This window comes from Brevundimonas sp. SS2672, assembly GCF_059579685.1.
The window spans coordinates 1,851,379-1,965,001 of sequence record NZ_CM184201.1 but is presented as its reverse complement, the minus strand read 5'-3'; the positions used below and the strand labels follow the sequence as shown (position 1 = coordinate 1,965,001).

Annotated in this window: 96 protein-coding genes and 3 pseudogenes (2 of these 99 running past the window's edge); 58 read left to right on the top strand and 41 right to left on the bottom strand. The window is 67.8% G+C overall.

Annotation, left to right across the window (positions count from 1 at the left end):
* Window positions 1-342: the 3' portion of a hypothetical protein gene (locus tag AC52GN_RS09940; protein ID WP_496526926.1), read on the top strand. It extends 159 nt beyond the left edge of the window; 342 of the gene's 501 nt are visible here — the last part of the coding sequence; its start codon lies beyond the left edge, outside the window; it ends in the stop codon at window positions 340-342.
* Here the strand turns inward: AC52GN_RS09940 and AC52GN_RS09935 are convergent.
* The 4 genes from AC52GN_RS09935 to AC52GN_RS09920 form a co-directional block, all read right to left on the bottom strand.
* Window positions 339-2,633, bottom strand: coding sequence for a CHASE2 domain-containing protein (locus tag AC52GN_RS09935; RefSeq protein ID WP_496526925.1), 2,295 nt, complete (start codon window positions 2,631-2,633; stop codon window positions 339-341). The genes AC52GN_RS09940 and AC52GN_RS09935 overlap by 4 nt on opposite strands.
* Before the next feature lie 4 nt (window positions 2,634-2,637).
* Window positions 2,638-3,993 carry a FecR domain-containing protein gene (locus AC52GN_RS09930; protein ID WP_496526924.1) on the bottom strand — a complete coding sequence of 452 codons (1,356 nt, stop codon included), beginning with the start codon at window positions 3,991-3,993 and terminating at the stop codon, window positions 2,638-2,640.
* A 20-nt stretch (window positions 3,994-4,013) separates the two neighbouring features.
* Complete coding sequence (locus AC52GN_RS09925) at window positions 4,014-4,724, bottom strand: response regulator transcription factor (RefSeq protein ID WP_338578341.1); 711 nt, start codon at window positions 4,722-4,724, stop codon at window positions 4,014-4,016.
* An 82-nt stretch (window positions 4,725-4,806) separates the two neighbouring features.
* A complete protein-coding gene (locus tag AC52GN_RS09920) occupies window positions 4,807-5,715 on the bottom strand; it encodes a LysR family transcriptional regulator (RefSeq protein ID WP_496526923.1) in 909 nt (302 codons plus the stop codon).
* Between the two features lie 104 nt (window positions 5,716-5,819).
* Here AC52GN_RS09920 and AC52GN_RS09915 point away from each other — a divergent pair, with 104 nt between their 5' ends.
* The gene (locus AC52GN_RS09915) at window positions 5,820-7,322 is read left to right on the top strand and encodes a CoA-acylating methylmalonate-semialdehyde dehydrogenase (RefSeq protein ID WP_496526922.1); all 1,503 of its coding nucleotides are present in this window, start codon (window positions 5,820-5,822) and stop codon (window positions 7,320-7,322) included.
* A gap of 34 nt (window positions 7,323-7,356) precedes the next feature.
* Here the strand turns inward: AC52GN_RS09915 and AC52GN_RS09910 are convergent, their stop codons facing one another.
* Window positions 7,357-8,325, bottom strand: a complete 969-nt coding sequence (locus AC52GN_RS09910) for a helix-turn-helix domain-containing protein (protein ID WP_496526921.1) — start codon at window positions 8,323-8,325, stop codon at window positions 7,357-7,359.
* A gap of 71 nt (window positions 8,326-8,396) precedes the next feature.
* Window positions 8,397-8,768 (bottom strand): helix-turn-helix domain-containing protein, encoded by a 372-nt coding sequence (locus AC52GN_RS09905; protein ID WP_496526920.1) that lies wholly within the window; start codon window positions 8,766-8,768, stop codon window positions 8,397-8,399.
* 154 nt (window positions 8,769-8,922) lie between these two features.
* Between AC52GN_RS09905 and AC52GN_RS09900 the strand changes: the two genes are divergently transcribed.
* From AC52GN_RS09900 to mce, 5 genes are read left to right on the top strand one after another with little or no spacing between them, the layout of a single operon-like run.
* Complete coding sequence (locus AC52GN_RS09900; RefSeq protein ID WP_291776325.1) at window positions 8,923-10,458, top strand: acyl-CoA carboxylase subunit beta; 1,536 nt, start codon at window positions 8,923-8,925, stop codon at window positions 10,456-10,458.
* A 9-nt stretch (window positions 10,459-10,467) separates the two neighbouring features.
* Window positions 10,468-12,444, top strand: a complete 1,977-nt coding sequence (locus AC52GN_RS09895; protein ID WP_496526919.1) for an acetyl-CoA carboxylase biotin carboxylase subunit — start codon at window positions 10,468-10,470, stop codon at window positions 12,442-12,444.
* Complete coding sequence (locus AC52GN_RS09890) at window positions 12,445-13,824, top strand: methylmalonyl-CoA mutase family protein (protein WP_496526918.1); 1,380 nt, start codon at window positions 12,445-12,447, stop codon at window positions 13,822-13,824. It begins immediately after the preceding gene.
* Entirely contained in the window at window positions 13,821-15,980 is a 2,160-nt protein-coding gene (gene scpA, locus AC52GN_RS09885; protein ID WP_496526917.1) for a methylmalonyl-CoA mutase, read from the top strand. The genes AC52GN_RS09890 and scpA overlap by 4 nt, the downstream gene beginning before the upstream one ends.
* Window positions 15,977-16,399, top strand: coding sequence for a methylmalonyl-CoA epimerase (mce, locus tag AC52GN_RS09880; protein WP_496526916.1), 423 nt, complete (start codon window positions 15,977-15,979; stop codon window positions 16,397-16,399). The genes scpA and mce overlap by 4 nt, the downstream gene beginning before the upstream one ends.
* 171 nt (window positions 16,400-16,570) lie before the next feature.
* Here the strand turns inward: mce and AC52GN_RS09875 are convergent, their stop codons facing one another.
* Window positions 16,571-19,282 (bottom strand): TonB-dependent receptor, encoded by a 2,712-nt coding sequence (locus AC52GN_RS09875; RefSeq protein WP_496526915.1) that lies wholly within the window; start codon window positions 19,280-19,282, stop codon window positions 16,571-16,573.
* 233 nt (window positions 19,283-19,515) lie between these two features.
* The gene (locus tag AC52GN_RS09870) at window positions 19,516-21,642 is read right to left on the bottom strand and encodes a TonB-dependent receptor domain-containing protein (protein WP_496526914.1); all 2,127 of its coding nucleotides are present in this window, start codon (window positions 21,640-21,642) and stop codon (window positions 19,516-19,518) included.
* Between the two features lie 143 nt (window positions 21,643-21,785).
* On the opposite strand from AC52GN_RS09870, the gene AC52GN_RS09865 reads away from it, so the two are divergent.
* From AC52GN_RS09865 to tdh, 4 genes are read left to right on the top strand one after another with little or no spacing between them, the layout of a single operon-like run.
* On the top strand, window positions 21,786-22,664 hold the full coding sequence (locus AC52GN_RS09865) for a DUF4232 domain-containing protein (protein ID WP_496526913.1): 879 nt from the start codon (window positions 21,786-21,788) through the stop codon (window positions 22,662-22,664).
* 39 nt (window positions 22,665-22,703) lie between these two features.
* A complete protein-coding gene (locus AC52GN_RS09860; protein WP_496526912.1) occupies window positions 22,704-23,906 on the top strand; it encodes a glycine C-acetyltransferase in 1,203 nt (400 codons plus the stop codon).
* Between the two features lie 11 nt (window positions 23,907-23,917).
* The gene (locus AC52GN_RS09855) at window positions 23,918-24,217 is read left to right on the top strand and encodes a barstar family protein (protein WP_346487837.1); all 300 of its coding nucleotides are present in this window, start codon (window positions 23,918-23,920) and stop codon (window positions 24,215-24,217) included.
* 4 nt (window positions 24,218-24,221) lie between these two features.
* A complete protein-coding gene (tdh, locus tag AC52GN_RS09850; protein ID WP_496526911.1) occupies window positions 24,222-25,268 on the top strand; it encodes an L-threonine 3-dehydrogenase in 1,047 nt (348 codons plus the stop codon).
* A 7-nt stretch (window positions 25,269-25,275) separates the two neighbouring features.
* Here tdh and AC52GN_RS09845 read toward each other — a convergent pair whose 3' ends face one another.
* On the bottom strand, window positions 25,276-25,623 hold the full coding sequence (locus tag AC52GN_RS09845) for a hypothetical protein (protein WP_496526910.1): 348 nt from the start codon (window positions 25,621-25,623) through the stop codon (window positions 25,276-25,278).
* A 75-nt stretch (window positions 25,624-25,698) separates the two neighbouring features.
* Between AC52GN_RS09845 and rlmJ the strand changes: the two genes are divergently transcribed.
* Complete coding sequence (gene rlmJ / locus AC52GN_RS09840; RefSeq protein ID WP_452111449.1) at window positions 25,699-26,520, top strand: 23S rRNA (adenine(2030)-N(6))-methyltransferase RlmJ; 822 nt, start codon at window positions 25,699-25,701, stop codon at window positions 26,518-26,520.
* Here rlmJ and AC52GN_RS09835 read toward each other — a convergent pair.
* Window positions 26,517-26,852: an antibiotic biosynthesis monooxygenase family protein gene (locus AC52GN_RS09835; RefSeq protein WP_346487834.1), complete on the bottom strand. Its 336-nt coding sequence runs from the start codon at window positions 26,850-26,852 to the stop codon at window positions 26,517-26,519. The two genes, rlmJ and AC52GN_RS09835, sit on opposite strands and share 4 nt — an antisense overlap.
* Window positions 26,853-26,939: 87 nt before the next feature.
* Between AC52GN_RS09835 and AC52GN_RS09830 the strand changes: the two genes are divergently transcribed.
* From AC52GN_RS09830 to AC52GN_RS09820, 3 genes are all read left to right on the top strand, one after another.
* Complete coding sequence (locus AC52GN_RS09830; protein WP_496526909.1) at window positions 26,940-27,638, top strand: glutamine amidotransferase-related protein; 699 nt, start codon at window positions 26,940-26,942, stop codon at window positions 27,636-27,638.
* A gap of 115 nt (window positions 27,639-27,753) precedes the next feature.
* Entirely contained in the window at window positions 27,754-28,755 is a 1,002-nt protein-coding gene (locus tag AC52GN_RS09825) for a hypothetical protein (protein WP_496526908.1), read from the top strand.
* Between the two features lie 127 nt (window positions 28,756-28,882).
* On the top strand, window positions 28,883-30,226 hold the full coding sequence (locus AC52GN_RS09820; RefSeq protein WP_496528800.1) for an ATP-binding protein: 1,344 nt from the start codon (window positions 28,883-28,885) through the stop codon (window positions 30,224-30,226).
* Window positions 30,227-30,236: 10 nt separating this feature from the next.
* Here the strand turns inward: AC52GN_RS09820 and hemF are convergent, their stop codons facing one another.
* Complete coding sequence (hemF, locus tag AC52GN_RS09815) at window positions 30,237-31,091, bottom strand: oxygen-dependent coproporphyrinogen oxidase (RefSeq protein ID WP_496528799.1); 855 nt, start codon at window positions 31,089-31,091, stop codon at window positions 30,237-30,239.
* A 265-nt stretch (window positions 31,092-31,356) separates the two neighbouring features.
* Here hemF and AC52GN_RS09810 point away from each other — a divergent pair, with 265 nt between their 5' ends.
* The gene (locus tag AC52GN_RS09810) at window positions 31,357-32,643 is read left to right on the top strand and encodes a dipeptidase (protein WP_346487831.1); all 1,287 of its coding nucleotides are present in this window, start codon (window positions 31,357-31,359) and stop codon (window positions 32,641-32,643) included.
* Window positions 32,644-32,674: 31 nt separating this feature from the next.
* On the opposite strand, the pseudogene AC52GN_RS09805 reads toward AC52GN_RS09810, so the two are convergent.
* Window positions 32,675-33,131, bottom strand: a pseudogene (locus AC52GN_RS09805) (tRNA (cytidine(34)-2'-O)-methyltransferase).
* A 196-nt stretch (window positions 33,132-33,327) separates the two neighbouring features.
* Between AC52GN_RS09805 and petA the strand changes: the two are divergent.
* The 3 genes and pseudogenes from petA (at window position 33,328) to AC52GN_RS09790 (ending at window position 36,080) form a co-directional block, all read left to right on the top strand.
* On the top strand, window positions 33,328-33,882 hold the full coding sequence (petA, locus tag AC52GN_RS09800) for a ubiquinol-cytochrome c reductase iron-sulfur subunit (RefSeq protein ID WP_291776282.1): 555 nt from the start codon (window positions 33,328-33,330) through the stop codon (window positions 33,880-33,882).
* Window positions 33,883-33,899: 17 nt separating this feature from the next.
* A pseudogene (locus AC52GN_RS09795) lies at window positions 33,900-35,199 on the top strand (cytochrome b).
* Window positions 35,200-35,204: 5 nt separating this feature from the next.
* Window positions 35,205-36,080, top strand: coding sequence for a cytochrome c1 (locus AC52GN_RS09790; RefSeq protein WP_496526907.1), 876 nt, complete (start codon window positions 35,205-35,207; stop codon window positions 36,078-36,080).
* Window positions 36,081-36,152: 72 nt separating this feature from the next.
* Here the strand turns inward: AC52GN_RS09790 and AC52GN_RS09785 are convergent, their stop codons facing one another.
* From AC52GN_RS09785 to AC52GN_RS09745, 9 genes are all read right to left on the bottom strand, one after another.
* On the bottom strand, window positions 36,153-36,467 hold the full coding sequence (locus tag AC52GN_RS09785) for a hypothetical protein (protein WP_496526906.1): 315 nt from the start codon (window positions 36,465-36,467) through the stop codon (window positions 36,153-36,155).
* Window positions 36,468-36,636: 169 nt separating this feature from the next.
* Window positions 36,637-38,286: a M28 family peptidase gene (locus AC52GN_RS09780; protein ID WP_496526905.1), complete on the bottom strand. Its 1,650-nt coding sequence runs from the start codon at window positions 38,284-38,286 to the stop codon at window positions 36,637-36,639.
* A gap of 105 nt (window positions 38,287-38,391) precedes the next feature.
* Complete coding sequence (locus AC52GN_RS09775) at window positions 38,392-40,035, bottom strand: M28 family metallopeptidase (protein WP_496526904.1); 1,644 nt, start codon at window positions 40,033-40,035, stop codon at window positions 38,392-38,394.
* A gap of 110 nt (window positions 40,036-40,145) precedes the next feature.
* Window positions 40,146-41,417: an O-acetylhomoserine aminocarboxypropyltransferase/cysteine synthase family protein gene (locus AC52GN_RS09770; RefSeq protein ID WP_496526903.1), complete on the bottom strand. Its 1,272-nt coding sequence runs from the start codon at window positions 41,415-41,417 to the stop codon at window positions 40,146-40,148.
* Between the two features lie 128 nt (window positions 41,418-41,545).
* Complete coding sequence (gene ychF, locus AC52GN_RS09765; protein WP_291776269.1) at window positions 41,546-42,643, bottom strand: redox-regulated ATPase YchF; 1,098 nt, start codon at window positions 42,641-42,643, stop codon at window positions 41,546-41,548.
* A 73-nt stretch (window positions 42,644-42,716) separates the two neighbouring features.
* Window positions 42,717-43,211 (bottom strand): copper chaperone PCu(A)C, encoded by a 495-nt coding sequence (locus tag AC52GN_RS09760; RefSeq protein ID WP_496526902.1) that lies wholly within the window; start codon window positions 43,209-43,211, stop codon window positions 42,717-42,719.
* A 14-nt stretch (window positions 43,212-43,225) separates the two neighbouring features.
* Window positions 43,226-44,614 (bottom strand): PepSY-associated TM helix domain-containing protein, encoded by a 1,389-nt coding sequence (locus AC52GN_RS09755; protein WP_496526901.1) that lies wholly within the window; start codon window positions 44,612-44,614, stop codon window positions 43,226-43,228.
* Entirely contained in the window at window positions 44,614-46,683 is a 2,070-nt protein-coding gene (locus AC52GN_RS09750) for a TonB-dependent receptor family protein (RefSeq protein ID WP_496526900.1), read from the bottom strand. The genes AC52GN_RS09755 and AC52GN_RS09750 overlap by 1 nt, the downstream gene beginning before the upstream one ends.
* A gap of 75 nt (window positions 46,684-46,758) precedes the next feature.
* Window positions 46,759-47,145, bottom strand: a complete 387-nt coding sequence (locus tag AC52GN_RS09745; protein WP_496526899.1) for a DUF2946 family protein — start codon at window positions 47,143-47,145, stop codon at window positions 46,759-46,761.
* Window positions 47,146-47,275: 130 nt separating this feature from the next.
* On the opposite strand from AC52GN_RS09745, the gene AC52GN_RS09740 reads away from it, so the two are divergent.
* Window positions 47,276-48,688, top strand: coding sequence for a DUF4139 domain-containing protein (locus AC52GN_RS09740; protein ID WP_496526898.1), 1,413 nt, complete (start codon window positions 47,276-47,278; stop codon window positions 48,686-48,688).
* A gap of 4 nt (window positions 48,689-48,692) precedes the next feature.
* Window positions 48,693-50,297, top strand: coding sequence for a DUF4139 domain-containing protein (locus AC52GN_RS09735; protein ID WP_496526897.1), 1,605 nt, complete (start codon window positions 48,693-48,695; stop codon window positions 50,295-50,297).
* Window positions 50,298-50,535: 238 nt separating this feature from the next.
* On the opposite strand, the gene pth is transcribed toward AC52GN_RS09735, so the two are convergent.
* The 4 genes and pseudogenes from pth to AC52GN_RS09715 form a co-directional block, all read right to left on the bottom strand.
* The gene (gene pth / locus AC52GN_RS09730) at window positions 50,536-51,141 is read right to left on the bottom strand and encodes an aminoacyl-tRNA hydrolase (protein ID WP_346521236.1); all 606 of its coding nucleotides are present in this window, start codon (window positions 51,139-51,141) and stop codon (window positions 50,536-50,538) included.
* Window positions 51,142-51,268: 127 nt separating this feature from the next.
* Window positions 51,269-51,886: a 50S ribosomal protein L25/general stress protein Ctc gene (locus tag AC52GN_RS09725; RefSeq protein ID WP_312218132.1), complete on the bottom strand. Its 618-nt coding sequence runs from the start codon at window positions 51,884-51,886 to the stop codon at window positions 51,269-51,271.
* Window positions 51,887-52,036: 150 nt separating this feature from the next.
* Window positions 52,037-52,708, bottom strand: coding sequence for a hypothetical protein (locus AC52GN_RS09720; RefSeq protein ID WP_496526896.1), 672 nt, complete (start codon window positions 52,706-52,708; stop codon window positions 52,037-52,039).
* 502 nt (window positions 52,709-53,210) lie between these two features.
* A pseudogene (locus tag AC52GN_RS09715) lies at window positions 53,211-54,147 on the bottom strand (ribose-phosphate pyrophosphokinase).
* Window positions 54,148-54,358: 211 nt separating this feature from the next.
* Between AC52GN_RS09715 and AC52GN_RS09710 the strand changes: the two are divergent.
* Window positions 54,359-55,222, top strand: a complete 864-nt coding sequence (locus tag AC52GN_RS09710; RefSeq protein ID WP_291776244.1) for an outer membrane protein assembly factor BamD — start codon at window positions 54,359-54,361, stop codon at window positions 55,220-55,222.
* 95 nt (window positions 55,223-55,317) lie between these two features.
* Complete coding sequence (gene recN, locus AC52GN_RS09705; RefSeq protein ID WP_496526895.1) at window positions 55,318-57,015, top strand: DNA repair protein RecN; 1,698 nt, start codon at window positions 55,318-55,320, stop codon at window positions 57,013-57,015.
* Here recN and AC52GN_RS09700 read toward each other — a convergent pair.
* The 5 genes from AC52GN_RS09700 to AC52GN_RS09680 form a co-directional block, all read right to left on the bottom strand.
* Entirely contained in the window at window positions 56,972-57,799 is an 828-nt protein-coding gene (locus tag AC52GN_RS09700; RefSeq protein ID WP_496526894.1) for a hypothetical protein, read from the bottom strand. The two genes, recN and AC52GN_RS09700, sit on opposite strands and share 44 nt — an antisense overlap.
* A gap of 48 nt (window positions 57,800-57,847) precedes the next feature.
* Window positions 57,848-58,768, bottom strand: a complete 921-nt coding sequence (locus tag AC52GN_RS09695; RefSeq protein ID WP_496526893.1) for a cobalamin biosynthesis protein CbiG — start codon at window positions 58,766-58,768, stop codon at window positions 57,848-57,850.
* A gap of 74 nt (window positions 58,769-58,842) precedes the next feature.
* Window positions 58,843-59,385, bottom strand: coding sequence for a hypothetical protein (locus tag AC52GN_RS09690; RefSeq protein ID WP_338578376.1), 543 nt, complete (start codon window positions 59,383-59,385; stop codon window positions 58,843-58,845).
* Window positions 59,386-59,388: 3 nt separating this feature from the next.
* The gene (gene xth, locus AC52GN_RS09685) at window positions 59,389-60,174 is read right to left on the bottom strand and encodes an exodeoxyribonuclease III (RefSeq protein ID WP_496526892.1); all 786 of its coding nucleotides are present in this window, start codon (window positions 60,172-60,174) and stop codon (window positions 59,389-59,391) included.
* Between the two features lie 108 nt (window positions 60,175-60,282).
* Window positions 60,283-61,206 carry a hypothetical protein gene (locus AC52GN_RS09680; RefSeq protein ID WP_496526891.1) on the bottom strand — a complete coding sequence of 308 codons (924 nt, stop codon included), beginning with the start codon at window positions 61,204-61,206 and terminating at the stop codon, window positions 60,283-60,285.
* 193 nt (window positions 61,207-61,399) lie between these two features.
* On the opposite strand from AC52GN_RS09680, the gene AC52GN_RS09675 reads away from it, so the two are divergent.
* The 6 genes from AC52GN_RS09675 (at window position 61,400) to AC52GN_RS09650 (ending at window position 66,310) form a co-directional block, all read left to right on the top strand.
* Window positions 61,400-62,473: an MBL fold metallo-hydrolase gene (locus tag AC52GN_RS09675; protein ID WP_496526890.1), complete on the top strand. Its 1,074-nt coding sequence runs from the start codon at window positions 61,400-61,402 to the stop codon at window positions 62,471-62,473.
* Complete coding sequence (locus AC52GN_RS09670; protein ID WP_496526889.1) at window positions 62,470-63,243, top strand: enoyl-CoA hydratase; 774 nt, start codon at window positions 62,470-62,472, stop codon at window positions 63,241-63,243. Before AC52GN_RS09675 ends, AC52GN_RS09670 begins: the two co-directional genes overlap by 4 nt.
* A 63-nt stretch (window positions 63,244-63,306) precedes the next feature.
* Window positions 63,307-63,819, top strand: coding sequence for a GNAT family N-acetyltransferase (locus AC52GN_RS09665; RefSeq protein ID WP_496526888.1), 513 nt, complete (start codon window positions 63,307-63,309; stop codon window positions 63,817-63,819).
* A 48-nt stretch (window positions 63,820-63,867) separates the two neighbouring features.
* The gene (locus AC52GN_RS09660; RefSeq protein WP_496526887.1) at window positions 63,868-64,434 is read left to right on the top strand and encodes a DUF1285 domain-containing protein; all 567 of its coding nucleotides are present in this window, start codon (window positions 63,868-63,870) and stop codon (window positions 64,432-64,434) included.
* Window positions 64,431-65,105, top strand: coding sequence for a CoA pyrophosphatase (locus tag AC52GN_RS09655; protein WP_496526886.1), 675 nt, complete (start codon window positions 64,431-64,433; stop codon window positions 65,103-65,105). The genes AC52GN_RS09660 and AC52GN_RS09655 overlap by 4 nt, the downstream gene beginning before the upstream one ends.
* The gene (locus AC52GN_RS09650) at window positions 65,102-66,310 is read left to right on the top strand and encodes a CCA tRNA nucleotidyltransferase (protein WP_496526885.1); all 1,209 of its coding nucleotides are present in this window, start codon (window positions 65,102-65,104) and stop codon (window positions 66,308-66,310) included. The genes AC52GN_RS09655 and AC52GN_RS09650 overlap by 4 nt, the downstream gene beginning before the upstream one ends.
* Here the strand turns inward: AC52GN_RS09650 and AC52GN_RS09645 are convergent.
* Window positions 66,291-67,238: an endonuclease/exonuclease/phosphatase family protein gene (locus AC52GN_RS09645; protein ID WP_496526884.1), complete on the bottom strand. Its 948-nt coding sequence runs from the start codon at window positions 67,236-67,238 to the stop codon at window positions 66,291-66,293. The genes AC52GN_RS09650 and AC52GN_RS09645 overlap by 20 nt on opposite strands.
* 225 nt (window positions 67,239-67,463) lie before the next feature.
* Here AC52GN_RS09645 and AC52GN_RS09640 point away from each other — a divergent pair, with 225 nt between their 5' ends.
* The 13 genes from AC52GN_RS09640 (at window position 67,464) to ssb (ending at window position 77,481) form a co-directional block, all read left to right on the top strand.
* On the top strand, window positions 67,464-68,951 hold the full coding sequence (locus AC52GN_RS09640) for a DUF2793 domain-containing protein (RefSeq protein ID WP_496526883.1): 1,488 nt from the start codon (window positions 67,464-67,466) through the stop codon (window positions 68,949-68,951).
* A 5-nt stretch (window positions 68,952-68,956) separates the two neighbouring features.
* Window positions 68,957-69,142, top strand: coding sequence for a hypothetical protein (locus AC52GN_RS09635; RefSeq protein ID WP_496526882.1), 186 nt, complete (start codon window positions 68,957-68,959; stop codon window positions 69,140-69,142).
* Window positions 69,139-69,426, top strand: a complete 288-nt coding sequence (locus AC52GN_RS09630) for a hypothetical protein (protein ID WP_496526881.1) — start codon at window positions 69,139-69,141, stop codon at window positions 69,424-69,426. The genes AC52GN_RS09635 and AC52GN_RS09630 overlap by 4 nt, the downstream gene beginning before the upstream one ends.
* Complete coding sequence (locus tag AC52GN_RS09625; protein WP_496526880.1) at window positions 69,423-69,806, top strand: M15 family metallopeptidase; 384 nt, start codon at window positions 69,423-69,425, stop codon at window positions 69,804-69,806. Before AC52GN_RS09630 ends, AC52GN_RS09625 begins: the two co-directional genes overlap by 4 nt.
* Entirely contained in the window at window positions 69,803-70,225 is a 423-nt protein-coding gene (locus tag AC52GN_RS09620; RefSeq protein WP_496526879.1) for a hypothetical protein, read from the top strand. The genes AC52GN_RS09625 and AC52GN_RS09620 overlap by 4 nt, the downstream gene beginning before the upstream one ends.
* A 1-nt stretch (window position 70,226) precedes the next feature.
* Window positions 70,227-70,436 carry a hypothetical protein gene (locus tag AC52GN_RS09615; RefSeq protein ID WP_496526878.1) on the top strand — a complete coding sequence of 70 codons (210 nt, stop codon included), beginning with the start codon at window positions 70,227-70,229 and terminating at the stop codon, window positions 70,434-70,436.
* Window positions 70,437-70,645: 209 nt separating this feature from the next.
* A complete protein-coding gene (locus tag AC52GN_RS09610; RefSeq protein ID WP_496526877.1) occupies window positions 70,646-71,434 on the top strand; it encodes a flagellin in 789 nt (262 codons plus the stop codon).
* A gap of 92 nt (window positions 71,435-71,526) precedes the next feature.
* On the top strand, window positions 71,527-71,808 hold the full coding sequence (locus AC52GN_RS09605) for a flagellar protein FlaG (RefSeq protein ID WP_338578393.1): 282 nt from the start codon (window positions 71,527-71,529) through the stop codon (window positions 71,806-71,808).
* Window positions 71,809-71,943: 135 nt separating this feature from the next.
* Window positions 71,944-72,768 carry a flagellin gene (locus tag AC52GN_RS09600; protein ID WP_496526876.1) on the top strand — a complete coding sequence of 275 codons (825 nt, stop codon included), beginning with the start codon at window positions 71,944-71,946 and terminating at the stop codon, window positions 72,766-72,768.
* A gap of 243 nt (window positions 72,769-73,011) precedes the next feature.
* Window positions 73,012-75,726 carry an NHL repeat-containing protein gene (locus AC52GN_RS09595; protein WP_496526875.1) on the top strand — a complete coding sequence of 905 codons (2,715 nt, stop codon included), beginning with the start codon at window positions 73,012-73,014 and terminating at the stop codon, window positions 75,724-75,726.
* A 79-nt stretch (window positions 75,727-75,805) separates the two neighbouring features.
* Window positions 75,806-76,474: a hypothetical protein gene (locus AC52GN_RS09590; protein ID WP_291776216.1), complete on the top strand. Its 669-nt coding sequence runs from the start codon at window positions 75,806-75,808 to the stop codon at window positions 76,472-76,474.
* A gap of 5 nt (window positions 76,475-76,479) precedes the next feature.
* Window positions 76,480-76,899 (top strand): hypothetical protein, encoded by a 420-nt coding sequence (locus AC52GN_RS09585; RefSeq protein WP_291776214.1) that lies wholly within the window; start codon window positions 76,480-76,482, stop codon window positions 76,897-76,899.
* Window positions 76,900-76,986: 87 nt separating this feature from the next.
* Window positions 76,987-77,481 carry a single-stranded DNA-binding protein gene (gene ssb / locus AC52GN_RS09580; protein WP_291776212.1) on the top strand — a complete coding sequence of 165 codons (495 nt, stop codon included), beginning with the start codon at window positions 76,987-76,989 and terminating at the stop codon, window positions 77,479-77,481.
* Window positions 77,482-77,545: 64 nt separating this feature from the next.
* Here the strand turns inward: ssb and AC52GN_RS09575 are convergent, their stop codons facing one another.
* A complete protein-coding gene (locus tag AC52GN_RS09575; RefSeq protein WP_496526874.1) occupies window positions 77,546-78,124 on the bottom strand; it encodes a nucleoside 2-deoxyribosyltransferase domain-containing protein in 579 nt (192 codons plus the stop codon).
* A 74-nt stretch (window positions 78,125-78,198) separates the two neighbouring features.
* Between AC52GN_RS09575 and AC52GN_RS09570 the strand changes: the two genes are divergently transcribed.
* Window positions 78,199-79,155: a DMT family transporter gene (locus AC52GN_RS09570; protein WP_496528798.1), complete on the top strand. Its 957-nt coding sequence runs from the start codon at window positions 78,199-78,201 to the stop codon at window positions 79,153-79,155.
* 6 nt (window positions 79,156-79,161) lie between these two features.
* Here AC52GN_RS09570 and AC52GN_RS09565 read toward each other — a convergent pair whose 3' ends face one another.
* A complete protein-coding gene (locus AC52GN_RS09565) occupies window positions 79,162-79,728 on the bottom strand; it encodes a superoxide dismutase family protein (RefSeq protein ID WP_409450046.1) in 567 nt (188 codons plus the stop codon).
* A gap of 168 nt (window positions 79,729-79,896) precedes the next feature.
* Between AC52GN_RS09565 and gyrA the strand changes: the two genes are divergently transcribed.
* Genes gyrA through AC52GN_RS09540 form a run of 5 tightly spaced genes read left to right on the top strand, consistent with a single transcriptional unit; the run spans window position 79,897 to window position 85,798 of the window.
* Complete coding sequence (gene gyrA / locus AC52GN_RS09560) at window positions 79,897-82,671, top strand: DNA gyrase subunit A (protein ID WP_496526873.1); 2,775 nt, start codon at window positions 79,897-79,899, stop codon at window positions 82,669-82,671.
* Window positions 82,672-82,677: 6 nt separating this feature from the next.
* Window positions 82,678-83,481 (top strand): aminotransferase class IV, encoded by an 804-nt coding sequence (locus AC52GN_RS09555; protein WP_496526872.1) that lies wholly within the window; start codon window positions 82,678-82,680, stop codon window positions 83,479-83,481.
* A 54-nt stretch (window positions 83,482-83,535) separates the two neighbouring features.
* Window positions 83,536-84,021: a pantetheine-phosphate adenylyltransferase gene (coaD, locus tag AC52GN_RS09550; protein WP_291776195.1), complete on the top strand. Its 486-nt coding sequence runs from the start codon at window positions 83,536-83,538 to the stop codon at window positions 84,019-84,021.
* A 26-nt stretch (window positions 84,022-84,047) separates the two neighbouring features.
* A complete protein-coding gene (locus AC52GN_RS09545) occupies window positions 84,048-84,881 on the top strand; it encodes a peptidylprolyl isomerase (RefSeq protein ID WP_496528797.1) in 834 nt (277 codons plus the stop codon).
* 32 nt (window positions 84,882-84,913) lie between these two features.
* Window positions 84,914-85,798 (top strand): peptidylprolyl isomerase, encoded by an 885-nt coding sequence (locus tag AC52GN_RS09540; protein WP_496526871.1) that lies wholly within the window; start codon window positions 84,914-84,916, stop codon window positions 85,796-85,798.
* Between the two features lie 41 nt (window positions 85,799-85,839).
* Here AC52GN_RS09540 and AC52GN_RS09535 read toward each other — a convergent pair whose 3' ends face one another.
* From AC52GN_RS09535 to AC52GN_RS09525, 3 genes are all read right to left on the bottom strand, one after another.
* Entirely contained in the window at window positions 85,840-86,949 is a 1,110-nt protein-coding gene (locus AC52GN_RS09535; RefSeq protein ID WP_346521287.1) for a Ppx/GppA phosphatase family protein, read from the bottom strand.
* A gap of 109 nt (window positions 86,950-87,058) precedes the next feature.
* Window positions 87,059-89,056, bottom strand: a complete 1,998-nt coding sequence (locus AC52GN_RS09530) for a M61 family metallopeptidase (RefSeq protein ID WP_496526870.1) — start codon at window positions 89,054-89,056, stop codon at window positions 87,059-87,061.
* A gap of 163 nt (window positions 89,057-89,219) precedes the next feature.
* Window positions 89,220-91,169 (bottom strand): M61 family metallopeptidase, encoded by a 1,950-nt coding sequence (locus tag AC52GN_RS09525; protein ID WP_496528796.1) that lies wholly within the window; start codon window positions 91,167-91,169, stop codon window positions 89,220-89,222.
* Window positions 91,170-91,354: 185 nt separating this feature from the next.
* On the opposite strand from AC52GN_RS09525, the gene AC52GN_RS09520 reads away from it, so the two are divergent.
* Complete coding sequence (locus AC52GN_RS09520; protein ID WP_453988411.1) at window positions 91,355-92,293, top strand: DUF2268 domain-containing putative Zn-dependent protease; 939 nt, start codon at window positions 91,355-91,357, stop codon at window positions 92,291-92,293.
* Here the strand turns inward: AC52GN_RS09520 and AC52GN_RS09515 are convergent.
* The gene (locus AC52GN_RS09515) at window positions 92,290-92,817 is read right to left on the bottom strand and encodes an FKBP-type peptidyl-prolyl cis-trans isomerase (protein WP_496526869.1); all 528 of its coding nucleotides are present in this window, start codon (window positions 92,815-92,817) and stop codon (window positions 92,290-92,292) included. The two genes, AC52GN_RS09520 and AC52GN_RS09515, sit on opposite strands and share 4 nt — an antisense overlap.
* 321 nt (window positions 92,818-93,138) lie before the next feature.
* Between AC52GN_RS09515 and rpoB the strand changes: the two genes are divergently transcribed.
* Both rpoB and rpoC read left to right on the top strand, forming a co-directional pair.
* On the top strand, window positions 93,139-97,254 hold the full coding sequence (rpoB, locus tag AC52GN_RS09510; RefSeq protein ID WP_291776178.1) for a DNA-directed RNA polymerase subunit beta: 4,116 nt from the start codon (window positions 93,139-93,141) through the stop codon (window positions 97,252-97,254).
* Window positions 97,255-97,353: 99 nt separating this feature from the next.
* Window positions 97,354-101,547, top strand: coding sequence for a DNA-directed RNA polymerase subunit beta' (rpoC, locus tag AC52GN_RS09505; RefSeq protein WP_291776176.1), 4,194 nt, complete (start codon window positions 97,354-97,356; stop codon window positions 101,545-101,547).
* A 122-nt stretch (window positions 101,548-101,669) separates the two neighbouring features.
* Here the strand turns inward: rpoC and AC52GN_RS09500 are convergent, their stop codons facing one another.
* Window positions 101,670-101,903 carry a hypothetical protein gene (locus AC52GN_RS09500; RefSeq protein WP_496526868.1) on the bottom strand — a complete coding sequence of 78 codons (234 nt, stop codon included), beginning with the start codon at window positions 101,901-101,903 and terminating at the stop codon, window positions 101,670-101,672.
* A gap of 1,206 nt (window positions 101,904-103,109) precedes the next feature.
* On the opposite strand from AC52GN_RS09500, the gene rpsL reads away from it, so the two are divergent.
* The 7 genes from rpsL to AC52GN_RS09465 all read left to right on the top strand — a co-directional run bounded on the left by rpsL (window position 103,110) and on the right by AC52GN_RS09465 (window position 110,999).
* Window positions 103,110-103,484, top strand: a complete 375-nt coding sequence (gene rpsL / locus AC52GN_RS09495; RefSeq protein ID WP_003165508.1) for a 30S ribosomal protein S12 — start codon at window positions 103,110-103,112, stop codon at window positions 103,482-103,484.
* Window positions 103,485-103,523: 39 nt separating this feature from the next.
* Window positions 103,524-103,997, top strand: a complete 474-nt coding sequence (gene rpsG, locus AC52GN_RS09490) for a 30S ribosomal protein S7 (RefSeq protein ID WP_291776167.1) — start codon at window positions 103,524-103,526, stop codon at window positions 103,995-103,997.
* Between the two features lie 151 nt (window positions 103,998-104,148).
* Window positions 104,149-106,227 carry an elongation factor G gene (fusA, locus tag AC52GN_RS09485; RefSeq protein ID WP_496526867.1) on the top strand — a complete coding sequence of 693 codons (2,079 nt, stop codon included), beginning with the start codon at window positions 104,149-104,151 and terminating at the stop codon, window positions 106,225-106,227.
* A gap of 111 nt (window positions 106,228-106,338) precedes the next feature.
* The gene (gene tuf / locus AC52GN_RS09480; protein WP_338576128.1) at window positions 106,339-107,529 is read left to right on the top strand and encodes an elongation factor Tu; all 1,191 of its coding nucleotides are present in this window, start codon (window positions 106,339-106,341) and stop codon (window positions 107,527-107,529) included.
* A gap of 266 nt (window positions 107,530-107,795) precedes the next feature.
* Window positions 107,796-109,379: a PAS domain-containing hybrid sensor histidine kinase/response regulator gene (locus AC52GN_RS09475; protein WP_496526866.1), complete on the top strand. Its 1,584-nt coding sequence runs from the start codon at window positions 107,796-107,798 to the stop codon at window positions 109,377-109,379.
* 62 nt (window positions 109,380-109,441) lie between these two features.
* Window positions 109,442-109,582, top strand: coding sequence for a hypothetical protein (locus AC52GN_RS09470; protein WP_343829474.1), 141 nt, complete (start codon window positions 109,442-109,444; stop codon window positions 109,580-109,582).
* A 103-nt stretch (window positions 109,583-109,685) separates the two neighbouring features.
* Window positions 109,686-110,999 (top strand): hemolysin family protein, encoded by a 1,314-nt coding sequence (locus AC52GN_RS09465; protein WP_346486479.1) that lies wholly within the window; start codon window positions 109,686-109,688, stop codon window positions 110,997-110,999.
* A 23-nt stretch (window positions 111,000-111,022) separates the two neighbouring features.
* Here the strand turns inward: AC52GN_RS09465 and AC52GN_RS09460 are convergent, their stop codons facing one another.
* The 3 genes from AC52GN_RS09460 to AC52GN_RS09450 form a co-directional block, all read right to left on the bottom strand.
* Window positions 111,023-111,394, bottom strand: a complete 372-nt coding sequence (locus AC52GN_RS09460; protein ID WP_291774096.1) for a hypothetical protein — start codon at window positions 111,392-111,394, stop codon at window positions 111,023-111,025.
* A gap of 193 nt (window positions 111,395-111,587) precedes the next feature.
* Entirely contained in the window at window positions 111,588-113,249 is a 1,662-nt protein-coding gene (locus tag AC52GN_RS09455; protein ID WP_496526865.1) for an amino acid ABC transporter ATP-binding/permease protein, read from the bottom strand.
* A protein-coding gene (locus AC52GN_RS09450) for an ABC transporter ATP-binding protein/permease (protein WP_496526864.1) crosses the window boundary here: on the bottom strand, window positions 113,246-113,623 show its 3' portion. It continues 777 nt past the right edge of the window; the window shows 378 of its 1,155 coding nt (coding positions 778-1,155); its start codon lies off the right edge, out of view; the stop codon is at window positions 113,246-113,248. Before AC52GN_RS09450 ends, AC52GN_RS09455 begins: the two co-directional genes overlap by 4 nt.

Here is a 113,623-nt window from a genome sequence, read left to right as displayed (position 1 = left end):
GCGACCGAAGCCGTGCGTCGGGCGCTGGCTGCGCGCGGTTGGCGCGAGGTGGATGACAAGGCCGCCTGGCGGGTCGAGACGGCCTATGCGGTGCGGCCCCAGAAGACCGGCGTCTTCACCGATGACGACGCGCGTCGGGGCGAATGGACCGATGCGCCGCGCCTGCCTCAGTGGTGGAGCCAGAGCCGCCAGATGCACAGTCTGACCGTGATTCTGACCGGACCGGGCGATGAAGCGGGGGTCTATCGCGCCTCGGCGGTCGCGGTCCTGGGGCGGCGTCAGGCCGAAACCGCGCCGGGCCTGCTGGCCGAAGCGGCCGTGGAGACGTTGGGCGCGAACTAGCCCGAGCGGTCTGTGGGTTCAGCGTCCTCGGTGACCCTGGGCAGGGTCAGGATGAAGGTCGCGCCGGGCGATCCGGGCTGGTGGCGGATGGTTCCGCCGTGGCGTTCGGCGACGGTGCGGACGAAGGCGAGGCCCAGACCCGCGCCGCGATGATCGGCGCCGCCGTGGCCGAAGGCCTGGAACAGGCGACGCGCGGCCTCTTCGGACAGGCCCGGCCCCTGATCGCTGACGCTGAGGACGCAGACCGGACGGCCGTTCTCCTGGGCGCCGGTCAGGCTGACCTGGATGACGCCGCCCTCGGGGCCGTATTTCAGGGCGTTGTCCAGCAGGTTGGTCGTCAGGCGGCGAAGCAGGGCGGGGTCGCCCTGAACCAGGAACTCGTCTTCGTCGTCAGGCGTCAGGATGCGGACGCCCTTCTTCGACGCCTGGGGCCACAGGATGTCGGCGGCGTCCATGGCGACCTGGCCTAGGTCCAGCAGTTCCGAGCGATAGGGCTGGCTCTCGGCGCGGGCCAACTGAACATAACCCTCGGCCAGGTCCAGGGTCTGGCGGGCGTAGTCGGCGATGCGGCGCTCGACTGCGGGGTCCAGGCGCGGGGCGGGGCCGTCCAGCAGGGTCAGGATCGACACCTGGGGCGCGCGCATGTCGTGACTGAGCAGTTGCAGGGCCTCGGCGCGCTGGCGCTCGGCGGCGCGGAAGCGGGTCATGTCGGCGAAGCGCACGATGTGGCCGACCGGTTGGCCTTCGGCGTCGGTCAGCAGGGCGGCGGCGGCCTTCAGGATGCGGCCGTCGGGCGTGGTGATGTCGCCGGGATCGCCCTCGGGATCGAGAAAGCGGCGCCAGGCCGGTTCGCCCAGGGACTGGAACAGCAGGGGCAGGTCGGCGTCGTCCTTCAGACGCGCGCCGAACAGGGCTTCGGCCCGGTCGTTGGACAGGATGATGCGGGCGTGAGGGTCGGCGACCACGGTGGCGTCGGGCAGGCTTAGCAGGGTGTCGGAGATGAAGCGCTCCAGATCGCGCACCTGGCGCACGGCGGCGCGCAGGGCGTCCACCTGACGGGCGACGACATCGCCGCCCTGAGCGCGGCCGGTCAGGCGCACGCCGTCGCGTTCGAAGGCTTCGACCTCGCTCTGCATATAGGCCGAGGCTGCGGCCAGGCGGCGCCAGCTCCACAAGGGATAGGCCAGGGCCAGTCCCGCCACGGCGGCCGAAGGCGGGAACCACAGGCCGCCCGCCAGAAAGGCGACGGCGACGGCGATCAGCGTCAGGACGATCAGCCCGGCGCCCAGGGCCATGTTGGCCGCCGGGCGCAGCACCAGGAAGCCGGCGACCAGCAGGCCGAGCGGCAGCAGGGACAGGGTCAGAACCCAGCCGGGCGACAGGCTGCGCGGACCGCCGCCTTCGATCAGGGTCTGGAGCAGCGCGGCCTGCACCTCGACGCCGGGGCGCAGTTCGCCGTGGGGCGTGGCCGGGGTGGCGTAACGGTCGCCGAGGCCCGGCGCCGTCGCCCCGACCAGCACCAGCTTGTCCTTCAGGAAGGCGGCGGGCGTCTCGCCACTTAGCACGTCGGCGAAGGACAGGGTGCGGAAGGCGCCGGGCGGGCCGCGATAGACCAGGGCCTCGGGCGATGCGGCGAACAGGTCGCTGCCATCGTGCGGCGCGGGCGGGGCGGGCGCGGCGCCTCTGGCGGCGGCCAGGGGCAGGATCAGGTGGGGCCAGGTCCGGTCGCCCGCCTGAAGATAGAGGGGCAGGCAACGCACGACGCCGTCGTCGTCGACCGTCAGATTGACGTGACCCAGGCCCGCCGCCGCCTCGGTCAGGATCGGCGCAGGGGCGTCCTCGCGAAAGGCGGCGCCGTTCAGGCCGGGGGCGTCCAGAACTACCGGCAGACGGACCTTGCCGTTGCGCGCCAGGGCGGCGGCCAGGGCGCCGTCCTGCGGGGAAGCTTCGGTGAACAGGACGTCGTAGGCGACAGGCCCGGCTTGCGCCTGGGTCAGACGGTCGATCAGGCGGGCGTGCAGGTCGCGCGGCCAGGGCCACTGGCCCAGCGACTCCAGGCTGCGGTCGTCGATGGCGATGATGACGATGTCTGCGTCCGCTGGCCCGGCCTCGGCGCGCATCAGGGCGTCGTAGACCAGGTTGTCGGCGCCGTCGGCGACGGGCGTCAGCGCCATCCAGCCGACCAGCAGGGCGGACAGAACCGCCACCAGGCCCCATTCGACAAGGGCGCGCCGACCGGTCAGGCGCGCGCCGAGCCAACGCTTCCAACCGCCTTTGGGCCCAGCGGCCACGGCGCTATCGTCCGATACGCAGTTGTTGCGGTTCGGACCAGGCTTCCAGCAGACGGCCGAAGCGATGGCGCGCGCCCTGCACCCGCCAGCTGTAGACGCCCGGCGGCAGGTCGCTGAGGGTGAAGGCCTCGTCGGTCAGGCCGGGCTGGTCGACCAGCAGGGCGCCGTCGCGGGCGCCGTCCTCGGCCTCGCGCCACAGCTGGAAACGGAAGGTCGCCTCGCCGACGCCTTCGGCCTCCCAACGGAAACGGTAGAAGCGGCGACGGTCGCGCTGATCCATGGCCGAGGCCAGACCGCCGACGCCGTTACGGGCGCGAATGAAGCTGTAGGTGGTGGCCTTGCCCTCCAGCCCCTCGGGCGAGAGAGCGGTCAGACGCAGGAAGAAGGCGCCTTCTTCCATCTCGCCGAAGACCAGGGGGCCGCCGGGCGCGCTGTCGACTTCGGCGAAGGCCTCGATCATGCCGGCGTCCTGGGCGACGCGGCCGCGATAGCGTTCGGCGCCGGGCAGGGGCTGAATGTCGAAGGCGACCTGGGCCTGGGTCTGCGGCGCGTCAGGACTGACCAGGGCGGGCGCGGGCAGAAGGGGCAGCAGGCGCACGCTTCCAGCGGCGGCGCTGACGCCCTGATCGACGCCGGCCAGGGCTTCGGCGTCGCCCGATGCGATGGTTACGGCGCCTTCCAGCACCTCGGTGGTCGAGCGGTCGGCGTCGTCGTCGAAGGAGACGCGGAAGTCGGTGCCGCGCACGGCCGAGACCGAAACGGGCGTGCGGATGGCGAAGCCGCCGGGACGACGCCGGGGCGTGACGCGAGACTCGGCGCGGCCCGCCTCTACCGTCAGGGCGTGATCGACGGCGCCGTTGATGGCGTAGCGGCGTAGGCGGCTGACCCGCACGCGGCTGTTGGAGGGCACGACCACATGACTGCCGTCGGACAGGGCCAGGCGGACGAAGGCGTTGGCGCCGGTGCTGAGGACGGCGCCCTCACGCACGGCCTGACCGGCGGCGGGGACGGCGGATCGGCCGTCCTGGTTCAGGGTCGCCGCGCCGCGAAAGCCGGCGATGCGCGCCTCATCCGGATCGGCGCGCAGCAGATCGACGGGCAGGGCCAGGGTGCGGCCGATGGCGAGGCGGCGCGGATTGGCGACCCGGTTCTCGCGCTGAACCCGGCGATAGTCGAGCGGCCGGTGCATGTAGGCGGTCGCCAGGTCGATCAGGGTGTCGCCGCGCTGGACGACATAGTCGAGGGTCTCGACGGAGGCGGCCGTCCGGGCAGCGGGCGGGGCGGCCGAAGTCTGTGCGACGGCGCTTCCTGCGGCCAGCATCGCTGCGATCGCCAGGGCCACCGCCCAATCCGTCTTCATTTCGCCACCTGCGTCTTCATTCAGGCGTCCTGGCCGGGTTCTGCCCCCGTGACGCGCTCAAGGCGGTATCCGTAGCTGTAAATGGGGGTCAGGCGGAAGCCTCGCTCGGGCCGCAGCTCCAGCTTGTTGCGGATGCGCGAGATGTGCATGTCCAGCGAACGGCTGTTCAGGTCCGGCTCATTGCCCCACACCGTCTCCAGAATATAGGTCCGCGACAGCGCCCGGTGCAGGTTGCGGAACAGCAGCAGGGCCAGGGCGTATTCCTTGGCCGTCAGGGCCACCGATTGGCCGTCGCGGGTCACCGCGCCGGCGGACTCGTGGAAGGTGACGCCGTCATAGGTTTCGACGCCCGGCGTCGTCGGCTGGGAATAGGCGCGGCGGATCAGGGCGTTGATGCGCGCCGCCAGAACCGGCTTCGACAGGGGCTTGGGCAGGTAGTCGTCAGCCCCGGCGTCCAGACCGGCGACCACGTCTTCATCCTCGGCGCGGCTGGTGACCAGCAGCATGGGCGGGGCGGGCTTCAGATTGGTCCGCGCCCAGGCCAGCACCTCCAGACCCGAACGGTCCGGCAGGTTCCAGTCGACGATCAGCATGTCGAAGGTGTCCTTGCGCAGGGCGGAGATCAGCGCCTGACCGCGCGAAAACAGAGTGGCGCGATATCCGGCGTCTTGAACCACCTCGGAGACGAACTCCAACTGGACGGGGTCGTCGTCTAATATTGCGATCTTCATACTTTTACGCAGCTCCGGGGAGAACGCTGGAGTCATAGCCCCGGATGCTTGGCTTTAGAGCAATGTAAAATGTAAAATATGGTCACCCCTCGGCGCGTCTCGGCGTGGATGTCGGCAGGGGTGCGAGGCGGCGGGCCTGATCCCGGCACAGGGTCTTGATCCAGCGCCGCACGGTCTTCAGTCGCGCCGTGCCGTGGACCTCGCGGTGGGTGCTGAGCCAGAAGCGCCGCTCGATCAGGACCTGCTCGGGCAGAACTCGCGTCAGCCCTTCAGCCAGGAAGCAGGGCAGGACGCCGATCCCACCGCCCGCCGCCACCATGTCCCGCTGGGCGCGGATCGACGAGGAGGCCAGACGCGGCCGCAGGTTGGGCCGCAGTTCGTCCAGATAGCGCAGCTCGGGCGCATAGATCAGATCGTCGACATAGCCGACCATGTCGAAGCGGCTCAGGTCGTCGATGCTCTGCGGGGCGCTGTGGCGTTCCAGATGTTCGGGCGCGGCGTAGAGCGCCAGCTGATAGGTTGTCAGCGGCTCGACGATCAGGCGCGGGCTGTCGGCGGGGCTGAGGGTGATGGCCATGTCCACCTCGCGGCGGCTGGGCGACAGGAAGCCGGAACTGGCCGCCAGTTCGACGTTCAGCCCCGGATGCGCCGCCAGCAGGCCGGGCAGGGCGGGGGCCAGCACCGCGCCGCCGAAGCCTTCCGAGGCGCTGATCCGCACGGCGCCCGCGATCAGGTCGGGCCGGGTGACGCGTCCGGCGGCCTCCATCGCGCTTTCGGCGTCCAGCGCCCGCTCCAGCAACTGGGCGCCGGTGGCCGTCAGGTGCAGTCCGGCGGCCGAGCGGACCAGCAGGGTCGACTTCAGCGCCGTCTCCAGTCGCGCCACGCGCCGCCCGACCGTGGCTGCGTCCACGCCCAGCCGCTGCGCCGCCGTGGCCAGCGACCCGGCGCGGGCGGCCGCCAGAAACACCCTCAGATCATCCCAGTCGAACATATGCAGATATGCACATCGTCACCTGCAAGATTGCAATGGGCCTGACCGGCCCGCTCTGCTAGGGCAGGCTCACGAAGAACCATAATCATCGGGAGAGACGTTCAATGCGCGATATTCGCCACTTCATCGACGGTGCGGCTTTCGAGGGGGCGTCGGGTCGCTTCGGCGACGTCTTCAACCCCAACACCGGCGAGGTTCAGGCCCGCGTCCAACTGGCGACGCCGTCGGAACTGGATCGCGCGGTCCAGTCGGCGCAGGCCGCCTTCGAAGGCTGGTCCTCGACCAACCCGCAGCGCCGCGCCCGCGTCATGTTCGAGTTCAAGCGCCTGGTCGAGGCGAACATGAACGAACTGGCCGAAATGCTGTCCAGCGAGCACGGCAAGGTCATCGCCGACTCCAAGGGCGACATCCAGCGCGGTCTGGAAGTGATCGAGTTCGCCTGCGGCATCCCGCACGCGCTGAAGGGCGAGTATACGCTCGGCGCCGGCCCCGGCATCGACGTCTATTCCATGCGCCAGGCGCTGGGCGTGGTGGCGGGCATCACCCCGTTCAACTTCCCGGCCATGATCCCGATGTGGATGTTCGGCGTCGCCATCGCGGTCGGCAACACCTTCATCCTGAAGCCGTCCGAGCGCGACCCGTCCGTGCCGGTGCGTCTGGGCGAACTGATGATGGAGGCGGGCGCGCCCAAGGGCGTGCTGAACGTCGTCCACGGCGACAAGACGGCGGTCGACGCCATCCTGACCCACCCCGACATCCACGCCGTCAGCTTTGTCGGCTCGTCGGACATCGCCCACTACGTCTATCAGACGGGCGCCCAGCACGGGAAACGCGTCCAGGCCATGGGCGGCGCCAAGAACCACGGCATCGTCATGCCCGACGCTGACTTGGATCAGGTGATCAAGGACCTGTCGGGCGCGGCCTACGGCTCGGCAGGCGAACGCTGCATGGCCCTGCCGGTCGTCGTTCCGGTCGGCAAGAAGACCGCCGATGAACTGCGTGAGCGTCTGGTCGCTGAAATCCCGACCCTGCGCGTCGGCGTCTCGACCGATGATCAGGCCCACTATGGCCCCGTGGTCTCGGCCCAGCACCGCGACCGCGTCGCCGGCTGGATCAGCAAGGGCGTCGAGGAAGGCGCCGAACTGGTCGTCGACGGGCGCGACTTCAGCCTGCAGGGGCACGAAAAGGGCTACTTCATCGGCCCGTCGCTGTTCGACCATGTGACGACCGACATGTCGTCCTATCAGGAAGAGATCTTCGGTCCGGTGCTGCAGATCGTCCGCGCCGCCAGCTTCGAAGAGGCGCTGAGCCTGCCGAGCAAGCATCAGTACGGCAACGGCGTCGCCATCTTCACCCAGAACGGCCGCGCGGCCCGCGACTTCGCCGCCCGCGTCAACGTCGGCATGGTCGGCATCAACGTGCCGATCCCGGTGCCGGTGGCCTACCACTCCTTCGGCGGCTGGAAGCGCTCGGGCTTCGGCGACACCAACCAGTACGGCATGGAAGGCGTGAAGTTCTGGACCAAGACCAAGACCGTCACCGCCCGCTGGCCCGACAGCGCGCTGGAGCATGAAGACTCCAGCTTCATCATCCCGACGATGAGCTGATGATGCGCCCTCTCCCCGCCGCGCGGGGAGAGGGTCAGCTCAGCGTATAGGGGATCACCCCCCGCTCATTCTCCGGCACGGCCAGCGTCCGGTCGATCGGCGGAAAGGCCCGCTGGGTGCAGTCGGTGCGTTCGCAGATGCGGCAGTTGACGCCCATCCGCGTCGGGGGGCCGTTTAGGTCCAGGCCGTCGGCATAGACCAACTGCCCCGCGTGCTCGATCTCGCATCCCAGACCCAGCGCATAGCGCCGATCCGGCTCCAGGAACGACCCGCCCGGCTTGGATACGCTCTTGGCGAGGCAGACGTAGCGGGCTCCGTCCGGCATTTCCGACAGATTGACCAGAATGCGGTCCGGTGCGCTGAACGCCTCATGCACGTTCCACAGGGGGCAGGCGCCGCCGAAGCGGGCGAACTGGAAGCGCGTCGCGCTATGCCGCTTGGTGATGTTGCCCGCCATGTCCACCCGCGCGAAATAGAAGGGCACGCCGCGCCAGCCCGGCCGTTGCAGCGTCGACAGCCGGTGGCAGGCCTGCTCGAAGCTGACGTGGAAGCGGTTGCGCAGGCGGTCCACGTCGTGCCGCAACTCCCGCGCCGCCTCCAGAAAAGCGCGATAGGGCAGCAGCAGCGCCCCGGCCGCATAGTTGGCCAGACCGACCCGGCACACGTCGCGCGCGGCGGGAATGTCGAAGGCGGCGCGGTCCAGTTCGTGCTCGATCAGATCCTCGAACCGTAGGCCAACCAGTTGGTGCGCCATCTGGAAGGCGCGGGTGGCGCCCGGCAGGCTGGCGTCGACATAGAGGATGCGCGCGCCCGGATCGAAACGCCGCATGGCGCCGCGCCCCTGACCCGTGGCGACGCGCACGCCGCACAGGTCGTTGAGGGCGGCCTCCAGCTCGCGCTCCGGATGGACGCCGTCACCCAGATTCAGCCGCGCGGCCAGATCCTCCGCCGCCCGATCCAGGGCGTCGATGTAGTTGTCGCGATAGTGGAAGAAATCGCGCACCGCCTCATAGGGCAGGGCGGGAGCGGCGTCGGCGGCGTGTTCGTCGCGGCCCAGCGTCTCGTTCAGCGTCTTCAGCCGCTCGTCCAGACGGCGATAGTCCTGGTGCAGGGCCAGGAACTGCCGCGCCAGCCGGGGGCGTTCATGGCCGCCTGTTTGAGTTCGCCCGCCGTCGGCGCCTCGGCGTGGCCCGCGACGTCGGTGGTCGCCTCGCGCAGGTCGGCGATCAGGCGGGCGTCGCCGTCCAGATCGAACAGGCTGGCGTCCACGTCGAAGGCGCGCGTCAGGGCGATCAGCACGCGGGCCGTGGCCGGACGCTGGTTGGTCTCGATCTGCGACAGGTAGGAGGGCGACAGCGCCAGCCGCCCGGCGCACTGCTCCAGCGTCCAGCCGCGCGTCTCGCGCAGCTTGCGGACCTTGGTCCCGAGGTAGAGTTTTTCAGCCATCGCCCTGCATCGGTCATCGGCGTTGCAACTTTGCAAAAACGCCTGTGCGCCTTGGCAGGCTTACGCACTTACGCACCTTTTGCAAAGTTGCGATTGCCTTTTTGCAACGAAGCGGCTTGTTGGGCCTGAACGAAGTCAGGGAGTCGCTCCAATCATGAGCCAGGCCATCCTCGAGGAACTCGAGCGCCGTCGCGCCGCCGCCCGTCTGGGCGGAGGCGAGAAGCGCATCGCCAGCCAGCACGCCAAGGGCAAGCTGACCGCCCGCGAACGCATCGGCGTCCTGCTGGACGAAGGCTCCTTCGAAGAGACCGACATGTTCGTGGAGCACCGCAGCCACGACTTCGGGATGCAGGATCAGCGCATCCCCGGCGATGGCGTCGTCACCGGGCGCGGCACCATCAACGGCCGTCTGGTCTATGTCTTCTCCAAGGATTTCACCGTCTTTGGCGGATCTCTTAGCGGCGCCCATGCGGCCAAGATCGTCAAGATCCAGAAGATGGCCCTGACCGCCGGCGCCCCGATCATCGGCCTGTTCGACGCCGGCGGCGCGCGGATCCAGGAAGGCGTGGAGAGCCTCGCCGGCTACGCCGACATCTTCCTGCAGAACACCCTGGCCTCGGGCGTCATTCCGCAGATCAGCGTCATCATGGGGCCGTGCGCGGGCGGCGACGTCTATTCGCCGGCTATCACCGACTTCATCTTCATGGTGAAGGACACTTCCTACATGTATGTGACCGGCCCCGACGTGGTGAAGACCGTCACCAACGAGGTGGTCAGCCACGAAGACCTGGGCGGCGCCCGCGTCCATGCGGGCAAGTCGGGCGTCGCCGACGGCGCCTTCGAGAACGATCTGGAGGCCCTGTCGGAGGTTCGCCGCCTGATCGGCTTCCTGCCGCTGTCGAACCGCGAGACGCCGCCGGTCCGCGAAACCTATGACGAACCGGATCGCGACGAGGCGTCGCTGGACACCCTGGTCCCGGCCAATCCGAACCAGCCCTATGACATGAAGGAGCTGATCCTGAAGACGGTCGACGAGGCCGACTTCTTCGAGATCGGCGCTGACTTCGCCAAGAACATCATCTGCGGCTTCGGCCGTCTGGACGGCCAGCCGGTCGGCATCGTCGGCAACCAGCCCCAGACCCTCGCGGGGGTGCTGGACATCGACAGCAGCCGCAAGGCCGCGCGCTTCGTGCGCTTCTGCGACGCCTTCCACATCCCGCTCGTCACCTTCGTCGACGTGCCGGGCTTCATGCCGGGCACCAAGCAGGAGTACGGCGCCCTGATCAAGCACGGCGCCAAGCTGCTGTTCGCCTATGCCGAGGCCACCGTGCCCAAGCTGACGGTCATCACGCGCAAGGCCTATGGCGGCGCCTATGACGTCATGAGCTCCAAACACCTGCGCGGCGACGTCAACTACGCCTGGCCCACCGCCGAGATCGCGGTCATGGGCGCCAAGGGCGCGGTCGAGATCATCTTCCGCAAGGAAGCCGGCGACCCCGAGGCGCTGGCCGCGCGCGAGGCTGAATACAAGGAACGCTTCGCCAACCCCTTCGTCGCGGCCGGGCTTGGCTACATCGACGACGTCATCATGCCCCACGGCACCCGCCGTCGCCTGATCAAGGCGCTGAAGACGCTGAAGAACAAGACCCAGGAAAATCCCTGGAAGAAGCACGACAACATCCCGCTGTAAGGCCCAGAAATGTTCGATAAAATTCTGATCGCCAACCGCGGCGAAATTGCTGTTCGCGTCATCAAGACCTGCCGTCGCATGGGCATCAAGACGGTGGTCGTCTATTCCGACGCCGACGCCGGTTCGCTGGCCTGCGAGATGGCGGACGAGACGGTTCACATCGGCCCGTCGCCCGCCGCCCAGTCCTATCTGATCCAGGACAAGATCGTGGACGCCGTGAAGCAGACGGGGGCGCAGGCGGTGCACCCCGGCTTCGGCTTCCTGTCGGAAAACGCCGGGTTTGCGCGGCGGCTGAAGGCTGAGGGCATCGCCTTCATCGGGCCGAACCCCGAGGCGATCGACGCCATGGGCGACAAGATCACGTCCAAGAAGTTCGCGGCTGAAGCGGGCGTCTCGACCGTGCCGGGCCATATGGGCCTGATCGAAACGCCGGACGAGGCGGTGAAGATCGCGCGCGAGATCGGCTATCCGGTCATGATCAAGGCCTCGGCCGGGGGCGGGGGCAAGGGCATCCGCGTCGCCCATTCGGACGACGACATGGCCGAGGGCTTCGCCGCCGTGAAGGCCGAGGCGCTGAACGCCTTCGGCGACGATCGCGTCTTCCTTGAGAAGTTCATCGTCGATCCGCGCCACATCGAAATCCAGGTTCTGGGCGACAAGCACGGCAACGTCATCCACCTGTTCGAGCGCGAATGCTCGATCCAGCGCCGCAACCAGAAGGTCATCGAGGAGGCGCCGTCGCCCCTGCTGGACGAGGCGACCCGCGCCGCCATGGGGGCGCAGGCCGTCGCCCTGGCCAAGGCGGTGAACTATGACTCGGCGGGCACGGTCGAGTTCGTCGCCGGTCAGGACAAGAGCTTCTTCTTCCTGGAGATGAACACCCGTCTTCAGGTCGAGCATCCGGTGACGGAACTGATCACCGGCGTCGATCTGGTCGAGCAGATGATCCGCTCGGCCTGGGGCGAGCAACTGGCGATCAAGCAGGACGACCTGTCGATCAACGGCTGGGCCATCGAAAGCCGCATCTACGCCGAAGACCCCTATCGCGGCTTCCTGCCGTCGATCGGCCGCCTGGTGCGCTATGAGCAGCCGGAAGAAGGCGACCAAGGCGACTATACGGTCCGCAATGACTCGGGTGTCCGCGAGGGCGACGAGATCAGCATGTTCTACGACCCCATGATCGCCAAGCTGTGCGCCTGGGGCGAGACGCGCGACGACGCCGTGCGCGGCATGGCCCGCGCGCTGGAGGACACCCATCTGGCGGGGCTGGGCCACAATGTGCCCTTCCTGGCCGCCGTCATGGATCAGGAACGCTTCCAGTCCGGTCAGCTGTCGACCAGCTACATCAAGGACGAGTTCCCTGACGGCTTCCACGGCCTGGCGCCGACGCCGGAGCAGGTGAAGATTCTGATCGCCTCGGCCGTAGCCATGAACGAGGTCATCGCCGAACAGGACGGCGATCCCAGCGAGCGCACCGACTGGACCGTCCTGGTCGACAAGGCGGCCTATGAGGTCGAGGTCGGCTATGACGAGGCCGAAGACCTGATCGTCGCCATCGACGGCGAGGAAGTCTCCCTGTCCGAGATCGAATGGCGTCCGGGCCTGTCGCTGTTCAAGGCGGTGCTGGACGACGACGCCTTCACTGCCGAGGTGAAGCGCGCCGCCGACGGCTTCGATATCCGCCACCGCGCGGCGCGGGCGCGGGTGCGGGTGCTGCGCCCCGACGTGGCGCACCTCTACGCCCTGCTGCCCGAGAAGCAGGCAGCGGACACCTCCAAGCTGGTGCTGTCGCCGATGCCGGGTCTGGTGGTCGACATCCCCGTGGTCGAGGGGCAGGAGGTCAAGTCCGGCGAGACCGTCGCCATCATCGAAGCCATGAAGATGCAGAACATCCTCAAGGCCGAGCGCGACGGCAAGGTGAAGGCGGTCAAGGCCAAGGCCGGCGACCCGGTCGCCGCCGACGACGTGCTGGTGGAGTTCGAGTAAATGACCGAGTTCGCCGTCCCGACCCCGCTGGAGTGGCGCGACGCCGCCGTGAAGGCGCTGAAGGAGCGTCCGCTGGAGAGCCTCATCCATCTGGATGCGGACCATTTGGCGACCAAGCCCCTGTATGGGACGGCGAACGGGGGCGAGCCGGTGTTCGCGCCCCGGCCCTCGGATTCCGAAGGCCGGGCGTGGGACGTGCGGGCGCTGAACGAGGGCGAGGACGCCGATGTCCTGAACCGCGCCATTCTGACCGATCTGGAAAACGGGGCGGCGTCCGTCCTGATCGCCGGTCCGGTGACGGCGGACGCGGGCCGACTGGCGCGTGCGCTGGACGCGGTGGCGCTGGAGCTGGCCCCGGTGGCGCTGGACGCAGGGTTTGAGGGCGTGAAGGCGGCGGAAGCTCTGTCGGCGACGGCCAAGGGTTCGCCCCGCGCCAAGCTGGCCTTCCACCTCGATCCGATCTCGGCCTATGCCGAGGCGGGCGGGGCGCCGGGCGATTTCGCGGCGATCATGGCCGAGACGGCCAAGGCGGCGGCGACCCACGCCGCGACCTATCCCGAGGCGACGCTGTTCATGGCCTCGGGCCGTGTGGCGCATGAGGCGGGCGGCTCCATCGCGCAGGAGCTGGCCTTCGCCGCGTCGTCGGCTGTGGCCTATGTGAAGGCGGCCGTTGAAGCAGGTCTGTCGGCCGAAGCGGCGCTGAAGGGCGTGGTTCTGGGCGTCGCCGTGGATCAGGCCTATTTCGACTCCCTAGCCAAGATCCGCGCCCTGCGCCTGATCTGGGCCAGCGTTTCCAAAGCGTTCGGCGTCGAGGTTCCGGCGATCATCGAGGCGCGCTCGTCGCGGCGGATGCTGTCGGCGCGCGACCCGTGGCCGAACATGCTGCGCCTGACCGCCGCCGGGTTCGCCGGGGCCGTGGGCGGGGCTGACGCGGTGGTGCTGGACGGCTTCACCCGCGCGGCGGGATTGCCGGACGACTTCGCCAAGCGTCAGGCGCGCAACACCCAGCTGATCCTGATGGAGGAGTCCAATCTGGGCCGTGTCGATGATCCGGCCAGCGGCTCCTGGTATCTGGACGCCCGCACCCGCGAACTGGCCGAGGCCGCCTGGGCCGAGTTTCAGGTCTATGAGGCCGAAGGCGGCGTGATCGCCTGTCTGGAAGGCGGAGTGATCCAGCCTCGTATCGCCCGCGCTCGCGACATGGCCGAGAAGGCGTATCGGGACGGCGCCGCCCAGATCATCGGCGTCACCAAATTCGTCGACCCGGACGTGCGGTCGGCGCCCGTGACGCCCGCGCCCGCCGCGCCCGCCGTCGCCGGGACGTTCGAGGCCCTGACGCCCGTGCGCTTCGCCGCCGCCTTCGAGGAGGCCGCCCAATGAGTTTCCCTGACTTTTCCAAGGTCGCCCTTGATCTGGGCGCGACCGGCACCGGGCCGGACCGCGCGGCATGGACCACGCCAGAGGGGCTGATGGTCGAAACCGCCTATGGGCCGGATGCGCTGGAGGGGCTGGACTTCATCCACGGCCTGCCGGGCTTCGCCCCCTTCGTGCGCGGGCCGTATCCGACCATGTATGCGGGCGCGCCGTGGACGATCCGCCAGTATGCGGGCTTCTCGACCGCCGAGGAGTCCAACGCCTTCTATCGCCGCAACCTGGCCGCCGGTCAGAAGGGCCTGTCGGTCGCCTTCGACCTGGCCACCCACCGGGGCTATGACTCGGACCACCCGCGGGTGAAGGGCGACGTCGGCATGGCGGGCGTGGCCATCGACAGCATTCTGGACATGCGGACCCTGTTCGACGGCATTCCGCTGGACCAGATGTCGGTGTCCATGACCATGAACGGGGCGGTTCTGCCGATCCTTGCCCTCTACGTCGTGGCGGGCGAGGAGCAGGGCGTCGATCACGCCAAGCTGACCGGGACCATTCAGAACGACATTCTGAAGGAGTTCATGGTCCGCAACACCTACATCTATCCGCCCGCGCCTTCGATGCGGATCATCGCCGACATCTTCGAGTGGACGGCGAAGGAAACGCCCAAGTTCAACTCCATCTCCATCTCCGGCTATCACATGCAGGAGGCGGGGGCGTCGGCGGACATCGAGCTGGCCTACACCCTGTCGGACGGGATCGAATACCTGCGCGCGGGCAAGGCGGCGGGCATGGAGATCGACCGGTTCGCGCCGCGCCTCAGCTTCTTCTGGGCCATCGGCATGAACTACTTCATGGAGGTGGCCAAGATGCGCGCCGGCCGCCTGCTGTGGGCCGAGGCGGTCAAGCGGGAAGGCGGCGTCAATCCGAAGTCCCTGTCCCTCCGAACCCACTGCCAGACCTCGGGCTGGTCGCTGGCGGCGCAGGACGTGTTCAACAATGTGCCGCGCACCATGGTCGAGTGCATGGCGGCGGCGGGCGGTCAGACGCAGAGCCTGCACACCAATGCGCTGGATGAGGCGCTGGCCCTGCCGACCGACTTCTCGGCCCGGATCGCGCGCAACACGCAGATTCTGGCGCAGGCCGAGACGGGCCTGACGCGCGTCATCGACCCGTGGGGCGGCAGCTTCTATGTCGAACGCCTGACGCAGGAACTGGCGACCAAGGCCCGCGCCCTGATGGAGGAGGTCGAAGCCTATGGCGGCATGGCCAAGGCCATCGAGGCGGGCATTCCCAAGCTGCGGATCGAGGAGTCCGCCGCCAAGACTCAGGCCCGTATCGACACCGGTCAGCAGACGGTCGTGGGCGTGAACAAATATCTGAACCCCGTCGTCGACGACATTCCGATGTTGAAGGTCGACAACGCCGAGGTCCGCGCCCGCCAGATTGAGAAGCTGCAACGCCTGAAGGCCGAGCGCGACGAGGCTGCGACGCAGGCTGCTCTGGACGCTTTGACCGAGGGCGCGCGCGGCAATGAAAACCTGATGGAGCTGGCGGTGCGGGCCGCCCGCGCCAAGGCCACCGTCGGTGAAATCTCTGATGCGTTGGAGGCCGCCTTCGGCCGCCACATCGCCACGGTCAAGACGGTCTCGGGCGTCTACGCCAAGGAGGCGGGGAACGATCCCAAGGTCGCCCGCGCCCGCTCGATGGTCGCAGCCTTCGTCGAGAACGACGGCGGTCCGCCGCGCATCCTGATCGCCAAGCTGGGCCAGGACGGACATGACCGGGGCCAGAAGGTCGTCGCCACCGGATACGGCGACATCGGCTTCGACGTGACGGCGGGGGCTCTGTTCCAGACGCCTGCCGAGGCCGCGCGCGATGCGGTCGAGAAGAACGTCCACGCGGTCGGCGCCTCGTCGCTGGCGGCGGGGCACCTGACGCTGGTGCCGGAGCTGAAGGCTGAACTGGCCAAGCTGGGGCGCGAGGACATCATGATCGTGGTCGGCGGCGTCATTCCGCCGTCGGACGTGCAGCCCCTGATCGACATGGGGGCGGCCGCCGTCTATCCGCCCGGTTCGGTCATAGCCGAGACGGCCGTAGACCTAATCGAGAAGCTGAACCAGCGCCTGGGCTATGCTCAGCCCGCGCCTGTGGAGACGAAGAAGTGATCGGCAATTTGAACCACGTCGGCGTCGCCACGCCCTCCATCGCCGAGTCGATCAAGCTGTATCGTGACGTGCTGGGCGCGACGAAGATCGGCGAGCCGTTCGACCTGCCCGCGCAGGGGGTGAAGGTCTGCTTCATCGACACGCCGACGGCCCAGATCGAACTGATCGAGCCGTTCGACGAGACCAGCCCGATCACCGGATTTCTGGCCAAGAACCCCAAGGGCGGACAGCACCATATCTGTTTTGAGGTGGCGGATATCCACGCGGCCATCGCTGACGTGCGCGCCAAGGGCGTGACCATCCTGGGCACGGGCGAGCCCCGCATCGGGGCGCACGGCACGCCGGTTGTGTTCCTGCATCCCAAGGAGATGGGCGGGGTGCTGATCGAACTGATGGAGACGCCGAAGGGCGATCACTAAAAGACAAAGGCCCGGTCTCGCGACCGGGCCTTTTTCATGATCATGGCTCTTCGTCATCCTCGGACTTGATCCGAGGATCGGGCCATCCGTCTGCGTGACGGCGGACAGGAAGAGCGCGCCGGTCCCCTCGATCCTCGGATCAAGTCCGAGGATGACGGCGGGGGTGTCGGCTCAGTACAGGATCTTCCGCAGGCTGATCCTGTACGTCCGACCCAACGGATCGAGGTAGTCGGGCTGATACGACAGCGGCGTGTTCCCCAGGCCGTCGCGGACCTCCAGCCGCTGGTCGAAGATGTTCTCGACGCCGACGCTGACGCGGGCCCCCTTCAGCCACGGATAGCGCGACACCCAGTTCTCGCGCGACGACAGGTCGGCGAACAGGTTCAGGTTCACCGTCGTCAGGTCGGAGAAGCTCAGGTCGTCGTCCGGCGAGGTGCCGCCGTTGATGCGGGTGGCTTCCTTCCAGTTGGCGTTCAGGAAGCCGCCCATGCCGCTTTTGAAGGCGCCCATCTGCAGTTGGATCTCGTTGCGGGACTGACCGCCGCGCGCGCCGATGGCGGCGCCGTCCAGCAGGTCCAGCACCGGCAGGCCGTCGCGGATCGTGATCTCATCCTGGATGCGATAGGTGTGGTACAGCGAGACGTTGAACCGCCCCTGGCCCGGCATCATGCCGCCGCCACGGTTGCGCCCGCCGCCGCCCTGCATTCGCATCCCGCCGCCGGGAGGCGGTCCGCCGGCGCCGGGGCCGCCGCCGGGGCCGCCCGGTCCGCGCTGGCCGCCGCCGCTGCGCGCGTTCATGCGCGCCATGGCCGCCGGATCCGGCTTGCCGAAGGCGGTCGAGAAGTTGAGGCCCCAGCGGATTTCCTGTTGCTCGGCCTTCTGGAAGTTCAGCGGCCGGGCGTCGATCGACAGCAGATTGCCGTCCAGGTCGCGCGTGAAGCGCTCGGGCAGGGCGGCTTCCAGTTCCGGCGTGATGGTCGGGAAGGAGGCGATGGAGCCTTCCGTCTCGGTCCGGGTGTAGTTGGCCGTGAAGCGCAGATCCTTGTCCTTCAGCGGGGTCAGGTTGACGCCGAACTTCAGGACGCGCTTGGTCTCCTCGGACAGGTTGGGGTTGCCGCCCTCGATGCGGACGATGTTGACCGACTGGCCGGTGGCGAAGTCATAGACCGGCACGTTCGGGGTCGAGATCGTCGGGTCGTTCAGTTGCGACATCGACGGGGCCTTCTGTTCGTCGGCCCAGCTGGCGGTGAAGTTCACCGGCTCCCACGGCGACCAGTTCAGCCCGACGGTATAGGCCGACAGGCCGCCGAAGTCGGACAGGTCTTCGTAGGCCAGGTTCAGATTGGCCGACAGGTCGCCGAGCGCGCCCAGCACCTCGCGGTCGCGGTTGGCGATGGGCAGGTTGAAGTTGCCCGAGGCGCTGGTGCGGTCGCGCGACAGGGAGCGTTCGGAGAAGACGCTGGCCTGCTCTGCCTCGGAGAAGCGCAGGTTCTCGGAGTCCAGCGACTGGCTGTCGAAGCCGACCTTGAAGGTCGAGGTCAGCGATCCGGCCGGGCCTTCCCAGGCCGTGCCGTTGATGACGCCCTCGATGCTGGACTTGCTGGAGATGGAGCGCGCGGTGTCGAACGGATTGGCCGGCAACTGGCCCAGGTCGCCGAACGGGTCGATGGTCCCGGCCGTCACGCCCGCCTGCAGGGCGTCGTCGTTGAGGCCGCGGCCGGTGCGGGTCTTGGTCTCGGTGCGGTCGTAGCCGCCGTTCACCGTCCAGCGCCAGTCGCCCAGATAGCCGTCGACCAGGAAGCCCAGCTGACCCGACAGGGTGTCGGTCTGCCGTCCAAGCGCGCCGGGCGCGTCGACATAGCGGTGCAGCAGCACGTCGCTGGCGAAGGGCGAATAGGGGCTGGCCGAGGGCAGGGCCAGGCTGAGGCCCGGCAGGCCCAGGTAGGAGAAGCTGGAGGTATCCTCCAACTCGCCGCTGAGCGTCAGCGACATGGTCTGGTTCAGGTCGCGCACCAGGGAGCCGGAGATGGAGCTGTTCTCGCGCTTGGGCGACAAGGTGCGATAGGCGGTCAGGTCGTCGGTGCGGGGTCCGACGCCGAAGTCGGACAGGGCGGTGCCGCCCGCTGCACCCGCGCCGACCGAGGCCGTCGTGACGCTCTGGCCCAGCAGGGCCGACAGGGCGGGGTCGATCTCGCCGCCACCGGGCGACGTGACGTTGCCCATCAGATCATAGGGCGTCCCGTCGCGGACGATGTTGCGCTCGGTCTCGAACAGGGGCGTGTCGCGCTCGTATTCCAGGTCCAGCGTCCAGCGCTGCTTGCCCGAGATGCGCAGGACGTTGCTTTCCAGGTCGGTCATGGTGCGGCCGCCCTGGTCGGGACGGCGGGCGGTGGCCTGCATGGTGACGGAGCGGAAGTCGGCCTTCAGCACGAAGTTCACGACCCGCTGGTCGGCGCTGTAGCCATAGGAGAGGGCGGTTTCCTCGGGCAGGATCTCGGTGCGCTCGATGGCCTCCGGCGGGATGCCGCGAATCTCGCGGAAGCCCGAGATGCGTCGCCCGTTGACCAGGAAGACCGGAGAGCCGCCGCGCGAGCTGCGCGTCACCGGCTCCAGCAGGGTCATCAGCTCTTCGATGCTGCTGGCCCCGTAGGCCTTGATCTGCTCCTCGTCGAGGGTCAGTTCAGGTTCATAATCGCCCAGGGCCGCGCCGCGACGGGCGGTAGTGACGACCTCCAGCGTGCCCAGATCGTAGGCGTCCGCGTCGATCTCTTCCTGCGGCACGGGGGTCGCGGTCTGGGCGGGCGTGGATTGCGGCGGAACGGCCGCCGCCGTGTCGGCAGGGGACAGGGAGGCGAGGGCGAACAGCAAGGCGACTGGCGACATGTCGAGTCCTAAAGACAACCGGGGAGTAGGCACGCTCGCGCTCGACGCCCTGTCTCGTCGATCGCATCGCTTCGAGCAAAGAACGATGTGCGCCGAAAAGGGGCGCTTTCGCTCTGCAGGATTAAACTCCTGTAATAAGGGGCTTAGTCCTGTCCGAACCGACAAGACTCCAACGCACGAAGGGACGGAATCCGTCGGATCCCGTCCCTCGTTTTTTGCAGCGGCGAAGAAACCTAGAAGCGGGCGCGCACGCCCACCGTCAGGTTGCGCCCGCGCAGGGGCGCCGTCTCGGCCAGGAAGGAGGCGTGGTTGAACGCCGTCTCATCCAGCAGATTGGTCCCGCGCAGGAAGATCTGCGAGCGCACCGGCCCCAGATCGACGTCATAGGCCACGGTGGCGTTGACCATGTCGTAGCCCGGCGTCTCCGTTTCGAAGGCGGCGATGTCAGTCTGCTTGAAGGTGCGGCTGTATTCGACGTCGCCCGACCACGGCCCCTGGAAGGCGGCCAGGCGCACGCCCGCCCGCGCCGCAGGGATGCGGGGCAGGTTGCCGCCGTCGCCCTTCAACTCGCCCTGGACGTAGTCGCCGAAGACCGTGCCTGACAGCCACGGGGTGAACTGTTGCGTCAGCTCGCCCTCGATGCCGGTGAAGGTCGCGTCGGCCTGACTGTAGCGGATAAGGCGGAAGTCCTCGTACTGATCCAGCGTCCGGGCGAAGATGTAGTCGTCATAGACGTAGTGGTAGGCGCTGACCGAGCCGGTCAGGGGGCCTTCGGTCTTGCGCAGGGTCAGCTCGATCGAGTTGGCCGTCTCGACGTCCAGCGCAGCGTCGCCGATCTCATAGGTGTTGGTCGCCAGGTGGACGCCGTCGGCGTACAGCTCCTGGGCCGAGGGCGCGCGCTGCGAACGCGACAGCGACACGGCGCCCGACCAGCCGGGGGTGAAGTGCCACACCGCCGAACCGGAGATGGAGAAGGGCTTGTGTTCGACGTCGGGCAGGCCGATGGCTGAGGCCTCCTGCCATTCCTGACGCAGGGCGCCTTCCAGGTGCCACAGGCCGATCTCGTACTCCTCCATCACGAACAGGCCGGTGTTCTTGGTCGTGCTGGGCGCCAGGAAGCTCTCTTCGCCGACGGCGGCGAAGTCGCTCTTGCTCAGTTGCAGGCCGACCACGCCGCGGAAGCCGGCGATCTCGCGGTGCTGGGCCTCGATGCGGCCGTCGTAGCCCTTGTTGGTGAAGGTGGTCGAGACGACGCCTTCCTCGAGCTCGCTGTGCTCATAGTCGGTGTAGCCCGCGCGCAGGCGCACGTTCTCGATGCCCGGCAGCGGGTCGCGCAGTTCGCCGCGCAGGTCGACGCGGCGGCTCTTCAGGCGGACCTCGGGGGCGGCGTGGTCGTGATCGCCTTCATGCTCGTGCCCGTGATCATCGTCGCCGTGGCCATGATCGTCATCGTGGCCGTGATCGTGGCCGCCGCCGCAGTGCAGGTGGTCGCCGTGCGGGTGGCAGCCTTCATATTCATGGCTGTGACCGGCCAGACCATAGCGGCTGGTCTGCTCCGTATAGGCCGCGCCCAGATAGCCGCGCGACCCGATCCAGGAGGCGCCCAGCGTCGCCGTCGAGGTCTCGTTGTAGGAGCCGTCCAGGCGCGGTTCGTCCCAGCCGGGAACCTTGTAGTCGTCCGACTTGCGCGCCGCCGCCTCGACGCGGACGGCGAAGTTGCCGGCGCCCACCGTCATGCCGACCACGCCGGCTTCCTCGTTGTCGACCGAGCCGCGACGGTATTCGGCCACGCCCTCGCCGCCGTTCGCCGGGACGCGGGTCGGGATCTTCTTGTCCAGCAGGTTGACCGCGCCGCCGATGGCCCCGCCGCCGTAGAGCAGGGCCGCCGGGCCGCGCAGGATCTCGACCCCTTCCAGCAGCAGGGGTTCGCCGGACACGGCGTGGTCGGGCGAGACTTCGGAGGCGTCCATCAGGCCCGCGCCCTCGCTCAGCACCTTGACGCGGGGCGAGGTCTGGCCGCGCACCACCGGGCGGCTGGCGCCGCCGCCGAAGGTGTCGGAGTTGACGCCGGGAATGCTGTTCAGGGTGTCGCCCAGGGTCGATTGGCGCCGATGGACCAGATCATCGCCGCTCAGCAGGGCGACGTGCGAACCGACGTCGTCGCCTGCGCGGCCCAGGGGCAGGGCGCGCACCACGACCTCGTCCACCTCATAGGCGCCGGCGTCGCGGGCGGCGTGATCGTGCGGGTCGCCCTGCGACTGACGCTGCACGGCGTCCTCAGCGAAAGCGGGCGCAGCGGCGCCCAGGCTGGTCAGCGCCGCCGCCCCCGCGGCGGTCAGCAGGAAGGTCCGAAATCGCATGTCACGCATCCCCGTTACAATGATGTGAGGCTTGATATGTTATAGTATATCATTACGCAACCGCTCCCTTGACGATTTCGTCCTGGGGGAGCCTTCACAAGCCCGCGACGTTGCAGCAGGGTCGCTGCTTCAAGGGGGCCGCCATGACCAGATCCGCCACGTTCCAAGCCATCGCCGTGACCGCCGGGTTCGGGCTGCTGGCCGCCGGTTGCTCTCAGCAGAAGCCAGCCGAACCGACTTCGCCGATCGAGGCGCCGGTCGCTCAGAGCGCCGCCGCCGTGGGCTACGCCTGTGAGAGCGGCAAGACGATCGCCGTCGCCTATCCCGACGCCCAGACCGCCCGCCTGTCCTACGAAGGCAAGGACTATGTCCTGACCAGCGTGGTTTCCGCGAGCGGCGCCCGTTACGCAGGCCAGGGACTGGAGTGGTGGACGGCCAGCCGGGGCGAGACGGAGAGCGGCACGCTGAGCCGCGCAGGCCAGGGGGACCAGGCGGGCGGCGTCATCGTCGAGCGCTGCAGCCGTCCGGTCGCCGCCGTGGCCCCGCCGCCGTCGGGCGCGCCCTGCGCCGCCGAAAACCTCCGCCTGGCGGTCGAGGGCGGCGACGCCGGCATGGGGCATCGCCTCACCACCCTGGCGCTGCGGAACATCGGCGCCGACGCCTGCACCGTGACCGGCTATCCGTCCGTCAGCCTGCTGGACGACGAGGGCAAGCTGCTGACCAGCGTTCGGGCCGTGCAGGCGCCGGGCAATTATTTCGCCCAGGGCCGCGCCCCGACGCCGGTTGAAATACGACCGCAGCAAGCCGCCTGGTTCGACCTGGCCTGGACCGTCATCCCGCACGAGGACAAGGGCGAGACGACCTGTCCTTCGGCCAAGACCGTGGGCGTGACGGCGCCGGGCGCGACGACGGCGATCGCCCTGCCGCTGGCCTTCACGCCCTGCGGCGGGCAGGTTGAGGTCAGTCCCCTGCGGCCCGTCCTCGATGGTTCGGCGCAGCCTGCCTCGGTCGCCGCAAACTAGGGGTTCAAACCTGCTCGAATTCAGCGTAGCGGAGCAAACATGACCCAAGATACGAACCAGGCCTTCTATGACCGCGTCTCCGCCGAGCTGGCCGATATCGACGCCCAGGGGCTGACCAAGCCCGAGCGCGTCATCGCCTCGCGCCAGGGGCCGGTGATCTCTGTCAACGGCCGCGACGTGCTGAACTTCTGCGCCAACAACTATCTGGGCCTGGCGGGCGACGAGCGTGTTGCCCAGGCCGGGATCAAGGCGCAGCAGAAGTGGGGCGCGGGCACGGCCTCGGTGCGCTTCATCTGCGGCACGCTGGAAATCCACAAGGAGCTGGAGCGGGCGATCGCCGACTACCTCGGCTTTGAAGACGCCATCCTGTTCGCCGCCGCCTTCGACGCCAACGGCGGCATTTTCGAGCCGCTGTTCGGGGCCGAGGACGCCATCGTCTCGGACAGCCTGAACCACGCCTCGATCATCGACGGGGTGCGCCTGTCGAAGGCCCAGCGCTATCGCTTCGCCAATCCGGACATGGCCGATCTGGAAGCCAAGCTGAAGGAAGCGCGCGCCGCCGGCGCCCGCAACATCATCATCGCCACCGACGGCGCCTTCTCGATGGACGGCTACATCGGCAAGATCGACCAGATCCGCGCCCTGGCCGACCAGTATCAGGCCCTGATCATGGTCGACGACTGCCACGCGACCGGCTTCCTGGGCGACAGGGGCAAGGGCTCGTTCGCCCATTGCGGCGTCGAGGTCGACTTCGTCACCGGCACCTTCGGCAAGGCGCTGGGCGGGGCGATGGGCGGCTTCATCTGCGCCCGCAGGAATGTCGTCGAGCTGCTGAAGCAGCGGGCGCGGCCCTATCTGTTCTCGAATGCTCTGGCGCCGTCCGTTTGCGGGTCGTCGCTGGAGGCCATCCGCATCGCTGCGGGGGATGAGGGCGAGAAGCTGCGCGCCCAGCTGTTCGCCAACGCGGCGCGTTTCCGTTCGGCCATGGCGGCGGCGGGCTTCGACCTGCTGCCGGGCGAGCACCCGATCATCCCGGTCATGCTGGGCGACGCCAAGCTGGCCCAGGACATGGCGGCGCGCCTGCTGGAGCTGGGGGTCTATGTCATCGGCTTCTCCTTCCCGGTGGTGCCGCGCGGCCAGGCCCGCATCCGCACTCAGATGTCGGCGGCCCACACCTTCGAGCAGATCGACGCCGCCGTCGCCGCCTTCACCCAGGCGGGCAAGGAGCTGGGTGTTATCTGACGGAGGCGGGCATGGAGGTTGTGCTGGACGGTCGCCGTATCCGCAGCCGTGACGACTTCTATGCGCAGATCGAGCGGATCGAGGGCGTGCCTGACTGGTTCGGGCGCAATCTCGACGCCCTGTTCGATCTGGTGCTGGCGGTTCTGCCGGGACCGCTGACGATCCGCTGGATCCATGCGGAGGCTTCGGCCGAGGCGATGGGGGCGGACTTCGGCATTGTCGTCGGCGTCTTGCGCGATGCCGAGGAAGCGCCGAAATCAGGCTTCAAACTGCGCCTGTGCAAGGGCGCGACAACAGAGTTCAGGGAGTAGGCTGATGGCGGACATGATGAAGGCTCTGGCCAAGACGAAGCCGGCCGAGGGGCTGGAGCTGATCGACGCGCCCATTCCCGTCGCGGGTGATGAGGACGTGCTGATCAAGGTGCATCGCACCGCCATCTGCGGCACAGACATCCACATCTGGAACTGGGACGAGTGGTCCCAGAAGAACGTGCCCGTGCCGATGATCACCGGGCATGAGTTCGCGGGCGAGATCGTCGCCATCGGCAAGGACGTGGATCGCCGCCTGAAGGTCGGCCAGCGCGTCTCGGCCGAGGGCCACGTCATCGACCTGAACTCCGAAGCGGCTCGCGCCGGCCACTTCCATCTGGACCCCGACACGCGCGGCATCGGCGTGAACCGTCAGGGCGCATTCGCCGAATACGTCGTGGCCCCGGCCTTCAACGTCATCGAGCTGCCGGACGAGGTGCCGTATGAGATCGGCTCGATCCTCGATCCGTTCGGCAACGCCGTGCACACGGCGCAGCAGTTCGATCTGTTGGGTGAGGACGTCATCGTCACCGGGGCAGGCCCCATCGGCATGATGGCCGCCGCCGTGGCGCGTCATGCGGGCGCGCGCACTGTGGTTCTCACGGATATCAACGACTTCCGCCTGGAACTTGCGCAGAAGGTTGCGCCCGGCATCCGCGCCGTGAACACCACCAAGGAAGACCTGCGCGACGTCATGCACGAGCTGGGCCTGAAGGTCGGCTTTGACGTGGCGCTGGAGATGTCAGGTTCGCCGATCGCCTTCAAACAGTGCGTCGACACCCTGATCATGGGCGGCGGCATGGCCATGCTGGGCATTCCCTCCAAGCCGATGGAGACGGACTGGGGCGCGATCATCCTGAAGGCCCTGACCATCAAGGGCGTCTATGGGCGCGAGATGTTCACGACCTGGCGCAAGATGCTGGGCCTGCTGAAGGCCGGGTTGGATCTGTCGCCGCTGATCACCCACCAGATGCCGTATCAGGACTTCGAGGCGGGCTTTGAGGCGATGAAGTCGGGCAAGTCGGGCAAGGTCGTCCTGAACTGGGCCGACTGACCGGCTTCTAAATCCCGACTTCGCGAAGGCGGGCGCGCAGGCTGTTGATCCAGTCGCGCGCCTCGTCTCCGCCCCACAGACGCCAGGCGATATAGCCGGCCGACGGCTTGATGGGATCGGCCCAATGGCGGCCGTGCCTGTCCACATCGTGACGGGCGAAATAGCTGTACATCGACTTGATGTCGCGGTCGCTGAGCGGGGCGCGCGCCATCAGCTGTTCGGCGCGGCGCACCCCGACCTCGGTGCCGCCGCGTCCGTGCTGTCCGCGCATGGCCAGACCGTCCTGCGCCGTTTCGGCGATGGCCGGAGAGGGCGTGCGTTCATCGTCGGAGAGAACGGGATGGTCGATCAGCATGGCGTATCCTGAAGCCGGGGCGTCGTCCCCTCTTATACGACTTGACCTGATGACGGGGGCGGGGGACGAGCGGCCATGAATTATCGTCACAGCTTTCACGCCGGAAACTTCGCCGATCTGGTCAAACACGCCCTTGTGCTGTGGCTGTTGAAGGAGCGGCAGGCGCGCGGGCCTGTGAGCGTGCTGGACACTCATGCCGGGGCGGGTCTGTATGACCTGTCGGGCGATGCGGTCCGCTCGCGTGAGGCCGAGGCCGGGGTGGCGCGGTTGATGACCGCCGAGGCGCGGCCGCCGCTGATCGAGGCGCTCGCCGCCGAGGTCGCGGCGCTGAATCCGCAGGGCGGCGCGCGCTTCTATCCCGGCTCGCCGGTGCTGACGGCGCGGGCCTTGAGGGCTGAGGATTCCTATCGCGGCTTCGAGCTGAACCCGCCGATCGAGGCCTTGCTGCAGGAGGCGCTGGCGCCGTGGCCCAATGCGACGGGGCAGGCGGGCGACGGCTATGAGGAGGCGGTGCGCGCGGCGCGGGGGCTCAAGGCGCCGCTGGTGCTGATCGATCCGCCGTTCGAGCGGCCCGACGACTATGTCCGCTCGGCCGAGACGGCGGCGGCCGTTCTGGGCGCCGATCGGACGGCCTGTGTGGCGATCTGGACGCCGTTGAAGGATCTCGAGACCTTCGACGGCTTCATCCGGCGGCTGGAGCAGGCGGGGCTTTCGCGGGTGCTGGTCGCCGAGGCGCGGCTGCGCCCGCTGAACAATCCGATGAAGATGAACGGCTGCGCCATGACGATCGTCAACGCGCCTTCGGGCGCCGATGCGGCGGCGGCTGAAATCTGCGGCTGGACGGTTCAGGCGCTGGGCGATCCCGGCGGCCGGGCCGAGGTCTGGCGCGCGGGCTAGGCCTGGATGACTTCGCCCGGTTCGTAGAGGTGAGGCTCGAAGGTGGCGATGGCCAGGATCGGCCCCATGGCCGCAACGACCTGAGGGTGACGCGTCATAGCCTTCCAGGCGCCGGCGCTGGCCCAGACGGCGTGATTGGCGGCGACCCGCCCGTTCAGTCCGCGATGCAGGGTGGCGGAGACGAAGCCGGGCAGGGCGGTCTGGATGCGCACAAGAGCGGCCAGATGCTCCATCAATTCGTCCAGATGGGGCGCGTTGCACTTAAAGACATTGATCAGGACGATCGGGTCTTCAGGCGGCGCATCGGCCTGGATTTCGGCTGAAGAGGGCATGGGCGGTTCGTCTCATTGCTTTCGCCTTCCTTCTACCGCAATCGAGGGGCTGACGCTTCTTCCTCCCTCGTCGATCAAGTGGATTTCATGACCGCCATCGCCATCCTCGAAACCGGTCGTCCGCCCGCCCCTCTGGCCGAGGCGTTCGGCGACTACACCGCCCAGTTCCGGGCCATGCTGGGCGAGGGCGCAACCACCCATCGATTCGACGTTCAGGCGGGGGAACTGCCGGAAGACCCGTCGGCCTTCGCCGGGACGATCGTCACCGGGTCGGCGGCGGGCGTCTATGAGGATCTGCCGTGGATCGCGCCCCTGTCCGCCTGGCTGCGCGACGCGCGGGGCAAGACGCGGCTGGTGGGCGTCTGCTTCGGCCACCAGATTCTGGCCCACGCCTTCGGCGGCCGGGTCGAGAAGTCCGACAAGGGCTGGGGCGTCGGCCTGCACCGCTATGACGTTCTGAGCGACGAAGCCTGGATGACGCCGGCGGCGTCGACCATCGCCATTCCGGCATCGCACCAGGATCAGGTCGTGGCCGCGCCTGCGGACGCACGCGTGCTGATCGCCAGCGAGTTCACCCCCTATGCGGGCCTGGCCTGGGGGCAGGACGCCATCAGCTTCCAGTGCCATCCCGAGTTCGACCCGGCCTTCGCCGCCCGTCTGACCGAAGGTCGGCGGGGACGCATCGACGACGCCCTGGTCGATCAGGCCCACGCCAGCCTGGCCCAGCCGAACGACAGCGCTGTGCTGGCCGACTGGATTCGGGCCTACCTCGGCGTTTCGGCTTGAACGGGGTCCTGGCGAGGCGCGCTTCATCGAACGGCGCTAAGCCTTAGGCAACTTCCGCAGGTCTAGAGTCGGGGGGATGGCCCCCGTACGTCTCGTGCTCCTTCTCCGTGCGCCCTTGATCGCTGTCGCCGTACTGGCGACGGCCGCGCCCGCCATGGCCGGCGTCGGCCAGGCTGCGGAGCTGGCCCGCGCCGTGGAGCAGAGAGCCGCCCGCACGAATTTCGCGGCGCTGGAGGCCTTTGGCCTGGAGGCCATGAAGCGGCGCGACCGCGAGGGGCTGAACCGGCTCTATCACGTCGCATGGACGGTTCTGAACCAGGGGGACTTCGAAGAGGCGACCCTCTGGAACAATCGCCTGGAGGCCCAGGCGCGGGCCCAGAACGACCAACGATACCTGGCCATTGCGCGGCTGAACGCCCTGACCATCCGCTACGACCAGGGCGATCTGGCGGTCGAGAAGGAGATGGCGCACACGGCGCGGACGAGCCGCGACTGGTTCGTCATGGCTCATGCGGCCCGCTTGAGCGCCCTGGCCCTGATGGATCAGGACCGCATCGGCGAAGGCCTGCGCCTGCTGACCACGGCCGAAAGCGAGATCCCGGTGCATGACCCCTATGCCGCCACCGCGCGCGCGGGGGTCTGGGAAATGACCGGCATGGGCCTGATGAAGCTGAGCGACGTGGCTGGAGCGGCGGCGGCCTTCCGCCGTTTCGAGATCGACGATTCCAATCCCGACTATCCGCGTCCCGACTTCGACAGCCTCTATAATCTGACGCGGATGGCGCTTCAGGTGGGGGACCTGTCGAACGCGGAACTTTACTATGCGGCCCATCATCGGCTCAGCCAGCGCGCGAACCTGGAAAGCCTCAGCGCCTATGACGCCGCCCTGTGCGCCTTCCTCGCCGATGCGCGGCGGGATCTCGCGCGGAGTGCTGGACTGCCTGGCCCCGCACGAAGCGCTGATCGACGGCAAGGCCTTCCTGGCGCTCGACATCCTGCCGGCCAGGGGCGTGGCGCGCGCGCGGCTGGGCGATCTGGCGGGCGCGCGCAGCGACCTGGAGCGTCTGCGAGAGTTGGCTCCGAACGGCGGAGTCGATCCGACCGAACGCCTGCTTGAGGCCGAGCTTCTGTTCGCTTCCGGCCGGGCGGCCGAAGCCTTTGACGTTCTGCGCGAATATCAGCGTCAGCGTGACCTGCACCTGTCTCTGCGATTCAGCGCGGGCATTCATCAGGTGACGGGTGACATGCAGGAGCAGTTGGCCGAGCGGCGACGTCAGTTGGAGACGGCCCGCGCCAACACCCAGCTGCAACACGCGGTGATCCGGGGACAGAACTGGATCCTGGGCATAAGCCTCGCCTTCGCCGTGTCGGTCCTTCTGGTGGTGTTCTGGCAGAGGCGGCAGTCTCGTCGGCTGAAGAAGGCCCAACTCCACGCCGAGGCCGCGAACCGCGCAAAAAGCGAGTTCCTGGCCAATATGAGCCACGAGATCCGGACGCCGCTCAACGGCGTGGTGGCGATGGCCGAAGCCTTGGCCGGTCGCGATCTGCGCGAGCAGGACCGGGAGCTGGTGAACATCATCCGGTCGTCCGGCGTCACCCTGGAGCGATTGCTCTCGGACATTCTGGACGTCGCCCGCATCGAGTCGGGCAAGGTGACGATCGAGCCTGCGCCCTTCGACCTGGAGGAGGCGTCGCGTGACGTCTCCGCACTGTGGGCGCCGCTGGCCATGGGCAAGGGGGTGGAGCTGCGGCTGGAGTATGATCCGGCCTTGCCGCGCCGGGTGCTCGGCGACGCCGTGCGTCTGCGCCAGGTGCTGACCAATCTCGTCAGCAACGCGCTGAAATTCACCCAGGAAGGCAGCGTGACGTTGAAGGTCGCCCGGACAGAGGGGGACCGCGTGCGCTTCACGGTCTTCGACACGGGCATCGGCTTTGACGCCGAGTTCAAGTCGCGCATCTTTCATCGCTTCCAGCAGGAGGACGGCTCCATCACCCGCCGTTTCGGCGGCAGCGGGCTGGGGCTGGCGATTTCAGACGATCTGGTCCGGCTGATGGGCGGGGAGCTCGACTGCGATTCTCCGCCGGGCGAGGGCGCGCGCTTCTGGTTCGACCTGTCCCTGCCGACGGCGACAGACGAGGCGCCGAACGAGGCGGTTCAGGCCGCGCCGCCGCCGTCCATGGAACGTGCAGGCGCGCCGCGCGTGCTTCTGGCCGATGATCATCCGGCCAACCGCAAGGTGGTCGAGGTCATGCTCGAACCGTTGGGAGTCGAGTTGACGACGGTCGAGGATGGGGCCCAGGCCCTGGCCGCCTTCCGCGAGGGGGGCTTCGACCTGGTGCTGATGGATATGCAGATGCCGGTCATGGACGGACTGACCGCCACGACCGAGATGCGCGCCCACGAGCGCCGCATCGGCGCGGAGCCGACGCCGATCCTGATGCTGACCGCCAACGCCATGAGCGAGCATGTCGAGGCCAGCCATCGCGCGGGCGCCGACGGCCATCTGACCAAGCCGCTGAGCGTGGCGGGCCTGACCAGGGCCGTCGCAGAGGCCCTGGACCGGGCGAACGATCAGGTCTCGGCCTGAACCTCGGCGTTTAGGGCCACTTCACCACGGGCGGCATGGAGCTGAGGATCGACTCGACATTGCCGCCGGTCTTCAGCCCGAACATGGTGCCGCGGTCGTAGAGCAGGTTGAACTCCACATAGCGGCCGCGACGGATCAGCTGTTCCTCGCGCTCCGCGTCGGTCCAGGGCTCCTGCATGCGGCGGGCGACGATGTCCGTGTAGACCTTCAGGAAGGCCTCGCCGACGGCCTGGGTGAAGGCGAAGTCCCGCTCCCAGTCGCCGCTGTCGTGGTGGTCGTAGAAGATGCCGCCGGTGCCGCGCGGCTCATTGCGGTGGGGCAGGAAGAAATATTCGTCGCACCACTGTTTGTATTTGGCGTGCCAGGCCGGGTCGAAGGCGTCGCAGGCGCCCTGCATGGCGGCGTGGAAGTCGACGGTGTCGGGGTGGTCGTCGCGGCGGTCCGCATCCAGTACGGGCGTCAGGTCGCCGCCACCGCCGAACCAGGTCTTCGTCGTCGAGATCAGGCGGGTGTTCATGTGCACGGCGGGCACGCGCGGGCTGACCGGATGGCAGATCAGGCTGATGCCGGTGGCGTAGAAGCGCGGGTCTTCCTCGGCGCCGGGCACGTTCTTGGCGTAGTCGGCGGGGAAGGTTCCGTGGACGGTCGAGCAGTGGACGCCGACCTTTTCGAACAGGCGGCCGCTCATCATGCCCATGAGGCCGCCGCCGCCTTCCTTGCGATCCCAGGGCGTGCGGACGAAGCGACCGGGTTCGCCGGCGAACAGTTCGGCGGGGGCGGCGTCTTCCAGCGCCTCGAAACCGGCGTGGATCTTGTCGCGCAGGGTCTCGAACCAGACGCGGGCGCGCTCGCGGCGCTCAATCATCAGGGCGGGGTCAGCTTGGATCATGAGGGCTTCAACCATGACGCGGCCTTTCTGAACAGTCCGGCGGGGTGCGCGGATGCGAGCCTGATGCCGCAGTGCGGGCGAGGGGGCCTTGATCCAGATCACAAGGCGGCCTGCGGAGGGGCGGTCTGCAGGGCGGTATACGGATGGTTCCCTCAGCGCCTTAGCTGTGCCAGCGTACCGCGCCCGTAGGAAGCGGCGCCGTGGGGCGACCGAGCGGGCCGAGTATCCAGGAGGGGAAACCATGATCCGCATCGCCCTGAACGCCAAACTGCGCGCGAGCCTGCTCGCCGCCGCCTCCGTCGCCGTCCTGGCCGGACCGACCGTGGCTCAAACTCAGCCGCAAGAGGCGCGGGTGATGCAGATCCTCAAGCGCACGCCTCTGGTCGATGGCCACAACGACCTGCCGTGGGCGCTGCGTCAGGGCTTTGGGAACGACCCTTACGGCGTTGATCTGAACGCGAATCTATCGACCTCGACGCGCCTGCATACCGATATCCCGCGTCTGCGCGCAGGCGGCGTGGGCGGCCAGTTCTGGTCGGTCTACGTTCCCGCCAGCATGGCGCCGGTCGACGCCGCCAAGGCCACCTTCGAACAGATCGATACGGTCAAGCGCATCGTCGCCGCCCACCCCGAAACCTTCGAACTCGCCACCACCGCCGACGACCTGGTCCGCATCCACCGCGCGGGCAAGATCGCCAGCCTGATCGGCATGGAAGGCGGTTACTCCATCGACGACTCCCTGGGCCTGCTGCGCGAATTCTATGATTCGGGCGCGCGCTACATGACGCTGACCCACTCCAAGAGCACGACCTGGGCCGACAGCGGCACTGACGCGCCGAAATGGAACGGGCTGAACGCCTTCGGCGAGGAGGTGGTCAAGGAGATGAACCGTCTGGGCATGATGGTCGACCTGAGCCACGTGTCCGAGGACACCATGGTCGACGCCATCCGGGTGTCCGAAGCGCCGGTGATCTTCTCCCACTCCTCGGCGCGGGCCGTGACGGCCCATCCGCGCAACGTGCCCGACGCCGTGCTGCGCCAGATGGCGGCCAACGGCGGCATCGTCATGGTGACCTTCGTGCCTGGCTTCATCAGCGAACCGGTGCGCGCCTGGGGCGCCGCCCGTGCGGCCGAAACCACGCGGCTGACGGCGCTGAATCCCGGTGATCCGACGGCGGTCAAGGCCGGCGTGGACGCCTGGGTTGCGGCCAATCCCGCGCCCAAGGCGACGATCGAGGACGTCATCGCCCACATTCAGCACGTCCGCGACGTGGCGGGCATCGACCATGTGGGCCTGGGCGGCGACTATGACGGGGTGGACAGCCTGCCGGTCGGCCTTGAGGGCGTGGATGGCTATCCGCGCCTGTTGGCCGAATTGATGAACCGGGGGTGGAGCGAAGCCGATATCCGCAAGATCTCGGGCGAGAACCTGCTGCGCGTCATGCGCGCCGTCGAGCGTGTCGCCGCCTCGAAGGGGGCCGAACGCCCGAACTTGGCCAAACTGCCGGACGACGGCGCGCCGGAATAGGTCGAATCCTTCTCCCCTTGTGGGAGAAGGACTACCGCGTCGGCAGCGAGTGCAGCTGCCTTAGCGCCTCATGCAGGCCTATCCCGGCGCTGACCGACAGGTTCAGCGACCGGGTTTCCGGCCGTATCGGAATGAAGATCTCGCGCATCCGCCGCCGCGTGGACGTAGTCGGGCGAACCGGCGCTCTCCTTGCCGAACAGCAGGACGTCATCGGGCTGGAAGACGAAATCGGTCAGGGGTTCGGCCGCGCGCGTGGTGAACAGCACCAGCCGTCCCGGCGCCCGCTCGCGCTGGAAGGCGTCCCAGTCGGAATGGCGCGTCATATGGGACAAGGGGCCGTAATCCAGGGCCGCCCGCTTCATCGCGCGGTCGTCGAAATTAAAGCTGGTGGGCTCGATGACGTGCAATTCCACGCCGAAACAGGCGCTCAGACGGATGCAGGCGCCGACATTATGGGGGATGTCAGGTTGAAAAAGGGCGAGACGCATTCTAAGGCCCTCATACGCGCGGGGCGGGGCCTTGTCGCGGCTTTTGTTGCGACCGTTTCGCAAATCGCTTCCGCGACTTGTCTGGGACGGACGAAACCGAGGCCGGACGGGCAGGGATTTGCCGTCGCATGATAGGGTTCCATTCGGTTGACGCTCCATGTCGGGGCGGGCGGCCGGCGATGCAGAGGTGAAACGCGTGGCCGAATCGGTCGTGAATGCTGACGGGCCTGACGGCCAACACGGGGGTGGCGACGCCACTCGCCGCGACTTCATCCACATTGCGGCGGGCGCGGCTGCGGCCGGCGCCGGCGTGATGGTGGCGTGGCCCTTGATCAACCAGATGAACCCGGCGGCCGACACCCTGGCCCTGGCGTCGATCGAATTCGATCTGACCAAGGTTCAGGAAGGTCAGCAGGTCGTCATCAAGTGGCAGGGCAAGCCGGTCTTCGTGCGCTATCGCACCCCGGCCGAGCTGACCAAGGTCATCGACGAGGGCGCCGTAGGCAGCCCGCCGCAGACCGACGCCGAGCGCACCAAGGCCGGCCACGAGAAATATCTCGTCGTCATCGGCTCGTGCACCCACCTGGGCTGCGTGCCGACCTTCAACGCCGGCGACTACGGCGGCTGGTTCTGCCCCTGCCACGGTTCGCACTACGACGCCTCGGGCCGCATCCGTAAGGGTCCGGCGCCGCTGAACCTGATCGTGCCGAACTATGAATACATGTCCGACACCCGCGTGAAGATCGGCTGAGGACGGACAGAGGAACCATGAGCGATCACGAATCCACTTACGTCCCGAAAACCGCTGTCGAGCGGTGGATGGACACCCGCCTGCCGATCATCCGTTTCGGCATGGACTATGCGAACCTGCCGACCCCGAAGAACCTGAACTACTGGTGGACCTTCGGCGGCATCCTGGCGATCTGCCTGATGACGCAGATCATCACCGGCATCGTCCTGGCCATGCACTACACCCCGCACGTCGACATGGCCTTCGCCTCGGTCGAGCGCATCATGCGCGACGTGAACGGCGGCTGGCTGATCCGCTACGTGCACGCCAACGGCGCGTCGATGTTCTTCATCGCCGTCTATCTGCACATGCTGCGGGGCCTCTACTACGGCTCCTACAAGGCGCCGCGCGAGATGATCTGGATCGTCGGCTGCGTCATCTTCTTCCTGATGATCGCCACCGCCTTCCTCGGCTATGTCCTGCCGTGGGGCCAGATGTCCTTCTGGGGCGCTGAGGTGATCACCAACCTGATCGGCGCCATTCCGGTCGTCGGCGAGCCGATCCTGATCTGGCTGCGCGGCGGCCCGGCGATCGACAACGCGACGCTGAACCGCTTCTTCTCGCTGCACTACCTGCTGCCGTTCGTCATCGCCGGCTGCGTGGTGCTGCACCTGTGGGCCCTGCACGCCGCCGGTCAGAACAACCCGGTCGGCATCCTGATTCCTGAAGGACCGCGCCAAGAAGGACATGCTGCCCTTCCACCCGTACTTCACGGTCAAGGACGGCTTCGCGATCATCCTGTTCCTGATCCTGTTCGCAGTCTTCGTCTTCTACAACCCGAACGCCCTGGGCCACGCCGACAACTACATTCCGGCCAACCCGCTGCAGACCCCGGCGCACATCGTGCCTGAGTGGTACATGCTGCCCTTCTACGCGATCCTGCGCGCCATCCCCGACAAGTTCGGCGGCGTGGTGGCCATGTTCGCGGCGATCGGGGTGCTGTTCGTCCTGCCGTGGCTGGACACGTCCAAGGTGCGCTCCATGCGCTACCGCCCGACGATGAAGACCTTCTTCATCATCTTCCTGTTCGTCTGCTTCGGCCTGGGCTGGTGCGGCGCGCAGCTGCCCGACGCTCCGGTGATCGGCAGCTTCAAGACCTTCACCCTGATCGACGGCGACCTGAACTCCTACCTGTGGCTGACGCGTTTCCTGACGGCCTACTACTTCGTCTTCTTCCTGGTGCTGATGCCGGTCATCGGCCTGCGTGAGAAGCCGCTGCCGATCCCGGCGACGATCTCGGAGCCCGTGCTCCCGTCGACCGCAGCCGAGAAGGCGTGAGCGCGATGATGAGCAACGAGAAAAAGACCGTGTCCTTCCGCAAGATCCTCGTCTCCGTGACGGCCGCTGTCGGCCTGGTCGCCATCGCCGCCCCGGCGATGGCCGCCGGGGGCGCCAAGCATCCGCGCGACGGCGGCTTCAGCTTCGCCGGGCCGTTCGGCGCCTTCGATCAGGGCCAGCTGCAACGCGGCTACAAGGTCTATCGCGAGGTCTGCGCCTCCTGCCACGGCATGGACCTGATGCACTTCCGCAACCTGGGCGACAAGGACGGCCCGTTCTGGAATCCGAAGTATCCGAACCCGAACGACAACCCTGTCGTGAAGGCTCTGGCCAAGGAGATCCAGGTCGCCGACATCGACTCGGAGACGGGTGAGGCCCTGATGCGCGACGCCACCACGGCCGACCGCTTCCCCAACCCGTATCCGAACCCGACGGCGGCCGCTGCGGCCAACGGCGGCGCCATGCCGCCGGACCTGTCGGTCATGGCCAAGGCCCGTCACGACGGCGCCAACTACATCTACTCGCTGCTGTCGGGCTATTCGGCCCCGCCGGCGGGCCTGAAGATGACCGAGACCCAGCACTACAACCCCTATATGGCCGGGGACATGACCCCGTTCTGGACGGGTGAGGGCCATGTTCCGCCCGGCGGCTTCATCGCCATGCCGCCGCCGCTGAGCGCGGGCCAGGTCACCTATGACGACGGCACCGAGGCGACGGTGGATCAGATGTCCAAGGACGTCGCGGCCTTCATCGCCTGGACGTCCGAGCCGAAGATGGTCGAGCGCAAGCAGATGGGCTTCGGCGTGCTGATTTTCCTGCTGGCCTTCGCGGGCGTGACCTACGCCAGCTATCGCCGCATCTGGAAGGGCGTCGCCCACTAAGGCGTCCTCTCCTTGCAGACGAAACGACCCGCCGGAGCGATCCGGCGGGTTTTTTTATGAGCGGCGTCCGCGTCAGCGGGCGAGGGCGGTGCAGCGGATCAGGCGCTGGGGCGCTTCGTCGGGCCTGTCGAGGCGGATCAGCCGCAGCGTCTCGTTCGTCGCTTCGAACCGGACTTGCCGGGAGGTGCGCCCGCTTCCCGTCTCGCAGTCGAGAAGGGCGTCGTAGCCCTGGCCGCGTTCGTCGATGGCTTCGATGACGCAGCGCAGTCCTCGTCCATGCAGATCGGTGGTGGTGATCTGAAGCGCGGCCTGATCGCCGGGCTGGGCGCAAGCTTCGGCCGTGGGCGCCCAACGGCCGATGAAGCTGATCGCGCCGGCACCGCGCATAAGCGGCTCCATCCCCGGCGGGCGCTGTGGCGGAGGCGCCGAAGTCCCCGGACCCTGTATGGGCTGGGCCGGCTCCGTGGGCGGGTTGACCTGTCCCGGCGGGTCGCAGGCCGTCAGCAAGGTCGCCAGCACGACAAGAATGGGAGGCGTAGGGCGCTTCATCCCTGCTTCAACGTGCGGACAGGCGAGGGCGTTGCCGCCCTGCCTTCTGATGCGTCAACGCCGGGCCGCCGCGCTGCGGTCGCGGACCTGGCCGAACTCGGAGGTCGGCTTCCAGGTCGGCCATTCGTCGCCGTTGGCGAGGTCCAGGCCCAGGCGATAGAGCAGGGTCAGGTTCTCGACCGCCGAGCGCAGATCCCAGTCGGCCGACCACTCGTCGCTGGGGCGATGATAGTCGGCGCCGAACTTGGCTTTCCAGGCGGCCAGACCCGCCTCGCGGCCGCCCTCGACCCAATCCACCCCGTGCCAGGGCATCAGGGCCGGCACGCCCGCGCGCGAAAGGGAAGTGGTCGGAGCGGTAGTAGAAATTCTGTTCCGGCTGGCCGTCGTCGGAGACGTAGCGGCCTTCCTGTTCAGCCAGGGCCTGCAGGTCGTCCTCGAGGCTGTTCTGGCCCTTGCCGAAGATGGGCACGTCGCGGGTCGGGCCGCTGAGAGGCAGCATGTCGATGTTGATGTCGGCCACCGTCGTCTCCAGCGGATAGACCGGATCGGCGACATAGGCGTAGGCGCCCAGCAGGCCCATCTCCTCGGCCGCCATATGGGCGAAGACGAGTGTGCGCTTCGGCGTCGGAGCGGCCTTCAGCTGGCGGGCCATCTCGACCACGCCGACCGTGCCCGATGCGTTGTCCCAGGCGCCGTTGAACACCTTGTCGTCGCCCGCCGTGTTCTCATTGACGCCGACATGGTCCCAGTGGGCGGAATAGATGACGACCTCGTTCGGGCGCTCGGTCCCGGTGATGCGCGCCAGCAGATTGTGGGTGCGCAGGATTTCGACCGATTCCTGGGCTGAAGCGGTGATCCGCGTCTCCAGCGCGAAGGCGCGGAAGTCGCCGGTCTCGAGGCGGGGCTTCAGCGACGCCAGGTCCACGCCCATTTCGGCGGCGACGTCGCGGTTGACGGCGCCGCTGAGGGTCAGTTCGGCCGAGCCGGGGGTCAGGGTGCGCGTGCGTCCGGCGCCGGCGGTCTCGCGCCGCCAGACGGCCGAACCTGCATCGCCGTCGACGATCGTCAGAACGGCCACAGCGCCGCGCCGCCTGGCCTCGTCGGCCTTATAGGCGGCGGACTGATAGGTGGTGGCGTAGGGGCCGTTGAACAGCTCGCTGTCCGGCTCGCCCGCCACGACCAGGACGACCGCGCCGGTCACGTCCAGATCGCCGTAGTCGTCCCAGCCCCGCTCGGGGGCATGGATGCCGTAGCCTGCGAAAACGACGGGCGCGTCGATCACCCGCCCCATGGCCGCATCGTTCATCGCCCGCAGGGTGAAGTCGGTTCCGGCGGTCAGGGCGCGGCCCGTCGTGGCCGCTCCGGCCCAGGTCAGGGCGGGCTCGCCCTGGGGCGTCAGACGCTTCAGGTCGATGACCTGCAGCCACTGGCCGTTGGGACCGCCGGGCTCCAGCCCCATCGCTTCATACTGGGCCTGCAGCCAGTCCAGCGTCTTCTTCTCACCCTCCGTGCCGGGATAGCGGCCCTGGAAGTCGTCGGCGCTGATGACGCGGATCTCGTCGGACAGGCGCTGGGCCGAGAAGTCCTGGGCCGAGGCGGCGCCCGCGACGAGGATCAGCGCGGCGGCGGCGACGCCGCGAATGAAGCGATGGTGCATGGCGTTTCCTTCGGCCCTCCCCACGAGGCCGTTCCCTATAGTCTTAGGGCGGCCCCTTGCGGGGCCGCCCCTTACATTTTCGTCATGTTCGACCGATGGGCCGGATCAGCGGCGCTGAGCGGCGCTCTTGGCGCGTTCCGGGCCGAACTCCGAGCCGGACTTCCATTCCGGCCAGTCGCGGCTGTTGGCCAGGTCCTGACCGACCTTGAACATGACCTCCAGGTCCTGGAGCATGCCGGAATAGTCCCAGTCGGATTCCCACTCGTCCGCCGCCTGGTGATAGCGGTGGGCTCGATAGTCGGCGGCGCGCGCCAGACGCGGCTCGATCGGGGCGTCGACGAACTCGCCCGTCGAGGACAGATAGGCCATCGGCACGCCCTTCTTGGCGAGCGGGAAGTGGTCGGAGCGGAAGTAGATGCCCGCCGCGGCGCCGGCGTCGCCGACGAAGCCGCGCCCTTGCGCCGCGGCCGCCGCGATCACCGGCTCGTCCAGTTCCGAATGGCCGTAGCCGGTCACGCCCAGCTTGTTCATCCGACCGAAGACGGCGGCCGAGTCGATGTTGAAGCCGCCGACGGTCTTCTCCACCGGATACAGCGGGTTGGCGGCGTAGAACTCCGAACCCAGCAGGCCGCTTTCCTCGCCGGTGAAGCTGATCATGACGATGGTGCGCTCAGGTCGCGGTCCGGCCGACCATTGGCGCGCCATCTCCAGCAGGGCCGCCGTGCCCGAGGCGTTGTCGATGGCGCCGTTGAAGATGCGGTCGCCGTTGGCGTCCGGCTCGCCCATGCCGATGTGGTCCCAGTGGCCGGTGTAGAGGATGGTCTCGTCCGGGTGGGTCGAGCCTTCCAGCTTGGCGACGACGTTGTGGGTGACGATGCGTTCGGACTTCACGTCCATGCGGGCGTCGAGGGTCGCGCCGGTCAGTTCGACGGGCTGGAAGTCGCGGCTGCGCGCCTTGATCTTCTCCTGCTCGAAGTCGAGACCCGCGCGGCGGAACAGGTCGACAGCCAGATCACGCTGGATCCAGCCTTCCATGGCGACGCGCTCGGCCGACGGATCGGCTCGCACGATGTCGAACTGCGGCACGCCCCAGGAGTTGGCGACCGTGGTCCAGCCATAGGAGGCGGGCTTGGTCTCGTGGACGATCAGCACGCCCGCCGCGCCCTGACGGGCGGCTTCCTCGAACTTGTAGGTCCAGCGGCCGTAGTAGGTCATGGCCTCGCCGCCGAAAGTGTTCAGCGACGGGTCTTCAAAGTCGGCGTCGTTGACCAGGACGACGATCACCTTGCCGCGCACGTCGGTCTTGAAGTCGTTCCACTGACGCTCGGGCGCGCTGATGCCGTAGCCGACGAAGACCAGCGGCTTGTCCTTCAGGTCGACGCCGTCGGAAGGCAGGCGGGTCGTCATGGTGACTTCCTGGCCCTGCGTCAGCGGCTGGCTCCAGTCGCCCAGCTTCAGCTGGCCCGAGACGTTGGAGACGGTGAAGCGGTTCAGGCCGACGGCCTGGGTCCAGCCGCCGTTCTCGCCGCCCGGCGCGAAGCCTGCCGCCGCATACTGACGGCTCAGATAGTCGATGACCTTCTGCTCGGCCGGAGTGGCGATGCCGCGCCCCTCGAAGCTGTCGTCCGACAGGACGCGGATGTCCTCGGAAATGCGCGCGGCGTCGAAGGCGGGCGCGGTCTGGGCGACGGCGCCGCCGGCCAGCGAGGCGGCGAACGCCAGAACGGCGATGGACGTTGAAAGACGCATACAGTCTCACCTCTCGGAGAATTCGATGGCGGGACCGTAGTGAGCCGGATCGCGGGAGTCGACAGCCAAGCGCCGCGTCGACGGCGCCTGGCTGGGACAGGGGCGGAGGATCAGACGGCGGCCAGAGCCTGGTCCAGGTCAGCGATCAGGTCGTCGATATGCTCGATGCCGACGGACAGACGCACCGTGTCCTCGGTCACGCCCGCCTTCTTCAGCTCGTCGGGCGACAGCTGGCGGTGGGTGGTCGAGGCCGGGTGGCAGACCAGCGACTTGGCGTCGCCGATGTTGACCAGACGGGTGAAGATCTTCACCGCGTCCTGGAAGCGGGCCCCGGCCTCGCGGCCGCCCTTGACGCCGAAGGTCAGCAGACCGGACGCCTTGCCGCCGAAATACTTCTGGATCAGGGCGTGATCCTTGTGCTCGGGAAGGCCGGCGTAGTTGACCCAGTCGACCTTGGGGTGGGCCTTCAGCCATTGCGCGACGGCGGTGGCGTTCTCGACGTGGCGGTCCATGCGCAGCGCCAGCGTCTCCAGCCCCTGCAGGATCAGGAAGCTGTTGAACGGCGAGATGGCCGCGCCGGTGTTCCGCAGCAGGACCGTCCGCACCCGGCCGATGAAGGCCGCCGGGCCGAAGGCCTCGGTATAGACCACGCCGTGATAGCTGACTTCGGGCGTGTTCAGGCGCGCGAAGCGGTCCTTGTGCTCGGCCCAGGGGAAGGTCCCGCCGTCGACGATTGCGCCGCCGATGCTGGTGCCGTGGCCGCCGATGTATTTGGTCAGGGCGTGGACGACGATGTCGGCGCCATGCTCGATCGGCCGGGTCAGGTAGGGCGTCGGCACCGTGTTGTCGACGATCAGCGGCAGGCCTTGCGCGTGCGCGGCGTCCACCAGCGCGGCGAAGTCCACCACATTGCCGAGCGGATTGCCGATGGATTCGCAGAAGACCGCCTTGGTCCGCTCATCCGTATTGGCCGCCACCGCCGCGATGTCGTCGGCGTCGATGAAGCGCACCTCGATGCCGTACTGAGGCAGGGTGTGGGCGAACAGGTTGTAGGTGCCGCCATAAAGGGCGCCCGTGGCGATGATGTTGTCGCCGGCCTCGGCGATGGTCAGGATCGCATAGGTGATCGCCGCCATGCCCGAGGCCACGGTCAGGGCGGCGACGCCGCCCTCCAGCGCCGCCAGACGCTGCTCCAGCACGTCGGACGTCGGGTTCATGATGCGGGTATAGATGTTGCCCGACACCTTCAGGTCGAACAGATCCGCCCCGTGCTGGGTGTCGTCGAAGGCGTAGCTGGTGGTCTGATAGATGGGCACCGCCACCGATTTGGTGGTCGGATCGGGCGCATAGCCCGCGTGCACGGCGAGGGTGTCGAACTTCATGGCTTCCCCGGGAGCTTTCGACGCAAGGCGCGCCGATTCACACCAGCCTTAGCAAAGCTCGCCGCGAAATGGGATTTCAGTTTTTCTGCGAGAGCGGTCAGATTTTCTGACCGCCCCGCATGATGACGTCAGTTGTTGAAAAGGAAGTGCATGACGTCGCCGTCCTTGACGACGTAGGCCTTGCCTTCGGCGCGCATCTTGCCCGCTTCCTTGGCGCCCGCTTCGCCCTTCAGCGCGACGTAGTCGTCGAAGGCGATGGTTTCGGCGCGGATGAAGCCCTTTTCGAAGTCGGTGTGGATGACGCCCGCCGCCTGCGGCGCCGTGGCGCCGACGGGGATGGTCCAGGCGCGCGCTTCCTTCGGCCCGACGGTGAAATAGGTCTGCAGGCCCAGCAGGTCGTAGGCGCCGCGGATCAGGCGGTTCAGGCCCGGCTCCTCCAGACCCAGGGTTTCGAGGAACTCGGCCTGTTCGGCGTCGTCCAGCACGGCGATCTCGGACTCGATCTGGGCCGAGATGACCACGGTCTGGGCGTTGTCCGCCTTGGCGCGCTCGGCGACCTTGGCCGACAGCTCATTGCCCTCGGCGGCCGAGCCTTCCTCGACGTTGGCGACGTAGAGGGCGGGCAGGGCGGTCAGCAGCTGCAACATGTCCCAGGCCTTGCGGTCTTCCTTGGACACCTCGGCCAGACGCGCGGGCTTGCCGTCGCGCAGCTTTTCGAGCGCGGCGTCGATCAGCTTCAGGTTCAGCTGGGATTCCTTGTCGCCGCCCTTGGCGCGCTTCTCGATCTGGACGCGGCGACGCTCCAGGCTTTCGAGGTCGGCCAGCATCAGCTCGGTCTCGATGATCTCGAGGTCGGAGATGGGATCGATGCGGTTCTCGACGTGGGTGATGTCGTCGTCGATGAAGCAGCGGGCCACGAAGGCGATGGCGTCGCAGTCGCGGATGTTGGCCAGGAACTGGTTGCCCAGACCCTCGCCCTTGGAGGCGCCGCGCACCAGACCGGCCACGTCGACGAAGGTGATGCGAGCGGGGATGATCTCCTTCGACCCGGCGATGGCGGCCAGGGCGTTCAGCCGGGCCTCGGGCACGGCCACGTCGCCGGTGTTCGGCTCGATGGTGCAGAACGGATAGTTGGCCGCCTGGGCCGCCGCCGTCTTGGTCAGGGCGTTGAACAGGGTGGACTTGCCGACGTTGGGCAGGCCGACGATCGCGACTTTAAGAGCCATGGTATTCCTCGTGAGCGCGAGCCTTTAGCCGGTTCGGGCCGGTTTGTCAGGCTCGCGCCGCCAAGAGAGGGTTTTACTCTTCCGAATCCACCACCGGCGGCTGTTTGATCGCCGCGTGGACGCCGATGGGACCGGCCTTCTCGAACGTCAGGGTGAAGGAGGCCACGCTGCCGTCGACCAGCGGATCGCGCAGGCCCATCAGCATGATGTGGTTGCCGCCGGGCTTCAGCTCGACCGGGGTTCCGGCGGGCAGGGGCAGGCCGTCGTGCAGGTGGGCCATGCTCATGACCCCGTTCTCCATCTTCATCTCATGCACCTCGGCCGACTGGGCCAGGGCGGTGGAGACGCTGACCAGACGGTCGTCGGAGCCTGCCGTCAGGGTCAGGTAGCAGCCCCCGGCCTTGGCGCCGTTGGGCGTAGGGCGGCACCAGGCGTCGGCGACCTGGACCGTGCCGGGCGCGACCGTGGCGTCCTTGGCGGCTTCGGTCGATTTTTCAGCGGGCTGGCCGCAGGCGGCGAGGCTGAGGGCGGCGGCCGACAGGGCGGTCAGGGCGAACAGTCGTTTCATGTTGAAGCTCCTTATCAAGAGGCTGCGACGGGCTTGGACCCGGTGAACGCACGCACCGCTCGGTCGAGCAGCAGGGCGGCCACGAGGCTCAGTCCCGTCAAGGGATAGAGGATGGACAGGGGGATGACGATGCACAGCACGGCGATTCTCGCGCGCGGGCCGGGCGGAGCGGGCGGGGCGCCGGTGCGGCGGCGTGACAGGCTGGGCGGGCGGCGCTTCCACCACATGACCAGACCGCTGATCGCCAGCAGCCAGGCAGCGATGCAGCCGATCAGCATGACGATGCGATTGATCCAGCCGTATTGCATCCCCTGATGGACGGCGATGCCCCATTCAAAGCCCTTGGCCATGACGCCGAACTGGCTCCAGCGCAGGTCTGCCTTCACCGACCCGCTGACGCTGTCGACATAGAGGCTGCGGGCGTCTTCGGCCTTGCGGGTCTGGCGCGCGACGGTCCAGGCTAGGTCGGAGGACTGAGGGATGCTGACGGTGAAGGGGCGGGGCAGACCCTGTTCATGCGCCGTCTGAAGCACGCGGTTCAGGCTGGGGGCCGCATGGTCATGCCCGTGGACGTGATCATGGGCGGGAAGGACGGCGTTCTCCAGCGTCCAACCCACGCCTGCCGGGGCGTCGTGAGGCTTGGCGTGGCTCCAGGGGCTGGCGGCGGCGGGCGCGGGCGGGCGGCCCAGCCCGGTGTCGCGCATGACGCCCATGAACTGATCGCCCCAGACGGCCGACCACGGCATTCCTGTGACGGCGAGGAAGATGATCACTCCGCCGACATAGAAGCCGGTCAGGGCGTGAACGTCGCGCCAGAAGGGGCGGCGGCTGGCGTCGGTCTCACGTGGCCGCAGCACGGCGCCGGTGCGGCGGCGCGGCCACCACAGATAGAGGCCGGTGGCGCACAGGATGATGGCCCAGCCCGCAACGATCTCGACCAGAATGTTCAGCGCCGTGCCGATGGGGCCGCCGAACAGGCTGAGGGAGTGCAGCTTCTTGATCGTCTCGGTCACACCGCCATAGTCGGTCACGCCGGTGACCGTGGCTGTGTGCGGATCGACGAAGACGGTGCGCTGGGCGCCGTCGGGCCGGTCGACGCGGACGCGCACGGCCTGATCGGCGCGGTCAGGGACCAGCACGTTCGCCGCCCGGCCTTCGCCTGCGCGGGCGGCGGCGGCCAGCCACTGATCGGGATCGGCCTGCTGGGCGCTGACCGGAACCTCGATCATGGAGCGATAGACGGCGTGGTCGATCTCGTCCTTGAACAGATAGAGGCCGCCCGTCAGCGTCAGCAGCATCAGGAACGGCATGACCAGCACCCCGGCGTAGAAGTGCCAGCGCCAGACGGCCCGATAGGCGCCGGACATCACGTCCGGCGCCTTGGTCTTGAGAGAGACGGTCATCAGTAGGCCAGCCGCAGGCCGACGGAGACCGAACGGCCCTCGCCGGGGAAGAAGACGGCCGTCTGCGCCAGGCTTGCGTCGGTCACGGCCGAAAACTCGCCGACGTAGCGTTTGTCGGTCAGGTTGCGCGCGTCGATGTAGACCGAGGTTCTGGCGTTGATGTTGAAGCCGCCCGTCAGCCCCAGCACGGCGTAGTCCGGCGCCTTCGTGGTGTTGGCGTAGTCGACGTAGGGACTGGACATCCGCCACTCGACCGACGGGGTGACGAAGACGCCCGTCGGGTGGCGCCAGGTCAGTTCGGCCCGGTACTGGTGCTCGGGCACGACCGGCAGGCGGTTGTCGCCCCAGCGCGCGTCGCCGTCGAAGCGGAAGTCGCTCCAGTTATAGACCTGACGCAGCATCAGCGATCCGTCCGCCAGTTCGACCGGCAGGGTCCAGTCCAGCCCGGCCTCGATCCCCTGGTGGATGGTCTTTTTGGCGTTGAAGGTGGCGGCGGGGATGTCGGGGCTGGTGATGAAGTTCAGCATCTCGCCTTCGATCCGGCTGCGATAGGCGACCAGATCCCAGGCCAGAGGGCCATGACGGCCGCGCGTGCCGATCTCGCCGGTCCAGGCGTCCTGAACCTCGACCGGGGTGAAGCCGGTCAGCGGCGCCTGCACCAGGGCGCCATAGGTCGGCGGCTCGACCGAGCGGGTCAGGTTGGCGAAGACCTGGGCGCCGCTTTCCGCTTCCCACAACAGGCCCATGCGCGGCGAGAACCACTCATAGTCTCGGCTGGCGTTATTGGCCGGGGTCATGCGGTCCAGATAGTCGCGCGTGGCGCGCCCCCATGAGCCGCCCGCGACCAGGGCCAGTTGGTCGGTAACGAACAGCCGTCCCTCGGCGAAGACGTCCAGCCCAGAGGCTTCCTGACGCGCATCGGCGGTCTTGGCGCCGCGCTGGCCCGCCAGGTTCACATAGCGCAGGGCCTCGACCTCTCCCTCGCGCCACGAGAAGCCGTAGAAGGCGTCGGCGCGCAAGCCGCCGACATTGCCCGTCCAGTCGATGCGGGCGAAGGCGCCGCGCGTGGCGCTGTCCTGATCCAGCACCTGGAAGATCGGGTGGTACAGCGACTTCTCCCAGCCCCAGACGGCGCCCTCGAACAGGGTGGATTCATTGAAGCGCCAGCGAGTCTGCAGCGTCAGCCGCTTGACCGTCAGATCGCGGGCCTGATCGCCGGACAGGGCGCTGGCGGCGGCCTTGCGCGGCGTGGTCAGCGCTTCTTCCAGCGTCAGGGAGCCGGGCATGTCCTGCTTGATGTCGGCGGCCTGGGCGATCAGGCGCACCTCGCGGTCCTCGCCGAAGGACCGGCCTGCATTGACGGTCAGGCGGCCTTGCGACTGTTTGCTGTGGTCGCGCCAGCCGTCGCCCTGCATGGCCGTGGCGGCGGCATAGACATCCCAGTCGCCATAGGTCTCGGCGACGGCGCCGTGAGCGCGCACGAAGCCGTAACTGCCGCCCTCGATCTGCATCAGGGCGCGCTGGCGGGCCGTGCGGCCGGTCGGGGTGACGAGGTTGATGGCGCCGCCCAGTTGCGCCCCGCCGAAGCGCAGGGTGTTGGCGCCCTTCCACACTTCGACATAGCGGGCGCTGAGGGAATCGACGCTCTGGAAGTCGGAAAAGCCGTCGGCGTCGGCGAAGGGCACGCCGTCCTGGGCGAACAGGACGCCGCGCTGGTGGAAGCCCTGGGCGATGCCCGAGCCGCGGATCGACAGGCGGCTTTCCTCGCCGAACCGTTTCTGCGCCAGTACGCCGGGGACGTTGCGCAGGGTGTCGGAGAAGCCCTGCACGAAGCGGTCGGAATAGCTTTCGGCCGACACCACGGCGACGGCGCCGGGCGTGCGGCTGAGGCGGTCACGGGCCTCGGCTACGACGGTGGGGTCTTCGGCGTTGCGACGGCCGGTGACGATGATGCTGTCGACGACGGTGGGGCTGTCAGCGCCGGGCAGGGCGTCGGCGTGAGCAAGGGCAGGCGCCAGGCAGGCGCCGATCAGCAGGGCGCACGGCGCCGCAGCGGTCTTGAGAGACATGGAACTTGTATCCTGAAAACAGAGGCAAGGCCGCGCAGGCCTTCAGCAGGCGCGCGGCGTCGATGGGTCTGGTTTTCAGGCGTGAGGCGGGGCGCGTGACGGCGGGCGCGGCGGGGCGCGGGCCGGGGGCGGGGGGCTGGCGGTGACGGGGGCGTAGACGACGGCCTGCGTCAGACGCACGACCGGCGCCGGTTCCGGCGCGGCGGGCGCGGGCAGGGCCGCCAGCAGCGGCATGACGCAGGCGGCGCATTTGGCGCCCATGTGCTCCTTGATCGGGCCGTCGACGCCGCCGGACTGGATGGTCTGGGGACCGTCGGCCGAGCAGATGACGATGGGCTGGCCGGGCGTGGAGGCCGCCAGTGCGGCGAACGGCATCAGGCTGCCGATCACGATGGCGAACGTCGCGGCCAGGAAGGCCAGCGAGCGCCAAGTCGACCAGTTTTCTGCCTGAGAGCGGGTCACGATGCCTGGCCCTTAAACCCTCCCACGCGGGGAAGCCAGACCGGCCGGGGCGACGCGGGGTCGCGCGACGCCTCGACAATGCCGCTTTTCCCGTGCCAGCGTAGCGGTCGGACAGTCATCGAGGATACGCATGATCCGCGCCATCGGACCTTTCGCTCTCGCCCTGCTTCTCGCGGCGCCCGCAGTCGCGCAACAGGTGGAGGAGGGGCCGGGCGGTCCCGACCGCGTGTCTCTGACCGTCTATAATCAGAACATCGCCCTGGTGGAGGACGTGCGGAACCTGAACGTGCCCGCCGGACGTTCGCGCCAGGAGTTTCCGGGCGTTTCGGCCAGCATCCGGCCCGAGACGGTGGGGTTGTCGGGGCGCGGTCTGTCGGTGGTCGAGCAGAACTTCGACTATGACCTGCTGACGCCGGGCAAGCTGATGGAAAGCGCTGTCGGCAATGAGATCGGCATTGTCCGCACCAATCCCGGTTCGGGCGCGCAATCGACCGAACGCGCCCGCGTGCTGGCGGCGAATCAGGGCGTGGTGCTGCAGATCGGCGACCGTATCGAGGTGCTGCGCGACGACGGCGTGCCGACGCGCGTCATCTTCGACCGGGTGCCGCAGAACCTGCGCCCGCGTCCGACGCTCAGCGTGACGCTGGACGCCGAGGGGGCTGGTCGCCGCGAGACGACGTTGTCCTATCTGACCAGCGGCCTGACGTGGAAAGCTGACTATGTCGCTCGTTTCGACGAGAAGGCGGGCAAGCTCGACCTGACCGGCTGGGTGACGCTGACCAACAACTCGGGCGCGACCTTCAGCAACGCCCAGACGCGGGTGGTGGCGGGCGACGTCAACCTGATCAATCAGGGCGGCTATAATCCGCGTCCGCCGGTCCGTGTGTCCAATACGCGCGGCAATGGAACCCAGTCGGGCGGGCAGGGCGCGCTGGCCGATGTCTATGTCTATCCTCTGCCCGAGGCCGTCACGGTCGCCAACAACCAGACCAAGCAGGTCGGCCTGATCGACGCGGCGGGCGTGCCTGCGACCAAGCGCTATCTGCGGGTCGTCGACGGTTTCTACAGCGCCGAGGAGCCGATCGCGGCCGAGGTCGGGGTCATCTTCGCCAACGGATCGGGCGACGCGGCGCGCGCCCTGCCGGCCGGCGTGATCCGCGTCTATGTGAAGGATGAGGCGGGCGAGCCGCGCTTTATCGGCGAAAGTCAGGTCGATCACTCGCCTGCCGGGTCCGAGATCGTGGTGACGACGGGCGACGCCTTTGACGTGACGGTGCAGCCGCGTCTGGTCTCGTCCGAGCGGGTGTCGAAACGCCTGGTCGACTATTTCCGCACCCGCTATGCGATGGAATACACCGTCCGCAACGCTCGGCCCGAGCCGGTGACGGTCGAGGTGCGCCAGCGCGGTCTGGGTCGCGACACGGAGCTGACGGACCAGAGCATCGAGGGCGAGATGCGCGACGCCCGCACCGTCGTCTGGCGCGTGCCGGTGCCAGCCAACGGCGAGACCAAGCTGACCGCGACCATCACCACGGGCGGTTGATCTCATGCGCCGCCTTCTGGCGATCACCACAGCGTTGAGCCTTCTGGCGCCCACGGTCTGGGCGCAGACGGAGAGCGTGTCCGCGCATCCTGACGGGGCGACGGTGGTCATCTATCGTGATCAGCCGGTCGATACGGTCGCCCTGATGGAGCAGTCGCGCCAGCCGTGGAGCCGGCTGGACCGGCAAGGGCTGGCCCTGATCGTCGAGACGCGCACGGTCGATCTTCCGGAGGGCGAGGCGATCATCCGTTTTCGCGGCCTGGCCACCGGCATCGTGCCGCAGAGCGCGGTGCTGGAGGGCCTTCCCGCCCATGTGGTCGAGCGCAACGCCGATTTCGACCTGCTGTCCCCCGCCAGCCTGATGGAGAAATCCATCGGCGAGGTGGTGCGCGTCGTCCGCACCAATCCCGCGACCGGCGAACAGGTGGAAAAGGCCGCCGTGATCCGCGCGGGCGCCCAAGGCACGGTGTTGGAGATCGACGGCCGGTTCGAGGCGCTGGACTGCTCTGGCCAGACCGAGCGGGTGGTTTTCGACCGCGTGCCCGAGGGGCTGGGCGACCAGCCGACCCTGTCGGTGCGCACGCGCGCCGAGCGGGCGGGGAGGCACACGGTGACGCTGGCCTATCTGACCACAGGATTGCAGTGGTCGGCCGACTATGTGGCGCGGCTTGACCCGACGGACGGCACGCTGGACCTGACCGGCTGGGTGACGCTGGCCAACTTCGGCGGCACGGGCTTCCCAGACGCGCCGGTGCAGGTGGTGGCTGGCACCCTGAGGAAGGATGCGGGCACCACGCCGGTCGAGCCGCTGGTCCGCTATCAGCAGAACCAGTGCTGGCCGCAGGGGACGACGACGCTTGGGTCCGGCGAACTCGCGAACTATGGCGCGGCGCCTCCGGCGCCCCCTCCGCCGCCTGCGCCTGCTCCGATGATGCGGATGGCGGTTCAGGAAGCGGCAGCCGATATCGTCGTCACCGGCAGCCGTGTGGCGCGTCAGGGCGAACTGGGGGACTACAAGATCTACACTCTGCCTGAGCCGACGACGGTCGCCGCGCGTCAGACCAAGCAGGTGCGCTTTCTGGAACGCGAGGACGTGTCCTATGAGCGGGTCTATCGCGCCGGAGTGCTGAACGCAGACGAGGAGGCGCAGCCTACGGCCATCGTCATGAAGCTGCGCAACGAGGAGGGCGCCGGGCTGGGCGTGGCCCTGCCGGGCGGTTCAGTGGCGGTGATGCAGCCGGATGGGACGGGCGGCGTTCTGCTGGCCGGTCAGGACCGGTTCGAGGACAAGGGCGTGGGGCTGCCGGTGCGGTTGGCCTTCGGCGAATCGCCAGACGTGCGGGTGCAGACGCGGCTGGTGAAGTCGGGCAGGTCGACGCGCGGCGCCGTCACGACCGAACGCACCGAAGTCGAGGCGACTGTCACCAACGCCCGATCCGAGCCGGTGACGGTCGAACTGGTCGCCGACGCCGCCATGCAGCGCGGCTTCCGTATCCGCAGCCAGTCGGTGCGCAGTCGGGTGGACGACACCGGCTATCCGGTGTGGACGCTGAGCGTGCCTGCGAACGGCGCGACGACGCTGAAGGCGGCATGGACGACGACGGATTGAGCCTGCGCATCCCTCTCCCGATGGGAGAGGGCTTGAGCCTCCAAGAGCGTAGCGATTGGAACAGGCGAAAGGGTGAGGGTTCTTGGCTGGGTGTTCGGGGGCGGGGTTTGACTTGGCCGGGTCCGTGTCGCCTCTCATCCAACGGCTGAAGCCGACTGCATCCGTGAACCCTCACCCTTTCGCGCAGCCGTTCGCCTTCGGCTCTCGGGCGCTCAAGCCCTCTCCCATCGGGAGAGGGTTATTCGCCCTTGGCCGCCTGCCTCGGGCTGAACTTCGGCGCGGGGGCCAGGCGCATGACTTCGCCCTGATAGCGTTCGTCGTCGCCGTTCACCGCGAAGGGCAGGGCGTCGGCGCAGGCCTGCAGCAGCGCATCCAGCCACGGCTTCTCCGCCTTATGGAAGTCGCCCAGGACGTGGTGCATGACCAGCTGCGGCTCGCCGGGATGGCCGATGCCCATGCGGGCGCGGCGGAAGTCGGCGCCCAGGTGGCTGATCAGGCTGCGCACGCCGTTCTGGCCCGCTGCGCCGCCGCCCTTCTTCATGCGGAAGCGGCCGGGGGCGAGGTCGATCTCGTCGTGGAAGACGATGACGTGCTCGGGCTTCACCTTGTAGAAGCGCGCCGCCTCGCCGACGGCCCGGCCGCTCTCGTTCATATAGGTCTGGGGCTTCATCAGCAGGACCTTGGTCCCCTCGACCTCGCCGTCGGCGACGATGGACTGGAACTTGGCGCGCGCGGGGCCGAAGCGCCAGCGGCTGGCGATCTCGTCCACGGCCATGAAGCCGATGTTGTGGCGGTTCTTTTCGTATTTGGCGCCGGGGTTGCCCAGGCCTGCGATGATGATCATGCGGTCCTCATGCCCCGTGCTTCAGGCAAAGAAAAGCCCCGCCAGGCGAACCGGGCGGGGCTGTGTCTCGCTGTTCAATCCCCTCAAGCAGCCCTGCGTCGCGCGCAGGGCGATAGGGGAAGAAACGTCAGGCTTCTTCGGCTTCGCCTTCGACGGTCGTGTCGCCGGCGTCCGACTGGCCCGCGGCCGAGTTCTTGATCGCGGCGATCATGAAGTCGCGGTCGGCGATGGTCGGCGCGGCGCCTTCCGGCAGTTGGATGTCCGAGATGCGGATGTTCTCGCCGATCTCGCGGCCCTTCAGGTCGACGACCAATTCCGACGGGATACGGTCGGCGCGGACCAGGATCTCGACCGTGTGGCGCACGACTTCCAGCATGCCGCCCTGACGGGTGTAGGGCGCTTCGTCAGCGTTGATGAAGGCGACCGGGATTTCGATCTTGATCTCTTCCTTGGCGCCGACGCGCATCAGGTCGAAGTGCAGCGGACGGTCGGAAACCGGGTCGAACTGGATGTCCTTGGCGATGACCGGCTGCGATTCCTTGCCGTGCTTCAGGGTCACCAGGTGGCCGATCAGCTTGCCGGTGTACAGCGACTTGCGGAATTCACGCTCGTTCACGGAGATGGCCACCGGGGCCTTGTCGCCGCCGTACAGGACGCCGGGCACAGCGCCTTCGCGACGCGCGGCGCGGGCGCCGCCGGTGCCCACGTTCTCGCGGACATCAACGTTCAGAATGATCTCGGCCATCGGGCTCGCCTTCAATACAAGTAAACGCCTGCGCGGAACCGGGTCCCGCGCGGCGGGGTCATGAACCCTTCGAATTCAAGAGCGCGGGCTATTACACGGAACACGGGGCGGACGCAACCGCCCCGGCCGCGCCCGCGGCGATAATCGACCTCAGCCGTGCGGAGAGGCGGAGGGTGAGGACTCGTTCTGAGCCTGGGCCATCGGCGCAGGCGCGCCGGCAGGCGGTACGGCCACGGTGATGGTCGGCATCGGACCCGTATATTGGGCCGTGCACTGGGCGAGGTCGCGCACCACGTGACGGCCGGCGCAGAAGATGTCCTCATAGTTCGGCCTGGAAGCGGCCAGACACTGGAACAGCATCAGCTTGGACATGCTGAAACAGAACTCATTGTTCGATTCGGTCGTCAGGGCGTCGGTATTGGCCTTGGCGTCCTCGCCCGCCGCGCCCAGGGCCGCCAGGGCGGCGATGGCCAGGGAGTTGACGATGGCGGGGGTAAAGGGGGCTCCGCGCTGAGCGGCGGCCAGGTTCAGCCCCGAGCCGCTGTTGGCGGCGGCGAACAGGCGGGCGCTGTCCTCGGCCGACGGCAGGCGCGGCGTGGCCGACAGGGTCTTGGCGCCTTCCAGGCGGCCGTCGCGGTTTGCGACGGGCTGGGTGGCCCAGCGACGACGCGGATCGGTGCGCTCCTGAATGGTGTAGGCGTCGCCTTCCACCGCCTCGGCGAGGGCGGTCATGGTCGCGGCGTCCTTGCCCATGGTGCTGGCGATCAGACCGGCGGCCGATTCGGCGCCCGGCAGGGTGGCGGCGTAGGCGGGATCGGCCACGATCTCGCGCCACCATCTGCTGGCGCTGGGCCGGGTCGGCGGCGTACTGGCGCACGCCGGCGACGTATTCAGGCGATTGCAGGGCCAGGATGGCGCCATAGGCGATCATGCCGCGCGACAACTGGCCGGCCTCGACGGCGGCGCCCTTGCGGACGGCGGCCTGGATGGATTCGGCGTCGGGGAAGCCCGCCTGGATCGACCCGACTTCACGCACGAAGGCCACATAGACCGAAGCGGCTTCAGCCACGCTCTGATTCAGAGCCAGGGCGGGGGAGGCGGCGGCGGCGGCGGAGGCGGCGGCGCTTCCGGTTCGGGCGTCGAACAGCTGGCCAGGACGGCGGCGGCGGCGACAGCGGCGACGGAGAGGCCGCGGCGCAAGAAGGCCTGGGGCATCGGCGGTCTTCCCTTGTTCTTAAGCGATACGCACTTGGAGGGGCGTCCGAGGCGCTCGGCGCCCCAGACTACAGACCCCTATATCGCGGAGGGAATGGTTAGCCGAACCTTAATCGAACAGCTTTGAGACCGACTCTTCGTTGGCGATCCGCCGAATAGCCTCGCCCATCAGCGGAGCCACGGACACGCGGCGAGATCTTCGAGCACTTCAAAACTTCGTCAGGCTGTTCGATGGAGTCGGTGATCACCAGCTCCTTCAAGGGGCCGTTGGTGACGCGATCCACGGCCGGGCCGGACAGGACGCCGTGGCTGATGTAGGCCGAGACCTCGGTCGCGCCGCGATCGATCAGCGCCTTGGCGGCGTTTACAAGAGTGCCGCCCGAATCGACGATGTCGTCGAACAGGATGCAGCGGCGGCCTTCGACGTCGCCGATGATGTTCATGACCTCGCTCTCGCCCGCCTTGGGGCGGCGCTTGTCGACGATGGCCAGGTCGGCGTCCAGGCGGCTGGCCAGCGAGCGGGCGCGCACCACGCCGCCGACGTCGGGCGAAACGATCATCAGATCATCGCCGCGCGGATAGTTTTCCTTGATGTCCTGGGCCAGCACCGGCGTGGCCACCAGATTGTCGGTCGGGATGTCGAAGAAGCCCTGAATCTGGCCTGCGTGCAGGTCCATGGTCAGGACGCGGTCGGCGCCCGCACGGGTGATCAGATTGGCGACCAGCTTGGCCGAGATCGGCGTGCGGCCGCCCGTCTTGCGGTCCTGACGGGCGTAACCGAAGTAGGGCATGACCGCAGTGATGCGCCGGGCCGAGGCGCGCACCAGCGCATCGGTCATGATCAGCATTTCCATCAGGTTGTCGTTGGCCGGATAGGAGGTCGACTGGATGATGAAGACATCCTCGCCGCGCACGTTCTCCTCGACGACGGCGAACACCTCATTGTCGGCGAAGCGTTTCACCTGGGCCTTGGTCAGCGGCATGTCCAGGTGCGAGGCGATGGCCTGGGCCAAGCTCCGGTTCGAATTGCCTGCAAGCAGCTTCATTGACCGGTCATCCTTTCGCCGTCATCGCCCCGCCAATAGTCGCGGACGCGTTTCTGGACGCGCTCTCTAGGCGGCGAACGGGGCGGCGTCCAGCCGTGTTCCGGTCGTATCTTCGATTTCAGCCGATTGGCTTGGGCGCGGGCGCTGTTATAGAGGACGCATCCTGCTAACGAGGGCGCGTGTCGCGTGTCCGCGTCCCGAAGGCATCTTGATGAGGTCGCCCTTGCTCGCTTCGAAGTCTCGTACCGGCCTGACCCTGTTGACGGTCGCCGTCGCGGCCCTGTCGCTCTCTGCCTGCGCCGGCAACAAGCCGCGCCAGAAGCTGGCCTATGAGGAGCGTCCGGTCGAGGCTCTCTACAACACCGGCTATCAGCGCCTGCAGTCCAAGCGCTGGATGGACGCCGTCGACTATTTCCAGGAAGTCGAACGCCAGCACCCCTATTCGGAGTGGGCGCGTCGGGCGATCCTGATGCAGGTCTACGCCTATTATCAGAACAACAACTATCAGGACGCGATCGCGGCGGCTGACCGCTTCATCGCCCTGTTCCCCGGCAATCCATCGGCCAGCTACGCCTTCTACATGAAGGCCGTCTGCAACTTCGAGCAGATCGTCGACGTGGGCCGGGACCAGGGCTACGCCGAAGCGGCGCTGGCGGGGCTGCGCGACGTGGTGCGTCGTTATCCAGGTTCGACCTACGCCACCGACGCGCGGGTCAAGATCGACATGGTCAACGACCAGCTGGCCGGCAAGGAAATGACCGTCGGCCGCTATTATCAGCGGGCCAACCAGCCTCTGGGCGCCCTGAACCGCTACAAGACGGTCATCAACAACCCCGATTTCCAGCGTACGTCGCACACGCCCGAGGCCCTGTATCGCCTGGTCGAAGTCAATCTGAGCCTGGGCCTGACCGAGGAGGCGACCCGCAACGCCGCCGTCCTGGGCCACAACTTTCCGGGCAGCCCCTGGTACGCGGAGGCCTACGCCCTGCTGAACGAGCGGGGCCAGAGCCTCGACGTCAAGCCCGAGGGCAAGCGCGAATCCTGGCTGCAACGCCTGATCCCCGGCGGCGCCTGATCCGGTCGCAGAAAGGAGCGCGGGGCGTGATTAAGGCGCTGCGTTCCTGTTCTGTTTCCGGCTACGATGCGGCGAAACCTCGAATCAGATCGCCCATGCTGACCACGCTCTCGATCCGCGACATCGTGCTTGTCGACGCCCTGGACCTGGAGGTCGAGGCGGGCCTGACCGTGCTGACCGGCGAGACGGGGGCGGGCAAGTCCATCATTCTGGATGCCCTGGGCCTGGCGCTAGGCGCGCGCTCCGACGCCGGACTGGTGCGCAACGGCGCCAAGCAGGCGTCCGCCACGGCCGTCTTCACCGCGCCTGATGACGAGGCGCTGATCGCCCTGCTGTCCGAGCGGGGCTTCGAGGCGGCGCCGGGCGAGGAACTGATCCTGCGCCGCGTCGTGTCGGCCGACGGCCGCAGCCGGGCCTATGTCAACGATCAGCCCGCCGGGGTGGCGGCCCTGCGCGAAATCGGCGCCCTGCTGGTCGAGGTGCACGGCCAGCATGAGACGGTCGGCCTGCTGGACTGGAAGACGCACCGCACCCTGCTGGACAACTATGGCGGGCTGCAGCCGCAATTGTCGGGCGTGGCCGGGGCGGCTGAGCGTCTGAAAGCGGCGCAGGCCCATCTGGATGAGCTGGAGGCGTCTGCCGCCGAGGCCGCGGCCAAGGCGGAGGAGATCGCGCTGAATCTGGCAGACCTCGACGCCCTGGACCCCAAGCCGGACGAAGAGACGGAACTGGCGGGCGAACGGGCCATCCTCGGTGCGGCGGAGAAGGCGGTGGCTGATCTGGCCGATGCGCGCAACCTGCTGGGCGGGGACAAGTTGAGCCAGCGGCTGGCCTCGGCCCTGCGCGCGGTGGAGCACGCGCGCCAGCGGGCGGTGCAGGCGGGGGCTGAGGGCGACAATCCTATCATCGTCAAACTGGCGCTGGCGGCCGAGGCGGTGGACCGCGCCCTGGTTGAGGCGACGGAAGCGGTGGCCTGCGTCGACGCCGCCGCCGACGCCTTCGACTTTGAGCCGGGCCGTCTGGACAAGGCGGAGGAGCGGCTGTTCGCCTTGCGCGCGGCCGCTCGCAAGTTGAACACCCCGGTTGAGGCTCTGCCGGCGCTCCGGATGCGCCTGCGTGAACAACTGCGTCTGATCGAGGACGGGGAAGAGGCTCTGACCAAGGCCCGACGCGACGTCGCCGCCGCGATAGAGGCCTATGATGTGGCGGCCCTGCTGCTGACTTCGGCGCGCGAGACGGCGGGAGATCGGCTGGTCGCCGCTGTCGTGGACGAACTCGGTCCGCTGAAGCTGGAGCGCGCGCGATTCCGCGTGACGCTGGAGCCGGTCGAGGGGCGTCGCGGCCCGATGGGCGTCGAGACGGTGCGGTTCGAGGTGGCGACCAATGCGGGGACCGCCTTCGGCCCGCTGGATACGGTGGCCTCGGGCGGGGAACTGGCGCGCTTCGCCCTAGCGATGAAGGCGGCTCTGGCCAGCCGCGAGGACCAGCGCCAGCCGGTCATGATCTTCGACGAGGTGGATCAGGGCGTCGGCGGCGCCGTGGCCGAGGCCGTAGGGGGACGCCTGCAACGCCTGTCGCGCGGCGCGCAGGTGCTTGTCGTGACGCACAGCCCCCAGGTCGCGGCGCGCGGCCACGCCCACTGGAAGGTCCGCAAGGCCGACGTGGAGGGCCATACGCGGACCTCCATCGACGTGCTGGAGGAAGGCCCGCGTCAGGAAGAGATCGCGCGGATGCTGTCCGGCGCCGAGATCACCGATGAAGCGCGGGCTGCGGCGCGGGTGCTGATCGGGTAGGGGCGATCACGTCCTCCCAACTCATGCTGTTGCAGACAACATTGGCGGAGCGTGCGACGCCCTGTTGATGCAATCTCTGGGCGCGAGAAGGGTCTAGCGGGCCGCGATCCAAGGCATCCTGGAAAGACAGGACTTCAACGCCGGTCAGACAACTGCGCGCCATCTTTTCCTCCACGACATAAGCGCGAGTCGAGGCGGAGGAACCTTCCCAGACGCCATCCAGCGCGTCGCTCGTGGCGCGACCGGCCAGACGATACAGAAGCCAGCCTGGATGGATTGTATTCCGTCGGGCGAAGTCCAGTTGTAGCTCGACGAGTTGGGACAAAGCCGTCACGACCAATTCGGGTTCGCCTTCGCTACGCATTTTTTCGACCAGCATGGGGTCTGCGCCTCCATGAATCACGATCAGCGCGCCGGGTTCAACGATCAACTGACCGGCAAGGGGCAGGAAGTAGTTCGCACATGAGGAGCTGCATTCTTTACGAACGCGCATGCTGAGACGCTGTCCCTCAAAATGCTGCGCGATTGTGATTGCAGCTTCGACGGAGCCGCCTCTGCTGTCCAAAAGCAGCTCAGTCGTTGTTGGCTGAAAGCGGGCCTTTACGCAGGCGGCCATCGCATCGTCGATCTCGCCCTGGATGAGGAAGACGGTCGACGAATCCTGACGGCAACGCTCGTCGTCAGCTTGAGCGGTTGATGGAAGCGCAGACGTCAACGCCACCGCCAGCAGGAGGCAGGTCCCGTGCATCATGAGGTTGATGATGAAAGGACGGTGTTCATTCATTTCTTGACGTGAACACACAACGCCATCAGCCTCAATCAGTGGTGGAGATCAGACCCCCAGAATCCAGCCTTCTTCGCTTTCGACCTGGGCGATCAGGGCTTCGTCTGCACCGGCGGGCGGTGCAAACGCCTTCTGCAGGTCGCCGGCGTCGTCCATGCGGGCGAAGGCTTCGGCGGCGGCGCGGACCTGGGCCTGGGTCTTGTATTCCTTGACGCCCTCGGCGTTCACGCCGCGCTTGGCTTCATAGAGGGCGGGCCAGACTTCAACGACGACGGCCGACAGAGGCTCGATGTCGGCCTCGGTCAGTTCGCGCCAGCCTGTGCCGAAGGGCCAGACGGCGGCCGAGGCGCCCAGAGTGTCCAGCAGGTGGCGCAGCATGGGAACGCCGACCAGGGTCAGGCCGCCGATCGCGCCGGCGCCGTGCATCTGCCAGACGCTCTTGGGCGGCAGCTTGTCCTTGCGCGCGGCCAGTTCCGTAGCGCGGAACTCGGGGATGTCGGCGCCGGCGCCTTCGGGCGGCTTGGTCGTGGTCAGCCAGCGCTGGGCCTGGCTGGCGGGCGCGCCCCAGAAGGGCCAGGGCTCGTCCGTCATCAGGCGGTTCATCTTGGCCGCGACCTGGTAGCGGTTGTTCGTGTTGTCGGCCTTGTCGACGATGTTGGCGGCCAGGAACCTGCCCATGGCGTCCCACGGGCGGCCGTCCAGTTTCAGCCGCGCAGCCGTTCCGGCCGGGAAGCCGAAGTCGAAGTCGAAGCCCACCAGCACGCGGTCGCCGCGCTTGCGGTGTTCGGCCAGCAGGTCGGTGATCAGCTTCTCGCCCTCGGCGCGCGTGGCGACGTTGTGTGTCTCGGCATAGAGGCGGAAGCGCACGTCGCGCTTGGCGACGCCGATCCACAGGGTCTGTTCGCCCAGCTTCTTGCCCTCGGCGGCGGTCCAGTTGGCGATGATGTAGGCGTCGAAGAGGCGGGCCACGGGGGCTCCTGAAGAAAGAAGCAAAAAGAGGGACGAGGGGTTCTAGCCGCCCGGACTCAAGCCGTGAAGGGCGATCAGCGTTGCATCAGGGCTTCGACGTGCGACAACCAGCGGCGCCCCAGCCGCAGGCCCTCGCCCGGAGAGCGGGCGCCGCTGGTCTTTTCGGCCTCGGAGGCGGGGGCGGTGCGCGATCCGTTCCAAAGGGCCAGTTCGAACTCGGCGTTGTGGGGATCGCTGAAGATCAGCCGCAGCACGACCAGTTCGGCGTCGGGCGCGTCCAGGTCGATCTCCTTGCGCATCTGACCGCGCAGGACGCGGGCGACGACATGGCCGTCGACGATGATCTCGGCGCCCAGCACTTCCTCGAAGGCGTAGACCAGCCCCATGGCGCCCCGGTTCCACAGGACGACCAGTTGCCCGCCGTCGAGGTCCAGTCCGGCGGCGCGGCCTTCGTGGGCTGACAGGGCCACGGTGTCGGCCGGGGCACCCAGCGCCTTCTTCATCGCCCGTCGCAGTCGCCGCTCGGACTCCATCCACCAGGAAAACAGCAGGACGCCGGTGGTCAGGAAGGCGGCGATCAGGGCGATCAGCAGAATGGCCCTGAACGTGTCGCCCATGGATCAGGCCTCCAGATCCAGATCGACCACGACGGGGACGTGATCGCTGGGCTTTTCCATGTCGCGCGCGTCGCGGTGCGTCTCGATGGCGCGGAAGCGGTCGGCGGCCTGGGGCGACAGCATGGCGAAGTCGATGCGGATGCCGTGGTTCCTCTGCCAGGCGCCCGCCTGATAGTCCCAGAAGGTGAAGGTTCCGGCCGGTTCGCGGCCCAGTTCGTGGGAATCGGCCAGGCCCAGCCATTTCAGCGTGCGGAAGGCCTCGCGGCTTTCGGGCTGGAACAGGGCGTCCTCGGCCCAGGCGGCGGGGTTCTTGGCGTCCTCGGCCTCGGGGATGACGTTGTAGTCGCCGCACAGGGCCAGCGGTTCCTCCAGCGCCAACAGTTCGCGCGCGTGGTTCTGAAGGCGTTGGAACCAGGCCAGCTTGTAGGCGAACTTCTCGGTTCCCAGCGGATTGCCGTTGGGCAGGTAGATGGAGGCGACGCGGATCGGGCGGGGTGCCTCGATCAGGGCCTCCAGGTAGCGGGCCTGTTCGTCCGTATCGTCGCCGGGCAGGCCGCGCCGCACGTCCGACAGCGGGTACTTCGAGAGCAGGGCGACGCCGTTGTAGCTCTTCTGGCCGTGCGTCTCGACGTTGTAGCCCAGGTCTTCAAAGGCCTCGCGCGGGAACTTCTCATCTACGCACTTGATCTCCTGGAAGCAGGCGACGTCGGGATTGGCGGCCTGAATCCACTCCAGCACCGTGGGCAGGCGGGCGTTGACCGAGTTCACGTTCCAAGTGGCGATGCGCATGGGACGCAAAGCTAAGGTGAGCCGCTTCATTCGGGAAGAGGGGCGGGCAAAACAAAGACGCCGCCGGATTGCTCCGGCGGCGTCTGAAACTTCAGGCTGAAATCAGAGTCAGCTGTTCGGCGCAGCGGCCGGAGCCGTGGTCGTCAGCTTGCAGCCGCCGCCGACTTGCTGAGCGGTGGCGCAGGGGTAGACCTGCTGCACGGCCTTGGCCGTGTCGAAGCGGACGATGACGCCGTCCGCGCCGTTGCAGGCGGCTTCATAGAAGGAGCCGTTGGCGTTCTTGCCCATGTAGCGGGCCTGGCTGACGTCGCAGGCGGCGGCTTCGGAGCCGGCCAGCCAGCCCTTCAGCGTGGCGACCTGCTCGGCCGGCGTGGTGAAGCGGCACGTGGCGTTGGCCGAGACCAACTCCATGCAGGAGACGACTTCCCAGCCCGAGGCGGCTTTGTTGATCTGGGCGCCTTCGACGCCGGCGCAGCCGACCTCATAGACCACGGCCCCGCCCGGCTTGGCGCCGATGATGGAGCCTTCGTCGACCGTGCAGGCCACGCCGGCTTCCTTGGCGAAGGCGGTGATGACGGCCATGGCGTTATCGTTGGCCGGCATGCTGCATTGCGAGCCCACATCCGCTTCCGGATCACGCGCACGGGCCTGTTCGGCCGAATAGGCCAGCACCATGCAGTCCGTGGCCACCGGCGGGGTCGAAGTCAGCAGCAGATAGCCGGGACCGGCCGCGCAGGCGACCTCATACAGCGACTCCTTGTTGGGCGACTGGCCCAGCAGTTTGGACTCGGTGATCTGGCAGTTGGTGTTGGTCGCGGTCAGCACGCCCTGGGCGGCGGCCTGGACCTCCTCGGCGCTGGGCGGCTGGGGCGCGCGTTGGCGCTGCTGCTGCTGACGGCGGGCCAGACGGCCTGTCGGGGCGCGTTCTCCGGCGCGTTGCTCGTTCAGCGGATCCTGTTCATTGCCGCCAGGGCCGACGGGAGCCGCGCCTGACCGGACCTGGGCGACGCTCAAGGAAGGCGTAAGGGTCATGAGCGCCAGGGCGGCTGCCACAACGACCGTGCGGCTACGGGTAGGGAAGGTCACAAAACTGCTCCGGGCCTCGAAAAGGATAAAGCAGCCTTGGCGGCGTCTTTGGCTGTGGTCAAGCGCAAGTGCGCCTTGATGCTGGACGATCGTCTCATGTTCCGCTTATCTGCACGATAGTTTTGATTGGAGACGGACCTTGGCGGAAGGAGACACCCTGTCTCGCTCGCGGATGGAGCGGGGCCTGAAGTATCCGTTTCCGGAGGTGCCTTCCGCCGGCGAAGCGATAGAGGTCGCGCCCGGCGTGCTGTGGTTGCGCCTGCCGCTGCCCATGGCCCTGAACCACATCAATCTCTACGCTATCGAGGATGGAGACGGCTGGGCCATTGTCGACGCCGGTCTGGCCACGGATGAGGCGCGCGAAGGCTGGAGCAGGACGCTGACCGGCGTCCTGGGCGGCCGCCCGATCACTCGCGTCATCTGCACTCATATGCACCCGGATCATATCGGCCTTGCGGGCTGGCTGTGCGAACAGTTCGATGCGCCGCTGCTGATGTCGCGGACGGAGTATGTGACCGCGCGACTGCTGATCGGCGACGAGGCGTTGGGGCCTCCGGCGAGCGCTGAAGCCTTCTATCGGGCGGCGGGTTGGTCGGACGAACAGGTGGCGCGCTGGCGGGACGGCTATGGCGGGTTCGGCCGCATGGTTCAGGATTTTCCGCGTGATTACCGCCGGGTGCAGGACGGCGAGATCCTGACCATCGGCGGTGATGAATGGCGGGTCGTGATCGGCGAAGGGCACAGTCCGGAGCATGTCTGCCTGTGGCGCGAGACGGACGGCGTCTTCATCGCGGGCGATCAGATTCTGCCGCGCATTTCCTCGAATATCTCGATCTGGCCGACGGAGCCGCAGGCCGACCCGTTGGGCGACTGGCTGCGTTCGTTGGCGGCGCTGAAGGACAGGCTGCCGGGCGATCTGCTGGTGCTGCCTTCGCATGGGGAGCCGTTCTACGGCGTGACCTTGCGGCTGGAGGCGTTGATGCGCGGGCATGAGGTGGCGCTGAAGCGGTTGGAGAAGACGCTGCGGACGCCGTGTCGCGCCGTGGACGTGTTCGGCGCTTTGTTCGCCCGGCCGGTCGGCGACGCCGTATTGGGCATGGCGACCGGGGAGGCGTTGGCGCACCTCAACTATCTCGAACGCCAGGGACGGGTCCGCCGCGTGCGGGACGGGGATGGCGTGGACTGGTGGAGCCTTTTGGAGACAGGCCAATGAGCGAACATATCCGGACCCAGCTGGACGGCGGCGTCCTGACGGTCGTCTTCGACCGTGCGGACAAGAAGAACGCCATCACCCAGGCCATGTATACGGCTCTGGCCGATGCGACGGAGAAGGCGAGGGCCGATGACGCCGTGCGCGTCATCCTGTTCCGCAGCGAGGGCGATTCCTTCTCGGCGGGCAATGACATCGCCGACTTCATCGCCATCGGCCAGACCGAGGGCGATCTGGTCGAGATGGGGGTGTTCCGCTTCCTGAAGGCGTTGGCCGATCTGGACAAGCCCGCCGTGGCGGCGGTGCGCGGCCGGGCGGTGGGCATCGGCCTGACGCTGCTGCTGCATTGCGACATGGTGGTGGTGGCCGAAGACGCCCTGCTGTCCGTGCCTTTCGTCAATCTGGCCCTGGCGCCGGAGGCTGCGTCTTCGCTGTTGCTGGGAGCCAGTATCGGCCACCAGCGCGCCTTTGAACTGTTCGCCCTGGGCGAGGCGATCGATGGCAAGACGGCTCTGGCCTGGGGTCTGGCCAACCGTGCTGTTCCCGCTGATCAGGTCGATGCGACGGCGGCGGAACTGGCGGGCAAGCTGGCGGCGCGCGCGCCCAACTCGATCCGCAAGACCAAGGCCCTGATGCGCGACGCTGAGCTGCTGTGGACGGTGATGCAGCGCGAGGCGCAGGCCTTCGGTTCGCAGATGCGCAGCCCCGAGGCGATGGAGGCCTTCATGGCCTTCAGCCAGAAGCGAGCGCCGGACTTCTCCAGGCTGGGCTGATTTCGCGCCGTTTCGCCGAAGATCGCGATTGATTCGGGGGGCGCGGGGGACTAGGGGCCGCGCATGAACGCCGCGCCCGCCTCCGCCCCGCCTGACGACCCGCAGTTCGCGGGGGCGATCAAGCGTGAGACGACAGCCGATGCGGCCGCCGTCGACGCCCTGGTCATCGCCGCCTTCGGCCCCGGTCGTTTCGCCAAGACGGCCGAGCGGCTGCGCGAGCGCGCGCCGCTGACGACCGGGTTCTGTCTGTATGAAGGCGGCCGCCTGATCGGCTCGGTGCGGCTGTGGTCCATCATGGCGGGCGAGGCGCGTTCGGTCTTTCTGGGCCCCATCGCCGTGGACAAGGCCAGCCGGAGCACCGGACTGGGCGGCGAACTGGTGCGCGCCTGCATCGAAGAGGCGAAGACGCTGGGGCTGGACGGCATCCTGCTGGTCGGCGATCCGCCCTATTTCTCGCGCTTCGGGTTCGTGCCTGCGCCCGACGCCGTGTTGCCGGGGCCGGTGGATCAGCGCCGGGTCATGTGGCTGCCCTTCACCGAGACGGCGTCGGTCGGGACGGTTCGGGCCGATCTCTGAGCCGGGCGCGGCCTTCCTTTGCGGGGCGACGCGTCCCATAGTTCAGACATGACGAACCCACCGACATCGTCCGGCTCCGGTCTGGCCAGCGTGGCCGAGGCCGCGCGTCAGGCGCCGGGACGGGGACTGCCGCCCGTGCATCTGTGGCATCCTGAACATTGCGGCGAGATCGACATCCTTATCCGCGCCGACGGGGTGTGGATGCATGAAGGCTCGCCCATCGGACGGGCTGAGCTTGTGCGGCTGTTCTCGACGGTGCTGAGGAAAGACCCGGACGGCTATCATCTGGTCACGCCGGTCGAGAAGCTGAAGATTGCGGTAGAGGATCTGCCGTTCCGCGCCGTGGCGGTGCGCGAAGACGGTGCGGCGCTGGTCTTCACTACAGATCAGGGCGACGAGGCCGTCGCCGGTCCCGACCACGCCATCATTGTCGAGACGGACGCGACGACGGGCGAGCCGGCGCCGCGCGTTCATGTACGCGGCGATCTGTGGGCGCGGATCGCCCGGCCGGTCTTCTATGAACTGGTCGAGCGGGCTCAGGGGGCGGACGGGCGTCTGGTCGTGCGGTCGGGCGGCGTGGCGTTCCCGCTGGGGCCGGAAGGGGCGGGGCTTTGACCTGTGTCGGGCTGAAGGCCCGGCTGCAACAGCGGCTGGACCCGGTGTCGGCGTGGTCGCCCGAGCGGGCGGCGGTGCGGTCCGACTATGACCTGAATCCTGATTTCAGCCGTCCGAAGGTCAAGCTGAGACCGGCGGCGGTGCTGATCCCCATCATCGCGCGCGAAGACGGCCCCAGCGTGCTGCTGACGCGGCGATCCGACAGTCTGGCCAGCCATACGGGGCAGATCGCCTTTGCGGGCGGACGGCTCGATCCGGGCGAGACGGCGCTGGACGCGGCTTTGCGTGAGGCGTGGGAGGAGATCGCGCTGGACCCCGCCGTGGTCGAACCGCTGGGGCTGGGCGATCCCTATGAGACGGGCACAGGGTTTCTGGTGACGCCGGTGGTGGGCTGGCTGACGACGCCGCCCGAAGTCACCCCGTCGCCCGCCGAGGTGGCCGAAGTGTTCGAGGCGCCGTGGGACTTCCTGATGGACCCGGTGAATCATCGCCGCGACTATTACGATCAGGAGAACGGGCCGCGCCGCTGGTTCTGGGCCATGCCCTATCGCGAGCGCTACATCTGGGGCGTGACGGCGGGCATTCTGAAGGGGCTGTTCAACCGGCTCTATGGCGAGGAGGCCGCGCCGCATCAGGCCGCCGAGGCTGACGCGACCGAGCGTGTGGAATGAGCCGCGTCCTTTCAGGGCAGGACTGGCTGACGGCCAGCGCGACGCAGGCGGTGATGGCGGCGCTGGCGGCGGCGGGCGGGACGGACTGCGCCCGTTTTGTCGGCGGATGCGTGCGCAACGCCGTGCTGGGCGCCCCGATCGACGATGTGGACATCGCCACTGTCCTGACGCCCGAGGCGGTGGTCCGGGCGCTGAAGGCGGCGGGCCTGAAGAGCGTGCCGACCGGCATGGAGCACGGTACGGTGACGGCCATATCGGAGCGCCAGCCGTTCGAGATCACCACCCTGCGCCGGGACGTGTCGACGGACGGGCGCCGCGCCACGGTCGCCTTCACCGACGACTGGGCCGAAGATGCGGCGCGGCGGGATTTCCGACTGAACGCCCTTTATGCCGATGCGGACGGGCTGATCCTCGACCCGACGGGCGCGGGGTATGAGGACGCACTGGCCGGACGGATCGTCTTCGTCGGCGAGCCGGAACAGCGCATCCGCGAGGATTATTTGCGCATCCTGCGCTTCTATCGCTTTTTCGCCTGGTACGGGCGCGGGGCGCCGGATGCGGCGGCGGTCGAAGCCTGTGCCGCTCTGGCCGAAGGGGTCGAACGGCTGTCGGCCGAGCGGGTGTCGAAGGAACTGCTCAAGCTGCTGGCCGCGCCCGATCCGCGCGCGGCGGTGCGGCTGATGGATCAGGCGGGGGTGCTGGGGCGGGTTATGCCGCAGCCGAAAAGCCTGACGCTGTTCGAGGCGATGGTCGGGGTCAGCACGGACCCGGTGCTGCGTTTGTCAGCGCTGTTGCCGGAGGACGCGGAGGCGGTGCGCGCGGCGGCCTTGAGGCTGCGGCTGTCGAACGCCCAGAGGGACCGGCTGGCCGAGGTCGTCGCTGAACAGATTGATCCGGCGATGAGCGAGGCCGATGCGCGCGCCGCCGTCTGGCGCGCTGGGCGTCAGGCGGTCGAGGATCGGCTTTATCGCGTATGGGCGGCGGGCGCGGAGGCCGGGACGGTGCAACGCCTGCTGACGCTGGCGGCGAACTGGTCGCCGCCGAAGTTGCCGGTCGGGGGCAAGGATCTGGCGCGACTGGGTCTTCAACCAGGACCGCAGACGGGGCGGCTGCTCAAGGCCTTTGAAGAGAGCTGGATCGCCGATGACTTCCCCGACAACGGACATGAGGCGCGGCTGAAGGCCCTTATGGCTCGGCCCGGCTGAGGCGCACGATCACCGGGCGGTGGTCCGAACCCGTCTTCTGGCCCAGCCGCCGCTCGACCAGGGCCAGATCAGGCGAGCGCCAGACGTGGTCGATGGTGATGCCGAGGAAGGCGGGCAGGGCTGAGGGCCAGGTGCCGGGCCAGGCGGGGGCGGGGATCAGGCCCGTCTCAGCCTTGATCTGACGACCGATGCGGCCGCTGGAGACGCTGTTGAAGTCGCCCGCCACGACGACCGGCCCCTCCAGCCCAGCGCGCAGTCCGGCGAGGCGCTGCGCCTGACTGATCTGGCCGTAGGGGTGCTGGAAGGGCCAGGGCCGAGTCATGTGGACGGCGATCAGGCTGATCGGCCCCAGCGGCGTCTCGAACTGGGCGACCAGGGCCGCCAGACCCTGACCGTCGGCGTCGCGCACACGGCGCAGCGGTAGACGCGAGGCGATCACCGAGCGCGCGGCGCCGCTGGGCCGATCCTTGCGCGGCGTGCTGATGCGGTGGGGATAGGCGGTCAGGATCGTGTCCAGTTGCGCGGCCGGGGCGTCGCCCAGCTCGATCAGCATGACCACGTCGGCGTCGGCCTGTTCGATGGAGCGGGTGATGGCCGCCACGTCCTCGTTCCGCGCCCACAGGTTGGCGGAGTAGACGGTCAGAGTATCCGGCCCAGCGGGGCGGCCTTTCTCAGGCGTCCATTGCGGCCAGACGGCCAGAAGCAGCAGCCCCGCCAAGCCCGCGCCGAGGGCGGCCATGTCCCACAGTCTGAACAGTAGGAAGATGCCGCACAGCGCCAGCGTCGCAACCAGGGCGGGTGCGGTGAACTGGGTCAGCAGGTCGGGCAGGCGGTGACCGATGCAACTGAGCGCGGAGACGGCGATGAGGCCGGGCGGCGCCAGAAGGGCCAGGGCGGCCAGTCGCATCAGGGCCTGGGTCAGGGTCATGCTGCGACCTTCGGTGAACGCGTGGGGAAGCGTCGGTTAGCGCGTCGGCGCCGGACCTGTCGAGCGCGGCTTCGTGCGTCCAAATGCGCGGGCGCGGCGCAGGGCGATAGCGCGCCTGATGCAGCCAATCCCTGAAAATTCCCGGCTTTGGCGTGAACTCGAGCGGATCGACGCGCCGGGGCTCGTCGCCTGATCAGACTGCGGTCTCAACCTTTGGAGACCGCCATGAGCGATGACGCCAGCGCGCGGCTGGGCCTGCCTTATCTGGCGGCCGGACAGCTGCAGAAACACGTGACCCTGAACGAGGCCCTGACCCGTCTGGACGCCCTGATCCAGACCGCCGTGGCCAGCCGCACGGTCAGCGATCAGCCCGCCGATCCGGCCGATGGGGTGCTCTATATCCTGCCGGACGGGGCGACCGGCGCCGAGTGGGAGGGGCACCCGGCGGACAGTCTGTTGCGGCATGAACGGGGCGGTTGGCTGCCTATCCCCGCGCCGGACGGCCAGCTGGTCGTGGTTCTCGACAGCGAGGAGATTCTGGTCCGGCGCGCAGGGGTCTGGACGCCACTGTCCTTCGATCTGCCCGAAGAGATCCAGCAGATCACCCGTCTCGGCGTGAACACCACGGCGGACGCGACGAACGTCGTCGCCGTGCGGGCCAACAAGGCGCTGTGGACCGCGCTGGAGAGCGAGAGCGGCGGCGACGGCGATCTGCGTTTCACCTTCAACAAGCAGACGGCGGGCGACGTCCTGTCTCTGCTGTTCCAGAGCGGCTGGGGCGGCCGGGCGGAGCTGGGGTTGGTCGGCGACGACGACCTGCGGCTGAAGGTCAGTCCCGACGGCGGCGCCTGGCATGAGGCGCTGCGGATCGACCGCAGCACGGGCCGCGCCTGGTTCGGCCAGGGCGCGACGCGCCGCGAGACGACGGTGCTGATGACCTCTGGAAGCTGGACCCCGCCGAACTGGGCGCGCTGGATCGAGGTCGTCTGCGTGGGCGGAGGCGGCGGAGGCGGGGCCGGTCTGGCCGGAGCGTCCGGCGCCGTCCGGCATGGAGGCGGAGGCGGCGGCGCGGGCGGCGTCATGACCGCCTTGTGGCCGGCTGTGAATCTGTCGGGCGCGCTGACGATCACGGTCGGAGCGGGCGGAGCCGGGGGCGTCGGCTCCGGCGCCGGGGGCGCGGCGGGCGGCGCGAGCCTGGTGAAGACCGGCGCCCAGACTCTGCTGACAGGCGAAGGCGGTCGCGGCGGCGCGGGAGGTTCTGCGGCGTCGGGGACCGGCGGCGCGGGCGGCGGCGGCGCGCCGGCCTCCAACGGGGGCGGAGCCTCTTCCGTCTCGGCGGCCGGCGGGGCCGGGCAGGCGGCGGCGCGTCCGGACGGCGCCGGCGGAGGCGGCGCGGGCGGCGGTCTCAGCGCAGCCAATGCGGCGCAGCCGGGAGGGGCAGGCGGCGCCGGCGCGATGCTGCTGCTGAGAGCGGCGGGCGGCGCAGGCGGCGCGACGGCCGGCGCGGCGGGACAGGCGGCGCCATGGCCGGACCTGCACTGGGCCGGAGGCGGCGGCTCGGGCGGCGGCGCTCAGGCTTCAGGCGCCGGCCATGCGGGAGGAGCCGGCGGCCTTCATGGCGGCGGCGGAGGCGGCGGAGGCGCAGGCGTGACGGCGGCGGGCGCCGGCGGCCAGGGCGCGGCCGGCGTGGTCTGGCTGACGGCGATCGGGTGAGCGCCATGATCCGACATCTGCACCGCATCATCGACGCCGAGGAGCCCATGTCGCTCGGCGAACTGGAGCCGCTTCTGGACGAGGAGGCCTGGGCCGCGCCCGAGCGCCTCTCGGCCGACGACTGTTTCGACCACCTGGGCAGCGACTGGCGAAGCTCGGCCGCGCCTCATGATCCGGAGGATGAACGATGACGCCTGACCACAGGGACGAGCCGGGCGGCGTGCTGGTTGAACCCCCTGCCGTGGAATTGGCCGAGGGCCGCTGGCTGTGGCGACGCCTCTATGTCTATGCCGCCAGTCTGGCGCTGTGGCAGCTGTTGCGGCTGGCGGTGACGCGGGCGACGGCCGCAGATCTGCCGCGCATCGCCGAAGGGCTGATGGGACTGATCGCCCTGATGCTGCTGCTCTATCTGGTGGCGCCCAGCGCACAGCAGATCGTCAATCTGGCGCGGTTGCGTGCGGGGGGCAGGCCATGACCTTCCACCTGTCGCAACGGTCGCGAGAGCGGCTCAGAGGCGTCCATCCCGATCTGGTCGCCGTCGTCGAGGCGGCGATCGGCTGGACGTCGGTGGACTTCATGGTCACGGAGGGGCTGCGGACGTCCGCGCGCCAGGCGGAGCTGGTGCGGGCCGGGGCCAGCCGGACGCTGAACTCGCGTCATCTGACCGGTCATGCGGTGGATGTGGCGGCCTGGGTCGATGGTCAGGTCCGCTGGGACTGGCCGCTGTATCCGCGCATCGCCGAAGCGTTCAAGGCCGCCGCCGCCACCGCCGGCACGCCCCTGATCTGGGGCGGAGACTGGCCGCGGCTGCGCGATGGGCCGCACTTCGAACTGGACCGGAGGGCCTATCCATGAGCGGGCGCGTGTTTCGCGCCCTGACGCCGCTGGGCTGGCTGGCGGCGGCGTTGGCGGTCGCGGCCTTGCTATCGGCTCTGGGCGGAGGTCTCGGCCTTCGCTGGGACCCGCTGCGTCTGCAGGCGCGTCGGCTGGAGGCGACTGAACAGCGCCTGGAGCAAGCCCGATCCCAAGCGGCCGCACGCCGTCTGGAGGCCGCCGCGCGCGGCCGCCAGATCGAGAGCCTCGACGCTTTTCACCGCAACACCCTGGCTGTGACGGAAGCGACCGTCGCGGCTGAAACCAAAGCGAGGATCGCCGATGACGCCGAAACGCCTCTGGACCCTGCTCGCGCTGAGCGGCTGCGCGGGCATGATCGCGAGCTGTGCCGCCTCTCGCCCGCCGTCGCCGGTTGCGCCGCCCCGGTTGATCCTGGCTGAGATGGCGACGCGGCCCTGCGAACTGGCCGTGCTGCCTGAACGACCCACGGCGGCGGACCTAGAGGCGGCCTATGTGCGGCGCGGCGCAGACCTGGTCCGTTGCGACGCCGCCCGGCGTCTCGCTGTCGAGACGCTGGAGGCCGAGCGCGTTCTGATCGACGCCTGGGCCGACGGCCGTGACGCAGCCGGAACGATATTGCCGGGCGACTAGGCAAAAAACGCCGGGTCAGGAGGCGGTCGGCAGATTTTGCCGGGCTGATGAGAGTGTCTGCCAAGAATATATTTCTGAAAAAACAAACAGATAGGTCAATTTCGAGCGTCAACCCGGCTGGCCCGCGCCTTGCGACGGGAATACCCGAGCAGAAAGCTCCCGGCAGCCAAAATGGCGTCGGACATCGTCGAAGACAAAGGACAGCCAAAATGGCTAACAGCATCAACACGAATGCTGGGGCTCTCATCGCCCTGCAAAACCTGAACGCGACCAACCGTGACCTCACCGTCACGCAAAACCGCGTGAACACTGGCTTCAAGATCTCCACCGCCAAGGACAACGGCGCGATCTTCGCCATCGCCACCAACCAACGCGCTGACATCGCCTCGCTGGACGCGGTCAAGAACTCCGTCGCGCGCGGCCAGTCGCTGGTGGATGTCGCCCTGGCGGCCGGCGACACTGTCGTCGAAGCCTTCAAGGAACTGAAGAACATCGCCGTCGCCCTGGAAACCGTCGAGGCCGGCAGCGCCGCCGAGACGGCCTATCAGTCTGACTACGACGCTCTGGTCGGCGAAATCGACTCGGCCATCGCGGGCGCGTCGTTCGACGGCATCAACCTGTTCTCGGCCGGCGCGGTCACGACCGTCCGCACGGGTCTGGAATCGACCTCGACCTATGACGTGGGCTTCGCGGCCGCCGTCACCTCGGGCGTCACGGCCGGCACCTACGCCACCGCCGACGACATCCAGACGGCCATCGAAACCTTCACCGGCAACCTGGCGACCCTGGGCACCCAGTCCAAGTCGCTGGAGCGTCAGAATGTCTTCGTCGGCAAGCTGCAAGACGCCCTGGAAGTCGGCGTGGGCAACCTGGTCGACGCCGACCTGGCCAAGGAAAGCGCCCGCCTGACGGCTCTGCAGACCAAGCAGCAGCTGGGCGTGCAGGCGCTGTCGATCGCGAACCAGTCCAGCTCGATCCTGCTGGGCCTGTTCCGCTAATCCGACGCGGTTAGGGAAGGGGCGGGCCTGTGGCTCGCCCCTTTTCTCGCATCGTTTGAGACGGGAGGCGCGGCAGGTCCGCGCGGAAGGATATGGCTGACAATGTCGCAGGCGTTCCCAGCGTAACCTACCTGGATCGCGAGCCGCAGGGCGCCGTGATCGAGGCGCAGTCCGTCGTTCAGGGGGCGCCGGACGCCACCGAGGAGGCGGGGCGGTACCGGTTGACGATCGAGCGGGAGTCGACCGGCTATGTCTACAAGACGCTGGATCGCGTGACGGGCGAGGTGATCCGCCAGTTCCCACGCGAAGAGGTGCTGAAATTGCGCCAGAGCCCGGCCTATGACGTCGGGAAGATCATCAAGACCGAGGCCTGAGACGCCCGGCGTTCACGGCCCGACGCTCCTCGGCGACGCCGGGCGGCGTTAACAGGCGTTGCGGACGCGTTAACCATACGCTCAGGAATCAGCGTCATTAATACTCGCCAGAATCGGATCTGAGGCGAGAAAGCCATGACCAACAGCGTAATCACCAATGCGTCGGCGCTGATCGCGCTTCAGAACCTGAACAGCACCAATCCCAAGCTCGCCGCCACCCAGAGCCGAGTGAACACGGGCCTGAAGGTGCAGGGCGCCAAGGACAACGCCGCGACCTGGGCCATCGCCCAGAACCAGCGCGCCGACATGAGCGCGCTCGAATCGGTCAAGACCAGCCTCAATCGCGCCACCTCCCTGGCGGATGTCGCCCTGGCGGCCGGGCAGCAGATTTCCGACATCCTGGTGGAACTGCGCCAGAAGGCGACGGCTGCGGCGGACCCGTCGGCCTCCGTCGCGACGCGCAAGGCCTATGACGACGAGTTCCAGGCCCTGCTGACGTCGCTGGGGTCGTTCGCGGCCAACGCCTCGTTCGACGGCGAGAACATCCTCGATGGAAGCTCGACGACGGCGCTGGATTTCCTCGCCAACGCCGACGCCTCCGAAACGATTTCGATGAATCGTCAGGACCTCACCTTGGCCGGACTGTCGTTGACCGGTCTCGATCTGACGGACGAAACCAACGCCACAGCGGCTCTGACGGCTGTCGAGACGGCCCTGACCGACGCCAGCGCCAGGCTGGCTGAACTGGGCGCCCAGTCGAAACAGATCGAGAAGCACACGATCTTCGTCACCAAGCTGATGGACTCGCTGGAGGTCGGCGTCGGCAACCTGGTCGATGCGGACATGGCGCGCGAAAGCGCGCGCCTGCAGGCTCTGCAGGTTCAGCAACAGCTGGGCGCGCAGGCGCTGTCGATCGCCAATCAGGCGCCGCAGATCATCCTGTCGCTGTTCAAGGGCTGATCGCGACCCTAGCCCAGCCTCCGGTGCGCGCCGTGTCCCAGCGACAGGGGCGGCGGCCGACGGCGGGTCGGTCGGGGAATAAGGCCGTAGAGGCTCATCAGCCTCATCAACATCCAGCGCACGCGTGACATGGTTTCACCTCGGCTGTGGCGAGGCGGAGAACGAGGGCGCTGTGCGGCGGTTCCTGGCGACTGTTAAACAGTTTGTTACCGTGGCGGGCGACACTGCCGGGCGGAGGTGCGCGTGGCGGCGATCAACAACAGCTATCTGCTCGGTCTTTTCGGCGTCGGAATCGGTTCCGGCGGCCTGCCGGCGGCTGCGCCCGCGCCCAAGCCCAAAACCCAGCCGACGGCGCCCTGGTCCCTGGGGAGCAAGGAAAAGCCGACCCAGTCGGACCTGCTGCGCTCGGCCCTGAGCGGCCGCAAGCTGGTCAACGAGGACAACGCCGTCCTTGACGTCAAAGGCGCCTCATCGGGCGACTATCGCAAGATCTTCGCCCTTTATCAGGGCCTGACGATGCTGGAGGCGCTGGCGACGCGGGCAGGCGAGCGCGGGGTCGGGCGGCTCGAATCAGAACAGCTGTCGCGCCGTTTCACCTCGGGCATGGCCGAGGTGAAGGATTTCCTGACGTCGGCCCAGTTCGACGGCGTGCGTGTCGTCCAGGGCGTCTCCGCGACCCAGAGCCAGTCCACCGCGGCCGTCGCGCGAGACAATTCCAAGTATCTGACCGGTCCGATCCACGACGGCGCCCTGACCGATGAGGTCGCCGCCTTCCAGGGCGACGTGCGTTTCGGCGTCACGGTGAAGACGATGGCGGGCAGCCAGACGGTCGACATCGACCTGGCCGAGATGGGGACGACCCCGCGGACGATGGACGCCGTGCTTCAGCACATCAACGGCAAGCTTGAGGCGGCGGGCGTGCAGACGCGCATCCATCGCCAGATGATCGAAGCGGAACCGCGCACGGTGAAGGCGGGCGACAAGACCATCACCTTGCCGGCCGGGCCCACGCGCTGGGGCCTGACGGTCAGCGGAACCTCGGTGGAGACGATCAGCTTCGCGCCCGCCGAGGCTCGCGATTCGATTCAGGTGGTTCAGGGCGTCGGCGGCAAGGGCGGGCACGAGGTCCTTAAGTTCGATCCCGACGGCAATCCGGTCGCGGGTTCGGGCGAGAGCTTCTGGGTCGAAGGGCGCAGCGGCGTTTCCAGCCTGCCCGACGGCGTCGAGACGGTGCGGGCCAGCGCGGCCGGGCCAGACGGTTCGATGTGGATCGTGGCCGATGTCAGCGTCGGCTCCTCGACCCAGCCGATCAAGGGACAGGCGGACGTCGTCCTGATGAAGCTGGATTCGGCCGGCAATGTGGTCGTCAGCCGGGCGCTGGGCGCGGCCTCAAAGGCCAGCGGCTACGCCATCGCCGTGGATGCGGACGGGCGGGTGGCCGTGGCCGGATCCGTCGTCGGCGCCCTGGTTCCGGGGGAGGCCGGCGCCTCGGCCACGACGGCGGACAGCTTCGTCACCGTCTTTGATGCTGACGGCCGCGAGCAGTGGACCCAGAGGCGCGGCGCCCGGGCCGAAGACGAGGCGACGGCCGTCTCCTTCGGCGCAGACGGTCGGGTCTATGTGGCGGGTCGGGCCAGGTCGGCCATGCCCGGCGCCCTGGCGGTGGGCGGCTGGGACGGTTACGTCCAGGCCTTCAGCGAAAGCCAGGTTCACAGTCTGGCGCCGATCACGGCGACGGCGACCGGCGCGGCCCAGTTCGGCACGGCGGGCGATGACAACGTCCAGGCCATGACCGTCGACGGCGACAACCTCTATACGGCGGGGATCGAGAACGGCGCCTTCGTGCTGCGTCACTTCCGCATCGGTCCGACCGGCGCACCCGAGCTGCTGGGCGTTCGCGATCTGGGCTCCGCCTCGGGCGGCGAGATCGCCGGACTGGCGGTGGCTGACGGACGGCTGATCGTCTCCGGCGCGACGCGCAACGGCGCCTTGAATGCGGGGCAGATCGCCAATGCTCACGCCGGGGGGCAGGACGCCTTCGTGGCCACGCTGTCCACGGACCTGGCCGCCTCGGGCGCCGATCGCCTGACCTATTACGGCGGCGAGGGGGACGACACGGCCGCCGACGTCAAGGTGCATGAGGGCAAGGTCTGGCTGACCGGGATTTCGGATCGCGCCATCGGCGCCAAGACGGAAGACCCTTCGCGCGGCTATCTGGCGCGGCTGGATGTCGAGACCGGCCAGGTGGAGTGGACCCAGACCTGGACGGCGGCTGAAGGTCAGGCCAGGCCTCTGGCCCTGACGGTGTCGTCAGGCGGCGCCAGCGTGCTGGACCGGCTCGGCCTGCCGCAGGGCGAGATCGATCAGAGTCAGTCCAAGGCCCTGGTCGACGCCACGGCGGTTCGGGCCGGCGACCGTTTCTATGTGCATAATCCCGCGACGGGCCGGCAGACGGCCGTGACCATCGAGGCCAAGGACACGCTTCAGTCCCTGGCGCGCAAGATCGAGATGGCCTCGGGTCGTCACCTCAAGGTCACCATCAAGACGGATCGCGACTATCTGACCGGCATGGACGGCGACACCCGCGTGACCAGCGGCGGCGTTCAGCGTCTGTCGATCACCAGTGCCGACGGACGCGCCGGAGCCGTGCTGACTCCGGGCGAAGCGGGACGCGACGCCCTGGCGGGCCTCGGCCTGACGCCGGGCTTCATCGGCAAGACGGCCGACGACAAGATGAAGACTTTCGGCGTGGATCTGTCGCCCTTGCTCAATCTGTCGGACGCCGATTCCATCGCCAAGGCGAAGGATCAGGTGCAACTGGCGATCAAGGCCATGCGCGACGCCTATCGCGCCCTGTCGCCCGAGGCGTCGAAACCGGCGATCAAGGGCCAGGCGCCCGCCTATCTCCAGGCTCAACTGGCCAACTACCAGGCTGCGCTGGCGCGACTCACAGGCTAAGCCGGGGTGAAGGGCGCTTTCGGTTGACGGCCGTGGGGCGGACGGGGTTAGTGGGGCCTTCGTTAGCGTTGAGAGCTGCATGGCCCTTTCCAAAGACAATCGCACGGTCCTGATCGTCGGCGCCGGCCTGGCCGTGGTCGGCGCGGTGGCGGCCGCCCTGGTCTTCAGCGGCGGGCGTGGCGGACCTGTCGAGGCGCCGCCGGCCTCCAAGGGCGGCCTGACCATCGACGTGGCCGAGGCGCCCACGCTGGAGCCGACGCGCGAACTGCGTTGCTTCGTCGATGGACAGTTCGTCGGCCTGGCCACCCTGGCCGACTGTGCGCGAAAGAACGGCGTGGCCACCAGCGCCCTGGACGTCGGCCTGGATTCGACCGGCTCGCTGGTCGCGGCGCCGACGGCGTCCTTCGCGCCTCCGCCTGAGGTTCCGGCCGTGACCCTGGCGGAAACGCCTTCGGCCGGCCAGGGCGGCGACGCCGGCGCCGCGCGCCCGGCGACCGGCGGCTCGAGCACGGCCTGCCTGCGCCACACCGGCTCCGAATGGCGTCAGGTGTCGGGCGACATGAGCCTGGCCGCCTGCGTCCAGGCTCTCTACTCGGGCACCTGCGTGCGCCCTGGAGAGGCGAACTACGGTCGCTGGGGCGACACCACCCTGCGGCTGGTGCCGCGTCGCGTGGAGCAGTCCACCGACAACAACCGCTTCCGCACCCTGGCCCAGCAGGACCGCAACTGCCAGTTCCCGGAGCTGTGACGAGGATGCGTTTTTCCCTCATCGGACTGGCCGTCGTGCTGGGATCGGCCGCCCTGGCGGCCTGCAGCGCCCCTCAGCTTCAGGCCCCCTCGGACAAGGGCGTCTGCTATCACGTCGGCGAACCGGCCGGCGGCGCGCCTCGCTTCAACGTGGTGGCGCGCGACCAGCCGCAGATCGAGTTCTGCGCCGCGCGGCTGGAAGAGATGCGCCTGAAATTCCTGAGCATGGGCGGCAGCAACAATGAGATGGTCGGCGCCTATCAGGGGCAGTTCATCTTCATCGACCGCACCGGCGTCAAATTCAGCAAGAGCCTGGACGGTCCGCGGTTCTTCGCCCTGGCGCGGACCGGCGACGGCCGTCTGGCCATTCCCGGCGCCATCCAGCGTCAGATGGACGGCCGCCCGATCGCCGTGGCCCCGAACTAATCCACCCCGCGTGGGGTGAACGAAACTAGAACATCTCGTCCGTTTCGGCTAAGGAGCGGACGACAAGACGAATAAAGGACATCGGTCATGGCGGGCAGCGTCAACAAGGTCATTCTGGTCGGCAACCTGGGTCGCGACCCGGAAATCCGCTCTCTGAACAACGGCGACCGCGTCGCCAACCTGCGCATCGCCACCTCGGAGACCTGGCGCGACAAGGCGACCGGTGAGCGCAAGGAGAAGACCGAGTGGCACTCGGTGGTCATCTTCAACGACAACATCGTCAAGGTGGCCGAGAACTATCTGAAGAAGGGCTCGACCGTATACGTCGAAGGCTCGCTGCAGACCCGCAAATGGACCGATCAGCAGGGCGTCGAGAAGTACACGACCGAGATCGTCATCCAGCGCTTCAACGGCCAGCTGACCATGCTGGGCGGCCGCGGCGACAGCCAGGGCGGCGGTGATCGCGGCGGCTACGGCGGCGGTCGCGACGACGACTATTCCTCGGGCTTCTCCACCGGCGGCGCCAACAAGCCCTCGGGTCCGAAGGAAAGCTACGACCTGAACGACGACATTCCGTTCTAAGGTTCGCTCAATCAGATCATGAAGGCCGCGTCTCCACCTGGAGCGCGGCCTTTTCTTTGGGCGTTCAGCGCGCGAAGCGGCCTTTCTCGGCGGCGTCGGCCAGGGCTTGGCGGACGACGGCGGTCAGTTCGTCCATGGTCTGCACCTGACGCACGCCATAGGCGCGGGCGGTGATGTCGACGTTGCCCTTGCGCCAGAAGCCTTCGGGGGCCAGCACGATCAGCTTTCCGCCGCGCGCGTGCAGGCCCATTTCCAGCAGGCTGATCGGGCTTTGCGTGCCCGGCGCGAAATACATGACGATGACGTCGGCGCTTTCCAGCGCGGCCAACTCCCACTCGACCTGGCGACGGAACTCGGGCTCGTCCGCCTCGGGCCGCCAGGCGGGGTTCCAGTCGGGACGGCGCGGGTTCAGGACCGTGACGTCCATGTCCGACAGCGCGCGCATCAGCGCCGCCTGCCAGTCGGGCGCGCCGCCCATGTCGATGCTGCCGCCCAGAAAGACGCGGGGCCGGGCGTCGTCGATGGGCAGGGGCTGGGGCGAGATCACGACCGTTGGTTGGGCCGTCGCGGGCGCGGCGGCGATGCCGGCGGTCAGGACGGCCAGGGAGGACAGTAGGGCGGACAACAGGGCAGGGCTCTTCATCGTGCTTCTATAGCGGGTTCGCGCGGGCGAGGCAGGGGCGACGGCCAAGGGGGATGGCAGGGTAACCTGTGGTCATGCTTCGTGAGAGGCAAAAGGTCGCGCCCTGTGGCAAGCATGGAGGCGTGTCCAGTTCATCCTCATCCCCGCACGCGCTGACGCCGCTCGAGATCGCCGCCATCGTGGCCGTTCTGGTCATCTGGGGCGTGAACAACGCCGCCGCCAAGGTCGCCACCGAGGTGCTGCCGCCGCTGATGACGGGCGCCTTGCGCTTCGCCATCGCCGCCGCCTGCCTGGTCTGGTTCGTGCGGCCGCCGTTTCCGAACTGGAAAAGCCTGCTGATCATCGCCGTGGTGGGCGGACCGATCCACTATGGCCTGATCTACCTGGCCTTCTGGCTGGCCAATGACGTCAGCCCGGTGACGGTTTCGACCCAACTGTGGATTCCGCTGACGTCGCTGTTCGCCTTCCTGCTGCTGGGCGAGAAGATTTCGAGGATGGCGACGATCGGCCTGGTGATCGCCTTCCTCGGCGTGGCGTGGATGACGCTGGATCCTCATGCGCTGCAGGACTGGAAGGCGATTCTGGTGGGGGCGCTGGGCGCTTCGGCCTGGGCGCTGACGACGGTGATCGCGCGGCGCACCACCTCCATTCCGCCGCTGAAGATGCAGGGGCTGCTGGCGCTGATGGCCTTTCCGGCGCTGACGCTGGGCTCTGCCCTGTTCGAGAGCGGCCAGTGGGAGGCCGCCAGGGCGGCGACGCCGCTGGTGTGGGGCACGCTGCTGTGGGCCGGGTTGATCTCGTCGGTGTTCGCCACCAGCCTGGTCTTCTGGCTGGTGCAGCGGCGCGAGGCCGGGCGGGTGACGCCCTATCTGCTGGGCTCGCCGCTGGTGTCCATCCTGATCGGCTGGCTGTTCATGGGCGACGTGCTGACGTCGCAGATCCTGACCGGCGTGGCGATCGCCCTTCTGGGCGTGGTGACGGTGGCCTTGGGGGAGCGCGGCCTGCGCGCCGGCGCTCCCGCCAAGGTTTGAGGTTGCTTACTGCGCCTTGATGACGGCGCAGGCCACGCGGTCGCCCGCGCCGCCGATCGGCTGGCTGGAGTGGTCGTCGGCGTTGGCGTGGATCACGAGGGCCGAGCCGTCGTCGTCCAGCAGCCATTGGCCCGGACCCTTGTCCGCCAGGCGGGCGTGGGTGGTGAAGACTTCTGCGTTCACCGCGCCCTTCGCGTCAGCAAAGACGTTAGGCAGGTCGCCGTCGTCCGGACCCTCTGCGTTCAGCAGGCCGTGCGGCTTCTGGGGATCGCCGTGATTGATGTGGGCGCCGGCCGAGGTGAAGGGCGCTTCGCACTGGCCCGTGGCGTGGATGTGGATGCCGTGCCAGCCGGGCGTCAGGCCTGTGGCTTCGACCTTGATCAGCAGGCCGGTGGCCCCTTGCGTCAGGGTGGCCTTGCCGGCTTCCGCGCCCTGGGCGTTGAGGATGGAGACCTGGGCCGTCTGGCCCGGCGCAGCACGCTCGGCGGCCTCGGCCGGGGCTGCGGGCGCGGCCTCCGAAGCCGGCGGCGTCGCCGGGTTCTGGCTGCAGGCGGCCCCGGCGACGAGCACCATGGCGAGGGCGCTGGGGACGATCAGTTTCGAAGTGGCTAAACGCATGGCTTTCCAGTCCTTTTCGACATGGGGATTTCAGCGGCGTTTCTTTGCCACCACGGCCCCCGGGTGATAGAAACCGGAACAGCGGATCACGTTCCGATTCCGGCCATTTAAAGCCTGATTTCATTGACCGACGACAGCTATCATAACGCCGCCCCCTCGGCGCCGGGCGATATTTCGACCATCACCATCGAGGATGAGCTGAAACGCTCCTACCTCGACTACGCCATGAGCGTGATCGTCAGCCGCGCCCTGCCGGACGCGCGCGACGGCCTGAAGCCGGTGCATCGTCGCATCCTGTATTCGATGCACGACCTGAACATGACGCCGGAGCGCGCCTATTCGAAGTGCGCCCGCGTGGTCGGCGACGTGCTGGGCCGGTTCCACCCGCACGGCGACGCCTCGGTCTACATGGCCCTGGTCCGCATGGCTCAGGACTTCTCCATGGGTCTGATGCTGGTCGACGGCCAGGGCAATTTCGGCTCGGTCGACGGCGATATGCCCGCCTCGATGCGTTACACCGAGGCCAAGATGGCCCCGGCCGCCGTGGCCCTGTTGACCGATATCGAGAAGGACACGGTCGACTTCCAGCCGAACTACGACGAGAAGGAGCTGGAGCCCGTCGTCCTGCCGGCGCGGATTCCGAACCTTCTGGTCAACGGCGCGGGCGGCATCGCCGTCGGCATGGCGACCAATATCCCGCCGCACAACCTGCGTGAAGTGATCGACGCCTCGGTCGCCCTGCTGGACGATCCGAACGTGTCGGACGACGCCCTGCTGGACATCGTGCCGGGGCCGGACTTCCCCACCGGCGGCGAGATCATGGGCCGCACGGCCCCGCGCAATGCGCTGCGCGACGGGCGCGGCTCGGTCATCGTGCGCGGCAAGGCCTCGGTCGAGGAGATCCGCAAGGATCGCGACGCCATCATCATCACCGAACTGCCCTATCAGGTGAACAAGCAGACCCTGATCGAGCGCATCGCTGAAATGGTGCGTGAGAAGCGTCTGGAAGGCATCGCCGACGTCCGCGACGAGTCCGACCGCCTGGGCATGCGCATCGTCATCGAGCTGAAGCGCGACGCCTCGGGCGATGTGATCCTGAACCAGCTGTATCGCTATACGGCGCTGCAATCCTCATTCGGCGTCAACATGCTGGCGCTGAACCACGGGCGGCCTGAGCAGATGGGCCTGCGCGCCCTGCTGGAGGCCTTCCTCGACTTCCGTGAGGAGGTGGTGGTCCGCCGGGTCAAGTTCGAGCTGGCCAAGGCCCGCGACCGCGGCCACGTCCTGGTCGGTCTGGCCGTCGCCGTCGCCAACATCGACGAGGTCATCCACATCATCCGCAGCTCGGCCGACCCGGCCGAGGCGCGCGAACGCCTGCAGGCCAAGGCCTGGCCGGTCGGGGACATGATGGCCCTGGTCGAGCTGATCGCCGACCCGCGCACCGTGCTGGTGGAAGGCGACAAGATCCGCCTGACCGACGAACAGGCCCGCGCCATCCTGGCCCTGACGCTGTCGCGTCTGACGGGTCTGGGCCGCGACGACATCTTCGGCGAGGCGCGCAGCCTGGCCGACACCATCCAGGGCCACCTGACCATCCTGTCGGACCGCGCCAATGTCCTGGCCATCATCCGCGAAGACCTGCTGCTGGTCAGGGAGCAGTTCGGCGTGGACCGCCGCACCCTCATCGGCGAAGGCGACGCCGAGATGGAGGACGAAGACCTGATCCCGCGCGAGGACATGGTCGTGACCGTCACCCACGGCGGCTACGTCAAGCGCGTGGCGCTGAACGCCTATCGGACCCAGCATCGCGGCGGCAAGGGCCGCAGCGGCATGTCGATGAAGGACGAGGACGCCATCACCGGCGTGTTCAGCGCCTCGACCCACACGCCGGTCCTGTTCTTCGCCACCAACGGCAAGGCCTACAAGCTCAAGACCTGGCGCCTGCCGCTGGGCAATCCGCAGTCGCGCGGCAAGGCCTTCGTCAACCTGTTGCCGATCGAGCCGGGCGACAGCATCATGAACGTGCTGCCCCTGCCCGAGGATGAGGCGACCTGGGGCGACTACGACATTATGTTCGCCACCAAGTCGGGCGACGTGCGCCGCAACAAGCTCAGCGACTTCGCCACGGTGAACCGCGCGGGCAAGATCGCCATGAAGCTGGAAGACGGCGACGGCATGGTCGGCGTCGGCCTGTGCACGGCCGAGGACGACGTGCTGCTGACCACGGCGCTGGGTCGGGCCATCCGCTTCAAGGCCGACGACGTGCGCGTGTTCAAGGGACGCGACTCCACCGGTGTGCGCGGCATCCGCCTGCAGGACGGGGACGAGGTCATCTCCATGGCCATCCTGGGCCGGGTGGATGCGTCGCCGGAGGAGCGGGCCGCCTACGTCAAACACGCCAACGCCATGCGCAAGGCGCTGGCCGGGGCCGACGCAGAAGACGAAGCCGTCACGGTCGATGCGGATGACGAGGACGCCGGTGATGCCGCCTTGTCTGTCGAGCGCATCGCCGAATTGGGCGCGGCCGAGCAGTTCATCCTGACGGTCACGGAAACCGGCTTCGGCAAGCGGTCCTCGGCTTATGAGTACCGACGCACGGGTCGTGGCGGGCAGGGGCTGACGGCCCATGGCCTGGGCGGACGCGCGGGCACGCGTCTGGCCGCCGCCTTCCCGGTCGAGGAGTCGGACGACCTGATGCTGGTCACGGACGGCGGCCAGATGATCCGCACCCCGGTCAGCCAGGTCCGCATCGTCGGCCGCTCCAGCCAGGGCGTGACCATCTTCCGCACCGGCAAGGACGAGAAGGTCGTTTCGGTCGAGCGTCTGGCCGATTCCGGCGGCGACGATGAAGACGGCGACGCAGGCGACGCCCCGGCGGTCGAGGGCGGCGAGAGCTGATCCTGCATGGCCGTCGCTCCTGAACTCTGGATCGACGGCTGTCCCGCCGGCCTTGAGGATCTGGGCCGTCAGGCCCTGTTCAACTACGGCGCCCTGACCTCCTTCCGCGTGGAAGGCGGCGGGGTGCGCGGGCTGGACCTGCATCTGGAGCGTCTGAACCGTTCGGCGATCGAACTGTTCGGCGAGGCTGTGACGGAAGATCGCCTGCGCGATCAGATGCGGGCGGCTCTGGCCGGACGGACCGAGGCCTGGCTGCGCATCAGCCTGTTCTCCAGCGAACTGTCCCTGCGCCAACCGGACTGGATCGGCGCGCCGCAGGCGATGATCAGCGTCTCGGCGCCGCCATCGCCCCTGCCGGACGGGGTGCGCCTGCAAAGCCAGACCTATGCCCGCGAGGCGCCGCATCTGAAGCACGTCGCCACGATGGGCCTGTTGCGCGCGCGGCGCCGGGCGCGGCTGGCGGGTTACGACGACGCCCTGTTCACGGACGACGAGGGCCGGATTTCCGAAGGCTCGCTGTGGAATATCGGCTTCATCGAGGGGGATGCGGTGGTCTGGCCGGATGCGTCCATGCTGGACGGCGTGGCCCAGGCCCTGATCCGCGAGGCGCTGGACCGCGCCGGATCGCCGCAGCGGACCGAGGTCCTGCGCCTGTCGGACCTGTCTCGCTTCGACGCCGCCTTTTTGTGCAACAGCGCCACGCCGGCTGCGGAAATCGCGGCCGTCGACGCCTATGACTTCCCCGGTTCGCCGGACCCAATTCAACGTATCGGCGAGCTTTGGCGATCACAGCCGCGTCAGGAAATCTAGGCCGTTCATTTCGCACCTGCTAAACGGACCCAAACGATGGGGAGGCCGCCGGCCATGCGTATCGGACTTTATCCGGGCACCTTCGACCCGGTCACCAACGGCCATCTCGATATCATCGGGCGGGCGGTCAAGCTGGTGGACCGCCTGGTCATCGGCGTGGCCCAGAACGACGACAAGGGCCCGCTCTTCTCCACCGCCGAGCGGGTCGAGATGATCAAGGCCGAGGTCGCGCGCTTCAACGCGGACATCGAGGTGCGGCCGTTTTCCAGCCTTCTGATGCACTTCGCCGAGGAACTGGACGCCAGCGTCATCGTGCGCGGCCTGCGCGCCGTCGCCGATTTCGAGTATGAGTTCCAGATGACGGCGATGAATCAGCGCCTCAACAGCGACATAGAGACGGTGTTTCTGATGGCCGATCCGCGGCATCAGGCCATCGCCTCGCGACTGGTGAAGGAAATCGCCCGGCTGGACGGCCGGATCGACAGCTTCGTCAGCCCGGCGGTTGCTGCGAGCGTGTTGGCCAAGGTCAAGAAGGGTTGAGGTCGGGTTTGAAGATCAAGTCTGTGATGACGCTGGCGGCGGCGACCGCGCTGCTGGCCGGTGGAGCGATGGCCCAGTCGGGCGCCCAGTCTGGCGACTGGCGCACCGTATCGCCCGAAAATCTGTGGGTGATCGACACGGCCAAGGGGCGCGTGCTGGTGGAGTTGGAGCCGCGCGTGGCGCCGAACCACATCGAGCGCATCCGCACCCTGACCAACCAGGGGTTCTATGACGGGCTGAAATTCCACCGGGTCATCCCGAACTTCATGGCTCAGACCGGCGATCCCCAGGGCACCGGGGCCGGCGGCAGCGAACTGCCGGACCTGAAGGGCGAGTTCACCTTCCGGCGCGGCCGCGACAGCGGCTTCGCCCCGGTCGAGAACAGCGGCGTGGGCCTGCGCGGCGTCATGGGCTCCATCCCCATCGTGACCCAGCCGGACGCCCAGATGTTCGTCACGGCCGACTTCAAGACCTCGGCCCAGGGGCTGTTCTGCCCCGGCGTGGCGGGCATGGCGCGCGCCGGTTCGCCCGACAGCGCCAACAGCCAATTCTTCCTGATGACGGGCCAGAACGACAATCTGAACGGCGGCTACACGGTGTTCGGCCGGGTGGTGCAGGGCCTGGATGTCGTGCGTGCGCTGAAGGCGGGCGACGAGGCCCAGGACGGCGCCGTCGGCCCTGACGCCGACGTCATGACGCGGGCGCGTCTGGCCTCGGCCATGCCGGAGGCCGAGCGTCCGACGATCCGCGTGGCCGTGCCCGGTTCTGCCCCGTTCAACGCCGCCGTCGAGGCGGCGAGGGCCGAGAAGGGCGCATCCTTCAACATCTGCGACGTCCAGCCGCCCGTGCAAGGCGGCTGAGCGTCGCGCGTCGCGCCGGGGAGGGGCGAGGCATGAGGCAGGGATTTCGGATCACCGGCGCGGCCCTGGCGGCTGCGCTTCTGGCAGGCGTGACGCCGGCTTCGGCTCAGGACACGACGCCGTCGCCCAGTGAGGCGGCTCCAGCGATCGCCGCTGACGACTGGCGCACGGCGGCGCCCGACAATCTTCTGGTCATCGACACCAGCAAGGGCCGCATCCTGGTCGAGATGACCCCCGAGGCGGCGCCCGGCCACGTAGCCCGCATACGCCTGTTGGCCAAGGCGGGCTTCTATGACGGCCTGCCCTGGCACCGTGTCATCGACGGCTTCATGGCCCAGACGGGCGATCCGCTCGGCACGGGCGAGGGCCAGAGCTGGCATCCCGATCTGAAGGCCGAGTTCACATTCCGCCGCGACGCGCAGACGCCCTTCGTCGCCGTGGCCGCCCCGACGGGCGCCCTGATCGGCTTCGTCCAGTCCTTGCCGGTCCAGACCCAGCCGGACGCCGTGATGGCGACGACGCCTGACCGCAAGGTTCACGCTTGGGGTCTGTATTGCCCCGGTGTCGCGGGCATGGCGCGCGATGACGCGCCCGACAGCGCCAACAGCCAGTTCTTCCTGATGCGCCATCCCTATCCGGCGCTGGACAAGCGCTACACCGTCTGGGGGCGGGTCGTGTCCGGCCTCGACGTCGTGCGCGCCCTCAAGTTCAGTCCCAATCCGGATGGCATCGTCACCGATCCGGATCGTATGACGCGCGTGCGCGTGGCGGGCGACCTGCCCGAGGGCGAGCGCCCGTCGGTGCGTGTCTTGAGCACGAGCAGCGCGCCGTTCCGCGCCCTGGTCGAAGACACGCGGGCGGCGCGGGGAGCCGACTTCTCGGCGTGCGACATCGAACTGCCGGTCGAGGTGAATTAGCGGGCTTGGGCGTCCCTTCTCCCACAGGGGAGAAGGCTGTTTTATTCGCCGCCGCCGCTCCCTGCGGCGCGCTTGCGTCGGCGCCGCCGGCGCGGCTTCGGCTGACGGTCTTCGCGCATCTTTTGCAACAACAGGCCTTCGCGCAGGCCGCGGTCGGCCACGCGCACCCGTTCGCACGGCCAGGCGCGCTGTACGGCTTCCAGAATCGCCGCGCCGGCCAGAACCAGATCAGCGCGGTCCGGTCCGATGCAGCTTTCCGCCGCGCGTCCGGCGGGACCGAGCGCGATCAGGCGGTCGGCGGCCTTTTCGCAGTCGCCGCGCGTCATCCACAGACCGTCGACCAGATCGCGCTGATACCGCCTCAGACCCAGGTGGATCCCGGCCAGGCTGGTGATGGCGCCCGAGGTGCCGACCATATGGCCGCGCCCGGCGCCGACGCGCGTCAGGAAGTCGGGGCCTTCGGGGCCGCCCGCAGCGATGGCGGCGCCGAAGTCGGCGACCATGGCCTCGTACCATTCGGGCGGGCTGCCCTCCGGCTCGGGGTGGCGTTCGGCCAGGCTGACCACGCCCAGCGGCGCCGACATCCAGGCTGCGGTCTCGAAACCGCGCGGCCCCTTCATCAGCCAGGACAGTTCGGTCGAGCCGCCGCCCACGTCGATCACCAGCACCGCCTCGGCGCGGGGGTCGAACAGGTTGAGGCAGCCCGCCACCGACAGGGCGGCCTCTTCGGCCGGATCGATGATCCTGAGCCGCAGGCCGGTGCCGTGTCGCACACGCTCGACGAAGGCGGGGCCGTTCTCGGCCATGCGGCAGGCCTGGGTGGCGACGGCGGTCAGGCGTTTGGGATCGACCCCCTTGCGCACCAGACGCTCGGCGCACAGGGCCAGGGCGTCATAGGCCCGGTCCATCGCCCGATCGTCCAGACGACCGGTGCGCGACAGGCTCTCGCCCAGGCGCACGATGCGGCTGAAGGAATCCACCACGCGGAAGCCGTCACGCGACGGGCGCGCGATCAGCAGGCGGCAATTATTGGTCCCCAGGTCGAGCGCGCCATAGAGGGGCGCTTCTCGATCGAAAGGCCCGCTGTTGCGGGGCCTTCGAGGCAGGGACCGCGTGTCGCGCCGTCCGGGCGCGCCAGGGGTCTCCGGCATGGGCCGAGTTCTCATGTGGGCGGTCCGAAGCGGCGCCCGTCCGGAACAGGTTAAACCGCACTGGCCTGTTGCGCCAAGCCGTGATGTGCGAGGGCCGTCCTTGAGACTCCTAGCGGCGGCGTGGACTGAGGATGTCGCCCAGCCGATCCGGCGTGCCCGGAATCCGCTCAAGCCGCGGGTAGCGCAGCCCGTCGTGATAGTCGAAGTCGACGGTGCGATAGCGGTCTGCGTTCTTGAGCAGCAGGCGGATCGGCGCGTCGGCTCCCTTGGCGGCCGTGACGGCGTCGCGCAGTTTTTCGGCCGAGGCGGCGACGTCGTTGACGGCGACCAGCTCCCAGCCCGGTCCGATGTCGGCTTCGAAGGCCCGGCCGCCCCAGCGGACGCCCGTCAGCCTGTTCGACGAGGACAGGGTGAAGCCAAGGGAATACTGGAAGTCGTTGGCCCAGCCCGCCTGGATGCGCTTCTCCTCGGCGGTCAGGCTGTCGGTGTAGGTCAGGCGGTAGCCGCCGCGCGCCAGCCCGTCCAGCGGGGCCTTGGCGTCCGGCCCGTTGGCGTCGAGGCGCGTGCGCAGGAAAGTCGCCCAGTCGTGCGGATGGACGGCGTTCAGGCCTGCGACCACGTCCTCGAACACATAGCCGCGCGGGACCCAGGAGCCGTCGTCGCCGCCGAAGAAGCCCCTGGCGAAGTCGTCCAGCGACTTCTTCCCGTCGGTCGCCTCGCGGATCAGGGTGTCGGCGTCCAGCCAGATCAGTAGGGCCTCTCGGTAGTAGTCGCCGGTGCCGCGCATCCACGAGGAATAGGGGGTCGAGGTGCGATAGCCGAGCAGGTTGTGGTTGTTCGTATCCTGCAGCGGACGCCATTCGCGTCCGGGCTGGTTGTCGTAGAAGGCCGCGACCTCGGCGAAGCTGGTCAGGATGTCGGCCTTGGAGGCCAGCCCCGAGCGCGCCGTCAGCACGTCGCCCCAGTATTCCGTCTGGCCCTCATAGACCCACAGAAGGGTGTTCTGGGTCGGTATGTTGTGGTTGGCGGTCAGTTCGTCGGCGGGGCGCTGGCGCTTGCCGTTCCAGGCGTGGGTGAACTCGTGCGGCAGAAGGCCGACGGCGCCCAGGCTCTTGCCCCAGTTGGTGAAGAAATCGGCCGGGACCGAGTTTTCTGACGAGCGGTGATGCTCCAGCCCGATGCCGCCCAGCTTGGCCGTCGCTGCCAGCAGGAAGTCGTAGCGGTCATAGGGGCGAGCGCCGAACAGACGGTCGGTCTGCGTGACCAGGTTTTCGAACCAGCCCAGTTGCTCGGCCGTGGGGGCGAGATCCTTGGCCGTATCGGCGACGATGTTCAGGTGGACGGCGCCTTCGCCGTTCCCCCGGCGCGGGTCGATGGCGATGCGCTGGAAGTGGGCGCCGCCGAACAGGGGGCTGTCGATCAGGGTGTAGAGGTCGGTCGGTGCAAAGGTCGCCAGGCCGTCGACGAAGCTTTCGGTGTCGAGGGCGACGCCGTATTTCCAGCCCTGCGGCAGGCGGATCGACGGGGCGAAGGTGATGCCTGTCGAGCGATAGCCCGCCGGATAGAGCAGGGCCTTCTCCCACTGCAGATTGACCATTTCGGGGGTCATGACGACGCGCCAGGTCGAGTTGTCCGGCTGGGTCAGCCACTGGAAGTCGACGGTGATCTCGCTGACGCCCTGCGGCACGTCGATGTGGAAGGCGTAGGGATCGATGGTGTCGCGCAGCCAGTCGATGCGCTGTCCGCCGCCTTGGACGGTGACGCCGGAGAGCAACTGGATCGGGCCGGTCGCCGCATGATTGCCGGGCAGGAATTTCGGATAGAGCAGGACCAGAGGGCCGGGCGTGACCGGGATGGTCTGGCGCACGCGGACGATCTTCTTCTCGACGTCGGTGGCGTCGACCTCATAGCGGATGACGCCGGGATAGGCCTCGGCCGTCGGCGCGGGGATCGGCGGCAGGGCGCGGGGCAGGGCCAGGGGCGTGTTCTGCGGCGTCGGCGCGGCGGGCGCCTGCGGTCCGGTCCAGTTCTGGGCGAGGGCGGTCGAGGCGGCCGAGGTCAGCAGCAGGGCGAGGGCGGCGGCGGGCAGGCGTCGAGTCAGGGTCATGCAGATGCTGTAGCGGCGTTTCCGCTCAAGCGCGACCGCGGGGAGCGCTGGGTGATGCGAAACGCAGCGCGCCCGCGGCTCACCCGCCACATTTGCCGTCATTCTCGGCTCAAGCCCGAGAATGACGGCGGAGGGGCTCACTGACGAGGCGTGGCGCGTGGGTCTATCGACGACGCGGGCTCAGGATGTCGCCCAGCCGGTCGGGCGTCCCCTCGATCCGCTCCAGGTGCGGATAGCGCAGGCCGTCGTGATAGTCGAAGCGCACCGTCTTGAAGACGTCGCCGTTCTTCAGGATCAGCTCGATCGGCTCCGACGAACCCTTGGCGGCGGTGACCGCCTCCTTCAGCACATCGGCCGAGGCCGCGCGGCCTCCGACGGCGACGACCTCCCAGCCCGAGGTCAGGCCCTGTTCGAACGCCGGGCCGCCCCACAGGACCGAGGTGAGCTTGTTCGACCCGTTCATCATGAAGCCGAGCGAATAGGTGAAGTCGTTGCGGCCCAGCTCCTTGTACAGGGCGCCCATGTAGCCGGACGGTTCCTCCTTGAAGACCAGGCGGTAGCCGCCGCGCTCGATGCCGTCCAGCGGCCCGCGCGAGTTGGGGCCGACGGCGTCCAGCCGCTCGCGCAGGAAGGCGGCCCAGTCGTTGGTCTGCACCCCGTTCAGCGTCGAGGTCACGTCGGTGAAGGTATAAGGGGCCGGGTCCCAGTTCCCGTCCTCGACGCCGAAGAAGGCCTTGGCGAAGTCGTCCAGCGACTTCTTCCCGCCCGTGCGCTCGCGGATCAGGGTGTCGGCGTCCAGCCAGATCAGCGAGCCCTCGCGGTAATAGTCCTCGCTGCGCTGATAGCTGCTCCACGGCTGTGGGCGGCGCTGGCTGATGATGGGGTCGTTGGTGGTGTCCTGCATGGCGCGCCACTGGCGGCCGGGGATGTTCTGGAAGCTGGCGGCGGTCATGGCCAGCACGTCCAGCGCCTGCTGCTTGCTCATCAGCCCCGCGCGGGCGGTCAGGACTAGACCCCAATACTGCGTCTGGCCCTCATAGACCCACATTAGAGAGTTCTGCAGCGGCTCGTTCAGATTGGGCGTCAGCTGATCGGCCGGGCGACGCCATTTGCCGTTCCAGCTGTGGGTGTATTCGTGACCCAGCAGGTCGCGGTCGGCCAGGGTCGCCTCGCGATCGGTGAAATACTTCACATCGACGCTGTTCTCGGACGAGCGGTGGTGTTCCAGCCCGATGCCGCCCAGCTTGTCCGTCACAGCCAGCAGGAAGTCGTAGTGGTTGAAGTGGCGCGAACCGAACAGGCGGTCGGCCTGCTGGACCAGGTTGCGGTGCAGTTGGACGTGCTCGTCCGTCGCCTCCAGCATTTTGGCGTCATCGGCCACGACGTTCAGGCGCACCGGTGAGCGGCCGCCCGGATCCAGGTCGATCTGGCGATAGTGGGCGCCGGCGAAGACGGGACTGTCGGCCAGATGCTCCAGCGTGATCGGGGCGAAGGTCGCCAGGCCGTTCTCGAAGCTGACGGTGTCCAGGGCGGCGCCGTAGTTCCAGCCCTGAGGCAGCTTCAGCGTCGGCTTGAAGGTGATCTGGCGCGAGTAATAGCCCGCCGGATACAGCAGGGTCTTGTCCCACTGGACGTTGACCATTTCCGGGGTGACGGTGACGCGGCCCTGGGCGCCCTCGATGGGCGTCAGCCACTGGAAGACGGCCTGGACCTCGGTGACGCCGGCGGGAACTTCGATCTGATAGGCCCAGGGCTGGACGGTGTTGCGCACCCATTCCAGTCGCTGTCCGTCGGCGGTGAAGGTCAGGCCGCCGACGTTGGCGACCGGGCCGACCGGGCCGTGATGGCCGGGAATCCACTGCGGATAGAAGAGGATCAGCGGGCCGGGGCCGCTGACGGGAATGGTCTGGCGCACCTGGATCAGGCGGCGGTCGATGTCGGTGGCGTCGACGTCCAGCCTGATGACGCCGGGATAGGCCTCGTCCTTGGCTGTCGGGATCGGCGCCAGGGCGACGGGCAGGGCGGGCGTGCCGACCTGCGCCAGAGCCGAACCGGCGCTGAACAGCAAGACGGAGGCGCAGGCGGTGACAAGCAGGCGGGTGGCGGGACGCATCATCAGGGGGACTTTCCGGCAAGGCGGCGAGGACGCCGCAGATCACTGCGCGTCGAGGCTATGGTCAAGCCCGACGTGGGCGGATGAATTCGCCGTCATGTTTGGGTCGTCTGCGCGCAGACGGATTTCGCCGGCTCCGATTGCGTACTAGCGTGACGGCGGCATCACAAGGCGAGGGAGATCACATGGACGGGAAGCGGATTCTGGCGAGCGTCGCCGCTGTGCTGGCGATCTCGGCGCCATCGTCGACAGGCGCGGCCCAGATGGCGCCTGATCGCGCCCGCCACGAACCCGTGATCGAGACCGGCGACGTCGACCGCTTCTATGCGCTTTACGACAGCGCCGCCGGGCGGCCGACCGCAGATCAGCTTCAGGCTTATCTGGATGAGGGCTCCACCGGTCTGACGCACCTGGCGAAGGTGCGCAGGGTGACCGGCGCGAGGATGGCGGACGCCATGGCTGCTCGGCCCGAAATCTATGTCGAGGCGCGGGCCTGCGCCGACCACCTGCCGCGCGTCCGTGCGCGGGTCGCCGAGGGGCTGGCCCGCTTCATCGATCAATATCCCGAGGCGCAGTTTCCGTCGGCGACCTTTGTGATCGGTCGCGGCCGCCCGGTCGCGGTCGGCAGTCCGGTGGATGGAATCCAGGTGGGGTTGGAGGCGCTCTGCGCCACCGACTTCATCAATCCCGATATCGAAGACCGGTTCGTGGGGGTTCTGATCCACGAATATGTTCACACCCAGCAGGCGCCCGAACTGACCGAGAAGGAGCAGTTTACGGTGCTGGAGGTGTCGATGGCGGAGGGCGTCGCGGAGTTCGTCACCGAACTGATGATCGGCGCGCCGGCCTATGCCTATCTCGCGCCGCAGACTCGAGGTCGCGAACTCGAGATCGAGACCGCCTTCGTCGCCGATCAGGACAAGACCGACCTGTCGGCCTGGGTCTATAATTCTACGCCTGAGAAGCCTGGGGACCTCGGCTACTGGGTCGGCTACCGGATCGCCAAGGCCTATTATAGGAACGCGCCGGACAAACGCGAAGCCTTGCGGCAGATCCTGCAGATCACGGACGTCAAGGCGTTCATGGCGGCGAGCGGCTGGCGGCCCGGCATGGACCTGAGTTAGCCCGCCGGATTCACTTCCAGCAGTTCGACCGTGAACCGCAGAGCTGAGTTGGCGGGGATGTCCGTCCCCATCCAGCGCGAACCGTAGGCCAGGTCGGCGGGGATGACGAACTCATAGGTCTCGCCCTCACGCATCAGGGCCACGCCCTCGGTCCAGCCCTTGATGACTCGGTTCAGCGGGAAGGTCGCCGGCTCGTTGCGCGAGTAGGAGCTGTCGAACTCGCGGCCGTCGATGAAGGTGCCGCGATAGTGGACCTTGACCGTGTCGGTCGCAGTGGGTTGCGCGCCCTCGGGGTTGGCCTTGCTGACGAGGCGATATTGCAGGCCGGACTCGGTCGAGGTCCAGCCGCGACGCTGGCTGTTCCACATCAGATAGGCGGCCTGACCGACCTCCCAGTTCTCCTGGGTCGCGGGGCCGACCGCCTCTCGCAGGCCGGGATAGCCGACATCCGGCGTCGAGGCGCAGGCGGCCAGAGACAGGGACAGCGATAGGGCGGCGAGAGCGGGCAGGGCGATGTGCTTCATAAGGCTAGGCTTATCACGCTGATCGAAACTGTCGACTAGGCGTGTGCAGGGCCTTTATTTCGCCGAAGAAGGGCGTATATATGCGCGCTCCGCAGATTCCATGAATCCCGCGCGAAAGCGCCGAGGCCCGGTTTGTCGCCCTCCGACCGGTGCGAAGGCGTCGCCCCTCCCCAAGGGGGCGGATACATCCAGGCGTCCTGATCCGCATGCGGATCGAGGGTGGACGCCGAGAGACATTTACGGTCACGGATCGCCGGTCGGCGCGCCGTGGCTGCTGCATTGAGAGCGGGCCTCGCAAGGGGCCGCGATTGGGAAAACAGAATGGCCAAGTCCACCGACGGTCTCGCCTTGGGTAAGATCGCTGCCGCCACGTCGTTCACCGGCAAGAAGCGCATTCGCTACAGCTTCGGGCGCATCCCCGAAGCCGTGCAGATGCCGAACCTGATCGAGGTTCAGCGCGCTTCCTATGAGCAGTTCCTGCAGCGCGAGTCGCGCCCGGGCCTGCGCAACGACGAGGGCATCGAAGCGGTCTTCAAGTCGGTCTTCCCGATCAAGGACTTCAACGAACGCGCCGTCCTGGAATACGTCTCCTACGAGTTTGAAGACCCGAAGTACGACGTCGAGGAATGCATCCAGCGCGACATGACCTATGCCGCGCCGCTGAAGGTCAAGCTGCGCCTGATCGTCTTTGAGACCGAGGAAGAAACGGGCGCCCGTTCGGTCAAGGACATCAAGGAGCAGGACGTCTACATGGGCGACATCCCGCTCATGACGGACAAGGGCACCTTCATCGTCAACGGCACCGAGCGCGTGATCGTCTCGCAGATGCACCGTTCGCCGGGCGTCTTCTTCGACCACGACAAGGGCAAGACCCACTCCTCGGGCAAGCTGCTGTTCGCCGCCCGCGTGATCCCGTATCGCGGCTCGTGGCTGGACTTTGAGTTCGACGCCAAGGACATCGTCTACGTCCGCATCGATCGTCGCCGCAAGCTGCCCGCCACCACCTTCCTCTATGCCCTGGGCATGGACGGGGAAGAGATCCTCAAGACCTTCTACGAGACGGTTCCGTACGAGAAGCGCGGCGAAGGTTGGGTCACCCCCTACAAGCCGGAACGCTGGCGTGGCGTGAAGCCGGAGTTCGACCTGGTCGACGCCGACACCGGCGAAGTGGTCGCCCCGGCCGGTCAGAAGATCAGCGCCCGCGCCGCCAAGAAGCTGGCCGACGGCGGCTTGAAGTCGCTGTCGCTGGCGGCTGACGCCCTGCTGACCAAGTATCTGGCTTCGGACGCCGTCAACTTCCAGACCGGCGAGATCTACGCCGAGGCGGGCGACGAGCTGGACGCCGCCACGATCGAACTGCTGGAAGCCAACGGCTTCACCACCATCGACGTGCTGGACATCGACCACGTCACGGTCGGCGCCTACATGCGCAACACCCTGCGCGTGGACAAGAACACGGGCCGCGAGGACGCCCTGTTCGACGTCTATCGCGTCATGCGCCCGGGCGAGCCGCCGACGCCGGAAGCGGCCGAGGCCATGTTCAACTCCCTATTCTTCGACGCCGAGCGCTACGACCTGTCGGCCGTCGGCCGCGTGAAGATGAACATGCGTCTGGAAACCCCTGAGGTTTCTGACGAAATCCGCGTCCTGCAGAAGGACGACGTGCTGAAGGTGCTGCAGATCCTGGTCGGCCTGAAGGACGGCCGCGGCGAGATCGACGACATCGACAACCTGGGCAACCGTCGCGTGCGTTCGGTCGGCGAGCTGCTGGAAAACCAGTACCGCGTCGGTCTGCTGCGCATGGAGCGCGCCATCAAGGAGCGCATGTCCTCGGTCGATATCGACACGGTCATGCCGCACGACCTGATCAACGCCAAGCCGGCCGCCGCCGCGGTTCGCGAGTTCTTCGGCTCGTCGCAGCTGTCGCAGTTCATGGACCAGACCAACCCGCTGTCGGAGATCACCCACAAGCGCCGCCTCTCGGCGCTTGGCCCCGGCGGTCTGACGCGCGAGCGCGCGGGCTTTGAAGTCCGCGACGTTCACCCGACGCACTATGGCCGCATCTGCCCGATCGAAACGCCGGAAGGCCCGAACATCGGTCTGATCAACTCCCTGGCCACTCACGCTCGGGTGAACAAGTACGGCTTCATCGAAAGCCCGTACCGTCGCGTGGTCGAAGGCAAGGCGACGGATGAGGTGGTCTACATCTCGGCCATGGAAGAGGCGAAGCACGTCATCGCCCAGGCCAACATCGACCTGAAGGACGGCGAGATCGTCGAGGAGCTGGTGCCGGGCCGTATCAACGGCGACTCCCAGTTGCTGACCAAGGAAACGGTCGACATGATGGACGTGTCGCCGAAACAGGTCGTTTCGGTCGCCGCCGCCCTGATCCCCTTCCTGGAAAACGACGACGCCAACCGCGCGCTGATGGGCGCCAACATGCAGCGTCAGGCCGTGCCTCTGGTGCAGTCGGACGCGCCGTTGGTTGGCACCGGCATGGAAGCGGTCGTGGCCGTGGACTCCGGCGCTGTGGTGATCGCCCGTCGTGACGGCGTGGTCGAGCAGATCGACGGCACCCGTATCGTCGTGCGCGCCACGGGCGAAGTGGACGCCGGCCGCTCGGGCGTCGACATCTATCGTCTGTCGAAGTTCCAGCGCTCGAACCAGTCGACCTGCATCAACCAGCGCCCGATCGTGCGCGTGGGCGATGAGGTGAAGACCGGCGACGTGATCGCCGACGGTCCGTCGACGGATCTGGGCGAACTGGCTCTGGGCCGCAACGTCCTGGTCGCCTACATGCCCTGGAACGGCTACAACTTCGAAGACTCCATCCTGATCTCCGAGCGCATCGTGCGCGACGACATCTTCACCTCCATCCACCTCGAAGAGTTCGAAGTGATGGCGCGTGATACGAAGCTCGGGCCGGAAGAAATCACCCGCGACATCCCCAACGTCGGTGAGGAAGCCCTGCGCAACCTCGACGAAGCGGGCATCGTGGCCATCGGCGCCGAGGTCCAGCCGGGCGACATCCTGGTCGGCAAGGTGACGCCGAAGGGCGAAAGCCCGATGACGCCGGAAGAGAAGCTGCTGCGCGCCATCTTCGGCGAGAAGGCTTCGGACGTGCGCGACACCTCGCTGCGCCTGCCGCCCGGCGTCGCCGGCACCATCGTCGACGTGCGCGTGTTCAACCGCCACGGCATCGACAAGGACGAGCGCGCCATGGCCATCGAGCGCGCCGAGATCGAACGTCTGGGCAAGGACCGCGACGACGAGCTCAAGATCCTTGAGCGCAACGTCTACGGTCGCGTGAAGCCGCTGCTGCTCGGCAAGACCGCCGTGTCCGGCCCGAAGGGCATGGGCCGCGGCGAGGTCACCGAAGAGAAGCTGGCCGAAGTGTCCAAGGGCCTGTGGTGGCAGGTCGCCCTCGACGACGAGAAGGCGATGGGCGAGCTGGAGGCCATGAAGAAGCAGTTCGAGGACGCCCGTAAGGCCCTCGACCGTCGCTTCGAAGACAAGGTCGAGAAGCTGCAGCGCGGCGACGAGATGCCGCCCGGCGTCATGAAGATGGTCAAGGTCTTCGTGGCCGTGAAGCGCAAGCTGCAGCCGGGCGACAAGATGGCCGGCCGTCACGGGAACAAGGGCGTCATCTCCAAGATCCTGCCGATCGAGGACATGCCGCACCTGGACGACGGCACCCACGTCGACATCGTTCTGAACCCGCTGGGCGTGCCGTCGCGCATGAACATCGGCCAGATCTTCGAGACCCACCTGGGTTGGGCCGCCGCGGGCCTGGGCAAGCAGATCAAGGGCTTGCTTGAGCAGTGGATGGACGGCGGCATGCGCGACGCCCTGGTGTCGCGTCTGACCCAGATCTACGGCGCCGACACCCCGCTGCCGCAGAGCGACGAAGAGCTGATCGAACTGGCCCAGAATCTGTCTAAGGGCGTTCCGTTCGCGACTCCGGTCTTCGACGGCGCGCGCATCTCAGACATCGAGGACCTGCTGGAATCGGCGGACCTGGATCGTTCGGGTCAGTCGATCCTGTACGACGGTCAAACCGGCGAGCAGTTCAAGCGTCCGGTCACGGTCGGCTATGTGTACATGCTGAAGCTGCACCACCTGGTCGACGACAAGATCCACGCCCGTTCGATCGGCCCGTACTCGCTCGTCACCCAGCAGCCGCTGGGCGGTAAGGCGCAGTTCGGCGGTCAGCGCTTCGGGGAAATGGAGGTCTGGGCTCTGGAAGCTTACGGCGCCGCCTACACCCTGCAGGAAATGCTGACGGTGAAGTCGGACGACGTGGCCGGCCGGACCAAGGTCTACGAGGCCATCGTCCGTGGCGACGACAGCTTTGAGGCCGGCATCCCCGAGTCCTTCAACGTGCTGGTGAAGGAAATGCGCTCGCTGGGCCTGAACGTGGAGCTGGAAAACAGCTGATCGGATCAAGCGCCCTTCCTCGCCTCGGCGGGGGAGGGCGGTCCGCCTGTTCTCCTCTCTGAATGATTTTCGCGGGGCAGCCCCGCAGAAGGAATAAAGATGAACCAGGAAGTCCTGAACATCTTCAACCCGGTTCCGGTCACGCCGACCTTCGACCAGATCAAGATCGCTTTGGCCTCGCCGGAGAAGATCCGTTCGTGGTCGTTCGGCGAGATCAAGAAGCCGGAAACCATCAACTACCGTACGTTCAAGCCCGAGCGTGACGGCCTGTTCTGCGCTCGTATCTTTGGCCCGACCAAGGACTACGAATGCCTGTGCGGCAAGTACAAGCGCATGAAGTACAAGGGCATCATCTGCGAGAAGTGCGGCGTTGAGGTCACCCTGGCCCGTGTCCGCCGCGAGCGCATGGGCCACATCGACCTGGCCGCTCCGGTCGCTCACATTTGGTTCCTGAAGTCGCTGCCGTCGCGCATCTCGCTGATGCTGGACATGGCGCTGAAGGACGTCGAGCGCGTCCTGTACTTCGAGAACTACATCGTCACCGAGCCGGGCCTGACCCCGTTGAAGCAGAACCAGCTGCTGACGGAAGACGAATTCTATCACTATCAGGAAGAGTTCGGCGACGACGGCTTCACCGCCGAGATCGGCGCCGAGGCGGTCCGCAACCTGCTGATGGCGATCGACCTGAACGCCGAGGCCGAGAAGCACCGCGCCGAACTGGCCGACAACCCGTCGGAGCTGAAGGCCAAGAAGGCGTCCAAGCGTCTGAAGCTGCTGGAAGCCTTCATCGAGTCGGGCAACAAGCCCGAGTGGATGATCCTGACCATCGTGCCGGTCATCCCGCCGGAACTGCGTCCGCTGGTGCCGCTGGACGGCGGCCGCTTCGCGACGTCGGACCTGAACGACCTGTATCGTCGGGTCATCAACCGGAACAACCGCCTGAAGCGCCTGATCGAGCTGCGCGCGCCGGACATCATCATCCGCAACGAAAAGCGGATGCTGCAGGAATCCGTCGACGCCCTGTTCGACAACGGCCGTCGCGGCCGCGTGATCACGGGCGCCAACAAGCGTCCGCTGAAGTCGCTGGCCGACATGCTGAAGGGCAAGCAGGGTCGCTTCCGTCAGAACCTGCTGGGCAAGCGCGTCGACTACTCGGGCCGTTCGGTCATCACCGTGGGTCCGGAGCTGAAGCTGCACGAGTGCGGCCTGCCCAAGAAGATGGCGCTGGAGCTGTTCAAGCCGTTCATCTACGCGCGTCTGGACGCCAAGGGCCTGTCGGGCACCGTCAAGCAGTCCAAGCGCATGGTCGAGCGCGAACAGCCGGCCGTCTGGGACATCCTGGACGAGGTCATCCGCGAGCACCCGGTTCTGCTGAACCGCGCGCCGACCCTGCACCGTCTGGGCATCCAGGCGTTCGAGCCCAAGCTGATCGAGGGCAAGGCCATCCGCCTGCACCCGCTGGTCTGTACGGCGTTCAACGCTGACTTCGACGGCGACCAGATGGCCGTGCACGTCCCGCTGAGCCTCGAGGCCCAGCTGGAAGCGCGCGTGCTGATGATGTCGACGAACAACATCCTGTCGCCCGCCAACGGCAAGCCGATCATCGTGCCGTCGCAGGACATCGTCCTGGGCCTGTACTACCTGTCGCTGGTCAAGGAGAACCAGCCGGGCGAAGGCAAACTGTTCGCCAACATGGGTGAAATCGACGCCGCGCTGGACGCCCAGGTCGTCAAGCTGCACACGAAGATCAAGGCGCGCTGGACCGAGATGAATGCGGACGGCGAACTGATCACCAAGGTGATCGACACCACGCCGGGCCGGATGAAGCTGGGCGCCCTGCTGCCGCACAACCCGAACATCGGCTACCGCCTGCTCGAGAAGAACCTGACCAAGAAGGAAATCGGCAACCTGATCGATCAGGTCTACCGTCACTGCGGTCAGAAGGCGACGGTCATCTTCGCCGACCAGATGATGCAGATGGGCTTCCGCGAAGCGGCCAAGGCCGGCATCTCGGTGGGCAAGGACGACATCGTCATCCCCGCCAAGAAGGAAGCCCTCGTCAACGAGACCCGCACCCAGGTCGAGGAGTACGAGCAACAGTACGCCGACGGCCTGATCACCAAGGGCGAGAAGTACAACAAGGTCGTCGACGCCTGGGCCAAGGCCACGGACAAGATCGCCGATGAGATGATGGGCGAAATCGCCCAGCCGCGCGTCCTGATCAAGGGTCAGGAGCCGGACATCAACTCGGTCTTCATGATGGCCAACTCGGGCGCCCGTGGTTCGCAGGCTCAGATGAAGCAGCTGGGCGGGATGCGCGGCCTGATGGCCAAGCCCTCGGGCGAGATCATCGAGACGCCGATCATCTCGAACTTCAAGGAAGGCCTGACCGTCCTTGAATACTTCAACTCGACCCACGGCGCCCGTAAGGGTCTGGCCGACACCGCCCTGAAGACCGCCAACTCGGGTTACCTGACCCGTCGTCTGGTGGACGTGGCGCAGGACTCCATCGTCACCGAGGAAGACTGCGGCTCGACGCGCGGCATCACCCTGCGCGCCGTGGTCGAAGGCGGCGACGTGCTCGTCTCGCTGGGCCAGCGCGTCCTGGGCCGTTACGCGGCCGAGGACATCAAGGAGCCGGGCGGCGAGGTCCTGTATCCTGCGGACACCTATCTGCAGGAAGAGGAAGTCGAGATGATCGACAAGGTGGGCGTCCAGTCCATCAAGGTCCGCTCGGCCCTGACCTGTGAAGCCGACACCGGCATCTGCGCGACCTGCTACGGCCGCGACCTGGCGCGCGGCACCAACGTCAACATCGGCGAAGCGGTCGGCGTCATCGCCGCCCAGTCGATCGGCGAGCCGGGCACCCAGCTGACGATGCGGACCTTCCACATCGGCGGTACGGCCCAGGTGGCGGAAACCTCCTTCTTCGAGGCGACCAACGCGGGCGTCATCAAGGTCGTCGGCCCGACGGTTATCGCCGCTCACGGCGACCCGGTGGCCATGAGCCGCAACGTCGTGGTCACCGTGACCGTCGACGGCAAGGATCGCGAATCCTACAAGGTGCCTTACGGCGCGCGTCTGCGCGTCAAGGACGGCGGCGAGGTGGCCAAGAACCAGCGCCTGGCCGAGTGGGACCCGTACACCACCCCGATCCTGACGGAAGTCGGCGGCGTGGTGCGCTTCGAGGATCTGGTCGACGGCCTGTCGGTCAAGGAAGAGACGGACGAGGCCACGGGCATCGCCCAGCGCGTCGTCTCCGACTGGCGCGCCAGCCCGCGCGGCGCGGACCTGCGTCCGGCCATGGGCGTCACCCAGGGCGACAGCTACGCCAAGCTGTCGAGCGGTTCTGACGCGCGCTATCTGCTGCCCGTCGGCGCCATCCTGTCGGTGGCCAACGGCGACGAGACCAAGCCGGGCGACATCATCGCCCGTATCCCGACCGAAGGCGCCAAGACCCGCGACATCACCGGCGGTCTGCCGCGCGTGGCGGAACTGTTCGAAGCCCGTCGTCCGAAGGATTGCGCGGTCATCGCCGAGATGGACGGTCGCGTCGAGTTCGGTCGCGACTACAAGAACAAGCGCCGCATCAAGATCACCCCGGAAGTCGACGCAGACGGCAACCAGGGCGAGGCGGTCGAGTTCCTGATCCCGAAGGGCAAGCACATCTCCGTCCACGACGGCGACCTGATCCAGAAGGGCGACTACATCATCGACGGCAACCCGGATCCGCACGACCTGCTGCGCATCCAGGGCGTCGAGGCGCTGGCCGAGTATCTGGTGAACGAAGTGCAGGAGGTCTACCGACTGCAGGGCGTGCCGATCAACGACAAGCACATCGAGGTCATCGTTCGTCAGATGCTGCAGAAGGTCGAGGTCATCGACTCGGCCGAGACGACGCTCATCAAGGGCGACCACGTCGATCGTGTCGAAGTCGACATCGAGAACGCCAAGGTCGAGAAGCGCGGCGGCCGCATCGCCACCGTGCAGCCGGTCCTGCTGGGCATCACCAAGGCGTCGCTGCAGACCCGCAGCTTCATCTCGGCGGCCTCGTTCCAGGAGACGACCCGCGTCCTCACCGAGGCTTCGGTCCACGGCAAGAAGGACACGCTGGAAGGCCTGAAGGAGAACGTGATCGTGGGTCGCCTGATCCCGGCCGGTACGGGCTCCTACCTGCGCAGCCTGCAGAAGATCGCCAACGAGCGTGACGCTGAGCTGACCCAGGCCCGCGAAGACGCGGTCGAGCCGCTTCCTGCGGATCTGGCCCTGGAGCTGGAGCAGTCGGCCGACTGATCCGGGTTCAGACCTGAAAGACTGAAGAGGGCGGCGTCGAAAGGCGCCGCTCTTTTTTTATGGCCTACCGCGCTTTTCGCTGCTTGAGGCCGTGAGGCGGGCGCTGGCCGTGCGCCGGACGCCTACTGCGGCTTCATCGGTTCGCGTGTGTTGGCGGCGCCGGGCGTCATCGGGCGGCCGGAGGCGGGAGCGCCGTCGCGGCGGGTCTGGACATTGCGGTTGGAGTCCATCTGCATCGAGGAATCCAGGTGCGCGCCTGCGCAGCCCGTGCCGAAGTTGGAGCCTGGGCAGTCCTGAGGCGCGAGCACTCCGACCCCGCCGCTGAGCGGTCGACGCTGGGCCTCGTAGCGCTGCATCTCGCGCGCCCCTTCGCGGGCGAAGCGGGCGTCGCGCTCTGCGTTGCCGGTGCCGGTGATGCGGCCGTTCTCTGCGCCCTGCGCCGCCCGGGCGTTGAACCGTTCCTCGCAGATGATCTCTTCGCCTCGACGAAGCAGTTGGTCCGCAGGGCATCCGGCGGGGAGGTGCGCAAGGCGCGGGCGTTGCGCCCGGACTGACCCTCAGGCGTCACGCGCCAGGCGTCGGAAATGCCGTCCACGCCTGACGCAGCGGCTGAAGGGGCGCCCGGCGCGGGAGCGGCCAGGCGCGGCGCCGGCGGAGCGGGCAGGCCGTCGCGGCCGTCCTCCTCGTCCTTCTTGCGCGGACGTATGGGCGCGATCACGACGGGCGCGACCGGCGCGTGCTCCAGTGCGGCGGCCGGCGGCGCGGGCGCCGCCTTGGACGCCGGGGTCGGCAGGGGCGGAGCCTGCGGGGCGGTCCGAGGGACGGAAGCCGCCTGAGCAGGGGCGGGGGCCGGCGCAGGCGTAGGCGTAGGGGATGGTTCGGCGCTGGGTCTCTGAGGCCGCGGCGATTCCATGGGCGCCGGCGCCGGCGTCGGGACAGGCGTCGGCGCAGGAAGGGGAGGCCGCGGTTGCGGCGGCACGAACGGACGCTCCAGTTCCACGTGGATGATCGGCGGCGGCGGTGTAGGGAGGGATTCGCGACGGTCGCCTGCCGCGTAGTAGGCCATGCTGCCCAGGACGATCGCGTGCATCAGCACCGAAGTCCCCGCCGTCAGGGCTCGCTTGAGGCCCGGACGGGTTCGCTTCGTCGGGCCATCGGGCAGAACGGCGATGCTCATTAAGGCTCCCCCATCGTCCGAACGAATGATGCCTAGGCAAGCATGGCGATATCTAGGCGTAATATCATCGATCCCTGAACGGGATACGAACACGACGCCCTGAACGTCGGCTCGCGCGTCTCTCTTGACCTGTTAACGGATCGCGCGTAGAAGCCGCGCACTTTCGAGACGTGGGCGGTTCGCCGTCCGCTGAGATCGTGACAATCGAACGGACGGGCTGTGTCCCGCCGGAACGCCCGAAGCGCGCGTTCCGGTTTTTCTGTTTGGGCGTCCTGACCTCGGCTCGATAACACCCGGGCGGGGCTTCGGTCCCGTTCAAAAGAAGGCTCATGAGGCGCTCCGGTCGAAAGACACACGCCTCCACATCGAAAAGAGACGAATTCGAATGCCCACGATCAACCAACTGATCCGCAAGCCCCGCAAGCCGAAGCCGGTCCGCAACAAGGTCCCGGCCCTGGAGGGTTCGCCCCAGCGTCGCGGCGTCTGCACCCGCGTCTACACCACGACCCCGAAGAAGCCGAACTCGGCTCTGCGTAAGGTCGCCAAGGTCCGTCTGGCCAAGAACGGCGTCGAAGCCGTGTGCTACATCCCCGGCGAAGGCCACAACCTGCAGGAGCACTCGGTCGTGCTGATCCGCGGCGGCCGCGTGAAGGACTTGCCCGGCGTTCGCTATCACATCCTGCGCGGCGTGCTCGACACCCAGGGCGTCAAGGACCGCAAGCAGCGTCGTTCGCACTACGGCGCCAAGCGTCCGAAGTAATCCGCTCCTAGCGCCCTACAGATTTAAGAGGATACATCCATGTCCCGTCGTCACCGCGCTCAGAAGCGTGAAGTCCTGCCGGATCCCAAGTTCGGGGACCTGATCGTCACCAAGTTCATGAACTACGTCATGTACGAAGGTAAGAAGGCCGTCGCCGAGAACATCGTCTACGGCGCCTTCGACATCCTGGCCGAGAAGAAGAAGGAGCAGACTGCGGTCGAGACCTTCCACATCGCCCTGGAAAACGTCGCCCCGGCGGTTGAAGTCCGTTCGCGTCGCGTCGGCGGCGCCACCTATCAGGTGCCGGTCGAAGTCCGTCCGGACCGTCGTCGCGCCCTGGCCATCCGCTGGCTGGTCAACGCCGCGCGCAACCGCGGCGAAAACACCATGACGGAAAAGCTGGCCGCCGAGCTGCTGGACGCCGCCAACAACCGCGGCACCGCGGTCAAGAAGCGCGAAGACACCCACAAGATGGCCGAAGCCAACCGCGCCTTCAGCCACTACCGCTGGTAAACGTCTTAAAACCGTCCCTCTTCTTCGGATAATGGGGCGGTCGCTCACGAAGACGATCCGGCGCGGGCGTTCAGACTGAACCGCCCGCGCCGTCATATCCGACACCCCAGGGCGCTCGCCGCGTCCGCGAAGCTCCCGGAAGGCAACTTCAATGCCCCGCACACATAAAATCGAAGACTACCGCAACTTCGGCATCATGGCCCACATCGACGCGGGCAAGACGACGACGACCGAGCGGATTCTGTTCTACACCGGCAAGAACCACAAAATGGGCGAGACGCACGACGGCGCGTCCACCATGGACTGGATGGACCAGGAGCAGGAACGCGGCATCACCATTACGTCGGCCGCCACGACCGCCTTCTGGCGTGAAAAGCGTCTGAACATCATCGACACCCCCGGCCACGTGGACTTCACCATTGAAGTCGAGCGTTCGCTGCGCGTCCTCGACGGCGCCGTGACCGTTCTGGACGGCAACGCCGGCGTCGAGCCGCAGACGGAAACCGTCTGGCGCCAGGCTGACAAGTACAACGTCCCCCGCATCGTCTTCGTCAACAAGATGGACAAGATCGGCGCCGACTTCGAGAAGTCGGTCGAGTCGATCCGCGACCGTCTGGGCGCCAAGGCTGTGCCGATCCAACTGCCGATCGGTTCGGAATCGAACCTGAAGGGCGTGGTCGACCTGGTCGAGATGAAGGCCCTGGTCTGGGAAACCGATCAGGTCGGCGCCTCGGCCGACGTGCGCGACATCCCGGCCGACATGGCTGACGCCGTGGCCGCCGCTCGCCAGTACCTGGTCGACAACGCCGTCGAGATCGACGACGAGGCCATGGAAGCCTACCTGGAAGGCAACGAGCCCTCGGTTGAAGTGCTGAAGCGCTGCATCCGCAAGGCCGTCATCACCGGCGCCTTCTATCCGATCCTCGCCGGCTCGGCCTTCAAGAACAAGGGCGTGCAGCCGCTGCTGGACGCCGTCGTTGACTACCTGCCGTCGCCGGTCGACATCCCGCCGACGCCGGGCATCGACTTCAAGACCGAAGAGCCGATCGTCCGCAAGGCGTCGGACGAAGAGCCCCTGTCGGTTCTGGCGTTCAAGATCATGGACGACCCCTTCGTCGGTTCGATCACCTTCTGCCGCCTGTACTCGGGCAAGATGGAGACCGGTCAGTCGCTGCTGAACTCGTCGCGCGACAAGCGCGAGCGCGTCGGCCGCATGCTGCTGATGCACTCCAACAACCGTGAGGACATCAAGGAAGCCTACGCCGGCGACATCGTCGCCCTGGCCGGCCTGAAGGAAACCCGTACGGGCGACACCCTGTGCGACCCGCTGAAGTCCCCGGTCATCCTCGAGAAGATGGAATTCCCGGCGCCGGTTATCGAGATCGCCGTCGAGCCCAAGACCAAGGCCGACCAGGAGAAGCTGGGCGTCGCCCTGGCCAAGCTGGCTTCGGAAGATCCGTCCTTCACCGTCTCGACCGACCACGAGTCGGGCCAGACGATCCTGAAGGGCATGGGCGAGCTGCACCTGGACATCAAGATCGACATCCTGAAGCGCACCTACAAGGTCGAAGCGACCATCGGCGCGCCGCAGGTGGCCTATCGCGAGTCCATCAGCCGCAAGGCCGAGATCGACTACACCCACAAGAAGCAGACCGGCGGTACGGGCCAGTTCGCCCGCGTCAAGCTGGTGTTCGAGCCGGGCGAGCCGGGTTCGGACTTCGTCTTCGAGTCGGCCATCGTCGGCGGCGCCGTGCCCAAGGAATACATCCCGGGCGTGGAAAAGGGCCTGAAGTCGGCCAAGGACAACGGCCTGCTGGCCGGCTTCCCGGTCATCGACGTCAAGGCCACCCTGGTGGACGGCGCCTTCCACGACGTCGACTCCTCGGTTCTGGCCTTCGAAATCGCGTCGCGCGCTGCGTTCCGCGAGCTGAAGGAAAAGGGCGGACCGAAGCTGCTCGAGCCGATCATGGCGGTCGAGGTCGTGACTCCGGAAGAGTACCTGGGTTCGATCATCGGCGACCTGAACGGCCGTCGCGGCATGATCCAGGGTCAGGACATGCGCGGCAACGCCGTCGTCGTGAACGCCTTCGTGCCGCTGGCCAACATGTTCGGCTATGTGAACACGCTGCGCGGCATGTCGCAGGGCCGCGCCCAGTTCACCATGCAGTACGACCACTATGAAGCGGTGCCGCAACACGTCGCCGACGAAGTGATCAAGAAGTACGCCTAAGTCCGTCTTTCCGACGGACCCACTTGAAAACGGGGCGGTTTGACCACAAATCGCCCCACCTATCCCCAAACCCATTTGGACCCCCGTTTTGGGGATTCCAGGAGCTAGAGAATGGCCAAGGAAAAGTTCGAACGCACGAAGCCGCACGTGAACATCGGCACGATCGGTCACGTTGACCACGGCAAGACGACGCTGACGGCGGCGATCTCGATGACGCTGTCGAAGGCTGGCGGCGGCAAGGCGATGAACTACGCCGACATCGACAACGCGCCGGAAGAGAAGGCGCGCGGCATCACGATCAACACGTCGCACGTGGAATATGAGACGGCGAACCGTCACTACGCGCACGTGGACTGCCCGGGCCACGCCGACTACGTGAAGAACATGATCACGGGCGCGGCTCAGATGGACGGCGCGATCCTGGTGTGCTCGGCCGCTGACGGCCCGATGCCGCAGACGCGCGAGCACATCCTGCTGTCGCGTCAGGTCGGCGTTCCGGCGCTGGTGGTGTTCCTGAACAAGGTCGACATGGTCGACGACGAGGAACTGCTGGAGCTGGTCGAGATGGAAGTGCGCGAGCTGCTGAGCTCGTACCAGTTCCCGGGCGACGACATTCCGGTGATCAAGGGCTCGGCCCTGGCCGCGGTGGAAGACCGCGACCCGCAGATCGGCGCCGAGCGCGTTCTGGAGCTGATGGCGGCGGTCGACAGCTACATCCCGCAGCCGGAACGTCCGATCGACATGCCGTTCCTGATGCCGGTGGAAGACGTGTTCTCGATCTCGGGCCGCGGCACCGTGGTGACGGGTCGCGTCGAGCGCGGCGTCGTCAAGGTCGGCGAGGAAGTCGAGATCGTCGGCATCCGTCCGGTCCAGAAGACGACCTGCACGGGCGTGGAAATGTTCCGCAAGCTGCTGGACCAGGGCCAGGCGGGCGACAACGTGGGCGTGCTGCTGCGCGGCACCAAGCGTGAAGACGTCGAGCGCGGCCAGGTGCTGTGCAAGCCGGGTTCGATCACCCCGCACACGAAGTTCGTGGCCGAGGCCTACATCCTGAACAAGGAAGAAGGCGGCCGTCACACGCCGTTCTTCACGAACTACCGTCCGCAGTTCTACTTCCGCACGACGGACGTGACCGGCATCGTGCGCCTGAAGGAAGGCGTGGAGATGATCATGCCGGGCGACAACGCCGAGCTGGACGTCGAGCTGATCACGCCGATCGCGATGGAAGAGAAGCTGCGCTTCGCCATCCGCGAAGGCGGCCGCACTGTCGGCGCCGGCGTCGTGGCCAAGATCGTCGAGTAATCGACGATCCTCGCCACGCGAGACTAAAGCCTAGGCGGGAGCTGCTCCCGCCGGGGCCAAGATCGTCGAGTAATCGATGAGCGGCCCCTGAGGCCGCACAGTAAGAGTAGCGTAAGCGTACAGAGCGGCCCCCGGAGCGATCCGGGGGCCGTTTTGCCATGCGCTATTGCGTTGAATCAAAAGGAGACGCCCGACTTTGGTCTAGCGGGGAGGTTAAGGGATTCTCAGCCATGGACGCGCCATGTGCCGGGCTGAAAGGACCCCTTATGACTGACGTCGACTGGCCCCGCCGCGCCGGCCTCTCCGCCGCGCTTGACGAGGCCGCCATCGTGGCGATTACGGATCGCGCGGGCCGCATCCTGTATTGCAACGACAAGTTCGAGGCGGTCAGCGGCTATTCGCGCGCCGAGCTGATCGGCCAGACGCACAGGGTGGTGAATTCGGGCGTTCATGCGCGCGACTATTTCCGCAACCTGTATCGGACCATCGCGCGTGGCGAAGTGTGGCGCGGCACCATCCAGAACCGCACCAAATCGGGCGAGGCCTACTGGGTGGACACCACCATTGTTCCGAACCTTGGGGCGGACGGACGACCCGAGACCTACACCGCCATCCGTTTCGAGGTGTCGGACCACGTCCGTGCGCTCAGGGCCCTGGAGCTGGCGCAGGCCGAGGCGCGGCAGGCCGCAGAGGTGCGTGACCGCTTCTTCGCCAACGTCAGCCATGAGGTGCGTACGCCGCTGAACGCGGTGCTGGGCCTAGCCTCGGCCTTGGCGCACACGACATTGACGCCGCGCCAGAGCGAGATGCTGAACCTGATCACCGGGGCTGGCGACTCCCTGCGTCGGGTGCTGGACGACATGCTGGACCTGTCGAAGATGCAGGCCGGTCAGTTCAGCCTGTCGCCGGCGTCGTTCGACCTCAGGGCCGACATCGAGGCGGTGGTCGAGATGCGTCGCGCGCTCGCCGAGGACAAGGGCCTGGCGCTGGAGGTCGCCTTCACGCCGACCGCCCGGGGCGAGGTGATCGGAGACGGGGTGCGCATCACCCAGATCGTTTCCAACCTTGTATCCAACGCAGTGAAATTCACCGCTGAAGGCCGCGTTTCCGTCCAGGTCGACGTGCGGGCGGTCGAACGCCAGGAGCGCCTCGTGATCGAGGTGCAGGACACCGGCATGGGCTTCGACGCCGAGGCCGCCCAACGCCTGTTCAAGCCTTTCGTCCAGGCGGACGACGCCATCTCGCGTCAGTTCGGCGGCACGGGTCTGGGTCTGTCCATCTGCAAGTCGCTGGCGGAACTGATGGGTGGAACGATCACCGTCGAGTCTGCGCCGGGCGAAGGCAGCGTGTTCAGCGTGGACCTGCCGATCCAGCGCCCGCTGTCGGCTTCGACGGAGGCGGCTGGGTCGGCCGTCGAGAAACCCGAGGAGCCCGCGCGACTGCGTATTCTCGCGGTCGAGGACAATCCGGCCAATCAGATGGTCGTGCGCTGCCTGCTGGAGCCGCTGGGCTTCGAGATCGTCACCGCCGACAACGGGCTAGAGGGCGTGCTGCGATTCCAGAAGGAGCGTTTCGACGTGGTGCTGATGGACATGCAGATGCCGGTCATGGACGGGCTGGACGCCATGCGCCGCATCCGCGCCGAGGAGGCGCGTCTGGGCGCGGCGCGCACACCCATCGTCATGCTGACGGCCAATACGACCGAGGCTCATCATCTGCAGGCGGTGCAGGCCGGCGCCGACCATCTGGTGGCGAAACCGGTGACCTTGGAGATCCTGCTGCAGGGCATGGAGCGAGGCGTTGCTGTCGCCGCTGAATGGTCGGACGAGAGCATGCCCTCGGCGGCCTGACCGGGGAACTCGGTTGCCGCGTCTCGCGTTCAGGGCGGGTCGTCAATGACCGGTTAACCAAGATGATCCGCGCTGCACGTCTGGGCCTGCTGATAGGTCTGGTGATCGGCCTTAGCGCCTGCGCCGCGCAGACCGGAGGCATGGGGCAGGGCGGCGCCGACACGGGCTTCTACGGCGCCGTCGAGACGGGCCGATCAGGCTGAACGCCGCAGTTTCGACAAGAAAGCTGGCGCAGGGGCGGCATCGCCTTTACTATACGCCTCGCGGACGCCGTTAGTCGCGCCGCGTCAGGGCTTCTCCTTTTCGATGTTGACCATCGCTATCGTCGTCGTGCTGCTGCTTGTGGTGCTGAACGGCCTTTTCGCCATGACCGAACTCGCGGTCGTGTCTTCCCGCAAATCCAAGCTTCAAAGCCGTGCCGAACGAGGCGACCGCGGCGCACGCGCTGCGTTGAAACTCGCTGAGGAGCCGACGCAGTTCCTGTCGGCGGTCCAGGTGGGCATCACCCTGATCGGCATTCTGGCCGGCGCCTACGGTCAGGCGGCCATCGCCGGCGAGCTGGACGACATCCTTACGGCGAACCTGCCGGCGCTGGCGCCCTATTCGCAGATCATCGCCACCGGCGTGGTCGTGGTGCTGATCACCTATGTCTCGCTGATCGTCGGCGAACTGGTGCCCAAGCGCCTGGCCCTCATCTTCCCCGAGACTATCGCCTCCAAGATGGCCGGTCCGATCTCGACCCTGGCCCTGGTGATGAAGCCGTTCGTGCTGCTGCTGACGGCGTCGACCTCGGGCATCCTCAAGCTGCTGGGCGTCAAGGATCGCGACGGTTCGGACGTCACTCAGGAAGAGGTGGAGAGCATCCTGGCCGAGGGCACGTCCGCAGGCCTGATCGAGCCGGAAGAGCAGGAGATGATCGAGGAGATTCTGCGCCTGGGCGACCGGGCCGTGCGCGTGGCGATGACGCCGCGCCACGAGGTCTACTGGATCGCCCTGGATGATTCCGAAGAGACGCTGCGCGAGGAAATTCGCACCTGTCCCTATTCGCGCATCGTGGTGGCGCGGGACAACGACATCGATAACCCGCTGGGCGTGGTCCACAAAAAGGACCTGCTGGACAGCCTGCTCGACAACGGCGAGTTCAATGTCGAGAAGCTGGTGGCCGAACCCGCCTTCATCCCTCAGTCGACCTCGGTGCTGAAGGCGCTGGAGATCCTGAAGGGCTCGAAGGTTCACATGGCTTTCGTGGTCGATGAATACGGCGCCTTTGAAGGCGTGGTCACGGCGACGGACCTGCTGGAGATGATCGCCGGCGACTTCAACGAGAGCCATGACGAGGTCGAGACGGCCGTGCGCAAACGCGCCGACGGCACCTGGGCCGTCGATGGTCAGATCGATCTGGATGAACTGGGCGAAGCGCTGGGCGAGGACTTCGGCGAGCATGAAGGCTTCCACACGGTTGCGGGCCTGGTGCTGCACCATCTGTCGCGCGTGCCGAACGAGGGCGACGTCCTGCAGCTGGGACGTTTCGAGGTCGAGGTCATCGACATGGACGACCGACGCATCGACAAGCTGCTGTTCCGCCCTGTGATCAAGGGCGAGGAGACCGACGCCGCCTGATCAGGCGGCGCCGTCGTGGCGGCTCAGGTGCGGTCCAATGGCTGGACCAGGGCGACCCGATAGGGACGCATGGGGCCGCCCGGCTCGGCCAGGGAGACGTATTCCCCCGGCACGAAGCGTTCGCTTTCGAGGCGGAAGCCGACGGCGTCGGCGTCCTCGCCGGGGAAGTCCAGCACCCAGCGGCCGTCGGCGCCCCGCGTCAGTTGGCCGACCGCCAGCGTCTCGCCGTCGCGAAAACGGCGGACACGCGTGCGTTCGGGCGCGGCGAGCAGGGCCGGAGCGTCCAACCGGGAATGTTCGTCCAGCGTCATGACCAGGTCATAGCCGTCGCCCGGATCGCCATGCGGCGCATCGGCCTCGCGGGCCAGCTCCAGCCGGATGTGATGCAGCGTCATGGTCAGCGCGCCTTGCGGTCGGCCAGATTGCTGTTGATCACGCCGTAGGCCATGGCGGCCATGAAGGTGAGGAAGAAGGCGCCCATGGCGGCGACGGGAGCGATGATTTCTGAGGGCATGGCAGTTCTCCTATGCCGACAGCAGAGCTCACCGTCCGTGGCCGCGCCTTGATGGAGATCAAAGGTCGGCCGGTTCAGGCGACGGCGCGAAGGGGACCGATGCGTGCCTGAACATGACCATCCGGGGCGATGCCGCTGACGGTCAGGGTCTGATCGCACAGGGCCAACGGGGCCGGGCGGTGGCTGACCAGGATCAGGCCCTGACCGGTGCGCTGCAGGCGCTGGGCCAGCCGGTCCAGAACCTTGGCCTCTGTCGCGGCGTCGAGCCCTTCGGTCGGTTCGTCCAGCACCAGCCAGGGCGCGGGGCGCAGATAGGCGCGGGCCAGGCCCAATCGGCGCCGCTCGCCGCCTGACAGCCGCGCGCCGTTCTCGCCCAGAGGCGCGTCCAGCCCGCCGGGCGCGGCGCGGATGCGGTCGGTCAGGCCGGCGTCCTCGAGCATGGCCCAGAGCTGATCGTCATCGGCCGAAGGGGCGGCCAGGCGAAGATTCTCGCGCACTGTTCCGGCCATCAGAACCGCCTGTTGCGGTGCATAGGCGAACAGCGGGCGCACCGCGTCCGAGGACAGAGCGGCTCCGTCGATGTCGGCGAAGGCGACCTCGCCCGGAACGGGCGCGCGCAGGTGCATCATCCGTTCGATCAGGGTGGTCTTGCCTGCGCCGGAGCGACCCACGACGGCCAGGCGCTGAGGCGGGGCGAGGCGCAGATCGGCCGACGACAGGCGAAGGGCAGGCTCGGCGGCGGACGCCGCGATGGGCGCCTCTCCATCCAGCAACTCGCCCAGACGCTGAACGGCGACGGCGACGGCGCCGTTCTGGCGCAGGGCGTTCAGCAGATTGCCCGCGCTCTCGACCGTGGCGACGGCGGCCAGCATGGCCAGGGCGGTTAAAGCGGGGGAGGCGGAACCGGCGGCCAACGCTGCGCCCATGACGCCCAGCGCCATGGCCAGGGTCTGCCCCGCCATCAGCCAGCCTCCAGCGCGGGCCAGGGCCTCGGCGGAGGCCTCGACGGCGCCGCCCTGACGGGCCAGACGATCCACGGCCCAGTCCTTCATGCCGTAGGCCTGAAGCTCGGGCGCGGCGGCGGACATGGCGGCGAAGTCGGTCTTGAAGTCGCCCATGGCCTCCTGCAGGCGGCGGCCCGCAGGCTCGGCCAGACGGCGGCCCAGGACGACGCCCAGCGCCACGCTGACCACGGCGGCCAGGGCGACCGCGACGGCGGCGCGCCATCCGGCCAGAGAGGCCATCACCATGCCCGTCAGAAGCCCCGCGCCCGCGCTCCACGGCGCGGACAGGCGCACGAAACGATCCTGAACGGCGTCGACATCCTGCACCAGCCGGGCCGAGGCCTCGCCGCCCGCCAGCGACAGGGCGCGCGTCGTGGGGCCGCGCGCCAGGCCGTCAAACAACTGGGGACGCAGGGCGGCCAGCGCCTTCAGCGCCGCCTCATGGCCGGTGACGCGCTCGCCATAACGGGAGGCGGTGCGGACGATGGCCAGGAAGCGGATGACCGCGCTGGGGACCAGATAGTTGAACACATGGGCTGCGGCCGGTCCGGCCGCGCCGGCCAGTGCGGCGGCGGTGATGAACCAGCCCGACACCCCCAGCAGGGCCACGGCCCCGGCCGAGACCAGGGCGCTTGTGACCGAGGCGGCCAGCAGGCGCGGGAACTGGGCGCGCTCCTGGGCGCGGATCATGGCCTTGAGGCGGACGACGCCGGGAGAGGACTGAGGCTTCACAGGCGCACCACCACATCGGCCAGTTCGGCTACGGCGTCGGAATGGGTCGCGATCAGGGTCGTGCGTTCGCGCGCCGCCTCGCGGATGAGCGGCAGCAGGGCGGCCTCGGCCTCGGCGTCCAGATTGGCGGTCGGTTCGTCCAGCAGTAGCAGGGGTGCGGGCTTGAGGAAGGCGCGGGCCAGGCCCAGACGGCGACGCTCGCCCCCCGACAGACCGCCGCCGCGCTCGTCGATCCGGCGATCCAGCGCGCCGTCGAGGCCCGTCTTGCGCGCGGCCTGTTCGATCTCTTCGGGCGAAGCGCCGCGCCGGGCCAGGGCGATGTTATCAGCCAGGGTTCCGCGGATCACGACCGGCGCCTGACCGGCCCAGGCGAT

Excerpts from the sequence above, each read along its gene's own strand:
- AC52GN_RS09930 (WP_496526924.1), bottom strand. The coding sequence starts at position 3,993 with ATGAAGACGGATTGGGCGGTGGCCCTGGCGATCGCAGCGATGCTGGCC.
- AC52GN_RS09515 (WP_496526869.1), bottom strand. The coding sequence starts at position 92,817 with ATGAAGCACATCGCCCTGCCCGCTCTCGCCGCCCTATCGCTGTCCCTG.
- AC52GN_RS09855 (WP_346487837.1), top strand. The coding sequence starts at position 23,918 with ATGGAGGTTGTGCTGGACGGTCGCCGTATCCGCAGCCGTGACGACTTC.
- AC52GN_RS09860 (WP_496526912.1), top strand. The coding sequence starts at position 22,704 with ATGACCCAAGATACGAACCAGGCCTTCTATGACCGCGTCTCCGCCGAG.
- AC52GN_RS09865 (WP_496526913.1), top strand. The coding sequence starts at position 21,786 with ATGACCAGATCCGCCACGTTCCAAGCCATCGCCGTGACCGCCGGGTTC.
- AC52GN_RS09665 (WP_496526888.1), top strand. The coding sequence starts at position 63,307 with ATGAACGCCGCGCCCGCCTCCGCCCCGCCTGACGACCCGCAGTTCGCG.
- tdh (WP_496526911.1), top strand. The coding sequence starts at position 24,222 with ATGGCGGACATGATGAAGGCTCTGGCCAAGACGAAGCCGGCCGAGGGG.
- rpsG (WP_291776167.1), top strand. The coding sequence starts at position 103,524 with ATGTCCCGTCGTCACCGCGCTCAGAAGCGTGAAGTCCTGCCGGATCCC.
- hemF (WP_496528799.1), bottom strand. The coding sequence starts at position 31,091 with ATGATTGAGCGCCGCGAGCGCGCCCGCGTCTGGTTCGAGACCCTGCGC.
- AC52GN_RS09890 (WP_496526918.1), top strand. The coding sequence starts at position 12,445 with ATGACCGAGTTCGCCGTCCCGACCCCGCTGGAGTGGCGCGACGCCGCC.
- AC52GN_RS09895 (WP_496526919.1), top strand. The coding sequence starts at position 10,468 with ATGTTCGATAAAATTCTGATCGCCAACCGCGGCGAAATTGCTGTTCGC.
- AC52GN_RS09520 (WP_453988411.1), top strand. The coding sequence starts at position 91,355 with ATGGACGGGAAGCGGATTCTGGCGAGCGTCGCCGCTGTGCTGGCGATC.
- AC52GN_RS09605 (WP_338578393.1), top strand. The coding sequence starts at position 71,527 with ATGGCTGACAATGTCGCAGGCGTTCCCAGCGTAACCTACCTGGATCGC.
- AC52GN_RS09555 (WP_496526872.1), top strand. The coding sequence starts at position 82,678 with ATGGCCGTCGCTCCTGAACTCTGGATCGACGGCTGTCCCGCCGGCCTT.
- AC52GN_RS09645 (WP_496526884.1), bottom strand. The coding sequence starts at position 67,238 with ATGACCCTGACCCAGGCCCTGATGCGACTGGCCGCCCTGGCCCTTCTG.
- AC52GN_RS09700 (WP_496526894.1), bottom strand. The coding sequence starts at position 57,799 with ATGAATGAACACCGTCCTTTCATCATCAACCTCATGATGCACGGGACC.
- AC52GN_RS09780 (WP_496526905.1), bottom strand. The coding sequence starts at position 38,286 with ATGCACCATCGCTTCATTCGCGGCGTCGCCGCCGCCGCGCTGATCCTC.
- AC52GN_RS09610 (WP_496526877.1), top strand. The coding sequence starts at position 70,646 with ATGGCTAACAGCATCAACACGAATGCTGGGGCTCTCATCGCCCTGCAA.
- AC52GN_RS09750 (WP_496526900.1), bottom strand. The coding sequence starts at position 46,683 with ATGTCTCTCAAGACCGCTGCGGCGCCGTGCGCCCTGCTGATCGGCGCC.
- AC52GN_RS09530 (WP_496526870.1), bottom strand. The coding sequence starts at position 89,056 with ATGACCCTGACTCGACGCCTGCCCGCCGCCGCCCTCGCCCTGCTGCTG.
- AC52GN_RS09545 (WP_496528797.1), top strand. The coding sequence starts at position 84,048 with ATGACGCTGGCGGCGGCGACCGCGCTGCTGGCCGGTGGAGCGATGGCC.
- AC52GN_RS09500 (WP_496526868.1), bottom strand. The coding sequence starts at position 101,903 with ATGCAGCGCTACGAGGCCCAGCGTCGACCGCTCAGCGGCGGGGTCGGA.
- AC52GN_RS09710 (WP_291776244.1), top strand. The coding sequence starts at position 54,359 with ATGAGGTCGCCCTTGCTCGCTTCGAAGTCTCGTACCGGCCTGACCCTG.
- AC52GN_RS09590 (WP_291776216.1), top strand. The coding sequence starts at position 75,806 with ATGGCCCTTTCCAAAGACAATCGCACGGTCCTGATCGTCGGCGCCGGC.
- AC52GN_RS09680 (WP_496526891.1), bottom strand. The coding sequence starts at position 61,206 with ATGACCCTTACGCCTTCCTTGAGCGTCGCCCAGGTCCGGTCAGGCGCG.
- AC52GN_RS09905 (WP_496526920.1), bottom strand. The coding sequence starts at position 8,768 with ATGGCTGAAAAACTCTACCTCGGGACCAAGGTCCGCAAGCTGCGCGAG.
- recN (WP_496526895.1), top strand. The coding sequence starts at position 55,318 with ATGCTGACCACGCTCTCGATCCGCGACATCGTGCTTGTCGACGCCCTG.
- AC52GN_RS09470 (WP_343829474.1), top strand. The coding sequence starts at position 109,442 with ATGATCCGCGCTGCACGTCTGGGCCTGCTGATAGGTCTGGTGATCGGC.
- AC52GN_RS09770 (WP_496526903.1), bottom strand. The coding sequence starts at position 41,417 with ATGAAGTTCGACACCCTCGCCGTGCACGCGGGCTATGCGCCCGATCCG.
- AC52GN_RS09900 (WP_291776325.1), top strand. The coding sequence starts at position 8,923 with ATGAGCCAGGCCATCCTCGAGGAACTCGAGCGCCGTCGCGCCGCCGCC.
- AC52GN_RS09760 (WP_496526902.1), bottom strand. The coding sequence starts at position 43,211 with ATGAAACGACTGTTCGCCCTGACCGCCCTGTCGGCCGCCGCCCTCAGC.
- pth (WP_346521236.1), bottom strand. The coding sequence starts at position 51,141 with ATGATCATCATCGCAGGCCTGGGCAACCCCGGCGCCAAATACGAAAAG.
- AC52GN_RS09920 (WP_496526923.1), bottom strand. The coding sequence starts at position 5,715 with ATGTTCGACTGGGATGATCTGAGGGTGTTTCTGGCGGCCGCCCGCGCC.
- AC52GN_RS09775 (WP_496526904.1), bottom strand. The coding sequence starts at position 40,035 with ATGCGTCTTTCAACGTCCATCGCCGTTCTGGCGTTCGCCGCCTCGCTG.
- ychF (WP_291776269.1), bottom strand. The coding sequence starts at position 42,643 with ATGGCTCTTAAAGTCGCGATCGTCGGCCTGCCCAACGTCGGCAAGTCC.
- AC52GN_RS09525 (WP_496528796.1), bottom strand. The coding sequence starts at position 91,169 with ATGCGTCCCGCCACCCGCCTGCTTGTCACCGCCTGCGCCTCCGTCTTG.
- AC52GN_RS09635 (WP_496526882.1), top strand. The coding sequence starts at position 68,957 with ATGATCCGACATCTGCACCGCATCATCGACGCCGAGGAGCCCATGTCG.
- ssb (WP_291776212.1), top strand. The coding sequence starts at position 76,987 with ATGGCGGGCAGCGTCAACAAGGTCATTCTGGTCGGCAACCTGGGTCGC.
- tuf (WP_338576128.1), top strand. The coding sequence starts at position 106,339 with ATGGCCAAGGAAAAGTTCGAACGCACGAAGCCGCACGTGAACATCGGC.
- AC52GN_RS09790 (WP_496526907.1), top strand. The coding sequence starts at position 35,205 with ATGATGAGCAACGAGAAAAAGACCGTGTCCTTCCGCAAGATCCTCGTC.
- AC52GN_RS09670 (WP_496526889.1), top strand. The coding sequence starts at position 62,470 with ATGAGCGAACATATCCGGACCCAGCTGGACGGCGGCGTCCTGACGGTC.
- AC52GN_RS09615 (WP_496526878.1), top strand. The coding sequence starts at position 70,227 with ATGGCGACGCGGCCCTGCGAACTGGCCGTGCTGCCTGAACGACCCACG.
- AC52GN_RS09820 (WP_496528800.1), top strand. The coding sequence starts at position 28,883 with ATGCAGGAGCAGTTGGCCGAGCGGCGACGTCAGTTGGAGACGGCCCGC.
- AC52GN_RS09785 (WP_496526906.1), bottom strand. The coding sequence starts at position 36,467 with ATGCGCGGTGCCGGCGCGATCAGCTTCATCGGCCGTTGGGCGCCCACG.
- AC52GN_RS09915 (WP_496526922.1), top strand. The coding sequence starts at position 5,820 with ATGCGCGATATTCGCCACTTCATCGACGGTGCGGCTTTCGAGGGGGCG.
- AC52GN_RS09660 (WP_496526887.1), top strand. The coding sequence starts at position 63,868 with ATGACGAACCCACCGACATCGTCCGGCTCCGGTCTGGCCAGCGTGGCC.
- AC52GN_RS09755 (WP_496526901.1), bottom strand. The coding sequence starts at position 44,614 with ATGACCGTCTCTCTCAAGACCAAGGCGCCGGACGTGATGTCCGGCGCC.
- AC52GN_RS09690 (WP_338578376.1), bottom strand. The coding sequence starts at position 59,385 with ATGGGCGACACGTTCAGGGCCATTCTGCTGATCGCCCTGATCGCCGCC.
- AC52GN_RS09725 (WP_312218132.1), bottom strand. The coding sequence starts at position 51,886 with ATGGCCGAGATCATTCTGAACGTTGATGTCCGCGAGAACGTGGGCACC.
- AC52GN_RS09870 (WP_496526914.1), bottom strand. The coding sequence starts at position 21,642 with ATGCGATTTCGGACCTTCCTGCTGACCGCCGCGGGGGCGGCGGCGCTG.
- AC52GN_RS09575 (WP_496526874.1), bottom strand. The coding sequence starts at position 78,124 with ATGAAGAGCCCTGCCCTGTTGTCCGCCCTACTGTCCTCCCTGGCCGTC.
- AC52GN_RS09460 (WP_291774096.1), bottom strand. The coding sequence starts at position 111,394 with ATGACGCTGCATCACATCCGGCTGGAGCTGGCCCGCGAGGCCGATGCG.
- AC52GN_RS09925 (WP_338578341.1), bottom strand. The coding sequence starts at position 4,724 with ATGAAGATCGCAATATTAGACGACGACCCCGTCCAGTTGGAGTTCGTC.
- AC52GN_RS09625 (WP_496526880.1), top strand. The coding sequence starts at position 69,423 with ATGACCTTCCACCTGTCGCAACGGTCGCGAGAGCGGCTCAGAGGCGTC.
- AC52GN_RS09650 (WP_496526885.1), top strand. The coding sequence starts at position 65,102 with ATGAGCCGCGTCCTTTCAGGGCAGGACTGGCTGACGGCCAGCGCGACG.
- fusA (WP_496526867.1), top strand. The coding sequence starts at position 104,149 with ATGCCCCGCACACATAAAATCGAAGACTACCGCAACTTCGGCATCATG.
- AC52GN_RS09585 (WP_291776214.1), top strand. The coding sequence starts at position 76,480 with ATGCGTTTTTCCCTCATCGGACTGGCCGTCGTGCTGGGATCGGCCGCC.
- AC52GN_RS09620 (WP_496526879.1), top strand. The coding sequence starts at position 69,803 with ATGAGCGGGCGCGTGTTTCGCGCCCTGACGCCGCTGGGCTGGCTGGCG.
- AC52GN_RS09830 (WP_496526909.1), top strand. The coding sequence starts at position 26,940 with ATGACCGCCATCGCCATCCTCGAAACCGGTCGTCCGCCCGCCCCTCTG.
- rpsL (WP_003165508.1), top strand. The coding sequence starts at position 103,110 with ATGCCCACGATCAACCAACTGATCCGCAAGCCCCGCAAGCCGAAGCCG.
- AC52GN_RS09540 (WP_496526871.1), top strand. The coding sequence starts at position 84,914 with ATGAGGCAGGGATTTCGGATCACCGGCGCGGCCCTGGCGGCTGCGCTT.
- AC52GN_RS09835 (WP_346487834.1), bottom strand. The coding sequence starts at position 26,852 with ATGCCCTCTTCAGCCGAAATCCAGGCCGATGCGCCGCCTGAAGACCCG.
- AC52GN_RS09740 (WP_496526898.1), top strand. The coding sequence starts at position 47,276 with ATGATCCGCGCCATCGGACCTTTCGCTCTCGCCCTGCTTCTCGCGGCG.
- AC52GN_RS09570 (WP_496528798.1), top strand. The coding sequence starts at position 78,199 with ATGCTTCGTGAGAGGCAAAAGGTCGCGCCCTGTGGCAAGCATGGAGGC.
- AC52GN_RS09845 (WP_496526910.1), bottom strand. The coding sequence starts at position 25,623 with ATGCTGATCGACCATCCCGTTCTCTCCGACGATGAACGCACGCCCTCT.
- rpoB (WP_291776178.1), top strand. The coding sequence starts at position 93,139 with ATGGCCAAGTCCACCGACGGTCTCGCCTTGGGTAAGATCGCTGCCGCC.
- AC52GN_RS09735 (WP_496526897.1), top strand. The coding sequence starts at position 48,693 with ATGCGCCGCCTTCTGGCGATCACCACAGCGTTGAGCCTTCTGGCGCCC.
- AC52GN_RS09535 (WP_346521287.1), bottom strand. The coding sequence starts at position 86,949 with ATGCCGGAGACCCCTGGCGCGCCCGGACGGCGCGACACGCGGTCCCTG.
- AC52GN_RS09875 (WP_496526915.1), bottom strand. The coding sequence starts at position 19,282 with ATGTCGCCAGTCGCCTTGCTGTTCGCCCTCGCCTCCCTGTCCCCTGCC.
- AC52GN_RS09475 (WP_496526866.1), top strand. The coding sequence starts at position 107,796 with ATGACTGACGTCGACTGGCCCCGCCGCGCCGGCCTCTCCGCCGCGCTT.
- scpA (WP_496526917.1), top strand. The coding sequence starts at position 13,821 with ATGAGTTTCCCTGACTTTTCCAAGGTCGCCCTTGATCTGGGCGCGACC.
- AC52GN_RS09565 (WP_409450046.1), bottom strand. The coding sequence starts at position 79,728 with ATGGTGCTCGTCGCCGGGGCCGCCTGCAGCCAGAACCCGGCGACGCCG.
- AC52GN_RS09600 (WP_496526876.1), top strand. The coding sequence starts at position 71,944 with ATGACCAACAGCGTAATCACCAATGCGTCGGCGCTGATCGCGCTTCAG.
- AC52GN_RS09640 (WP_496526883.1), top strand. The coding sequence starts at position 67,464 with ATGAGCGATGACGCCAGCGCGCGGCTGGGCCTGCCTTATCTGGCGGCC.
- rpoC (WP_291776176.1), top strand. The coding sequence starts at position 97,354 with ATGAACCAGGAAGTCCTGAACATCTTCAACCCGGTTCCGGTCACGCCG.
- xth (WP_496526892.1), bottom strand. The coding sequence starts at position 60,174 with ATGCGCATCGCCACTTGGAACGTGAACTCGGTCAACGCCCGCCTGCCC.
- coaD (WP_291776195.1), top strand. The coding sequence starts at position 83,536 with ATGCGTATCGGACTTTATCCGGGCACCTTCGACCCGGTCACCAACGGC.
- AC52GN_RS09810 (WP_346487831.1), top strand. The coding sequence starts at position 31,357 with ATGATCCGCATCGCCCTGAACGCCAAACTGCGCGCGAGCCTGCTCGCC.
- AC52GN_RS09630 (WP_496526881.1), top strand. The coding sequence starts at position 69,139 with ATGACGCCTGACCACAGGGACGAGCCGGGCGGCGTGCTGGTTGAACCC.
- rlmJ (WP_452111449.1), top strand. The coding sequence starts at position 25,699 with ATGAATTATCGTCACAGCTTTCACGCCGGAAACTTCGCCGATCTGGTC.
- AC52GN_RS09465 (WP_346486479.1), top strand. The coding sequence starts at position 109,686 with ATGTTGACCATCGCTATCGTCGTCGTGCTGCTGCTTGTGGTGCTGAAC.